We start from the raw sequence: 96,755 nt of genomic DNA on the forward strand, positions 1-96,755 counted from the left end.
CGTTGTCCGCGTACTTCTTGATGATCGGCAGGTACGAGCCCCAGATCGAGCCGTAGACCACACTGCCGCCGGTGACGTAGGCCGTCTCTGGTGCCATGGTCAGGCCGAAGTTCGACGGCATCCGGGCCAGCACGCCGTCGATGATCCGGATCAGGTTGGCCTGCGAGGTGGACAGGGTGTTGATGTTGCCGCTGCCGGTCAGGCCGGTCTCGATGTCGATGTCGATGCCGTCGAAGTGGTAGGCCGTCAGGATCGGCACGATCGTCGCGACGAACCTGTCGGCGACGGCGGCGGAACTCAGGTCGATGCCCGCCGCGGCTCCGCCGATCGACATCAGGATGGTGGCGCCGGCCGCTTTGGCCTGGCACATCTCGGCCGGGGTGGCCACCTTCACGCCGGCGTCCATGCCGTTCTCCCAGAGGACCGTGCCGTCCGAGCGGATCACCGGGAACGCCGCGTTGATCACGTTGTAGCCGTGCTGGTTGAGCCGGCTGTCGGTGATCGGGATCCAGCCGAGGCCGGGGTGTACGCCGTTGGAGGCCCCGTCCCAGTTCTCCCAGTAGCCCTGCAACACCTTGCCGGTGGGCCGCGACTTCACCGCGCAGGTCCCACCGGTCGGCGGTGGCGTGGTGGGGGGAGGTGTGGTCGGTGGCGGCGGGGTCGTCGGTGGTGGCGTGGTGGGCGGCGGCGTGGTTCCCGAGCACGCGCCGAGGTCACGCCAGAGCGATGGGGTCGAGGCGGGGGTCCAGCCGGCGCCGGGGTGCGCGGTGTGGGTGACCAGTGCCTGGTAGAGCCGGCCGCTGTAGGTGACCTGGGCACCCGCCTGGTAGGTGGGGCCCTCGGTCCAGGTGGGGGCGGTGCAGGCGACCATCGGGACGGCGTTGGCCGAGGGCACGGCCGCCATGCTGCTGGGGACGAAGGCGACGGCGGCCGTGACGGTCATCGCCGCCCCGGCTACCACTGCGAAAATTCGACGGCTTCTCATGGCTCACTCCCCAGGCTTCGATGACCCGCGACCTCCACATATTGACGTTCGTGACGCCTAATATCAAGGGTTGTTTACAGATCCCGGGAAGTTGGGGAGTGGCCGGGCCGGACAGCGGCGGCGAACCCAGGGACGCCCGTTTCAGCTCGCTGGGGAAGGCTTCTCGGGCGGCTGGTGGGCCGCGCGGCGGGCGTCGGCGACAGCGACACCGAGCAGCACGAACGCGGCCACGACGGAGGCGGTCAGCGGCGGGGCGTGATGCAGCGGTCCGGCAGCCGCCGCCAGTGCGGCAATGGCGACGACCCGGCGGATCGACAGCCGGTTGAACACGATCCGTTCCAGCCGGATGCGGCCGTAGAGGAACAGGGCCGGACCTCCAAGGATCATCGCGAGCCAGACTGGTTCCGGCCGATCCGCAGGGTGTTCGAGGACTATCTCGTAGCCCACGGCGGTGGTGACGATGCCAACGACCATGACGACATGGGCGATGCCGGTGGCGCGGCCGGCAGCAAGCCGGTCCCGGGCGGCGGCGACCGCCTCGGCGAGGACCTGCCCGGACCGGTAGAAGTAGATCCGCCACAGCAGCACTGTCGACAGGTACGCCACCACCAGCGTCGCCCAGGTGGACGTGGTGGCCGGTAGGTCGGTGAAGGTGATACCCACGGCCAGGACGGTCTCGCCGAGGGCGATCATCAGTAACTGCTGGTAGCGCTCCGGCAGGTGGTGGCCGCTGTCCATGGCCCAGGCGCTGACCGGTGGTCGGGCCCGGCCGTAGACCGGCCATCGCAGTTGAGCGGCCACGATGTCCACGGTGATGGCGATTGCCCAGAGGGCGGCTCTGGCGTTTCCACTGACCAACGCGCCGGCCACCCAGATGCCCGCGCCGGCCGCGCACCACGCCACCGATCTCGCGTAGAGATCGCGGAGGGCGTGCCCGTGCAGGCTGGGCAGCAGGATCAGTGGACGGACGCAGTGCAGGACCACGTACGGAAGGACGAACGACCAGCCCTTGCCGGTGAACGCATAGGGCAGGGACGAGGCCATGACCAGCAGGCCGAAGGCGCTGGCCAGCACCACCCATTGGATCTTGCGGCGGCGGGGGTCGAACCAGCTGGTGATGTGCGCGGTGGTGATCCACAACCAGATCAACGGCAGGGCGAGCACCAGCAGGTACGCCAGCGAACGCCACTGCACGACGCGGTTGACTGCCGTGGCGTCCCTTGCCACCCGGGTCACCACTCCGGAGAGGGCGAAGACCAGCACCAGGTCGACGAAAAGTTCCAGGAAGTTCGCCTGTCGCACGTCCTCGCGGCGTTCCAGCAGATCCCGTCCGCCACCTCCCGGAAACCCCATGCCGCCCATGCTGGCTCCCGCGACACTGCCTTGACGTCAGGTCGGCCGTCCATCACACCGTCGAAGCGGGCCCACCGCCTGGTTCGGCGCCCGCCTCGCGGATGTCCGCCCCGGTGAGACCGTCGCCGTGTTCGGCGCCGGACCGGTCGGCCAACTCGCCGTCCTGTCGGCCTACCTGCAGGGCGCCGGGCGGGTCATCGCCGTCGACGGTCTGGAGGACCGCCTCGCCATGGCCCGCGCCCAGCACGCCGAGGTGGTGAACTTCAACGCCGAGGATCCAGTGCAGACCATCGTCGACATGACCGGTGGCATCGGCGTCGACAAGGTCATCGACGCCGTGGGCGTGGACGCCGAACGCCCCGCCGAGGGTCCCGCCACCGAACAGACCGACGAGCAGGCCCAGCAGTTCGACAGCGAGGTTCAACAGGTCGCACCGGAGACCGATCCGGCCTGGGCGCCGGGTGACGCGCCGAGCCTCGCCGCGCGGTGGGCCGTGCAGGCGGTGGCGAAGGCCGGCACCCTCGGTGTGATCGGCGTCTACCCGCAGACCGTCACGACCTGGCCGTTCGGCGAGGCGATGATGAAGAACCTGACCATCCGCAGCGGCAACTGCCACCACCGCAGATACGTTCCGGAGTTGCTGCGGCTGGTGACCAACGGCACCGTCGACCCGGCGCGGCTGCTGACGGAGCACGAACCGATGACCGACGTGCTGCAGGCGTACCGCCAGTTCCAGGACCGCGACCCCGGCTGGCTGAAGGTCGCCCTCACCGTCTGAACCACCGATCACCTCGCGCGGCGCCGGCATCGCGCCGTCGCCGCGGCGGGGTAGGTCCGGCCGTCGCTGGGGTCGCACCTGCCGGAAGAGGAAATACCCGAACGCGGGGCGGCACTGCGAAACGCGCAAGCCGGTCTTCAGCCCGCCTAGCCTGTGAAGACGACATGATCCTGACGAAGGAGTGATTGATGCAACGGCGCCCGTCCCCGGTACGACCGCCGGGAGAGTCGACGAGCCTGTGGCACCAGGGGTTGTCGCTCGGCTCCAAAGCCCTTCAGGAAACGACGCCTCTGAAGGGCTTCGATGCCTACGTTGTCGGGTTTCACCCCGCCAAGGACGACCCGTCGATGCAGATGGAGGCACATCACTACTGCCGTCAGGTCAACGACGACTTCCTGCAGTGCGTGCTGTTCGACGGCAACACCGCCGAGGCCAACCTCATCGGCGTCGAGTACATCGTCTCCGAACGGTTGTACGGGACGCTGCCCGAGGGTGAACACGGGTACTGGCACCCGCACAACTTCGAGGTGCTCGGCGGCTCGCTGATCGCCCCAGGCTTGCCGGAGCCCGCCGAGCGGGCGCTGATGGCGATGTTGATGAACAGCTATGGCAAGACCTGGCACACCTGGCACACCGGCCGCCTCGACACCGGCCCAGGGGACACGCTGCCGTTGGGCGAGCCGATGCTGATGTGGTCGTTCAACCGCGATGGGCAGTGTGATCCGGCCCTGGAGCAGCACCGCAATCAGGCCATGGACGTCGACCGCGCCAAGAAGCGCGCCTCCCGGTCGGAGCTGGTTGAGCGCGCACATCCTCAGGACGGGGTGGCGCTGCTCGACGACGCATTCCCGGACAGCACCCCGCTCCCCGGCGTGGTGGACCGCAGCACGGGGCGGTAGCCCACCGATCGACCTTTTCGCGTCGTAACGCCCGACGAACTGCCTGGCAAGTGCAGGCTGAGGCAGTTTGCGCCCGGTAGCGACGGGAAGGCGATGGGCGATGGTGGCGCGGAGTCGCCTGCGCCACGGCACCTCGGGGAGGGTGACATGGGTGACCGGGATCAGCTGCACGATCTTCGCCAGCAGGCCCACGACGCGGGCATCGAGGGGAACTCCAAGATGACCGAGGACCAGTTGCGTGATGCCCTGCGCAAGGTCGGCAAGGGTGAGCGGCCCCAGATGGCCAAGCACGACGCCAAGCGATGACGAATGCGGCGGTGCCGGCACCCTCTCGGGTGCCGGCACCGCACGCGTTCGCAGCATGCTGGCTGGTAGGTCCCGGCGGGACGGCGCGGCTACGAGTCGATGGTCACCCTTCGGCGGAGGCCGCCTGTTCCGCGTGACGTGCTGTCTGTCGAACCTGCCGATTCGCCTCGTCCGCCGAGCAGCCGGTTGCCCTGAGCAGATCACTGGCCGTCACCCGGACTTGCGTGGCGGTGGTGACACCGAAGTTCTGCAAACCGATGGCCATGGCCCGGCCGGCTTCGTCCGCGGCCCGCAGGGCATGGTGCCGAGTGCGCTCGTGCGGCTTGTCTGCCCGTGTCTCCCGGTGCAACTGGCAAATGGCCTCGGCCAGGGCGGCGACGGCGTCGGGAAGGTGGCCGGGCAGCTTTTCCTGATACTGGATCATCGTGGCTGACCGTCGGGCCAGCGCTCTGCTGTCGTCGATGACCCGAACCAGGTAGTTCACACCTCGGTCGTAGTGTTCGACGTGGCGCCGCCAGTGCCACCGGGCCGGTGCGACAGTCACCACCTCTTCGGCGCCGCTGAGGGCTTCGCGGAGTCGTTCCACGTCCGGTCCCATGGCGCGGAGTCCGTCCAGTGCCTGTCTCGCGCGGTTCCGGTCGCTGGTGCGCAACGCCGTCTCGATGTCACGCAGGTACGCGGCAAGCGCGTCGAAGACCGGCGCGGCCGCGCGGTGCATGACGCGCATGGGGTTCAGGGGCAGCAGCAACGCCACCACGACCAGGCCCACCACGCTGCCGGTGACCGCGTCGACGACCCGGGGTAGTTCCAGATTCCGTTGGCTGGAGGAGAGCGTGGCGATCAGCACGGCCGTACCGCCCACCTGACTGACCACGGTGCCGCCTCGGCCCACGAGGCCGAGGGCGATGGCGATGGCGATGGCGAAAGCGACGATGATGCCTGTCTGCCATGCTCCGGTGCCGATGAGCCGGACCAGTCCGTCGCCGATGGCGATGCCGAGCCCCACTCCGACAAGCAGTTCGACTGTGCGCCTTGTCCGCTGGCCGATCGCCGCCGCGATGGTGCCCACCGCCGCTGTCGGCGCGAAGACGGGGTTCGGATTACCCAACAGGTCGTGCGCCAGCCACCAGGCGAGTGCCGCCGCGAGTCCTGCCTGCACCGCGATCAGCCCGATGATCTCCATTTGGCGCCGCCGCAGCCGACCCGCCCGACTTCCTCGACGTCGGGTACCGGCCATCAGGCTCCGGATGCGGCTACCCACCGCGACGAGCGGTGCCTGATCACCGGATTCGGATCGGGAAGCGGCCACGTGGCGGACTACCCGTCACGCCCTCTCTCGAACCAGGCCACCGGCCGTCGGTAGGTGCGGCGCTCACCGCCGGCGATCAGGGGGTGGGCATGCCACCGGTGGCGCTCAGCGTCTCCCCGATGACGTAACTGGCCTCCTGACTGGCGAGGAACACGAATGCCGGGGCCATCTCCGCCGGTTGCGCGGGACGTCCCAGTGGGGTCTGGGCACCGAACTGCTTCAGCGCGGAAGCCGGTTGGCCACCGACGACCTGCAGTGGAGTCCAGACCGGACCGGGCGCCACGGCATTGACCCGGATGCCCTTCGGTGCGACCTGTCGGGCCAGGGATTTCGTGAAGGTGTTGATGGCCGACTTCGCTGCGGCGTAGTCCAGCAGGATGGGTGCCGGCTCGTACGCCTCGACCGAGGTGGTGTTGATGATGGCACTACCGGCCGGCATCTGCGGCACCGCTGCCCGGCATGGTCACCGCCCGCTGCCCGGCGTCCTCGATCAGCTGGACCACCTGCTGAGCGTCCGGTTCCTCCTCGGTCAAGCAGTCGGGCAAGGGCACCCGCCTCCAACCATGCGCCGGGGTCACGGGAACGGGTCCGGCGTCTCGGCGATTCAGGCTGGGCGGGTGACGATGGTCAGCGTCCTGCGGACGAACTCCAGTGCTTCGTCGCGGAGCGCCGGGGTCTCGGCCGAGACGATGAGGTAGCCAGCGCGTTCGGCGCTCCAGGTGGCCGCCGGCACGGCGTCGCCGGGGTTCTTCCACCAGCCGTACCTGACGAAGGCCGGGTGTGCTTCGATCTCGGCCATGCCCCGCATCTCGACCAGGATGCCGGGCGGCGCGACGGGGAGGTAGCTCGCCGCGTACGCGACGGGGCGTGGCGGTGGATCGGGCAGGGGCATCGCCATGGCGAGCCGGACGACCATCTCGAACCAGTCCAGCCCGTAGGTGAGGCTGAGCAGATCCATCAGGTAGTCGCCGGGGGTCCGGACGGCGATCTCCATCAGGGTCGGCCCGTCGGCGGCGAGCCGGAACTCGAGGTGCACGATGCCGGTGCGCATGCCAAGGGCGGCCACCACCGCGGTGCAGAATTCCGTCACCTCGGCGGCAGCCTCCTCGTCGAGCTGGATGCCGGTGCGATGCGCGATCTCGACGAAGTGGGGCGGCTCGGCGGTCTCTTTGGCGGTGAGGTTGGCCAGCCACACCTTTCCCTCGCTGAGCAGGGCCTCCCAGCTGTATTCCGGGCCGTCGACCGCCGTCTCCACCAGGAGCGGACCCTCGTGGTTTCGGCGTGTCACCGCGTCCTGGAAGGCGTTCACGTCCTCGACCAGTTCCACTCCCTCGCTTCCCGCTGAGGACAGTGGCTTCACGACAACCGGCAGGCGGGCGGTGGCCCAGTCGCGCGCCGATTCCAGATCGTCGGTCATCAGGTACTCGGGTTGGCGGATGCCCGCCGCCGCGAACAGGCCCCTCTGCAGGGCCTTGTTGCGGGAGACGGTCGCGGCGTGCAGGGACGGGCCGGGAAGGCCGAGCCGCTCCTGCAACAGGGCCGCGCCGAGCACGTTGTTCTCGGTGAACGCCACCACTCCCGCCGGCCTGCGGTCAGCCGCGGCGGCCCAGGTTCCCTGTGCCCACTGCTCGTCGTGGTTGCCGGGGGCCACCCGGATGTGGTCGACGAGCTCGGCCGTGTCGGCGGCTCGGGACGCGCCCTCCACGGCTGCCACCTGCAGACCCAGCCGTCGCGCGGCGGTGAGGTAGGGCCTGCCCATGAAGCCGACCCCGACCAGCAGCAGCTCAGACATGGTTGGCCGCCTTGTCGGCAGCGGTGACCTTGATCGAGGCGAACATGTCCCGCAGGAACTGCTCGAGCACGGCAGTGGGTGCCGGGCCGACGATACCGGCGATGGGTACGTCGTACTCGGCGTAGCTGAGGGCCTGACTGACCGGCTCGTCCTCGGTGCGCTGCACCCAGCGCCAGGTCAGCGGGCTGTGTTGGAACTCGTCCGCACCCTTGATCGTGCAGAACCTCCCGCCCAGTGTGTGACCGGGGAAGATGAACCAGCCGTACCGCGCGTCCGGGCCGGCGTCGCGCGCCTCGGGGGCGGACGCACCGGACGTCGAGAGGGCCCGCAGTTGCACCGACGGCATGTGCACGCCGGTCGCCAGTTCGAAGGTGTCGGCGACGCCGGCCCCGCCAAACCTGCTGGCCACCTCGAGGAAGACCAGGCCGTCGGGCGTCTCGATGCCTTCGAGGTGGAACAGGCTCGTGGTGATGCCGACGGCCTGTAGGCAGGCGGTGGTCCACTCCACGACGGCAGGCGGGGCGTCCGTCTGCACCGAGCCGAGCGGGCTGCCCTCGGCGTACCCGAGGCAGGTGCCGACGTAGCGGCTGGCCTGGAGCGTGACCGGTGTGCCGTCTACGGCCAGCCCGTCGACGTGGATGATCGGGCCGCCGACGAACTCCTCGATCTCGAAGCCGCTCGGGTCCGCCTCGGAGGGCAGGCCGTCGTGGCGTACCGCTGCGAGGGCTGCTTCGGCGGTGTCGAATACGCGTACGCCCTGGCTGGAGGCGCCGTCGAGCGGTTTGAGAACCGTCCTGCCCGACCACGGGATGGCGGCCCCGGCGAGGGCCGAGGTCAGCGGGAGGTAGCGCGGTACACGCAGACCCGCCCGGGAAGCGGCGGCCTTCATCATGACCTTGTCCCGTACGGGAAGCACGTCGGCCTCGCGTGGGCCGGGCACGCCCAGCGCCTCCCGGATGCGGGCGGCGGCGATCAGGTCGAACTCGGACTGGGCGATGACCAGGTCGGGTCGCGGCTGGCCGGCGAGCGCCGTCACCACCTCGGTCTCCGTGGCGCCGGTCCCTGGTCGTTCGATCCGTGTGCCGGGCAGCCGTGCGGGCAGTGTCGCCATGCGCTCGGCCGTACCGATGAACGTCACCTCGTGGGCGTCGAAGTCGAGGCCATCCGCGTAGCGGATGATGTCATCGGTGATTCGGTGCAGGATCAGGATGCGCATGGGGATACCTCAGTTGAAGGACCAGTGGGAGCAACAGAACGGCGATGAGAACGGACCCGAGCACCGCGCCGAGTAGTACGGCCTGTGGGCCGTGCGCGGTGGCGAAGACGGCGACGACGAAACCCGAGATCGGCAGGGAGACCTGGTTCAGCAGGACGATGAGGCCGATCGTCTTGCCGAGGTGTTCGCGGGGAATGCGACGGACTCGTTCGGCGCGGATGAAGACGTTCAGGATGCCGACGGTGCCGATCAGCATCGTGTAACCGATGGCGAACTGGGTGAACGAGTTCGCTTGGCTGATCGCGAGCCCGCCCAGGCAGATGATCACGAACGTGCCCAGGATGGCGACCAGCGGGCTGATCCGCCGGGACAGTCGCGGGATGATGAAGAAGATCAACAGGGAGAGCACGCCTTCGGCGAAGGACAGAACCCCGAAGTAGCGGTCGGGCTTGCCGAAGGTGCCGGTGGTGATGGCGGCGCTGGTCGCCATGCCGACACCGACCATGAGGTTCACCATCATCGTCAGCCCGACCAGGCCCACCATCGGGGGGAGCTTGAACAGCGTGCGCCCACCCTCGGCCACCGAGGCCAGCACGCCGCGTACCGTCGTGGGCTCCGCATTGGTGACCGCGCTGCTCAGGCTGCCGCGCAGCGTCAGGACGTTGAGTGCGGTGAGCGCGAACAGCGCGCCGGTCACCAGCAGGAGATCGGTCGTTCCCAACAGGGTGGCCAGCAGGACCGCGAGAGCCGGTCCGAGCACCGTGCTCGCCTGCTCGGTGCCCTGGATGACGGACTGGGCCCGCACCATGTGCTCGGCGGGCACGAACCGGGGGAGGGTGGTCTCCATCGCGATGTACGCCTGGGCACTGGCCAGGGACATGGATGCGGCGAGAACGCTCAGCGTCACCACCGTCGCGTCCGGCCAGGCCAGAACGGCGGCGAAGGCGGCCGCGGCGAGGCACGCCCGGACGCTGTCGGCGATCAGGTAGAGCCGGTAGCCGTCGACCCGATCGGCGAGCACCCCGGCGACGGGGACGAAGATGACCCGCGGAAGCCACTCGACCAGGAAGACCAGCCCGCTCGCGGCGACACTGCCGGTGGTCTTGAAGACCAGCAGCGGGATGGCGAACAACAGGAACTGATCGGCCAGCGCCGCGACCCCGCGGCCACCGACGAAGCGCACGATCTGATGCGGCCGGATGTCTGTCGTCTGGGGCTCTCTGGCGGCGGTACGCAAAGGTCCATTCACGCAGAGATCCCCCGTCTGTCCATCGAGGAGCGTAACAGCGGTCGATCAGCGGCGACAGCCCCGTCCAATCGGTGCGCGGTGAGCAGACCGTGGCCGGTGGCCGGGTTCGGGCTCGCTCCGCCGCACTCGTCCCCGGTGATGGAACGGCCCTGCGTAACCGGCACGCAGTCCGCAGCCAACGATTCCACAGTGCTCGCCCGACCCTGCTGAATCGCCAGTGCCACCACGCCGGCGGCGTACGCCGTGGCACCTGACGTCCCGCTCGAAACGAGCCAGCCGTCGTCCGCCCCCGTACCGTCGTACTTGCTGTTGCGGCGGTCGAACAGGCAACCGGGCTGGGTCGGGAACACTATGTAGTTGCCGTTGGGCAACATGCCGCACGGGCCGGACACGTCCGGCACGGCCCGTCCAGGAAAGACCGCCGACCGGTAGCTGGAGGCCAGATCGGCGGCCCGCAGCGCGCCGTCGGGGCCGATGTGCACCCCGCCGACGGTGATCGCACCCGGGGTGGCGACGGACTGGAACATCGCTGTCGGCCGGTCGGTCGAGCCGTTACCCGCGGCGAACAGCACGGTGCAGCCCCGCCGGATCGCGTTGGCGACCTCGAGATGCAGATGGGGTTCCGAGCGCAGGGTGCCCCAGCTGCAGGAGATGACGTCAGGCTCCAGCTGCACCGCCCGCTGGAACGCGGCGACGGGAAATGAGAAGCCCTCGGTGGCCATCTTCACCATCGTGAGGGACACCTCGGGCGCCACCGCCAGGAGCAACGCCGACATCGCGGTGCCGTGACCGCGTTCGTCGACCGCGGGATCGAGCTGCGGCAGCGCGGCCACGACCGAGGTCCGGTAGCCGTGCTGCCGGTGATGCGGATGGTCGTAGAGGCCGGTGTCGACCATGACGACCCGGACGCCCTGGCCGCGGATGCCGGCGGCGTGGAGTTCCCCGGCTCCGGCCACTCGGACCGCGTCGCCGGGAAGGCTGAGGTGGTGCCCGGTTCCGCGCACCACCGGCGGCGACACGGTCGCGGTCAGCTCGAATCCGGATCGCGGTGCCGAGACCGCACCGATGAGGTCCGTGCACACCCGGGAGCGCAGTGGGCCCTGCGCCACGAGTTCGTACCGCGGGGAATCGCGGATGTACTTGTTGCGTACCACGGCGACGACGCTGCCGAAGACGTCCCGGAGCAGCCTCTGCTCGCCGCTGACCGTCAGACCCACGTCGGTTCGCGCCTCGATCGCCAGGCCCTCGCGGGTGAGCGCCTCGGCGACCCGGTCGACGGTGGCCGGCGCGGGAAGGAACTCCTCGACACTGTGGCGGAGCAGCTCGGCGGGGTCGTCGGCGAGGGTGCGCCCGGACGCCGCCCGTGGGACGACGGTCAGCACACCCCGCCGGTTGAACGCGGCGATCTCGTCATCGATCATCGGACGCCACCAGTTCGCGCAGGCGGCCCCTGTCGAGTTTTCCGGTCGGCGTCAGGCCGACGTCCCCCTCGTCGATCAGGACGATCTCGGCCGGGACCATGTACGGCGGCAACACCCGGGCGAGCGCGGCGCCCAGTTCCGTCTCGGCTCCGGCCCGGTCGGCGCCGAGGACGAAGAGGGTGATGGCCCGGCCGGCGACGCGGTGCTGGGTCACCACCGCGCAACAGTCGACCACCCAGTCCACGGCGAGCGCGGCGGCTTCGACCTCGGAGGTGTGCACGAGGTTTCCGGCGATCTTCACGGCGTCGTCGCGGCGGCCGACGAAGACGAGCTGACCGTCACCGGCACGCCGGACGAAGTCGCCCGACCGGTAGTACCGGGTCTCCGGAGAACCGCGCGTGATCAGCACCTGCCCGGTCTTCGTCGGCTCCTCGCAGTAGCCCAGCATGACCTGCGGGCCGCCGATGAGCAGCTCACCCGTATCGCCGTCGGGCACCGGTCGCAGGTCGTCATCGACGATCAGGACGTCGACGGCGGGCAGCGGCGTCCCGATCGGCAGATACTCGTCGTCGTGGCTGGCGATGTCGTCGGTCAGGTAGAGGGTGGCGCTGTGCGTGGTCTCGGTCGGACCATAGCCGTGCACATAGGTCAGACCGGGAAGCTTCTTGTCCAGGGCCCGCAGGAGCGAGGTCGGGCACGACTCGCCGCCGAACCACAGGCGCCGCAACGAACTCAGGTCGCGGCGGTCGATGTCGCTGAACCGCCCGAGGAGCATCCGGATGACCGAGGGCACCAGCAACACATCGGTGATGCGCCACTGCTCGCACGCCTGCGTCACCTGGCCGGCCATCGACAGCCGGGGCAGCAGGTGCACGCTACCGCCGACCAGGAAGGTGGAGTACAGATCGACCACCGACGCGTCGAAGAACAACGGCGCCACGTTCAGGTAACGCATCCGTTCCGGAAAACCGACCACCTCCTGTACGCCTTCGAGGAGCGCGCACAGACTGCGGTGGCTGATCATGACGCCCTTCGGGCCGCCGGTCGATCCCGACGTGAAGATGACGTACGCCTGGTCGTCCGGCGTCCTGTCCCCGTACGCCGAGGGCCGGTAGTCGGCCTCGGCCCGCACGTCCCAGGAGTCATCGGTGACCACCAGGGTGCCGGCCGCCGCCTCGGCGACCAGCCCGAGATGCTGCGGATGCGCCACCGTCACCGTCGGACGGCACCTGGCGAACAGCACTGCCGTCCGGGCCGGCGGCAACGACTCGTCGACGGGGACGTACCTCGCGCCGAGCCGGAGCGCCGCCAACATGCAGACCACGGAGTCGATGGACTTGTCCATCACCATCGCGACGGTGCCGTGTCGCCCGACGAGGGGAGCCAGCAGGTCGGTCAGCGCCTGGGTGCGCCGGGCCAGCGTCCGATAGGACACCTGTTCGTCGGTGGCCAGGTCGACCACCGCCACGGCGTCGTCGTCGTGGCGGCGATCGAGGACCTCGTCGGCGAAGCGGAGCGGGCCACCGGTCACCGGTCGACCGTCGCGAGTTGCTGGCACACCGCCTCCAGCAGTTCCGGGAACGTGTCCAACTTCTGGTCGTAGGACCCGAAGTGGCCCATCCCCTCCATCAGGGTCAGGCGGCTGCCGGTCAGCCGATGCAACTCCCGGGCCACATCGACGGGCACCCACGGATCGTCGGTCGAGTGGAACTGGACGATGAAGCGCTGATTCCGCTTGATCGCCGCCCAGTCCCATGGCCGGTCGAAGAATCCACTGCGCCGTTCGAGTTCGAAGCCGCAGTCGGTGTGGTGCCCGGCCACCACGAAGGTGCCCAGCAGCGGCGCCGACTCCGCGTACCGCAGTGCGGTCAGGGCTCCCGACGAATGCCCGACGATGACCGTCTGGTCGTCCGGCCGGATGACATCGGTCAGGTAGGGCAGCCAGTACCGCATCCGGCCCTTGATCGGATCGGGGAAGGTCTGTGCCACCACGTTGTGGCCACGAGCCTCCAGCTCCCGTTTGAGGTACGGGAACCAGATGCCGTCGATGGTTGCGCCGGCGTTACCGTGCACCAGGACGACCCGGACCGCATCAGACATAGGAGTCGTCGTTGAGCTGGTCCTCGAGCATTGTCGCGAGCGAGCCGAGGGTGGCGAAGTGCTCCACCGTCAGCAGCTCCGGTTCGAGCTCGATGTCGTAGTACGACTCGAAGGCCAGCGTCAGCTCGATCATCTGGGTGGAGTTCAGGGAGAGTCCACCGTTGAACAGGGGTGTGTTCGAGGTCAGCTCGACGTCGTGGTTCGGGAAGACCTCGGCCGCGATCTTCCGCAGGTCATCCTCGATGTCCGCGCGGGTCTTCCGGTCAGCGCTCGTCACGTCAGCCCGCCTTCGGCCCGGTGCTGGAATCGGCGGGCCGGGTCGCCAGCTTGGACTGCAGGAAGACCGGAGTCCGGGGGATGTTCATTTCGTCCTGGTGGAACGGGTTGCGCTTGTTCTTCAGCGAGAGGTACATGGTGCGGCGCGCCCGCGCCTTCTCCTCGTCTGAGTAGAACAGGAAGGCGATGTTGCCGGCGTTCTCCCGGCCGACCTCGGTGAGGGTGATGTCCTCGTCGGTCTCGATCGCGTACCCGCTGTCGACCATCCAGTTGATTTCCCGGCGGTACTTCTCCAGGTTGGCGACATCCGCTTTGCGTACGGTGCCGAAGACCGGGAAGAACACCATGACTCGGTTCTCGACCTCGTCCTCACTGCAGATCCGGCCCTGCTCGATGGGGATGATGCCGTCCTCGACATCCTTGATCCAGCGGTCCACGTTGGTGTGGTTGCGGTAGCTTCGCTCACCCATGTAGTTCTCGGCGGCCGGACCGATGCCCAGGGTGTAACTGGCGCGGTAGCCGTTGCCTCCGCAGGCGTGGTCCAGCCCGATCGGGCCGGTCTCGTCGAGGTGGGTGAAGAAGTTGATCAGGAGCTGCTTGTCGTACCCGTAGTCGGCAAGGCTCTCCTTGATCTGGCGGTACTGGACCCGCTCGATGCTGCCGGACGGCAGCACGTCGCTCACCTTGCCGGCCCGGATCTGCTTGTCGAGCCGGGTGCCCTCCCACTGGTTGAACCGGTACGTCTGCACGAAGCTGGGGCGCAGTTCGGCGCAGATGCCGTGGATGTCGGAGGCGAGAATCTCGTCGGTCTGACCGGCGAGGTTGTACATGAGGTCCAGGGCGAACGTCCTGATCCCGGCTTTGCGGATGTTCTCCGCCGTCTGGTACACCTGCTCGACGGTGGCCTTGATGGTCAGCTTGCGCCGGATCTCCTCGTTGAGCGTCTGCACGCCGAACGAGATGCGGGTGATGCCCAGGGACTTGAGCATCTCGATGTAGCCGTCCGTGGACAGGCCGAGCGGGCTGCCCTCCAGCGAGATCCCGTCGACCTCGCTCAGGTCGAACTCGCGATGCACGGCCTGGATGATGGTCGCCATCGACTCCTGGTCGAGCGCCGACGGCGTGCCCCCGCCGAACTGGACGTACTTGATCTTCGTGCCCTGGAAGTACGCCGAGCGGGCGTTGCGCTCGATCTCCTTCACCATGGCCTTGACGAACCGCACCCGCTGCTCGCCCTGGTACTTCGCCGAGGACTCCTTGAAGCAGGCACAGAAGTTGCAGAACGCCTCGCAGAAGGGGATGTGGAAGTACAGCAGGATGTCCGTCTGCTGAGGGTGCGTCTGACGGTCCAGGAAGGAGAAGTACTCCGCCTTCTCCTGCTCGGTGCGCAGCGCGTCCTGGAAGCCGCAGATCTTCGGATAGAACCAGGTGACGTTGGTGCGCTTCTCCGGGCTCTCGAAGTCGTCCTTGAGGTAGAAGTTCGAGTCGAGACCGAGCATGAACGAGTTCTCGGTGGTGGTCATGTCTGTCGATCCCATCCCTTATGAGGTGGACTTCTTGCTGACGGAATTGGCGTCGCTCTGGTAGATGACCGGGTACTGCTGGCTCATCTCACCGTTGATCTGGATCCACTCGAACTTGTCCTCGGGCAGTTCGACGTCGGCCCAGATCGCCTCCGGCGGGCATTCGGCAACGCAGGCGTTGCAGTCGATGCACTCCTCCGGATTGATGTAGAGCATCTCCGGGCCCTCGTGGAAGCAATTGACCGGGCAGACGTCCACGCAGTCGGTGTACTTGCAGCCGATGCAAGCATCGGTGACGACGTAGGCCATGATCTGGATCTCCTGATGGGTTGCGCCGCCGTGGTCAGGCGTGGACGGTCGAAACTTCGGTGAGCCGTCGCATCCAGCCGAACCGGTCGATCACGTCGCCGCGGTGGATGCCCTCGAGCACCTCTCGGAGGTGCGACGCCACGGCGACGCTGCCGGGCAGCCGGTATTCCTCCCCGTTGTAGCCGAGGCCGTTGATGGAGACGACGCCCTCGACCGTGCCGGTGCCGAAGCACTCGGTGATCCGACCGTCGGCGACGCCCTGCAACACCTCCGTCAACGGAACCGGCCGTTCGTCGACAGTGGTCCCCGCGTCACGCGCCAGCTTGATGATCGAGTCGCGGGTGATCCCCGGCCGTACGGTGCCGTCCAGGGACGGCGTGGTCAGAACGCCGTCGATGACGAAGAACGCGTTCATCGCGCCGACCTGCTGGACCCTGCGCTCCGGATCGCCGCCGACCCACAGCACGTGGTGGTAGTCGTAGTTGGCGGCGATCTCCCGTGGGACCAGCCCCGGCCCGTAGTTCCCGACGGCGTTGATGTCGCCAGTGCCGCCCGGCCATGCGCGGACGTAGTCGTTCACCACCATTGCCCGTACCGGCAGCTCGGCCGGAGCCTGCCGCGCCAGCGGGCTCGCAACGATCGTGAAGAGGCACTCCTCGGCCGGGGCGACCTCGAGCGTCGGGCCGTTGCCGGCCAGGACGGAGCGCAGCAGCAGCGCCGACCCGGGCTCCGCCGGGATCCACGCCGAGTCCAGGTCCACGAGCCGGCGGATCGCCAGCCAGACGCGGTCGAAGTCGAGTTGCGGGAGTGCCATCCGCCGGGCCCCGTTGTTGAACCGCTTGACGTGGCTGTCCGGGCGGTACACCGCGACGGACCCGTCGGTCATCCGGTAGGCCGCGAGGTCGTCGAACAGCGCCTGCCCGTAGTTCAGCGCCGAGGACGTGGGCCGCACCGACGGCAGTGCGTCGCGGTCGGCGATGGTCATGCCCTGCCAGGACCGCCGCTTGCTCCACCGCATCGAGTACGCGTGATCGGTGAGGGCGCCGCCCGGGCGCGTCGGCGCGTCGGCCTCCGGCTTGGAGCGAGGTGTGGTCGTCGCCTCGACGACCAGATCGTTGTCCTTGCTCACGATCGATTGCCTTCCTTGTCGGATATATCAACCCGCACGTCGCGGAGCACGGCGCCGACCAGGTCCTCGACCCGGCCTGGATCGCCGACGAAATGGACCTGGGCGACCCGGTTGTGGAAGATGTCGTCGGGATCGAGCGCCGCGCCGCGCTCGGCCTCGAAGACGATCCGTACGAACTCGTCGGCATCGAGGAACGGCTCGATGCCGGACAGGCTGCCGGCGAAGACGCCCGGCCGATCGGTGGTGACGAAGGCCAGCCCGGCGCTCACCGAGGAAACAGGCTGGTCCACGTAACGGCCGCCGCGAGCCGCCTCGGCCGCCGCCAGGTAGAGGTCCACCCCGGGCCCCGCCATGACCAGTTCGGGAATGCAGTCGCCGGCCAGCCGAGCGCCCACCTCGATCAGCACCGGGTGACCGTCCGCGGCGATGCGGGTCTCGATGTGGAACGGCCCGACGGTGATGTCGAAGGCGGCGACCACCTGCGCGGCGAACTCGTGCAGCAGCCGTCCGTGCGGCGAGCGCTGCGGCGGTGTGGCGACGTGGCCCATCTCGAAGAACTGCGGCGGCGCGCTGAGGAGTTTCGTGGTGATGCTGACGATGTGCGGCCCGGCCGTGTCCACCCAGCCTTCGAGGGAGAACTCGGGGCCGTCGACGTACTCCTCGACCAGGGCGACCCGCCGCGGATCGTGGTGGAACTTGACCTCGCCGTACCGGTGGATCTCCGCGCAGGCGCGCTGGTACTCGTCGGCGTCCCGGACGAGGCGCACCATCAGGCTTCCGCCCCAGTCGGCCGGCTTGACGACCGCCGGGAACGCGAAGGGGCATTCGCCCACCTCGTCGGCCGGGACCGTGATCGATGCCGGGACGGCGATGCCATGCTTGACGCAGCGTTCCCGCATCACGTCCTTCTGCCGGACGGCCTCGGCCGTGTCCTGGCTCAGCGCCGGCAACCCGAGGGCGCGGGCCAGCTCGGCCGCCGCGCCGACGGCGTACTCGAAGCCTGCGATGACGCCGGTCGGCGTCACCCCCAGCCGGTCGACGAGGTCCAGCAGAGCGGGCACGCCGTCATCCGGATGCCAGTCGACGACGCGCGCACCGGAGTGGACCTCCGCCGGCAGCAGGTCGGGGAACTGCGTCGGGATCAGGCACGGGACGCCGGTGGCCACCAGCCGGCTCGCCAGCTGGATCCCGGCCGACAGCGGCTGGACGATTATCAGCACGTGACGCCGGCCTTCCCCACGTGCAGGGTGAACACCATCGGCACCGGACCGAAGTTCTCGAGCGTCCGCAGCCCTTCGGCCCGCGCCGCCCGGTCGGTGGTCACGCAGGCGTCGTAGTCCCCGGCGGCGCAGACGGCAGCGGCCACGGAGTTGCTGCTCGCGTACGAGATCGTGCCCCGATTCGTGACCAGGCAGCTGGGGGCGGGATGGGTGACGATGGTGCTGACGGACTCCTGTCCCGGACGTGCGGCGAGCACCATGTCGTACGTGTCCAGGATGAAGCTGTCGGCCATCGTGAGCCGATGCAGGTTGCCGAACACCAGGTCGTGCAGGCGCGGGTAGACGGCGCAGGCGAGGATCGCCTCGGTGCCGTCGAACGTCATGGCGTCGAGCCCATCCTCGACCTCGGCGTGCAGGATCACCCGGCCCGGGCGCTGTCGGTCGGCGAACCAGCGGTGAGCGGCTTTCTCCAGGTTCGTTCCCGTTGGTCCGAGCGTGTGGATGGTGGTGACGTGCGGCAGTGCGGTTGTGCCGGAACCTGCTGTGGAACGGCCGGTGGCGTCAGGCATCCGCCATCTCCCTTACTGTCGGTCGGTCGAGCTGTGAACGGAGGCAAGGTCTTTGCGTACGCTCCGCAGCCATCCATGGGTGTCTGGACGGTTGCCGTGCTGGATCTCCATGAGCGTGTGCCGCACCCGGGCGGTCACCGCGCCTTCCTGTCCGTCGCCGATCATCGTGTCGTCGTCGTCGCCGTCGCCGATCCGGCCGACCGGGACGACCACGGCGGCGGTCCCGCACGCGAACATCTCGACGAGCTGTCCGGATCGGGCACCGGCCATGAGGGCGTCGATCGGGGTCGGCTCCTCGGTGACCGGAATGCCGAGGTCACCGGCCAGGGCGATGACGCAGTCGCGGGTCACGCCCCGCATGATCGTTCCCTGGCACGGCGGGGTGGTCAGCCGCACACCGCGACGCTCGTCGTCGTCGCGCCAGACGAAGAACACGTTCATCCCGCTGAGCTCCTCGACCCAGCGGAACTCGAGGCCGTCGAGCCACAGCACCTCGTCGTACCCGCGCGCGTTGGCCTGTTTGCGGGTCAGCAGGCTGGCGGCGTAGTTGCCGGAACACTTCGCCTCGCCCATGCCGCCGCGTACCGCGCGTACCGTGTCTGCGGAGGTCAGCACGGAGATCGGTGTGAAAGCCCGCCCGAAACACGGGTCGGCCGGATACGCCAGGAAGGTGCACCGGTAGCGCCGGGAGTCGCGGAGCCCGAGCGCGGACTCGGTAGCGATCATCAGTGGGCGCAGATAGAGGCCCTGGCCGGGCTCCTCGGGGATCCAGCTGTCGTCGGCGGCGACGAGGTGGGTGCAGGCGTCCAGGAACAGGGAGACCGGCATCTCGGCCATCGCCAGCCGTCGTGCCGATCGGGCCAGCCTGTGGGCATGGTCAGCGGGGCGGAACAGGGCGGCGGAGCCGTCGGGCTGGCGGAACGCCTTCAGGCCTTCGAAAACGCTCTGTCCATAGTGCAGCACCAGGGTGCCGGGATCCATGGTCATCGGGGCGTACGGCTCGAGGGAATGGTCGGACCAGCCGTGGTCGGCCGACCATTGGACGACGACGGTGTTGTCGGTGTGGAAACGGCAGAAACCGGGATCGTGAAGGGCAGCGGCACGGTCGGTGATGGTCAGGGTTCGGTCAGACATGGACCTCACTGCCCCAGAGGCTCAGGGATGCCCGGGGGCCGCCGTACCTGTCCGTCTTGTTTTCGGGCTCCAGGAGCAATCTCTCGTACAGGAAATCGGTGATCTTCTCGCGATAGGTCTCGTCGTCGGCGATCGCCTCGAATTCCTCGATCGTCCGGACGAGTTCCTTGGCCGACGCGACGATCTCCGCCTTGCTGGCCAACCGGCGCCGGCCGTCGTCGCCGATCGTGAACAGGCCGTGCTCGGCAAGCCACGTGCCGAGGGCGAAGCCGGTGCCGGAGTCGAAGTTGCGCAACGGGCGCGGCTCGGCCGGGTAACGGAAGAGCCGTTCCAGGATGATGTACTCGAAAATGACATCGCCGTACGGCACGGATTCCTCGTAGCAGGCTATCGCCGATTTCAGGTCGACCTTCAGCTCCTCGGAGAGGCCGGGGCGCCATTTCGTCTTCAGTGCCAGGTGCTGATCCAGTGGGCGGGGTCCAGTGTGGTGGTAGTAGTCGTGCAGGTAGCCCCAGACGCAGCGAGCCTGATAGACGTCCTCCGGGTCGACCTCGGCGGATGCCAGCACCTTCGTGTCCGCGAACGGGGAGCCGGCGCCACAGAGGCGAGCCACGATTTCCAGCGTACGGGCGTAGATTGCCGTATGCCGGTTGAAGAAGAACCACGCGAACGACTGATTGACTGTCGGTGTAGCTGTCGGAATGTTTTCCGGGAAGAAGACGACGCAGTTGCCGTCGCGCAATCCGGGAGAGGCGGAAAGGAGCCGGGTCGACTGGAACACCGCTTTGTCGTGCGGATAGCGGGACTGCAGTTCGGGGGTGCAGTCCGGGTCCTGGCGAACGACGGTGAAGGCCTCGAGGAAGGCGCCGCGGGAGCCGTCGCCGTTCGGGAGGGTGACCGGTCCGACGAAGGCGGCGACCTCTCCGTCCTCCGGTGCGGGGACGGTGTCACGGGTCGCGTCGAAGGCCGGCTTCTCCAGGAAGCCGGCCTCTGACCAGGCCCGCAAGTCGTGAACGGTGGCCTCGATCTGGCTCGCCGGCATCAGCGGGTCGAGCTGCTCGACGTCGCGGCAGAGCCGGTCGAGCTGCGCGGTCGCCTGGTCGCCGTCGCCGCGGATCTGGGCCGCGCGGATCAGGCCGGCGACCGGCACAATACGACGCTCGAATTCCAGGACCTGAGAGAGCGTGCGTGGCTCCACATTATCCTCTCGGCAGCATCGACGCCGTTCGGCATCCCACCCCTGATGCACCTCGAAGTATGCACGAAAGTAGCCCATCCCCCGAGGAACCCCTTGATCGGAATCCTGCGGTGCCGCTCCGGCTCCGTCAAACGGCTCTCGCTATTTGGGATATAGACGTCAGTATCTAGGTGCGATTGATGATCTTGCGTGCTTCTTGTTTTGTCCGATTGTGCTGCAATTATCTGCTCATGGTCAGCGTCGAACCCCCGACGCCGCTCCGCTAAAAGCCAATAATGCGGCATCGGCCCGTCAATCAAAGGGTATGAGCTGTATGTCCAACTTGGATTGACGGGATAAATGGGACGCCGCTCAGGATGGTTGGCCGACGCCCGCGACGAAGGCGTAAGCCAAATGTCGGCTATGCGTCAGGGTGATCATCCATGAATGGACACCGGCCGCCGCGGAGAGCGCCGCCGCACGCCCGGCCAGGGCGAGTGCCGGCTGACCGGAGTGGCGGCGGACCACCTCGATCTCCCGCAGGGCCACCCCGGTCAGGCCGGTCCCGAGGGCCTTCAACACCGCCTCCTTGGCGGCGAAACGGACGGCGAAGCGTTCCGCCGGGTCGCGCTGAAGCAGGCAGTAGGCGCGCTCTCCCGGGGTGAAATGCCGATCGGCGAACCGGGGCTGCCGGGCCAGCAGAGCCCGGATGTCATCGACGTCGACGAGGTCGGTGCCCGCACACACGACCACCCGGCCCATCACCTGGCGAGCGACGCTGTCGGCGGCCGTGGCGATCCATTCGTCACCCCGACTCACGGCCGCACCGTCCCTCCGAGTCGCCGCAGTCTGTCTACGATCGGCGACAATACGGTCGGTATTCTGCACCTGTCATCCGACAATCTTCCCCTGCGTGTTCGTTCTCGCTGACCTGAGCGCCCAGGGATGCGGCCATTGAGAGGACCCGGCGATGAGCCTGTCGTTCCCGTTGCACCAGAATCCGAGCCCGGCGAGCGCGCAGCGGCGAGCCGAGATCATGGCGAATCCGGGGTTCGGCACGTACTTCACCGACCACATGGCACGGGCGGTCTGGAGGCCGGACGGCGGCTGGCAGGACTCCGAGATCATCCCCTTCGGTCCGATCCTCATGCACCCGGCGGCGGCCGTACTGCACTACGCCCAGGAGATCTTTGAGGGGATGAAGGCGTACCGGCACAGTGACGGCTCGATCTGGTCGTTCCGGCCGCAGGCCAACGGCGAGCGCTTCGCCCGGTCCGCCCGGCGGCTGGCACTGCCCGAACTGCCGGTGCCGGACTTCATGGCCTCGGTCGAGGGACTGGTCCGTGCCGATCAGGTGTGGGTGCCGGACGAGGACGAATACAGCGTCTATCTGCGGCCGTTCATGTTCGCGTCCGAGCCGTTCCTGGGGGTTCGCCCGGCGAAGGAGATCACCTACATGGTGATCGCCTGCCCGGTCGGGGCGTACTTCTCCGGTGGCGTCAAGCCGGTCTCCATCTGGCTCTCCACCGAGTACACCCGGGCGGCGCGGGGCGGCACGGGCGAGGCGAAGTGCGGCGGCAACTACGCCTCCAGCCTGGCGCCGATGGTCGAGGCCGCCGAGCACGGCTGTGAGCAGGTCTGTTTCCTGGACGCCGCCGAGGGCCGCTACGTGGAGGAGCTCGGTGGCATGAACCTCTACTTCATCACGGCCGACGGCCGGATCATCACGCCGGAACTCGGCACGATCCTCGAGGGCGTCACCCGGGGGTCGATCCTCATCCTTGCCAAGGATCTGGGCCTGGAGGTGGAGGAGCGCCCGGTGGAGATCCGGGAATGGCAGGAGGGCGTGGCCTCCGGCGCGATCACCGAGGTCTTCGCGTGTGGCACCGGCGCGGTGGTCACGCCGGTCGGGCGCCTGGTCTGGGAGGGTGGCGAGGTGACGGCCCCGAAGGCCGGCGCCGAGGACTCGGTGACCATGCGGCTGCGCCGCCACCTGCTCGACATCCAGTACGGTCGGGCCGCCGACCCGTACGGCTGGATGACCCGCCTCGTATGACGAGGAACGCTCGGGACCGGCTGTCCGCGGTGGCACCAGGGCGGGCGGCCGCGTCACGGCGTGCGGTAATGGCCGCTGAGCCGACCGAGCTTCATGGCCAGGTGCAGGCACAGCCGTTCGTTGCCGTCCTTGAGGTCGGTCCCGGCGAGCTGCTCCACCCGTTGCAGCCGGTAGTAGAGCGTCGTCCGGTGCAGTCGGAGCTTCTCGGCCGTCGCGTGCGCGTTGCCCGCCAGGTCGAGGTAGGCCTCCAGGGTCTCCAGCAGCACCTGGTGGGCGTCGTCGCGCAGCAGCCGCTCCAGCCCGGGATGGACACCCGCGACGTCGAGGTGCTGGCTGTCCAGTTGAGACAGCACCCGGTAGATGCCGAGGCCGGCCCAGGAGACCACCCCGCCCAGCGCGGGCAGTTGCGTGCCGACCCGGGCGGCCTGCGCGGCCTCCTGGTAGGACTCCACCGCGCTGGACAGCCCGGCGCGAGGCTGGCCGATCCCGGTTACCGTCCGGTCCACCGAGGCCAGGCCCCGGGTCGCGGTGCCCAGCGCCTCGTTGAGGTGCCCGGCGGCGACTTCCGGTGAGGGCCGGCCGGCGATCCGGTCGCCGCAGATCAGCAGCACGCCGTGGTCGTGCCAGACCAGGTGCAGCGTCTCCCGTACGCCGATCCACCGGCGGGTGGTGACCAGGGCCTGTTCCAGGGCGATCCGGGCCACCTCGTCGGGCTGCCGTCCGGCGGCCGGCACGAGCTGGGCGACGAGCGCGACTGTCGACCCGTCGGCGACCACCACGCCCTCCTCCAGCAGCGCTCGCGCCGCGTGCTCGCGCGCCTGCCGGCTCTCCACCAGCAGGGTGCGGGTGGCCTCGGTCTCCCGCTGTGAGGCGAGTTCACCGAGCAGGTTCTCCCGGTACAGGGCCAGCGACAGGTCGGTGAAGGGGCCGGTCGCGGTGGCGATGTCGGCGTCGGTCATCGAACCGTCCGCGTCGATGAACCAGACGAACCCGAGCAGCAGGTCGTCGTGCCGGATCGGCACGCAGACCCTCGCCAGCAGGTCCAGCTCGGCGCACGCGGGGGTGCGGATCGGCGCGTGCGCCGTGAGCACCCCCATGCCCCGGAACCAGGCGATCACCTCCGGCGTCGTCTGCCGGCGCAGGATCGACGTCCGGCGGACGTCGTCCATCGGGCCGTCGTGCTCGCTGTAGGCGACCACTCGCTGTCGCCGGTCCTCGATGAGGGCGGGTCGGCCCACCCGGGCGGCGACGGCGTCGACGATTCGCTGGAGCTCACCGTGCATCTAACTCCCATGGTTGCCCTGCGTGACAGGGATCGCGCGACCGCCAGTCCTTACCCTCCGGTGCCGGTGGGCCATCGCGCAAGGTCCACTGTCGAAGTCACGACAAAAGACGGGCGGTGTCGCGACGGTTCCGGCATCTGTCCGAAGACCGGGGAGACAGACGTTCCTAAGGTTCCGGTACGGACCGCACCAGCGCCGCCGCGCACGGTGCGGGTGGGATGACGAGCGGTGCGGTGGGGAGGGGATTGCCGAGTGGGAACTGGTAGGCCCGGGCACGGGCGTGGGCCAACCACCTCAAACCCGGCGGGAGAACCGGCATGCACGCCGACCTGGGTTACCTGGGCACCCCATCGATCACCGGCACCCGCAAACCCCGCGGCGCCGAACCCGGCCACGTGCGACGCGCCAGCAACCGAGCGATCAACAACACCCGCGCGGCGGTCGAACGAACGGTCGCGCACCTGGTCAACTGGAAAGTCCTTGACACCGGCTGACGCGGACGCCTCACCGACTTTCCCGAAGTTCTACGCACGGTAACCGGACTGGAAATTTGTCGACCCTGGGGATAACCCCATTCTGAATAGCGCGCCTTCTATAGTGGTGGCGTGAGCCTGAAGGAGTAGGCGGCGGGAACTGGAGTCTCGTACGTGACCGCACGTAGACGCTACGAATCTGGGACGCTGCCTGTTCCCACCTACTGACTTGGGCGTCTGAGCATGGTGGGTGAGCCGTTGATCGGCTTGGCTTCGGGCAAGGGCCAGGTTGGGGTGTATGCCTGCGTGTCGTCGGCCGACCAGGAGACGGACCTCGACCGGCAGGTTGCCCGGGTCATGGTCTGGGTCACCGGGCAGAAACCTCCCGTAGACCGGGTGGTGACCGAGGTCGGCTCGGCGTTCAATGGTCACCGTAAGGGTTCTTCGCTCTGTTGCGCGGCCCGGCTTGTGTCCACGATTGTGGTCGAGCATCGTGATCGGTTCGCCCGGTTCGGTGCTGAGTACGTAGGGGTATTGTCCGCGCAGGGTCGCCGGCGGTTGGTGGTTGACCCGGTCGAGGTTGGCGGCAACCTAGTGCGTGATGTGACGGGGATCCTGACGTCGTTGCGGGCCCATCTGTGCGGACGGCGCGCTGGCGTGAGCCGTGTCCGCCGTGTGATCGAGGCTCTCATAAGGGACAGTCCGGCGTGAAGACGGTTCAGGCGTATCGGTTCGCTCTCGACCTGACTCCGACGCAGGAACGCACGCTGTTAGCGCACGCGGGGGCCGCCCGAGTCGCACACAACTGGGCGCTGGCCCGGGTGAAAGCGGTGATGGACCAGCGGGCCGCCGAACGTTCCTACGGCATAGCAGAGGACCTGCTTACCCCAGCCATGCCGTGGTCACTGTCGGCGTTGCGTAAGACGTGGAACACGGCCAAGCACGAGGTTGCGCCGTGGTGGCGTGAGTGTTCCAAAGAGGCGTTCAACAGCGGCCTCGATGCCCTGGCCCGAGCTTTGAAGAACTGGGCCGATTCCCGATCGGGCAAACGCGCCGGCCGTGCGGTCGGGTTCCCCCGGTTCAAGTCGCGCCGCCGCACCACCCCATCGGTGCGGTTCACCACCGGCGCCATCCGGGTCGAACCCGACCGTACACACGTCGTGTTGCCGAGGTTGGGTCGGATGAAGCTGCACGAGTCGGCGCGGAAACTCGCCCGCCGCCTCGACGCGGGCACGGCGCGGATCATGTCCGCCACGGTGCGCCGCGATGGCGGCCGGTGGCAGGTGTCATTCACCGTCGAAGTGGAACGCGCGCAACGGGCACCGGCGCGCCCAGGCGCGGTGGTCGGCGTGGACGTGGGTGTGAAACACCTCGCGGTGTTGTCGACGGGTGAGTTCGTACCCAACCCACGCCACCTCAACAACGCGCAACGCACGCTACGTGTTCTCGGACGGAGCCTGTCGCGCAAGGTCGGCCCCGACCGGCTGTCCGGGCAGCGGCCGTCCAGGCGGTGGCAGCTTGCTCAAGCCCGGCTCGGGCGGGCACATGCGCGGGTGGCGAACCTGCGCCGCGACAGTCTGCACAAGCTAACCACCGGCCTCGCCCGCGAGTACGGCACAGTCGTAATAGAAGACCTGCACGTGGCCGGGATGCTGCGTAACCGGCGGTTGGCTCGGCACATCTCCGACGCCGGGTTCGCCGAACTGCGCCGCCAACTGGCGTATAAGACCATATGGAACGGCGGTCGGTTGGCCATAGCTGACCGCTGGTATCCCTCTAGTAAGACCTGCTCGGGTTGCGGCGTGGCGAAAACCAAACTCGTCCTGTCCGAGCGGACCTACACCTGCACCTCCTGCGGCCTCATCCTGGACCGGGATCTGAACGCCGCACGTAACCTGGCCGCTCTCGCGGCCCACTGCGATACCGCCGGGAGTGGCCCGGTGGCTGGACGTGGAGCCGACCATAAGACCCGCCTCGGCGGGCCGGTGGCTGTGAAACGTCAACCCGGCACCGCACCCGCGGAAAAGACCGGGACCGTCCCACCGCAAGGCGAGACTGCTGATCGTGTGCCTGCTAGAGCACACTGAGAAGTAACGGGAGTACCGGGCTCTCTTCGACGACGAGCTGGCCCGCCGTGGTGAGGGCGACATTGCAGGCCGCGCCGTCCGGCTGCGCGGTGGTGCCCGGCGTCGGTGGCTACGGCAGCAGGCAGGCCCGCCGGTGGGCGGAGCAGGCCGCCGAGGCCGGCGCGCACGGCGTGCTCGCGCGGCCACCCGACGGGCCCGCCGCCCGCGCCGCCGACGTGGTCGCCCACTACCGGGAGGTGGCGGCGGTCGGCCTGCCGGTGGTCGCCCACAACGACCCGTACGACTCCCGGTTGGACCTCACGCCGGACCTGCTGGCGACCGTCGCCGAGATCGACGGGATCGTCGCGGTCAAGGAGGTCACCGGCGACGTACGCAGGTTGCACCGCCTGCGCGACCTCTGCCCGCACGTCGACGTGCTGGTCGGCGCGGACGACGTGGTGCTCGAACTGGTGCTGTGCGGCGCCACCGGATGGGTCGCCACCCTGCCCAACGCGCTGCCCCGCCAGGCCGTGCGCCTGTACGAGCTGTGCGTCGCCCGCGACCTGGGCCGGGCGCTGCCGCTCTACGCCGAGCTGCACCCGATCCTCGGCTGGGCCTCCCGGCCGGAAGCCGTGCAGGCCGTCAAGCTCGCCATGGAGTGCGCCGGACGGTTCGGTGGGCGGTGCCGCCCGCCGCGCGGACCCCTGTCCGGGACTGCCGCCGACCTGGTGCGCCGGGACGTGCTGCGGGCCCTCGGGGCAACGGCCGATCCGGCTTCCGGGGCCGGCCCTGGCTGATCCGCCGGTGGGCGCCGGTCATTCAGGTGTCGGAAGTCGCCGGCCCACCTGCCGACATCTGCACAGTGACCGGCACCGGCCCGTACTCCTAGATTCGCTGCGCGGTCTGCTGACAGATGTTCCGCGGCACACCCACCGGGACGCCAGCGCCGCGTTCCCTCCGACGAGAGGTGGTTCCGTGCACCGTGCTTCCCCCCACCGCACCCGGCTGAGGCGGGCCGTGCTGGCCGCAGCCGTGGTGACCACGCTCGTGGCGACCGGTGCGGCGCAGGCCGCCGCGGCCCCGGCCAACCCGGCCGGCGGCACCGCGCCGTTCCAGGTCCTCGATCCGCAGGCCTGGCAGAACCCGGACACGATGACCTGGAACGACTACAAGGCCGTGCCCGGCAAGAACTGGGCCGACCCGAGCGTGTCCGGCTCGGTCCGCAACTTCAAGATCGCCCTGGTGGCGCTCGACTATCCTGACGAGACGTTCGCGGTCTCCCAGCGGGCCCGCTCGACGGTCTTCGGCAACCCCCAGTCCGTCGCGACCAACATTCCCCGGGCGGACGTGCCGAAGTTCTACCAGGACTTCCTGAACACGCCGAACACCCTCAACAAGGGTCACACCCTGCACGAGTACTGGATGCAGGACTCCAACGGCCGCTACGGCGTCGACCTCACCGGGTTCGGTCCGTACCAGATGCCGGCCAAGTCCTACCAGTACGGGCTGGACAACGGGTTCAACCCGGGCGCCTGCCCGAGCGGGGACGTGTGCGGCAAGAACATCCGCACCGACGGCCTGGGCGCCTGGCGGGCCGCCGTCGGCGAGGAGGTCGCCAACCAGTACGAGCTGGTGTTCATCCTCAGCGCCGGCCAGGACGAGTCGTCGACCTGGCAGGAGTTCGGGCAGATGATCTTCCAGAACAAGGAGGACGTGCCGGACGCCTGGGGCCCGCCGGACCCCAGCCTGCCGAACTGGGCGAAGACCCGCTACGTGGACTGGACCTCGTGGAAGGCGGCGGCGACACTGTGGCCGAACGCCGGCGGCGGTTCCTCGACGCAGGGGGAGAGCTCCGGCATGGGCGTCTACGCCCACGAGTTGACCCATCTGCTGGGCATCGGCGACAACTACAACAACCCGTACGGCGAGCCGCTGCGCAGGGCGTACACCGGGATCTGGAGCATGATGTCGCGCGGGTCGTTCAACGGCCCGGGTGGTCCGCACACCCGCTGGCAGATCCCGCCGACCAACGGCGGCTCGATGGGCTCGCTGCACACCGTGCGGGACAAGCTCAAGATCGGCCTGCTCGGTGAGGAGCACGTGCTGCGGCTGTCGCGGGAGTCGCTGGCCTCCTCGGGCCTGGTGGTCGCGCAGGTCACGGCGCGGGCGGTCGACGCCGGCCAGAAGGGCCTGAGCGGCGTCAACATCGCGCTGAACAAGGACCTGTCGCCGACGTGTGGTGTCACCACCGACCCGTTGTGCGACGGTGGCAACTTCAACAACTACACGGTCGAGGTCGTCGACCGGATGGGCGCGGACTCCTTCACCCCGGACAGCGGCGTGCTGGTCAGCAAGACGAAGAACGCCGACAGCGCGCCGTTCCAGTGGGTGGTGGACGCCAACCCGCAGGACATCGACATGATCGACTTCTACCGCCCGGACGGCACCCCGCAGAAGATCACCATGGGTGACTACCGGCAGCTCTCCGACGCGCTGTTCCACGCCGGCGCGGACACCGGCAGCCAGTACGAGTACGTCGACGAGGCCAACCGGCTGCACTTCTACATCATCGACCTCAAGCGGGACTCGGCCGGCTCGCTCTCCTACACCGTGGCGGTGCGTTCGCTGGACGGCGCCGGCGGGCCGAGCACGCACGGCGTGCTGCTGGGCAAGGGCGAGGTGAACGGCGGCGGCAAGCCGACCAACCGCGGGGTGACCTGCTCGTTCGAGCTGACCAACACCGGTTCCTACTCGGCCGGCGGGCAGCAGCACCCGGAGGACGTCAGCGCGTACCTGAAGTCGGACGTCTACCGCCTGTCGGCGGAGGTGGCCGGCAAGGGATGGCGGACCTGGCTGCCCAACCAGCTCGCCACCGCGCAGTTCGGCAAGGCCACCACGGTCAAGGTGTCGGTGGGTGCCACCGCCGCCGCCGCGAACACCGGTTTCGTGAAGCTCACCGCGACCTCGGAGAGCGACCCGACGAAGACGGTGACCAAGCAGTGCCGGGTCGAGAAGTCCTGACCGACGCCCGAGGTTGACCCCGTTCCTGCCGGGTCCGCGGCGGAAGGCCGCCACGGACCCGGCAGGCGGACGGAAGGAGGATGACGTGCGGCGAAGCATCACGACTCTGCTGCCCCTGCTGCTGGCCGGAGCGACCGGCTGTGGCACCGTCGGCGCCGCCCAGGAGGCGGTCGATCCGACGACCGTCCGGGTCCTGGTTCGCGACATCAACATCCGGGCCGCGGGCGTGGACTGCGCCGGCACCGGTCCGTACCAGCACTTCCACAACCGGGCGCCGTTCCGCGTGCTGGACCCGGACGGAGCGGCGCTGGCCAGCGGGCAGCTGCCGGCGGGGACCGCGGTGGCTGCCTTCGCCGAGGATCTGGGGGTCGAGCGCCTGCCCACCTACTGCGAGTTCGCCGTCGGAGTGCGCGTGCCGCAACGGGCCTCCTATCGGCTGGAGGTGGACGGCCGCCCGGCGCTCGACCTGACGCCGGACAGCAGCGAAGGCCCGGCGCTGGTGGCGGTGGTCCCGTCATGAGGCGGGCACTCCTGCCGTTGTTGCTGGCGGCGGCGCTGCTGGGCGGATGCAGCACGCCCGAGCCCGAGCCCGCGCCGGCGCCCGCCGGAGGGGCGGCGGCGCTGCCCGGGCCGGTCCCCGCCGACCTGGCGCTGCGCCCGGCGCCCGGCAGCGCCCCGGCCGCCCCGGCGTTCACCGGCGCGCTGACCGACGGCACACCGTTCGCCGCCGCCGAGCTGTGGGCGCAGCGTCCCGTCGTGCTGACCTTCTTCAGCTCCTGGTGCACCACCTGCGCCAGCAGCCAGGCCGCGCTCAGTGAGCTTGCGCGCAGCTATCGGGACCGGGTGGTCTTCGTCGGCGTGGCCGGCGCGGACCAGGCCGACGAGGTCCAGGACTACCTCCGCGCTCACCGGGTGGAGTACCCGGTCGTCCTGGACGACCAGCAGACGATCTGGCGTTCGTACGCGGTGCGGGAGCCGCCGGCCGTCGTGCTGGTGGCCAAGGGTGGCGCCCTGCTCCGCGGCTGGCCGGGTGGGCTGGACGCCCCGACACTCGACCAGCGGCTGCGGGAGCTGGTGCTGGCCGACAAGCCGTAGTCCCGTCGCACAGGCACCTCTGGTGCGGCCCGCGTCGAACCACAACCGGTGAAGTTCCTACACGTGCAGGTGGTGGCACTGGCCACCGGCTCGTAGCGTACGCAGCCTCGGACACATCAAGGAGACTGCATGCCTACAGTGGGAACGCGCTGGCGCACAGGCGTGGCCGTACTGTCCGCGACTGTGCTCGCCGCCCTCGGCGCGGCGCCGCAGGCGCTGGCTGCGGACGGCCCGCCGTCGATCGTCGTCCAGGACGGCGTCACCCAGCCGGTGTTCGGCTACGCCGACGCCATCAGGGAACGACTGTTCATCGACTCCACCTTCGACAGCGACAACGACGGTCTGCGCGACATCATCGCGTTCGACCTGATGCGGCCGGCGGCCACCGCGCAGGGGCTCAAGGCCCCCGTGGTGATGGACGCCAGCCCCTACTATTCGACGGTCTGCCGAGGCAACGAGTCCGAATGCAAGGCGGACCTCGACGGCGACGGGCTGCTCGACAAGTGGCCGCTGTTCTACGACAACTACTTCGTGCCGCGCGGCTACGCGGTCATCCTGCTGGACATGGTCGGCACCAACAACTCCACCGGCTGTCCGACCACAAACGCCAACCAGGACAACCTGAGCGCCAAGCAGGCCATCAACTGGCTCAACGGCCGGGCAACGGCCCGCAACGCCGCCGGTGAGGTCGTCAAGGCGGACTGGCACAACGGCAAGACGGGGATGATCGGCAAGTCGTACGACGGCTCGCTGGCCATGGCCACGGCGGTGACCGGCGTGAAGGGCCTGACCACTGTCGTGCCCATCAGCGGACCGACCGAGTACTACGACTACGTGCGCAGCAACGGCGTGGTCACCCGTGGCAACAGCTACGTGTCGTCGCTGGCCAACACCGTCACCAACCCCGAGCGCCGGGAGTACTGCAAGCCGGTGCGCGACGCGATAGGCGCCGCCGACGGCGACGAGCACGGCGACTACACGGCCTTCTGGAACGAGCGCAGCTACGTCAAGAAGGTCCCCAACGTCACCGCCAGCGTGCTGCTCTACCACGGCCTCAACGACGACAACGTCCGACCGGACCACTTCAGCAAGTTCTGGTACGCCCTGGCGGAGAACAACGTGCCGCGCAAGCTGTGGCTGTCGCAGGAGGGTCACGTCGACCCGTTCGACTCGCGCCGCGCGGTGTGGGTGTCGACGCTGCACCGGTGGTTCGACTTCTGGCTGCAGAACGTCGCCAACGGCATCATGGACGAGCCGCGGGTCGACCTGGAGCGGTCCGCCGACGTGTGGGAGACCCACGCCGACTGGCCGATCCCCGGCAAGGCGGACACCGAGGTGTTCCTGCAGCCCGGCACCACCGGCGCGGGCGGTCTCGGGCTGGTGCCCACCGCGAAGCCGGCGACCGGCGCGTTCCAGGACAGCCGCACGCAGAGCCAGAACACCATGATCCTCAACCCGGACGTGGTGCAGCCCAACCGGCTGGCCTTCCTCTCCGCGCCGCTCTCCGCGCCGCTGCACATCTCCGGCACACCCACAGTGCAACTACGGGCCTCCGCCGACCAGACCGACACCAACCTCGGGGCGATCCTGGTCGACTACGGCACCGACGAGCGGGTGGCGCACCGGGCCTCCGGCGAGGGGATCATCACCCTGACCACTGAGGACTGCTGGGGCCAGAGCAGCCCGACGGACGACGGCTGCTACAAGCAGACCACGAAGCGGGCGGCCACGGCCGACTACGAGCTGGTCACCAAGGGCATCATGGACGCCCAGAACCGGCAGTCGATCCGTGTTGCCGTGCCGCTGGTGCAGGGGGAGTCGTACAACTTCAGCTTCCCGCTGCTGCCGGAGGACTATGTCTTCAAGCCCGGCCACCGGATCGGCGTGATCATCGTGGCCAGCTACCCGCAGTACTCCAGCCAGGCGGACACCACCGCCGCGAATCTGCAGGTCGCGCTGAAGAGCAGCAACATCGTCCTACCCGTGGTCGGCGGTACCGCCGCCGCGCACGCCGCAGGCCTCTGACCGGCTGACCGGCGGGCCGCCACGCGCGGCTCGTCACCGGGACGGCCCGGCGATCAACCCTCCGCGGAGGGCCGACGATCGCCGGGCCGTCCCGCTGCCGACACCCGACGAACTTCGCCGGGGATGCCGCTCGGGCCTCGCGCGGCGATGGTCAGCGGTTCGACACGTCCATCCACACGGTCAGTGGAGCTCGAGGATGATGCCGTCCTCGGATTCGCTGCCGCCCGGGCCGTGGTCGCGGATGATCTCGACGATCATGTCGAACAGCGTCTGACCTCGGCCACGCTGCGCGTTGCTGATCCTGACCTCGATGCTCGCACGATTCGACGGGTGGCAGGTGAGGAGGATCTGCTCCAGCCAGCGGACCGTCGCGTCATGACCGAGCGTCTCCCGGGACATGCCGGAGTTGACCCACCTGAGTACCCAACTGGTCTCCGGGGTGCCGAAGCCGCCGCGCAGGATGTCGTTGAAGGCGTCGAGGCTTCCGTTCCAGGCGCCGGGATACAGCAGCCGCGAGAACTCGCGTACGAAGCCAGCGAAGTCGCCGAACGAGGTGCCGTCGATGACCAGGACGGGACGGGCATCGCTCTGGTTGGTCACGGTGCAAGTATGGGCGCGATCCATGGGCATCCGGATTTGCCGCCCGTGGTGCGCGGCGCCGCTCGCTGGGAAACCCCGTACGCTGGCGTGGTGATCGTGGCCGCGCTGATGCCCGGCCCCAGCGGCCCTTGCGGATCTACCTTGAGCGCTGGCCCATTACCGCGCCGGCAGCGACGGAAACCGCCACCGCCGGCGCGGCGCGGCGTCAGAGCCGTGAGGTGAAGGTGGCCAGGAAGCGGTGCGGGGTGACGACGGCGGCGTTGTCGAAGCAGATGACGTCGACGTCGGCGTTTGTGGTGTACGTCCAGGGTTGGGTGAGGTGGCAGTAGTTGCTGCCGGTGCCCTGCGCCACCACCTGGGCGTGCGTCTCCTTGAGGCCGACCTGCGGGAAGGTCGCCAGGTAGCGGCCGGCGGGCGCCAGCGCCGCCACCGTGTTCGCACCGACACCGAGCACCGAGTTGTCGTTGGTCGGCCCGCCGACGGCGGTACCCAGGTAACCGAAGTGCGAGGGCGGGCCGAGGGAGCCGATCACCGGCCGCCGACGGTGGTACGAGAGGACGAAGTCGGTGTTGACGAACGCGCCTGCCTGGTCGTAGCAGAAGACGTACACCTGGACACCGGTGCCGACCGCGCTCCAGGAGTTGACCTTGCAGCGGCGGGGACCGGCGTTCGGCTGCACGGCGGTGACCTGCACGTTGCCCGCGAGCAGCCCGGCCAATCCCACCCCGGGCAGCCGCACCAGGTACTGCCCGACGCCCAGCGGCCCGACCGTGTTCACCACGCCCGTGGAGTTGTACGACTGCGCCACCAGGCCGCTGCTCCACTGCGCGTACGCGTGGGCGGTGCCGGCCGGCAGCACCCCCGAGCTGGTCGTCCAGAGCACTGTGAACGGAGTGTCATCGCGGGTGCCGCCCGGCTTGTGGCACTGCACGTCGACGATCTCGTCGGCGCCGGACTGGAACCACCGGACCACCTCGCAGTAGTGACCGGTCCGGTTCACCGGGGTCACGTGCGGCACACCCCGTGAGCTGGCACCTATCTGCGGGAAGCGGACCTGGAACCGGCCGGGCGCGAGCTTGATGCCGTCGGCCCAGGCGGCCGGGAACGCGGTCTTCCAGCTACCCCACTGCCGGCTGGTGTCCAGCACGGTCCAGGCCGGCACTGTGGGGTCCTTGACGTACGCGAAGCCCCAGCGGTCGGCGGTGGCCGCCGCGGCCGGCGCCGGCGGCGCGAGCGCGCCGGCGGCCAGGACGGCGGCCAGTGCCGTGGTGACGAACGATCGGAGACGCATCTGTTCCTCCAGTCGACGCGAACATGTCGGAGAGGAGTGTGCGCGCAGTGATCCGATGGTCACAGTCGGCTACCTCGTGCTCTGGTGTCGGCTGTCCGCTACCCGTGACCGAACTTCTGAGCAGTGCCTCGACATCGGCGCCTGGGAGAGGTGGCCGCTGGAGAACTCGAAGGTAGTTGGCGTGCCATGATCGATGGCGATGAGCACCAGGTGGAGTCCGAACGCCTTCTTCGGAAGGCCCGTCAACATCACCTGGCGCAGGTGAACGGTGTTCTTCGTCGTCCCGGAATGTATGGCAGGGACGAGATGGCCGAGCGGCTTCTCCTGGAGGCGATGGCTGCCGTGGATGGGAGCCTGGCTCGGTGGCAATCGGAGTGTGATGGACTGCGGGAACGCGACGCGTTCGCCCCGACGGGTGTCAGGGGTGCGTACTCGTACGTCCTGCCGGTTGAGGCACTGCGTGATGCCACTGCCTCGGTCTACGCCGAGATCGCCCATCGCCTCGGCTGGTTGGAGCTGGACCGGACGTTGGCCGAGCGCACCGGAGGGGCAGCTTCACCCCGGAAGGTGTGAGCCGTAGGCCGACGGGCGATCGGTGTGGGCTTGGATCCAGCTGAAGACAGATGAGGGCTGCTGCCGCTGACCGCATCAGCCGAGACCCCAGGCGCCCTGGTGTGTGGCCCGCCGGCATTCTTGGCTTATCGACTCGACGACCTGCCCGGCGTGGTACCAATACCCAGACAGGCGAAGCCGGCAGGAATGGGCGGCCCATGTCGACAAGGGCAGCAGTGCTGCTTCGAAAGCCTGGGCAACCGCAACGACCGAGCCTGCTGGAACTCTTCTTCGACCTGGTCTTCATCTTTGCCCTCAACCGGGTTTCGCAGCGGTTGGTCGAGGAGCTCACCGAGCAGCGAGTCGTCCTCATGGAGGCTGGCGAGACGCTGTTGTTGCTGCTGGCCTTCATGGTGCTGTGGTTCGTCACGGCATGGGTCACCGACCTCTATGATCCGCAGCGGCCGCAGCTTCAGGTGCTGGTCTACACGGCCATGCTCGGGGCGCTGGTGATGGCAGTCGCGGTGCCGCAGGCGTTCGGGGACAGAAGTCTGGCCTTCGCTGGCGCGTACGTCGCCGTCCACATCGTTCGTGGGCTGATCATCGTGCCGCTACTGCGTGGCCACGAAGCTCAGCGCCGAGCGGCCGGGGTGTTCTTCTGGTTCGCGTTGTCGGCCGTGCCGTGGATCGCCGGCGCGATCGTGACGGATCTGGCCCGCAGCCTGTTGTGGACGCTCGCGATCGCCATCGACGGCGCGGCACTGCTGCTGTTCTACCCCGCGCCGTGGTCCCGCCCCACCCAACGGCAGTGGCCCGTTCTGGCCGAATACCTGTCTGAGCGCTACCGACAATTCTTCATCATTGCGCTGGGCGAACTGATTTTGACGACCGGCTCGGCCTACAGCGACACATCGTTCCGGCAGGGCGGGGCCGCGGCAGCCTTCGCGGTTTCATTCATCACCACTGTGCTGCTGTTTCGCGTCTACGTCTTCAGGGCGGGTCAGCTGTTGCCCGAAGCCATCAGAGCCGCCGCTGAGCCAGCGCACCTCATCCGGGAGGCTTTCCTCGCGCACGTACTCATGGTGGCCGGGATCGTCGCCGTCGCCGTCGGATACGAAATCGTGATCGAACATCCGTTCGGGCACACCAACGCGGCGTGGATCCTCGTTGTCCTCGGCGGACCGATGCTCTTCCTGATCGGGCGGGCCCTGGTGGAACATGCCGTATTCGCCCGGGTGTCCCGCTCCCGGATCATCGGCGCTCTGGCGCTTGCCGGCGCCTCGCCGTTCATGATCCTTCTGCCGCCGCTGGCGGTGGCCGTCACCGCCGTCATCGTCCTCGCCGGCATCGCCGCTTCCGACGCCGCCCACGCCCGGGGAAAACCGCCCGAACGGCCGCACCCGGCCAACTCCAGGCAGTGAGCGGCGGACGCGCCCTAGCTTCGAGGAAGCACGGTGATGGCCACGACGGCACTGTTGACGACGGTGGCCGTCACGGTGCGGGTGACGGCCGCCGCCGCGGCGTCGGCACCCCAGTTGCCCCGCTCGAGTTCCTTGGCTCGGCTGATCACCGATGACGTCCACGGGATCTCGCGGTGGAACTGCGGGAGCGTTCCGCTCGCCGAGAGCAGCGCCGCGAGCGCGGCGACACGGGCCTGCGGCTCCGCACCGTCCACGAGGACCCGACGCACGTCGGCGAGCAGGCGGGCCCGTCGTTCGGTCCTGCCCTCCCGCAGGGCTGTCGTCCGGAACAGGCCGAGCACCTTACGGGGCTCCTGGTCGATGTCGCCTCGCGCAATGAGCCGCTCCAACACCGGCTTGCGCAGGGCTGGACCGATCGCGGCCAGGGCCGTCTGCACCCCCCTTGGTTTCTCGGCGAGGTAGTCCCACGCCGGACGCAGGAGACCATCCGATGGTGGGTGGCCCGACACGCTCCGGAGCCGCTCCCGGTCCGTCGTTGTCAGGTGGTCGCCGAGGGCGAGGTCCGCGAGGACGGCGCCGCCGAGGACGTAGAAGAGGGTGTTCTCTCCCGCGATGGTCCCGGACCTGGGTTGGAACAGGAGCAGCAGGAGATCTTCCACCAGGGTCGGCGCGTCCGACAGGGCTTCGGTGGTCATCGGCGGGGCTCCCAGCGGAAGAGTCGGGTGGCCAGGGCGACGGCGACGACGACCCAGCCGAGCGTGGGCGCGAGCAGGAGCAGGGAGTCGGTCACGGCGACGCCGCCGTTCCAGGCGTTCATGGTCAGTTCGGTGGCCGCGCCACCGGGCAGCAGCCGCTTGAGCCAGGCGAGGTTCTCGGTGCCGGAGATTCCCACCCAGCTGGCCATGGCGATCACGCCGAGGGTAACGGGCAGGGTGGTGACCTGGGCGTGTTCGGGAGAGTTGGTCAGCCCGGCCGTGGCCAGCGCCAGGCCGATCATCATGGCCACGGTCGCGAGGACCGCCACCACCAGCAGGGCGACGTTCGCCGGTCCGCCGGCGACCACGGCCAGGGCGGTCAGGATCGCGGTCACCTGCACCACGGCGAGAAGGAGTACGGGCAGCAGCAGGCCGGCGAGAATACCGGCGTCGCCTTCGGCGGTGGAGCGCAGACGCTTGAGGAAGAGATTCTGTCGCCGGGAGGCCAGGGTGGTGACGGCGGTGGCGTAGAGCCCGAACGCGGCGACCGTGAACACGACGATCGCGGCGATGTAGCCGAGGCTCCCGATGGCGGCGTAGGTCTCGTGCTGACGGACGAAGAACGCACAGACCGCGACCGGGATGATGAGGCTGGTGATCAGCACCAGCCGGTTGCGGAAGATCTGGATCAGTTCGCTGGACGCGATGGACAACACGGTGAGGCTCCTCGCGGAAGATCGAATCAACTGTTGATGGCGCGGAAGACGTCGTCGAGCCGGGTCGGCCCTGCCGCCAGGTCCCGCAGTTCCACGGCGTGGTCGTGCGCCCAGCCGAGCAGGAGGTGCAGGTCCTTCTGCAGCTCGAAGGTCTCGACCGTGACCTTTCCGTCCGCGTCGACGGCGGCCCGCACCGGCAGCGTCGGCGCCGGTGTCGGGAGGGAGAAGCGGATGACCGCGGGCAGGGTGCGGGTCAGCTCGGAGACGGTGCCTTCCCGGTGGAAGGCACCCTCGTGCATCAGCCCGATCCGGTCCGCGCGTTGTTGTGCCTCCTCCAGGTAGTGCGTGGTGAGCACGATGGTCGCGCCGTTCTCCCGGAGCCGGTCCACCGTCGTCCAGACGGCGTCGCGGGACTGAATGTCGAGGCCGGTGGTCGGCTCGTCCAGGAAGATCAGCTCCGGGGTGCCGTAGACCGCGGTGGCGAAGTCGAGCCGCCGCTTCTCCCCGCCGGACAGCTGCGACACCTTGCGGCCGGCTCGGCCGGTGAGGTCGACAAGGTCGAGCACCCGGTCGACGTCGTCGGTGCGTCGGGTGAGCCGACCGACCAGACCGACGGACTCACGGACGGTGAGGTCCGGGGAGAATCCGCTCTCCTGGAGCATGACCCCCATTCGGGGACGTACCGCTCGCCGGTCGTCGGGGCTGTGCCCGAAGACGCGCACGGTGCCCGAGGTTGGCCTCCGGTGTCCCTCGACAACCTCCAGGGTCGAGGTTTTTCCGGCTCCGTTGGTGCCCAGCAGTGCGTAGAGCTCGCCGGGTCGTACCTCGAAGGAGAGGTCCTTGACGGCGTGGAAGTCGCCGTAGGTGAGGTTCAGCCGTTCGACTTCGATGACGGGTGTGGTGGACATGCACCAATGACAGCGCGGGCGCGGCCGACCCGTCAGTGGCACCACGTCATCACCACATGTGACGTGGTGTCACTGGTCGTGGCCCCGGGCTGCCGGATACTGAGGTGGTGACCGGGAGATCGCCACGCTTCACCGAGTCGACGCAGGGAAGGCTGCGCCGGCTCAACCTGGCCACGTCACTGCCGCCGGTGGTGTTCGCCGCGGTGGTCCTGCTCTACACCGACGCGCGTACCTGGTGGCACGTCGTCGTCCTGGCGCCGGGGGCCGTGGCGGCCGTGGTGGCCTTCGAACGGTGGACGGCCAACGACCTCGCCCGGGTCGCGCTGCCCTGTCTGGTCGTTGCGGCAGCGGTCTGGCCGCTCGGGGTCCTGGTGACCGGCAGCCCCAACGCCTACTGGGGTGTCTGCGCCGTAGGTTCGCTTGCCCTGCGCGAGGTGCGACGACGCCGGAAGCTGGTGATGGCCGGGCTGTTCGGCTACGTCGCCGCCGTCGGCGCGGCACGGCTGCTGGTGCAGCGGGACGACATCGGTCACGTCCTGGTCACCTACGTTCTCATCCCGACCGTCCTCACCGTCGTCGTGACGGTCTTCACCGTGGTGGGCGAGCGGTTCTACGACCTCATCCGGGAACTCGAACAGACTCGGGAACGCGAGGCGGAGCTGGCCGTGGTCCGGGAGCGCGTGCGGTTCGCCAGCGACCTGCACGACATTCAGGGCCACACCCTGCACGTGGTCAAGCTGAAGATCGCCCTGGCCCAGCGACTGCTGCTCCGCGACACCGCTCGGGCGGAGAAGGAGCTGCGGGAGACGTACACGCTGGTCAGCGACACCATCGCGCAGACCAAGGAACTCGCCTACGCGCAACGGCGGCTCAACCTCACCGCCGAGATGGAGAACGCGAAGAACCTGTTCGAGGCCGCCGGCATCCGGGTCCGGGTGACCCGGGAGGCCGAGGTCGATGCCCGCGCCAGCGAACTGCTCGGGCAGGTGCTGCGCGAGACGACCACGAACATCCTGCGGCACGCGCAGGCCACCCAGGTGCAGATCACGCTCGCCGCGTCGGGCATCACCATCGTCAACGACGGCGTGACCGCCACCACGCCCCCGGAGCTCAGGGGACTGGCGGCACTGAGGCAACGGGTGGCGGGCGACGGGGGTGAGCTGACCGTGGAACAGGAGGACGGGCGGTTCCTGACCGCCGCGGTCCTCCCACCCGCTCGGGCCGACGCGGCCCCGAGGGTCGGCGGGAAGGACGGCCGATGACCAGCATCGTGCTCGCCGACGACGAGGCGCTGCTGCGCACGGCCCTGGCCGCGCTGCTGCCGATGGAGGGCGACATCAGCGTTCTCGCCGAGGCGCAGGACGGCCGGACGGCGATCGCCGCCACCCTGCGGCACCGGCCCGACGTGCTGGTCATCGACCTGGAGATGCCGGGCGTGGACGGCCTGGGCGCGGTCGCCGAGATCCGCCGCGAGCGACCGGAGCAGGTGATCCTCATGCTGACCCGACATGCCCGCCCCGGCGTGCTGCGCAAGGCGCTGAAGCTCGGCGTCCAGGGCTTCGTCAGCAAGTCCGCCGAGCCAGCCCACATCGCCTCGGTCATCGCCACCCTGCATTCGGGAAAGCGCTGGATCGACCCGGACGTGTCCGTGCTCGCCGTCACCGAGGACTGCCCCCTCACCGACCGTGAAGCCGACGTCCTGCGGGTCACCGGCGAGGGCTACTCGGTCGCCGACATCGCCGCTCGGCTCCACCTCGCTCCGGGTACCGTCCGCAACTACCTCTCCAATGCGATGCGCAAGACTCAGACCCGGACCCGCCACGAAGCGGCCCGCTACGCCCGCGAACACGACTGGCTGTAGAAGCGTCCACCGTCGCTCAAACCGTCAGTAGTCGGTGAAGGCATTGACCCAGGCGGGCAGCTGTTCGGACGGGAGGAAAGCCTGGAGGTCTCCGACTGTCTGTGTCGCCGTGCCCCACACCTCGTACGGGCTCCCGGCGCTGATCGGGGTGCGGTCGTGCAGCAGTCCGTGGAGCAGCTCCAGGGTGATGGCATCCACCCGGCCGTGGAGCCGGGCGGTGTGCATCAACGCGAGCAGGCTCTGCCGGCGGGTCTCCGGATTCGGCGAGCGTAACCCGCGGGCGACCCTGGGCAGGACCGCGTCGGTGTCGGGGTTGTTGTAGACCAGAGCGATCAGTGCGGCCCCGACGTGCTCTTCCCCGCGGTCGAAGGCCGCGTCGATGTCCGCGGGCTCCTGGCAGCGGTTGAGGTTGCTGGCCCGCTCCCAGTCAAGGTCGACGGGCTCGGCGTCGTCGCCCTCCGGGGCACTGTCGCCCGCGGCCGCATAGATCACCCGCCGAGTGTCCGCCAAGGCGGGCAGGACATCCAGCAGGGTGGCGGCGATTTCGCCTGCCAACCGGGGGACATCGTGTACGCCATCGACGGTCTACGGTGCTGACGTGGCAGCGGCATGCAGCACCAGCGCCGCTGATGTCCACAGCACACACGGGGGAGTATCCATGGATCAGTCGTATGACTCCGTCGCCGCCTGGCGGACCGCCGGCGAGGCCGGTGACGCCGCCGGCGCGGTCGCCGCCCTCAGCCCCGATGTCACAGTGGTCTCGCCGATCACCGAGCAGTTCACCTTCCAGGGCCGCCAGCAGGTACGCACCTTGCTCGAAGTGGCCCTGGCCGCGATCGATGACATCACCTACACCGACCAGGTCGCCGAGGGCCGTACGGTGGCGCTCTTCTATGAGGCGCAGGTCGGCGCCGTGCGCCTCTACGAGGCCCAGCGACTGCGCCTGGGCGCCGACGGCCTGATCACTGACATCACCCTCTACGTCCGACCCTTGCCGGCGCTCACCCTGCTGATGGCTCGCCTCGGGCCCGACCTGGCCCGACGCAACGGACAGCCGGGCCTGGCCCGGCTGATCCCGCTCGCCAGCGGCGCGATGCACTCGATGGCCGCCACCGGCGAACGGAGAATCATGCCGAGAGTGGCACCCCGGTAGCAGCAATCGCCGCCAGAACCCCCGCTGCCGATCGGAGGCGCCCTCGTCCAGCCGGGTTTGGTGCTCCCGCACCTCGCTCTCGTGGGGGAGTGGAACCCACCCAGGGCGGGAGGCGTCACGGTGCTGCGTTGGCGAGAGTGCTGGTATGCAAGCTCTCAGAGGCCGTCCCTGGGCGTACGGTGCCTTGGCCTGGTTGATCTTCTTTGTGGTGTCCCACGTGATCCTGGTGTTCTTTCCTGGGCCCGATCCAACCGGTGACGGACCGTGGGGCATGAGGGCCTACGTGATCTTCAACGTGGTGCTCATCTCGATGTCGGCCATCGGAGCGGCCGTCGTTCTGGCCACGGTCCGTCCGCCGGCTCGACGTCTTCCCCGGTGGCTGCTTCTGACGCCACTGTTGTTCGGCAGCATCCTGCTCGTCTTCCGGGGTGTTCCAGGAATGGTCGAGAATTTGCTGATGGTCACCGGTATCCGTCGCGGTGGTTTCGTGGGGGTGGCGGACATCTCCACTGGCGAGTTCTGGACCGGCATCGGAATCAACACCTACTTCTTCGCAGGAGCAGTGCTGTTGGTTGGGACAACCGTTTCGTACGGCCGACGATCAGCGAGCCCGTTTCGGTGAGGCGTACCCGTCGTCCGCGCGGGCGATCTCCTGCCGCAACAGCGCCGCCTCGTCGTCGCGGTCACAGAGCAACAGCACCGTGAACTCTGGCTGGCCGAACGGGCTGGCCCAGTGATGTACGGCCTGCGACAGGATCTGGAACAGCGTGTGCCGGTCCTCGGCACTGCTCGACAGCACCCGGGGCGCGTTCTCGACAACGATGAGATACCCGTCCGCGGGCAACCAGTTCAGATCGCGGAGACAGTCGGACAACGCGTCCCAGTTCCAGCCGAAGTAGCCCGGAAAGAACAGCGCGTCGGAGAACTCGTAGAAGGCGTGGTCCGCATCCGTCATCCTCGCTCCGTCGAGCCGGGCCACGACGAACCTGCCCGCTGCCGGTAACACCGCCGACAGCTCGACCAGGGCACTGCGCGAGCAGACCACGACCTGATCGGTGGAGCCGTTCCATCGGCTGCTCATCACACGATGACCAGGTTGGCCATGTCGACGACCGGCCGGTAGCCGAGGGCGGCGTAGAGCTTGTTCGACGTCGGGTTGGCCTGGTCGGTGAACAGGCAGACCCGCGCGCCCTCGGCCTGGATACGGCGGGAAACCTCCGCGACCGCGTTGCCGGCCCAACCACGCCCCCGCTGGGCCGGCGGTGTGTACACCGGGCCCAAGCGGGCCACTCCGAACGACGGTGGGTTGGCACCGGTGAGGTGCACCGGCTCCCCGGTCTCGTCGACCCAGAACCACAGCCGTCCGGCGTGGATCCGACGCAGCACCTCCGCGTGGTCGGGCGCTTCGTGCGCACTCGTACCGCGCGGGCGGCCCGCCTGTTCGTCGGCGTCGCCCATGAACGCGGCGAGCCACTCCGTGACCAGTCCCGCGTCGTCCTCGGTCGCGGCCACCAAGCCGCCAGGCACTGGTGGTGGCCACGTCAGCTCGCCGAGCTCGTGCAGCCGTGTGTGCTGGGAGACCTGGACTTCGCCCCCACCGAGCCGGGCCAGCGCGGTGGCGCACAGGTCGACCGCGGGCAGGGCCCCGTTGACCGCGAGGATCTCCTCCCCGCGATCGTGCAACGCGTGGGCCAGCGCAACGGCCGCCTCGTCGGGCATGGGCAGCAGGAATGGCGGATAGGGTGCGTACGGCGCCGAGCGCATCCCGGCACCGACCACGGTGCCGGAGTCGTCGCTGACCACCAGCCACCAGTTGCGGTCGGACTGCGGGATCCCCTCGGCCCGCTGCGACAACAGCCGGTGCGCGATGGTGGTCACGACAGTGCTGACGACCGGATCGGTGCCCAGGTGGTCGCCCGCAGCGGCCAGGAACTCGCCCGGATCGCTGAGGAACCGCAGCCGCAGTCCGGTCCTCGGGACAATGCTCATCCGCGTACGCTAGCCACCTCCTGCCGGATCGACGCAGTAATTTTGTGCTGCGGAGGACCTGTAAGCGGCGAAACAACCGTGAGGCGGGCCCACGGTTGGTCCCGGTCGGGCGGGGTACACCGCCGCGAGTGGCGCGGGGGGCTGGGTTCACCCGGCTTGGCCACCGAAGGTGCTTCGGAGGGGCCGATGTCGGGTGCGTCAGCGCGGTCAAGCGGGCCCGGGATGTCCGATGACGTGGTGGAGCTGCGGGTACACGGGGCCGCCAGCGCGAGCGCCGCCCAGGTGTTGAACGTGGCGCAGGTCGAGCAGGTCGCAGGCGACCGCAGTGGGGGCTTCTACCGACCCCACCGCCCATGTTCGTGCGGCAGCGGCGAACGGGTGACGGAGGCGTACCGCTGGGGTGATCTGCCCGCCGGAAGCGTGGTCCGAACACTGACGCTGGTGTTCCTCCTGCCGTTCATGCTGGCCAACCTTGCGATCTGGATGCGACCGGCGAGCCCTGGCTCCGATGCGATGGTCAGATCCCTGTGCCGGTTGCTGGCACTCACTCTCACCGTGCTGTATGTGCTTGCCTTCGCCGGGGTCACGCTGGACCTGATCGCGTGGAAGTGCATGGGCTCGCCACGTTGCCTGGCCGGGCGCACCTGGTTGTCCTGGTTGGGTGGGCAGCCCGTGGGCCTGCGCCTCGCGGTGCTCGCTGTGGTTCCGGCCGCCGCCATCGGCCTGCTCTGGCGGGCCAGCACCCGCCCGCGAAAGATGTTCGACGCGTTCCGCGCTCCCGCTGACGAGGTCTCCGAGCATCGACTCAGCGGGATCGGTCAGTGGGACGCAGGGCCGCTGGTGGGTCGGCTGCGCTCGATCCACGTCGCGGCGGCGTTCGCGACACTGGACGTCGCTCTGCTCGCCGCCCGAGCCGCGAACGGCGCCTCGGCGAGCACGATCGCGTTGGCCGTGGCCACCGGGACGGTGCTGGCCAGCTGCGTGGTCCTGCTCTGCATGCCCCCGCTGCTCGACCGGGCCGCCTCGGATCAGCGACGGGACCGGATCACCCGCACGGTGCGGACGGTAGCCGTGGCCCTGACCATCGTGGTGACGGTCCACGTCCTCGCCAGCTCAGCGCCGTGGCACGAGGGGGGCGGGCTACCCGGCTACGGCGCAATTCTCACCTCGCTGTTCGTTGCCCAGACGACCCTGCTGGCCGCCCTCGGCGCTGTGCTGCTCTGGCGCCGGGTTCGGTGGCGGGACGCCATCCCGCTGCTCGGGCTGGGCGCACTGGTGATGGCGGCCAGCGCTGTCAGTCTCGCGGTGGCAGTGTCCGCCGAGCTGGTCTACCGGGTGGCGGATTTCCTTGATCGCGACGCGCCGACCGGAGCGGGCCTGGCCTCAGGTCTGCCGCCGGCGTTCACCTGGGCGATCTTCGGCTTCCTCCGGACAGTGCTGTTCACGCTGGTAGTAGCGGTTCCGGTCATCCTCATCTCTCGACGCCGTCGACTGCGTGCCGCTGCGGCAATCGTCGCCTGCGACTACCCGGACCGCCCGCCCGCAGCCGCGACCCGACTGCGGCAGGTGCAGAAGGCGATAGCCAGGGCCCGCTTCACGGAAAGACTGATTCCGTTGGCGGTGGTCTACGCCTGCCTGGCCGGGATCGGCACGGCCACCACCACCCTCGGTCTGCTGGAGTTGCTGCCGAGCGAATCTGTGCAGCGGTACGCACGGGTGCCCGGCGACCTGATCACCTTCTCCATCGCGTTCGGGAGCTGGGGGATCGCCGCGATCATCCTCGGCCTGACCCTCGGCGGAATCTTCGCCTACCGGACAGTCGAATTCAGGCGCCACGTTGGTGTCCTGTGGGACCTGGGCACGTTCTGGCCCCGGGCCGCCCACCCGTTCGCGCCACCCTGCTACGCCGAGCGAGCCGTGCCGGAGTTGACCCGACGAATCACGTACCTGGTCGGACGCGGCAACCTCGTGCTGGTCACCGCACACAGCCACGGTTCGGTCCTGGCCGCCGCGACAGTGCTCCAGTTATCGCCGCAGGTCAGCAGTCGAGTCGCTCTGCTCACCCATGGGTCACCACTGAGGCGACTCTACGCACGACTGTTCCCCGCCTTCGTCGACGACGAGGTGCTGCACGAGATCGGCGCTCGCGTCGGCTGGCGGTGGGTGAACCTGTGGCGCGACACCGACTCGGTTGGCGGCTGGATATTCAGCGCCCACCGGACAACCGCGTCGGTAACCGTCGGCGGGACGGCGGCAACGGTGGACCGCCGGCTACGGGATCCCGCCGACGTGGTGCCGCTACCTGGCGACAGCGTCCCGCCGCCGATCCAGGGACACCGACCCCGCGGATCGGAGCAGCGGTACGCCGAGGCGGCCCGCGAGTTGATCGAGCGCCTTCGCCAGCCGGTGGACTCAGTGCCGCTTCCGGGCGACCCGCCGACCGGGCAGTGACGGATCCGCGGCAGTGACGCGGGCACGCCCGAAGTACATGAGCTCCCAGATCGCGTCCTCGGCGAACGTCTCGACCACCTGTCCGCCCTTGTGGTGCTCGATCGTGAGCAGGCCGGCGAAGCGGAGGTAGGCGCCGTCGAACCGGATCAACCGGGCCGCTGCCCGCTTCAGCCAGGGCAGGTCCTTGGTGAGGGGATTGCGGACCAGGTCGCGCTCGCGGTCGAAGGTCACCACGTACGTGTCGTCGTCGTCCACGTACGTGTAGCGGACGATGCCGGCCACCGGCTTGCCGGTCTTCGCGTCGGTGTAGGCCCCGTCCCGCTCGAACGTCATCTTCGCTGGATCGTCGCCGATGATCCGGCCGTCGCGGGCCAGCATGAAGATGGGGATCTCGGCGAAGCCGTACTTTTCGGCGCCAGTGATGAACGAGGCGATGACCGTGTACGGCCCGGCCTGCCCCCGTCCCCAGTACCAGTCATTGATGATTTTCGGCAGCCCGACGTTGCCCCAGTTGTGGTCGTGGTAGCCGACGCCGGTCGTCTCATGCCGCACCCCGTCGATCGTGTACGAGCCCCGCACGGCTCCTTGGGGCACCGAGGGCAGCCAATTGAACTCGAGGTCGCGCTCCGGGCCGAACAGCATGTGCCCGGTGGCCGGACGCCAGGCCGGGACCTCGGACGTCAGTGTGAAGTCGACCCCTAGACCCCCGGCGGTCGCCTGGATCCGGTACTCGCGCAGGCTCTCGCCCCGGAAGCGGTTGCCCGGCCCCATCCGGACGTCAGTACGCCCGCTCGCCGCCGACCACTCCGCTGCGGGGATCGCGATCGTGTTGTTGGACATCGTCCCGTCAGGCAGTTCCAGGTTGACCCGGAGCTGCGGTGACAGCGGGCTACCCGCCGCGCCGAGGTCCTTGTTCATGAACACCACGACAACCTTCGCGCCGTCGTCGAGGTGGGCGTCGAAGTACCACCACTCGTACGACCCGGCGCGATTGTCGGTGCGGGCGCCGTCCTCCCATTCGCGTACGGCATCGCGTTCGAGCCCGAAGCGGGCATAGTCGTCGCTGAGCGCGGCGAGTTCGGGGTGATCGGACATGACTCTTCGTCTCCGTTGCTACTGCAAGATCAAGATTTGCGGACGCCTCACAGGGTGGCGAATCCCTGACGCCAGGACGGATGGGCCGGGCTCCAGCCAAGGTGCGTGCGGGCGTGGCGGTTGCTCGCTCCCCGCGCCCAGCCATGCCGCTCGCCCTCGGTCACCGCTGGCGCTGGCACGTTGGCCGCCGCGCAGAACGCGGGCACCCACTGCGAGGCGGCGGCTGGCTCGTCGTCGCAGACGTTGACGACGCCGACGGGCCACTCCAGAGCCGCAACCGCGGCGGCGACGGCGTCGTCGATGTGCAGCAGGCTGCTCACGTCCGCGTCGGCGGGGACCTTGCCGGCGGCGGCGAACTGGGCCATCAGACCGTCGCGGGCGTACCAGGTGCCCGGGCCGTAGAGGGTGCCGTACCTCAGCACGACCCACTCGGGCGCCTCCTGGACGGCGGATTCGAGCGCGGCGGCACCACCCACACTGGTCTGGCGTGGCTCCGGGGCGCCGAGGTCGAGCGGGGTCTCCTCGGTCGCGGGCTCGGCGCCCGGCTCGTACGCCCAGGCGATGCTCTGTGCCACGATCCAGCGTACCCCAGCGGCGAGCGCCGCGTCGACCAGGTTGCGGGTTCCGGTCCGACGCAGCCGCGAGTTGGCGGCGAAGTCGCCCGTGCTCAGGCTGGTCAGCTGGTGCATCACCACGTCAGGCCGGGCGTCGCGGACGGCGGCCGCCACCGCGTCCCGGTCGAGCACGTCGACGGCGACCGGGCCGTTGCGGGCCAACCCGATGACCTCATGCCCCTGGGCGGTCAGAATCGGCTCAAGACGGCGGCCGATGACGCCGGTCGAACCGGCGAGAACGATACGCATGACGTGCCTCTCCGTCAGTTCGGCCGGGTTGAGCGGCGGTCCTTACGCTGTTCGAGCTCCTCGGGGCTCACCAGCACCAGCATTTCCTGGCCGGGCGCGCACACCATCACGACCAGGAACTTGGTCACCCGATCGGACAGGTTGTTGGCGGACCGGTAGTGGATGACGTCGCCGCCAGGCTCCCAGAACGCCTCACCGGCCCTGATCACCCGTTCGGGCTCGCCCTCCAGCTCGAAGATCATCTCGCCCTCGAGCAGGTAGCCGAAGACCGGGCCGGAGTGCCGGTGGGGCGGCGTGCCCGGGTCGCCCGGTGGCAGTTCGATCGTCGCTGTCATCACATGGGAGCCCTCCGGCAACTCCGGGGGCATGGCCGTGCCCAGGAGCACGATTTCGTTGTTTCCGATCTTCATGGTCTGCATGAATCGAACGTATCCCCGACCGGACCAGCAGGATGGACCAGTTGGTGACCGGTCTGATGGACCAGTTGGCAGAGTCCGGACAGTGCCTCCTGCCAGGCATGAGCCGGCGGCGCCGCGTATCCGAGGACCAGGGCTGCCGCCTGCCGCTCATCCGCGGGGTCGTGCCAGTAGCCGTTGCTGTGCAGGCCGATCAGGTGCAGTCCCTCGCGGCGTCCGGCCTCGATCAGCCAGCGCTCCTCCGCCACGCAAGCCAGCGGTAGCAGCGCGTGTACGCCGGCAGCGATGCCCTCCAGTGCAGTGGTGGTCACCTCGGCCAGGCGGCCGGCCAGCTCGGTCCGGCGACGCCGGTAGGTCAGCCGCATGCGGCGGATGTGCCGGTCGTAGTCGCCGTGCGTGAGCAGGTCGGCCATGGTGAGCTGGTCGATCGCGGAGACTGCCGCCCCGGCCTCCACGATCGTCGTCGTCAGTTCGCGACGCAGTGGCTCGGGTACGACGAACCAGCCCAGGCGGACGCCCGGCGCCAGCGACTTGCTCGTGCTGCCGGCGTACACGATCCGCTCTGGTGCCAGCGCCTGCATGGCGCCCACCGGCCGCTGGTCGTAGCGGAACTCGCCGTCGTAGTCGTCCTCGATCAGAAACGCGTCGTGCTTGCGTGCCCACGCGATGAGCCGGTAGCGGTGCCCTGGGGCGAGCACCACTCCGGTCGGATGCTGGTGCGCGGGAGTGAGCAGCGCGGCCTGACCCGCCGCGTCATCCGGGTCGGCCCCGCCGGGGCCGACGGTGAGCGGGGTGACTGTCAGGCCCGCGGCACGCAGCACCATGCGGTGATGGGCCAGGCCGGGGTTCTCGGTGGCGATGGCGTGGACGCCGCGCCGGTGCAGCGTCCGCGCCAGAAGGGAGAGGCCCTGGGTGAAGCCCGCCGTGATCACCACCGCATCCGGGTCGCAGAGCACCCCACGAGTACGCGCGAGATAGCCGGCCACCGCCGCCCGCAATGCGGGTAGACCCGTCGGTTCGGAGTAGTCCAGCGTGCCGCGTGAAGCCGTCGTGAGCGCCCGCCGGACACTGTCCGCCCAGGCCGTTCGGGGGAAGGACGCGAGGTCCGGAATCCCCGGCCGAAACTCGATCAATGACCCGGCCGGGGGCGACGGCCGCGGTTGCCTGCGCGAGTCGGGCGGATCATGGAGTACGTCCGCGACCCGGGTGCCCGAGCCGGGTGCCGCCAGCAGCCACCCTTCCGCCACCAGCTGCGCGTACGCCTGCACCACAGTGCCCCGGGCCAAGCCCAGGTCGGCGGCCAGGCTCCGGCTCCCGGGTAGGCGGGACCCGGCCCGCAGCCGACCTGTCCGAATGCTCTCCCGTAACGCGCTCTCCAGCGAGCGACCCGGGAAACCCGCACTCCGATCGAACTCCAGATGCAGGTCAAGCGACTTCGTCACTCAGCAACGATCCCATTCGTTCGAGCAGCGCCGGCAGGTTCGGCGACGACTCAGGCGCCAGACCATCGACCTCGACTCACGTGCCGTCGACGAACCAGGCGCCGTTGCCGACGGTCACCGCTGGAACTGGGCTAGCTTCTGCGGGTTGAGGATGATCAACACTCGTTCGATCCCGGCGGGTGAGGCGTCGATGGTGACCAGAGCGACGGTTGTCCCGGGCCGCGAGACGAGGATCGCGGCTTGGCCGTTGGATTCGACGATCTCCGGCGAGAGGTCGCGGCCGAACTTCCGGATCAGGCCCAGGACGTAACGCGCGACGTTGTCACGTCCGACGACGGGCAGCTGGGCGGCCCGGACGGCGCCGCCGCCGTCGGCGTAGGAGATGGCTGTTTCGGCGAGCAGTTCCTCGAGCTGGGTCAGCTCACCGGAGCGGGCTGCGGCGAGAAAGGCATGCAACAGGCGGTCGCGGTCGGCGTGGCCGACCGGTTCGCGCCGCTGCTGGGCAAGGTGCGTGCGGGCGCGGTGGCCGAGCTGTCGTGCGTATGCCTCGCTGACGTCGAGCACCTCACCGATCCGTCGGAACGGGTAGTCGAACGCCTCCCGCAGCACGTACACCGCCCGCTCGGCCGGGGTGAGCCGTTCCAACAGGAGTAGCACGGCGAGTTCGAGTGACTCGTTGCGTTCGGCCTGGAGTGTCGGGTCGGCGGCGGTGTCGACGGGCTCGGGTAGCCACGGTCCGGGATACAGCTCCCGGCGGGCGCGAGCCGACGTCGCGGCGTTCAGAGCGAGCCGAGAAGTCGTCGTGACCAGGAACCCGATCGGGTCCCGTACCTGGCTGCGTTCGGTCTGCTGCCACCGGAGCCAGGCTTCCTGCACGATGTCCTCCGCCTCCGCGACGCTGCCGAGCATCCGGTAGGCGATGCCGAAGAGCCGCGGACGGACCGCGTCGAACGCCGCTAACGCGTCGACGAGTGCCCCGTCTTTTCCTCGCCCTACCATGGCCGCCGCCTCGTCGCTTCCATCCCTGAATGTGCAGGTGAGTTCGAACTGCCGCCGATATCGCTGCTGTCTGTCGAGCACCAGTCACACAGGTACCCCTGCGGGGCCGTACTACAGCACGTGAGCGGCGTTATGGCCAGCGGCTTGGGTCGGCGACGATTCGAGCAGACCGATACAGATCTGCACGAGCATGCCGACGAGCCAGGTAAAGGGACTGTCGACGCCATCCTGTTTGTCGTTCGGCATCGTGTACCAGACGGTGTACGTGGTTTGTACCGCGTGTTCGGCGGCGTCGACTGAACCGAGCAGGTGGTACGCGAGGTTCTTGAGGAGGCGTCGTTCGGCGACGGCGACGCAGAACGCGCTGGGTAGCGCGTTTGACCGAAGTGGCCGGAGGGGTTCGGGAACCATCGGCTCTCCCAGTGGTTGACGCAGCAGGTTCAGTGGGCGGCCCGAGCCGGGGCGAGGTCGCGCCGAGCCGCCGAACGGTCGCGCAGCGCCGTCAGCAAGATGATCACCAGGCCGATGAGCGCCACGGCCGCGTTTGCGGTGGTGAGGAGGATCGCCTCACCTACGGTCGCCCCCTGCATGTTGGTGAGGTGATAGAAGAAATGCGGCAGCGCGAAGACCGAATAGGCGGCTGCGGCAGGGATGACGAAGTGGGCCTTGGGTTTGACCGCCGCGATGCCCAGCACCAGGGCGATCGCCAGTGACGCAGTACCGAAGTCCCGCGCATAGTGCTCGCTGAACGGCGGCGTGAGATCCACTGTCGGGAAGTTCGCGTAGAAGCTGGCCGGCCAGATCGCGTTCCAGGCTCCGACCACGAAATTGTCGAGAAACAAGATCGCCAGTGCGATGCGGATGATGGCGGTCATGATCGTCGCTCCTTGCGCTGTACCGGCTCGGCGTCCGCGGTGTCGTCCTTGACACGCCAGCCGACGTGGCTGGACATCTCAGGAGCCCGCCGGTGGTGGGCGAGTGTCACCAGGTACGGACCGAGCAGGGCTCCGATTCGTGACACACGACCCCGGCCGCGACCTCTGCTGTCACGAATCGCGGGGCCGCTCGGTCCAGTTCGCAGACGTCGCGGTCGTTCGCGGCGGAGGGGAGCACACCATGAAGAGAAGCGTTGCGGCGCGCGTGACGGACACGTCAGACACCGGTCGGGCGCCTCGCACTTGTCGTCGCGTCAGATTGATCGTCACGGTCGCGCTTGCTGCCGGTTTCCAGCTGGCGGTCACGCCCGCGCCCGCGTTCGCGCACGGCGCTCTCACGCGGTGTCTATGCCGCCAGCAAGCGCACCGATACAGATGAGCGTTCCACCCTTTAGGGCTATCTGCGCAGTCTATTCCTGGACGAGAAGTCTCGGAGAGGTAGAACCAACAGTGACATCACAGCGGTTCATCCCCCTTTCACCCCGGCCCCCGGTCCGGGCTACGCGCCATCGCGGCGTTACGGCGAACACAGATCGGGAGGTAGCTCGGTGCGTATCGCGGTAGCTGGCGGCACCGGCGGGGTTGGACGTCTCGTCGTCAACGCCGTACGGGCCGCCGGCCACGAGCCGGTCATACTCGCCCGCTCCACGGGAGCAGACCTGATCCGCGGTTCCGGGCTGGACGAGGCGCTGACCGGCGTACCGGTCGTGATCGACGTCAGCAACGTGTCGACGATCAACCGCAAGAAATCGGAGAACTTCTTTGGTACGGCGACAACCAACCTGCTTGCCGCAGGCCAGCGCGTCGGGGTTCGGCACCACGTCGCGCTGTCGGTCGTCGGTGCCGACCGGGTGAACTGGGGTTACTACGCGGGCAAACGACGCCAGGAGAAGCTCGTCCTGGACGGTGCGGTTCCCGCGACGGTGCTCCGCTCGACGCAGTTCTACGAGTTGGCCGCGCAGATGCTCGCCACCATTCCCGGTCCGATCGCAGTGGTGCCCCAGATGCTCATGCAGCCGATCGCGGCCCACGAGGTCGCCAACTGTCTCGTCGACCTCGCCCTGGCAGACCCGGCCGGCCGGGCGCCCGACATCGCCGGCCCGCAACAGTTGCGCATGTCGGACATGGCCCGCCGCCTGCTACGCACCCGTGGGAGTCACCGCCTTGTCCTGCCCGTCCGCCTTCCGGGAGCGACCGGTCGAGCCATGGCCGGACACGGCCTGCTGCCCACCGGCCCCGGTCCGCGGGGCACACAGACCTTCGACCAGTGGCTGGCCAGCCCGGCAGCGCAGAACGACGCCGGGCGGAGCCGATGACCGAAGGCCGATCACCCACCCCCGCCGCACCGCAGGCAACGTCAACAGACGGGCGGGACACCGCGCTGACCGCGTTGATCCGGATCGCCCTGGCCGTCCTCTTCCTCGACGAACTCGTTGTCGGGTTCTGGAACCAGGTCTTCCCCGAAAGCTTCTACGACAACTTCCCGACCGTCACCCTCACCCCGCCGTTCAGCGAGCACTACGCGCGAGACTTCGGCGGGGCCACCCTCGGCCTGGCCGTCGTCCTCGGCATCGCGCTCGTGGCACCTCGAGCCGCATTCACCATCCCCGCCGCGGCGGCATTCTCCACCTTCGCCATACCCCACTTCTTCTTCCACCTGACCCACCTCCACCACGCCACCGGTGGCGAGAAGGTGTTCCTCACAACGGCCAATGCCGGTGTCGCCCTGCTCGGCCTTCTCGTCATCGCCCTGACGCTCGTCCGGGACGCCAGGCGTCGCCGCCCTCCGGCCACGTGATGCGGGCGGACCCGGCGCGACGCCGGGTCCGCCCGTTTCAGACGAGCTGGATCTCGCCCTGCCGCTGGTCGATCCGCACACCCTCGAACAGGTGCTGCGCGGAGTCGGTCGTGATCAACGCGCGAGGGCGGCGAGCCTGAACTGCTGGTTGGTTTGTCCGTGGCAGTCGTAGAGCTGGATCTGGGCTCCGTTGGTGGTGCTCCAGGCGTCCAGGCATCGTCCGGACTGGACGTTGCTGATGGTGCCGTTGGAGTTGACGTTCCACTGTTGGTTGGTCTGGTTGTGGCAGCTGTAGATCTGCACCGCCGCACCGTTGGCGGTGCCTGCCGCGTCGAGGCACATGTTCCCGTACACCTGGAGTTGTTTGTTCGAGGTGTAGGTCCAGGCCTGGTTGGTTTGTTTGTTGCAGCCGTAGAGCTGGACGCGGGTGCCGTTGGTACGTGAGGCGTTGGGTACGTCGACGCACCGACCGGACTGCGTGCCGACGATCTCGGAGGCGGAGCCGGGTGGAACTGTCGGCGGATCGGTGGGGGTCGGCGGATCGGTGGGGGTCGGCGTCGAGGGCAGCAACGGGCAGGTGCTGCGGTAGGTGACCACGCCGCTGGAGTCCAGCAGGGGGCAGAGGAACTGGCTGTACCGGGTGTCGTTGTCGATGAACATCTTGACGAACGGCAGCATGGTCCGGACCATCACCGGGTTCGACCGTCCGACCATGAAGCCGTGATCGGCGCCGGCGACCTCCACGTAGACGCTCTCCGTCGTGGCCGGGAGGCTGTTGTACAGGCCGGTGGCGTAGGACGGGGTGACCACCGTGTCCGCCTGCCCAGAGAAGATCATGGTGGGCACGCGGTCGTTGGCCAGGTTCGACGACGGCGAGTACGGCGCGATGCCGACCACTGCCTTCAACGACGAGCGTCGGGTGGCCGCACTCAGCGCGCCACCGCCGCCCATCGAGTGACCGGCGACCGCCAACCGGTTGGGGTCGACCCGGTCGCGTACGGGGCTCTGCTGTGTGAGGTAGTCCAGTGCGGCGAGCAACTGGGTGCCTCGGGCCGTGTCGAAGTCGTTGCGGCTGTTGGTCTCGATGCCGATCACGACGAAGCCGTGGGATGCCAGCCACGGTCCCATCCAGGCCAGCTCGGCGGAGAACAACGCTGTGTAACCCGGCGAGATCGCGATGGCACCGAAGGTGCCCTGGCTGGTGTCGGTCGGGTAGTAGATCCTGCCGCCGTTGAAGCCGTACCCGGTCGGGACGCTGACCGACGTGTTGGCGAAGGGGCCGTTCACGGCGGTGACGCTGGTCCGGGTGGGGTCCGGGCCCCGCTGGTACGGGTTGTCGGCGGCCGACGCCGACCCGGTCGCCACGGTGATGGTGAACAACCCGACTGCGGCGGCGATCCCGGCCGCGGCGAGCTTGAACAGCCGTCCCCGAAAACGGGGGGACACTCGGTCGGTGTGGGAATTCCCCGAGGGTGGGGGGTGGTGTCCGTGTCCTCGCACTATCGCTACCTCCTGGTGGTGGATGGGTGCGGGGCGGACGGGCTCGGTGTGGTGCCGAGCCTGCCCGCCCCGGCGATGTCCGGTCGTCAGCGTTGGAGCGTCAGCAGACCCGGCCGGTACGGCAGGAGGCCGTAGTCGCCGCCGGAGCTGGGGGAGCGCCCCTGGTAGAGCAGTTGCAGGTTGCAGGCGTCAACGGTCATGGTCTGATCGGCGTTGCTGCGGATCAGTTCGCCGTGACTGATGTCGTTGGTCCAGGTGGCGCCGCTGTTCGCCTTGCCGGCGAAGGGGTTGCTCTCGGACGTCGCCTGCGGCGTCCACGTACCACCGAGGCTGGTGGCCGTGAACGAACGGAAGTACCGGCCCTGCGAACCGATCGCCTCGACGATCATCAGGTACTTGTTCAGGCCCTGGAGCTTGTAGACCTGAACGGCCTCGAAGAGGTTGTTCGTCGTGTCGGTCATGATGGTCGTGTAGTTGGAGCCGAAGCTGCCCGGGAAGTTCCCGATGGGCATGCTGGCCCGGTAGATCCTCCCGTTGTCGCCGGCGAAGAACAGGTACATGTTCTGGTCGTCACCGATGACCGCCTGGTCGATCGGGCCGGTGCTGGAGTTGGAGATGCTTCCGGTGAACAGCGTCTGCGCCCCGGACCAACCGTTCGGGTTTGTCGGGTCACTCGAGGTCCGGTACGAGAACGCCGTGCCGCCCCACTGGTAGGCCAGCACCCAGATGTTGCGCGGCGCAAAGTAGAACAACGACGGCGCGACGGTCGCCGAGTTCATCGCGTTCTGGCTGGCCGAGCCCATCTGCGAGTAGTTGCTGAAGAGGCCGAAGTTCATCGAGCCCCACGTGGTGCCGGTGTCGTGGGTGGTGGCGTAGACGAGCTGCTGGCCGTTGTACGGCGCGACGGTGAAGTCCTTCAGCGACACCCACCCCGACCTCGGCTGCGCCAGCGCACCCGACGACGACCAGCGGTACGACGAGGGAAGGTCACACGTGCCGCCGGTCGGCGGCGGCGTCGTCGGGGTCGGCGTCGGGGTGGAGCCGCCGCCCAGGGCGGCGAGTCGGAACTGCTGGTTGGTCTGTCCGTGGCAGTCGTAGAGCTGGATCTGGGCCCCGTTGGTGGTGCTCCAAGCGTCCAGGCATCGTCCGGACTGGACGTTGCTGATGGTGCCGTTGGAGTTGACGTTCCACTGTTGGTTGGTCTGGCTGTGGCAGCTGTAGATCTGCACCGCCGCACCGTTGCCGGTCCCGGCCGCGTCGAGGCACATGTTCCCGTACACCTGCAGCTGTTTGCCCGAGGTGTAGGTCCAGGCCTGGTTGGTCTGCTTGTTGCAGTCGTAGAGCTGCACCCGGGTGCCGTTGCTGGTCGAGGCGTTGGGCACGTCGACACACCGGCCCGACTGCGTGCCGACGATCTCGCTGGCGGAGCCGGGCGGGTTGGTGGGCGGGTTGGTGGGTGGGTCGGTGGGCGGGTTGGTGGGGCCCGCGCTGTTCAGCGCCTCCAGGGTGGAGGTGTAAGCGGCCTTCTTGTTGCCGTTGCACTCGAAGAGCAGGGGAGTGCCGCTGGAGCGCCACGAGTCGCAGTCCCGCACCCCCCACACGGTGAGCCCGTTGCAGCGAGCCACGGCAAGGCAGTCGTTGACCACACTGCGGTAGGTGTTGGCCTGCGTCGTGCCGGATCCCTCGATGTCCAGCTCGGTGATCTGCACGTCCACCCCGAGGGCGGCGAAGCTGGACAGCGTGGTGCGGTAGTTGCTGTTGTACGGCGAGTTGGCGTTGAAGTGCGACTGGAACCCGACGCAGTCGATCGGCACCCCACGAGACTTGAAGTCGCGCACCATGTTGTACACGGCCTGCGTCTTGGCCCAGGTCCAGTTGTCGGTGTTGTAGTCGTTGTAGCAGAGCTTCGCGTTCGGGTCGGCCGCGTCGGCGGCGCGGAACGCCGCCTCGATCCAGTCGTTGCCGGTGCGCTGCAGGTTCGAGTTGCGGCGGGCGCCGCTGTTGCCGTCCTCGAACGCCTCGTTCACCACGTCCCACGAGTAGATCTTGCCGCGGTAGTAGGTGGCCACTCGGGTGACGTGGTTCAGCATCGCGTTGCGCAGCGCGGTGCCCTCCATGCTCTGCATCCAGCCCGGCTGCTGCGAGTACCAGGCCAGGGTGTGGCCCCGGACCTTCCAACCCCGGGAGATGGCGTGGTTCACGATCCGGTCCGCGTTGCTGAAGGTGAAGTTGTTCTGCTGCGGCTCGGTCGCGTCGATCTTCATTTCGTTCTCGGGAGTGATGGCGTTGAACTCGCGGTTCAGGATCGTCGTGTAGGCGCTGTCGTTGAGTTTGTTGGCGGCCACGGCGGCACCGAAGTACCGGCCGGACTGGGCTGCGGCGGCACCGAGGGTCGTCTCGGCGGCCTGGGCCAGATTGGGTAGCAGCGACACGATCAGGGTCAGAATTATCGCGGCTGTTCCGGAAAGAGTGAGCGTTCGCAGTCGGGTGCGCCCGATGGGACGGGTCCGGGGAACCATGCTGATCCTCCTGTGGTGGGGGTAAGAGATTCCTGTCGCTGTTCCATTTGGAGGCCCCGCTCGGATGGTGGCGGGCACGATGTCGAGTCCGCCCGAGCGGGCCGGGATCACGTCGGGCACCAGCCCGGATGCGAGTTGTTCGGGCTATCTGGCCAGCGGGTGAAGGGCGGTGGCAGGTAGGCCCGGTCGCCCGTCGGGGGTGGTTGCGGGCGTTGGGCTCTCTCGGTGGTGGATGTGGTCACCTGGCGGGTGGGTGGGCCCGACGGTCGCGTGGAGCGCCTCCAGTGCTAACGGATCTTGTTAACGTTCACACTTGTCGATGGCTCTCAGGCTGGCAGAAAATTCCAGAGTTTTCAACCGGTAGTTTCGGACCTGTTACGGATCCGAGCGGTAGGGGTTGGAGTCGCCGCGCACAGTGGCTGGTCGACCCGCGTCACGCGGTGGTGCGGGGCCTCGCGCCTCTGACCGACCGCTTCCGCCCGGACGGTGGACCAGCTCGGAAGCGACAAGATGGACGTACGCATTGCCGGGCTCCACGCGCTGTGGCAGATCGCGGAACATTCCGCGTACGCGGCGCAGAGCGCGAGTCGACGAACCGTTGGGCTTACGGCTGCTCGTCGGCCTCGGGGGTGAGCTGCCGCATCAGCACCGCGAACCCTTGCCCCGACTCCACAAAACCCAGTTTCCGGTAGAGCGCCAGAGCGGAGTGATTGCTGTCGGTGACCTTGAGTCGTAGTCGTCTGACGCCGGCTGAGCGCGCACGGTGCAGGACTTGCGAGATCATCGCTGTGGCCAAGCCACTGCGGCGCCAGGGTGCTCGGGTGCCCAGACAGTGCAGAACCGCCGTCGGCGTGTCGGTGCTGCCGTCGGCGAGCGCGAAGAGGAAGGCGGCCACCGGGTTGTCGCTTCGGTCGGCCTCGGCGAGCACCAGGCAGGAGAGGTCGGGCAGGAAGCGCGGATGTCCGGTCGCGTGCTGCGGCCAGGTGCGCCGGTCTGGTCGAACCGCTGTCGGGCTGTCGGCGTAGGCCTCATTGTGGGCCAGCCGGGCCAGTTCGTCGTAGCGCTCGTCGACAGGTGTCAGCACCAGACCGGGCGGTAGCGCGGGCGCCGGCGGCTCATCAGGCACCGCCAGGACGAGGTCCCGTTCGTGACGGGCCAGCGCGAAGCCGCCACTGATCAGCAGCTCGCGGCCGGCCCGGTCGTTCTCGGCACACCGGATGCCGAGGATGGCCCGCGCCGAGCCTCGGCTGTCCCGTAACTGCTTCGCCTGGTCGATGAGCCAGTGGTGCAGCTCTGCACGGACGTCGTCGGCAATGTCGGGATGAAGCACGTTGGTCAGGCGGATGCGGAGAACGTCGTCCGCTGTTCCCATGTCGGCGACCTCACCGTATGCGGCGACGCTGCCGGTGTCATCGCGGCCAACCCGGGTGCGTCCGGCACTGTCTGGCCCGAGAGTGGCCAGTCGATTCCGGACGTCCTCAGCGCGCTGCTCCATGCCGACAGGGGCGACCGCCTCGGCGCGCTGGAAGAGTGCTGCCAGCGCTGCCGCGTCGGCTGGCGTGGCGCGACTCCAATCCGCGATCCTCATCGATGGTCATCTTATGGACCTGATTCGACGAAGGTCAATCGCACGCCGGATCGCCGGAGAGCGTCGAGCATCCAGATTTCTGAGCTGCCCGAATACCGCGGCCTTCGATCAGCCTCCACGTTGACGAACCTAACCTCCTAGGACGCTCCGCAGGTTGTGCCTCGACCCACACGCACTGAAAACACCGGGTTACGACGACTCGAGTGGCTGAAAATTCGTGCCAAAACTCGGTAACCAAATCGGCGGGTCAACCCGTCAGGTCAGTGACGGATCGCCACTGCGGGCGGTCGGCCGAGGAGGCGTAAGGACATGGGCGACGTGCGTGGGCGTTTCAGGGACGACCTGGCCCAACATCCCGCCCCGCCGCTGGGTGACCTGGTCCAGCAGTCGGTGGTGCAGGGCCGTCGGCTGCGCCGCCGGCGCCGCCTGGCGCAGTTCGGCGCCGGCGGATCGGCGTTGGCGATGCTGCTCGTGATCGGCCTGGCCGCCGGGCCGCTCGGCGTCGGTGCGGATGACGCCGGTCAGCCTGGCGGGATGAACGTCGGTTCGCCGGGTGGGTCGATCGACACCGCCACGCCATCCCCGGCTGGGTCGTCCGATGGCGCCCCGGGCGGGTTGGAGTCGGGCACCGGCGGGGACCCCCGTCGGCCAGCGCCGCCGGCTCGCTCGACCACGGTGATCGACACCGTGAGGATCGGGGCGGGGCCGGACGGTGAACTGCTGACCACCACACCGCAGGGCGCCCTGGAACTGCTGACCCGGTTGCTGCCCAAGGGGAAGACCAGCGGTTATGCGAGCCTGGAGAGCAGCGGGGCGGGCCCCGGCATGCCGTACGTCCAGCTCTACCTGGACCGAGGCGATGGACCGGGCATGCTGCGTCTCTCCATCTACCGGGACAACCTCGGTGGCAACCCGGTCCCGGGGACGGTGGAGCTGACCGAAGTACCCGACAACTGCGTGCAGAACCAGATGGTCACCGTGCACCACCGCGGCGGCCTCCAGGTCGATCTGATGATCTCCACCTGTCTGTTCTGGGACGCCAAGGGAACCGTGCCGGCACCGCCCGTCCTCTCCGTGAAGGAGGCGACCGAGATCGCCGGCAACCCGATCTGGGGGACGGAACTGCCGGCCGAGTTCGTCCTCAACGGTGCCAAGAGGTTCCCGACGCTGGACCGGTCGAATGGCTGACGAAGACTTCGTGGAGTTCGCGCAGGCGACCGTTGGCCGGCTGCGTGACGCCGCGTTCCTCATGTGCCGCGACTGGCATCTCGCCCAGGACCTCACCCAGACGACGCTGGCCAAGGTGTACGCCAACTGGAGGCGGGTCCGCCGGGCCGACGACCCCCACGCGTACGCCCGCAAGATACTGCTGCGCTGCATGATCGACCAGCAGCGACGCCGCTCCAGCCGCGAGTTGGCGATGTCGGCGCCGCCGGAGCGGGGCGAGGAACATCCCGCCGAGCTGCGCATGACGTTGCTGGAGGCGGTCGCCACCTTGCCGTTGCGGGACCGGGCGATCATCGTCCTGCGCTACTGGGACGACCTGAGCGTGGAGACGACCGCCGAGGTTGTGGGCGTCTCCACCGCCGTCGTCAAGAGCCAGAGCATGCGCTCCCTCAACCGCCTGCGCGAGTTGCTCGGCGAGACCCGTTCCGAGCTGTTCGCCGAGGAACGCCATTGACCGGTCCCGTCTGCCGCCGGGATGTGGCGGGTCCCGGTGGTGTGGGGCCGCCGGCCGGCAACCGCCGCGTCGGTGTTGCGGCGGCGACGAACGTGCCGCCACGCGTCGTCGGCTGAGGCGCCACCTGGGGGTGGCAAGTATTTGCGTCTGGGGGAGGTTTTCGGTGTCCGTATCGAGCAGCAGGACGAGCCGAGGCCGGATTCGCGGCAGAGGCCGAGGTTCGGTCGCCATCGTGCCGGCGGTCCTGTCGGCGTTGTTGGTGATGGCCGCGGGGTGCCATCGGGAGGAGTCCGGTGTCGGCCCCGACGAGCGACACACCGCGAACGCGGAACGGGGCGATCCGAGCCCGCTGCTGGGAGCGGGCGAGCTGGGAGCGGACTGGCATGCGGACGACGCGCGAACCGGCCTGGCTTCCTGGCCGTGGGAGCAGGACAGCTGCCCGAACTACAAGAGCAGCGACTACCCGGCCAAGTCGCATCGGCGCGCTGCCGTGGAGCGCTCCTACCGGCTGTCTGACGGCTCATCGTCGGCCCACCACGTCGTGGAGACGTACGAGCCTGGATGGGCCGAGCGGAACGTCGATGACGTCCGTCGCGTCCTCCTACGGTGCGCGACCTACCCGGTCCTCGGGTCGCAGGTTTCGTTCGACGTCGTCGATCCGCACTATCTGGAGGGCACCGGCATGCTCGTTCGAGGTCGCATCGCGCATGTGGACACCCCGAACACCGTCACGTACTTCGTGATGGTGAAACGAGGCGAGACGGTCTCGACGGTCCGCCTGCCCGATCCGGGCAGTCAGGCCGTGGTGGACTCGATCGCGGCGAGGGCGGTGGCCCGCCTTGGCTGAGGGGAAAGGGCGGCAGCTGCCGCGACGCTGGGTCGTCTCCGCGGTCACCATGTCGCTGGCCGGCGTCGCGACGGCCGCCTTCGGTGCCACGCGCGGTCGCGACGGCGACGGAGCCGGACCGTCGCACGGTTCTTCCCCTGCCAGTCCGATCCCCACGACGCCGGCCATCGACCGGATCGACCAGGCGAGAACGCGCATCAAGGCCTACGTGCAACGGTACGACGGCCACCTGGCGGTCGCGGCACTGGATCGACAAGGAACGGCTGCGGTGACGGTCGGTGCCAAACGGTTCGAGACCGCCAGCATCGTCAAGGTCAACATCCTCGCGGCTCTTCTGCTGCGTCAGAACCCGCCGGGCAAGGCCCTGGGTTCTGAAACCCGACGGTTGGCCGAGGCCATGATCGTGTCCAGTGACAACGACGCGGCGGTCGCCCTGTGGCAGCGGATCGGGGGCTCGCGCGGCCTCAACGCCGCGAACCGCGCGCTCGGTCTGCGTGAGACGAAGCCCAACTCGCACTGGGGACTCACCACGACCACTGTCGCGGACCAGCTCCGTCTGCTGACCGCGCTGACGTCACCGACGGGACCGCTGACCCCGCAGGACCGTACCTTCATCATGGGCCTCATGAAGAAGGTGACCCCCGAGCAGCGATGGGGAGTCACCGCCGCGCGGGAGCCGGGCAGTCGTTCCGAGTACGTCAAGAACGGCTGGGACACCGCTGATGTCGACGGCGGCCGCTGGTTGGTCAACAGCATCGGACGCATCGTCGAGACCCGTCATGACTGGCTGATCGCCGTGCTCTCCGACCATCACGTGAGCCAGAAAGAGGGCATCCGCGTCGTCGAGAAGGCCGCCACGTACGTGCTCAAGGAGCTACGCGCCGCCACTGCGAGCGACGGCCCTCCGCAGGGGTAGGCCCGGGCGCCGGGCAGGCCGACCGTGGTGCGGACGAAAAGAGATTGCCCAGGGGCCAGGGCTCACGTTGGCTGGTCAGCATGGCTGAACTACGTACGGATCGCCTCGTCCTGCGCCGATGGCGTGACTCCGACCTTGAACCGTGGGCGGCCATGAATGCCGACCCCGAGGTCCGGGAGCACTTGGGCGACCTGCTCACCCGCGAACAGAGCGATGCCTCCGTGTCGCGGTTCCAGGCCGATTTCGACCAGCGAGGCTACGGGTGGTGGGCGGTTGAGGTGCAGGCCACGGGCGAGTTCATCGGGTTCGCGGGCTTGGATGACGTGGACGACGACATGCCGTTCACAGGAGTGGAGATCGGCTGGCGGCTCGCCCGCTCGGCCTGGGGCCAGGGCTACGCCACCGAGGGGGCGCTGACCGTCCTGGCCCACGGCTTCGGCGCTCTTGAGCTTCCCGAGATCCTCGCTGTCACAACGGCCACCAACCTTCGTTCCCAGGCGGTGATGCGCCGGATCGGCATGACCCGGAACCCGGCCGACGACTTCGACGATCCCACCGAACCCGAAGGGGCATTGCGTCCGAATGTGCTGTATCGCATCTCCCGCAGCGCGCGGACGTGACGGTCTCCGATTCGGCGCCCCGATTCGTCGAGCACCTGCCAGAGTGGTTCATGCCCTTGAGTACGTACCATCTCAGAGCCTCGGTCGCCGTGTCCGACATTCGGAAGGCCGTGGCCTTCTACGAAGGGGTGCTGGGTCTGCGGGCGCTGCGGTCCGGCCCCAGCGCCACCATCGCCGACGGCAGCCGCGTCTATGGCTCCGGTGGCGGTCCGGCGCTGAACGTGTACCAGTCGGTCACCGCCGGGAAGACCTCGGCGACGGTGGCGACGTGGTACGTCGAGGATCTCGACCAGATCGTCGACGAGCTCGCTTCGTCCGGCGTCGAGTTCGTTCGCTACGAGCAGTTCGAGCACGACGACAGGGGGATCACCGCGCGGGCCGGCGGTGGACGTATCGCATGGTTCCAGGACCCGGACGGCAACACCTTCGCTCTCGAAGCGGACGTGTGACCTCCGACGGAAGGACCGATCCGGCTCAGGGCGTCAAAGCCCTGAGCCGGATCAGCGTCGCAGTTGCTGGTACTGCCGATCAGGTGACGTTGATGTCGCTGCACCACATGTAGGTCTGGTCCAGGTGCGACGCCCGCCAGAGCACGAACAGGATGTGGTTTCCGCTGCGCGACGGGAGCGAGACGTTGAACGAGATGTTCTGCGCCGGCGCGTAGCGCCCGGTCGTCGTGATCAGGTCGAGGTTGCCCCACCCGAGCTTCTGGGTGGATGGGTTGAACCCCTGCTTGGTGACGTAGACCTGGAAGTAGTCAGCGCCGTGGCTGGCCTGGTCGTACAGCTGGACCGTGAGGTTGCGGCTGACGGTGGTCGTCTTCCACGCCCCGGGCTGGTTCACACTGTCGTTCCTGGACAGGGCGTTGCTGCACAGCTGCCCGTCCGGGGTGCGAGCCTGGTACTGGCCGCCGAGACCGTCCCGCAACTGGCTCATCCAGTTCCACATGGTGTCGGGGTTTGCCTGGAACGCCCGCCAACACATGGGGTCTTGCTGCTGCATGGCGGGGTTCATGTGCTGGTTGCCCCAGGTCTTCCAGCACTGGTAGGCGCGACTCATCGGGTTGATGATGGTGCCGTGGGCCTGGGCTGCCCCGGTGAAGGGCAGCATGCCGGCCACGATGGCGAACACCATGACGAATGCTCGCAGGGACCGACGGACTGGTGACCGGGACCGTCCGCCGGATCGATCGGACTTGAGTGAACGCACTGTTCATCCTCCGCTCTCGGGACTACAGATCAGAATGGGAACGCTCCCAAACCAACTGTTGCATCTATCGGTCCAGATATCAATGTTTATCGATCTATGGTCGGATGTGGATCGAGCTGACCGGGGTGTCCGCAGCCGCCCGGTTCGGAGGCGGGTGCGGGTAACGACCGCGCCACCGGCTGCCCGGCATGGTCACAGGTCCGCTGCGGCGTCGTATCGGCGGCGCTGGTCGGCCATCTCCGACTCGGTCAGCGCCTCCTTGAGCGCCAGCTCCGCGTACTTGGGCGGGAGCATCTGCCGCACCCGGTCGGTGAACATGACCTCGGCGGTCGCCTCGACAACCTGGATGCCCGGAGGCTCGGTGGACATGTCCATGATCACGGGACCGGCCAGTTTGACCGCCACGTCCCACGGGCGCTTCTGTTCGGCGACCCCGCAGAGGTGGAAGCCGTAGACCGTCCGCACGTCGGCGAGCACGGTGGCCTCGGTCGGCTCGTAGCCGTAGACGCGGACCCCGCAGATCACTGCCGGCTTCGCCGTGCTGGCCGTCTGCTGGGCCCCGTGTCCGGCGTGGTTGTGCTGTCCCGGGTCCGCCTGTTCGAGCGTGGTACGCATCCGGGCGATGATCTGCGACTGCAGATCCGCCGGCTTCGCCTCCGGATCGGCCCGGTTGACCAGTACGACCGCGCCGGCCGACGCCACCAGCACGATCACCGCCACCCACACGAAGCGGTTCCGGTACCAACCCGCGAAGTTCTCTCGGGAAATCATGATTGCTTCTCACCTCGTCGCCGGTTCTGGTGCTGGCAGGCCGAATCGGACGCCCCGGCGGGTCAGGCGTCGAGCGCGTCAGCCGTCGGGGACACGTGCCGGGGGTTACCTACGGCGGGCGGGAACGACTGCCCGGCAAGGCGCCCGTCGTCGTAGAGGTGGCCCGGCGATCCGCCAGGCGAGCGTCCGCCAAGGCGACGCGCTGCCGGCGCTGCGATGCTCCCGTGCTGGCCGTTCCCAGCGCGGTTGCCCCCGCGCTGCGGCGATATGAGCCATTCCAACACGTCTGGATCGGCTTTGGCAACATCGACGAGCATCAGCGTGGTTTCGGACCGGCCCACCCGCACCTTCGTCGTACGCGGGTGCTCATCGCCGCACCGCCGCCGGCCCCCGGAACAGATCTGCGGCGAGCGCAATCGGGATTGGATATGGTCTGTTGCACCCGATTTGCCGCTTGTAAGGGGAAACATGAGTCGCTTGCCGTACGTGAACCCCGCCGACGCCCCGGCGCCGGTCCGCGAGGCGCTGCAGGCCGCGCTTCCCCTGAACTTCTTCCGCGTCATGGCCCACGCCGAGACGGCGTTTCCGGACTGGATGCGCTGGGGCGGCACGCTGCTCAAGGACCTGGCCCTCGACCCGCTGCTGCGCGAAATCGCGATCCTGCGAGTTGCCCAGTTGAGTGACGTCGCATATGAGTGGGCTCAGCACGAGCCCATCGCCCGCTCCGTCGGCGCCACGGACGAGATGATCCACGCGCTCGGGCGCGACGAGATCGGGGACGACTGTTTCACGTCAGACCAGCAGATCGTCCTGCGTTTCACGACCGAAGTCGTCCGCGACGTCCGCCCGCCCGACGACACCACCGCCGCACTGACCGGCCTGCTCTCCCCGCGCGAGGTGGTCGAACTCCTGATGGTGATCGGGCAGTACATGATGATCGCCCGGGTCGCCGCGGTAACGGACCTGGAAGTCGACAAGCCGATGGGCGCCGCCGTTTACGGTGCGCGGCCCTGACTAATGTCATGAGTACCTGTGCACCCCGCATCGAACGTCGTGACTAAGCGCACTGGAGCCCACCACGTCCCGTCGATGAGACTCGATTCAACGCCGGAACAACAGCCGGCCGAGTTCGAGGGGCGGCGGGACGGTGGACGAACGCTACGACAGCTACTGCGCCGCGGATCGGCTGTTCTACGACTCGCTCGGCAGCGCCGTCGCACAGCCCGTCTTCCCGGCCGCCGACCGGCCGACGCCGACCGGCTGGCGCCGTGAGCCGCTCGACGACTGGCTGATCTACGCGCCCGACGGCGGCTCGCTGCCGCAGCAGGGCTGGAAGATTCATGTGTCGGCCGGTCTGGCGAACGCCGAGCGGGTGCTGGACGCGGTCTGGAACTACTGCGTCCCCCGCGGCCTGTCCTTCAAGTTCCTGCGCGGGCCGCGCACGCTGCTGCTGCGCAATTCCAAGTACGCCGCCCGGGCCGCCAGCGGCAAGTTCATCACTGTCTATCCGCGCGACGACGCGGAGCTGGAGCTGGCCTGCAAGGAGCTCGACGAACTGCTGACCGGCGAGACCGGGCCGTACATCCTCAGTGACCTCCGCTACGGCGCCGGCCCGGTCTACGTGCGCTACGGCGGCTTCGCCGCCCGCTACTGCCACTCGCCCGACGGCCAGGTGGTGCCGGCGATCGAGGACGACTCCGGCACGCTGGTGCCGGACCGCCGGGAGCCCGTCTTTCACGTACCGTCCTGGGTCACCCTGCCCGACTTCCTCGGCTCGCACCTGGCCGCCCGGAGCGGCACCAGCACGGACCAGGTGCCGTACCGGATCGAGCGGGTGATCCACTTCTCGAACGGCGGCGGCCTGTACGTGGGCAGGGACCTGCGTACCGACACCGAGGTGGTGCTGAAGGAGGCCCGACCGCACGCCGGCCTGGACGCCGACGGCACCGACGCCGTCGCCCGGCTGGCCCGCGAGGCGCAGGCCCTGCGGCAACTCGCCGACCTGCCGCAGGTGCCCCGGGTGCACGACGAGTTCGTCCTCGGCGAGCACCGGTTCCTCGCGCTCGAGTTCATCGAGGGCCGACCGCTGAACAAGGTGCTGGTCGACCGGTACCCGCTGATCGACGCCGACGCGACCGACGGCGACCGGGCGGCGTACGCCCGATGGGCCCGCCAGACCTACGAGCAGGTCGAATCCGTCGTGGCGGCGATCCACGAGCGCGGCCTGGTCTACGGGGACCTGCACCTGTTCAACATCATGATCCGGCCGGACGACCGGGTCGCCCTTGTCGACTTCGAAGTGGCCGCCCCGATCGCCGGGCACCGCCGACCCGGGCTGCGCAACCAGGGCTTCGCGGCACCGAGGGACCGTAGTGGGCCGGCGGTCGACCGGTACGCCCTTGCGTGCCTGCGGTTGGCGCTGTTCCTGCCACTGACCCAGCTGGTCCGGCTCGCCCCGGAGAAGGTCACTCACCTGGCCGACATCATCGCCGCGAACTTCCCGGTGCCGAGGTCCTTCCTCGATCCGGCGGTCGAGGAGATCACCGGTGCGCCGCACGTCACCGCGCAACCGCGAGGGAATCTCGACGCGGATGACTGGCGCACCACGCGGGACCGGCTGACGACGGCGATCGTGGCCAGCGCCACCCCCGAGCGCGACGACCGGCTCTTTCCCGGTGACATCGAGCAGTTCCGCAGCGGCGGCCTCAACCTCGCCCACGGGGCGGCGGGCGTGCTGTACGCGCTCGACAAGAGCGGTGCCGGTCGGTGGCCCGAGCACGAAGACTGGCTCGTGCGGCGGGCGACAGCGCCCCCGTCCGGCACCCGCTGCGGCTTCTACGACGGGCTGCATGGCGTCGCGTACGCGCTCGTTCACCTCGGACGCCGGCAGGACGCGCTGGACGTTCTCGACATCTGCCTGCGGGAACCCCTGGACGGGCTCGACCACAGCCTGGCCAGCGGACTGTCCGGGATCGCGCTCAACCTGGCCGAGTTGGCCGCGCGCACCGGGGAGGTGTCGTTGCGCGACGCCGCGTGGCGGGCCGCCGAGCGTGTGATCGGGCAGCTGGCCGACGACCCGGGCCCGGACGTCAGCGGCGGACGTAACCCGTACGCCGGGCTGTTGCGGGGCCGGACCGGACCGGCGCTGATGCTGTTGCGGCTCTACGAGCTCAGCGGCGACGACGAGCTGTTGGGGCACGCCGCCACGGCGCTGCGTCAGGATCTGCGCCGGTGTGTGCTGCGCCCGGACGGTGCCCTGGAGGTCAATGAGGGCTGGCGCACCATGCCCTACCTGGCGCACGGCAGTGTCGGTATCGGGCTGGTCCTCGACCAGTACCTGCGCCACCGGGCCGACGACCGGTTCGCCGAGGCGAGCGCCGGGGTGCGCCGCGCGGCGCGCTCACCGTTCTACGCACAGTCCGGGCTCTTCGCCGGCCGGGCCGGCATCATCGCCTACCTCGCCGCCTCGACCGACGACACCGACCGCCGCGAACTTCGCGCGCAGGTGGATCGGCTGGCCTGGCACGCGCTGCCGTACCGGGAGGGGACCGCATTCCCCGGTGAGCAGTTGCTGAGGCTCTCCATGGACTTTGGCACCGGCACCGCCGGCGTGCTGTACGCGCTGGCCAGCGCGCAGCACGACCAACCGCCGGCGCTGCCCTTTCTCGCGCCCCTGCCGGGCGCGGACAGACTCCCTCGCGACAGCGGGGGCGACCCGATCGGCGAACGGAAGGAAGGGAGGTGAACGACATGGCACTTCTGGACCTCCAGGGCCTGGAGATGGCTCCGGCCGACCGCACCGGTGGCGGTAGCCGGGCGAGCCTGCTGCTCTGCGGCGACAGCTCGCTCTCCGTCACGACCTGCAACTGATCCACGCACACGTGGGGCCCTGGGTGGGTAGACGTACCCACCCAGGGCAACCGCGTACCAACGGGAGGACCGATGCCGACGTTCGCCGTGGGGGACAGGCTGCTGCGGCAGACGGTCCTGGCGGGCGGCGGCTGGACGGCCGGACTCGCGGCGGTCGCGCTGCTCGGCGCGGCCGCCGAACTGTTGCTCCCCGCGGCCCTCGGCCGCGCCGTCGACGCCGCCCTCGACGGCGGCTCCGCCTGGTGGGCGGTGTCCGCCTGTGCCCTGGTCGTCGTCCTCATCTGCGTCGACACCCTGACGGATCTCGCCAGCGGCTTCGGTGCGGCGCGCGCCACCGCCGCGCTGCGCCGGCGGCTACTGCGTCACCTGTTCGCCGTGGACGTCCGCGCCACCCGCCGGCACCCGGTGGGTGACCTCGTCGGCCGGTTGGTCGGCCAGGCCGCCGACGCGGGACAGGCCGGCAACGCCGTGGTCCTGGCCGTCGTGGCGGTGCTTCCGCCGCTGGGCAGCGTCGTCGCGCTCGCCATCATGGAACCGGTCCTCGGTCTCACCCTGCTCGCCGGTCTCGGCCTGCTCGCCGTCCTCATGCGCGCCTTCGTGGCCGACGCCTCGGCCGCGACCGCCGGGTACCAGCGGGTGCTCGGCACCATCGCCGGCCGGCTGTTGGAGTCGCTGACCGGCGCCCGGACCATCGCCGCCGCCGGCACCACCCGCCGCGAGGAGGACCGGGTGCTGGCGGCCCTACCGGAGCTGGACCGGCACGGCCGGCGTACCTGGGGACTGCTGGCCCGGGCGAGTGCGCGCACCTCGGCCGTGGCGCCGCTGCTGAACCTGAGCGTCATAGCGGTCGGCGGGTACGCCCTGACCGCCGGCTGGCTCACACCGGGCGAACTGGTCGCCGCGGTCCGGTACGCGGCCATGGGCGCCGGGCTCGGTGCGGTGCTGGCCACCCTGAACCACCTGGTCCGCAGCCGCGCGGGAGCACACCGGGTCGCCGAGCTGCTGACGCAGCCCGCCACGCCGGCAGGCGATCGGCCTCTTCCACCCGGCGGCGGCGCCCTGCGACTGCGCGGGGTGTGCGTGCACGCCGACGACGGCCGGCCCATCCTGGACGGCGTCGACCTGGACGTGCCGGCCGGCGCGACAGTGGCCGTCGTCGGAGGGTCCGGTGCCGGCAAGTCGACCCTGGCCGCCGTGGCGGGACGGTTGTACGACCCCGACCGCGGTGAGGTGCGACTGGACGGGGTACCGCTGCGGGACCTCGACACGGTGGCGCTGCGCCGGGCCGTCGGCTACGCCTTCGACCGGCCGGTGCTGATCGGCGCGACCGTCCACGACGCGATCGGCTTGGCGCTGCCGATCGACTCGGCGGCACCGCCGACCGATCGGAGCCCGGCCACCCCGGCGGTACTGCGGGCGGCCCGGACGGCGGCGGTCGCCGACGTGATCGAACGTCTGCCCGGCGGTTACCGCACCCCGCTGGTGGACACACCGCTGTCCGGGGGCGAGACCCAACGCCTCGGCCTGGCCCGCGCGTTCGCCGCCGAACGGCTGCTCATCCTGGACGACGCGACGTCCAGCCTCGACACCGCGACCGAACACCGGATCACCGAGGCTGTTCTCGGGCGCGCCGGGGGGCGTACCCGACTGGTGGTCACCCACCGGACCGCGGCGGCCGCGGCGGCCGACCTCGTCGCCTGGCTGGACGGCGGTCGGCTGCGCGGCCTGGCACCGCACCGGCAACTGTGGGCCGACCCGGACTACCGTGCCGTCTTCCAGCCGGCCGGCGGTGGGTCGTGAGCCGTCCCGGCGTACGCCGAGTGACCTGGCGGGCGCTGCGGGCCCGGCGGCGGGAACTCGCCGGGCTCGGCGGCTGGTCGCTTGTCGAGTCGCTGCCCGCGCTGCTCGCCGGCTACCTGGTCGCCCGCGCCGTCGACGAGGGCTTTCTGGCCGGACGTCTGCTCAACGGCCTGGCCTGGTTGGGGGTCCTCGCCGTGGCCGTACTGGTCGGCGCGGCGGCCACCGGTCGGACGTACCGGAGCCTCGCCGCCGTGGTCGAGCCGTTCCGCGACGAGGTGGCCGCTCAGGTGATCCGGGGCGCGCTACGCGACGCCACCAGGGTGGGTGGCCGTCCGGACAGCGCCGCCGTGACCCGGCTGACCCACCAGATGGAGATCGTCCGCGACACCTTCGCCGGTCTGCTGATGGTGACCCGCGGTTTCCTCTTCTCCGCTGGCGCGGCCCTGCTCGGCCTGCTCGCCCTGGCGCCGGTGGTGGCGGCGCTGGCGGTCGCGCCGCTGCTCGCCGGTCTGGTCGTCTTTCTCGCCGCGTTGCCGGCGATGGTCACGCACCAGCGCGCCTACGTCCGGGCCGGCGAACAGCTCGGCCAGTCGGCGGCGACCGCGCTGGCCGGTCACCGCGACGTGCTGGCCTGCGGCGCACAGACACGCGTGACGGCGGAGGTGGCAGGCTGGGTGGCGGCGCAGGCCGCCGCCGAACGCATGCTCGCCCGGATGGCGGCGATCCGCAGCCTCAGCCTCGGCATCGGCGGCTGGCTGCCACTGCTGGTGCTGATGGTGACCGCCCCGTGGCTGGTCGAGCGGGGTCTCACCGCCGGCGCGGTGCTGGGCGCACTGATCTACGTCTCCACCGGGCTGCAACCCGCCCTGCACACCCTGGTGCAGGGCCTCGGCGGCGGCGGGCTCCGCTACGCGGTCACCCTGGAGAACATCCTGCGCACCTATCCGGTCTCCGACGACCAGCGCCCGTCAGCCCTCGCCGCCCGGATGCCCCGCTGCCGGCCACCCGGTACTGCCGATCGCCCGCCAGCCCTCGAGGTCCGGGGACTGACCTTCGGCTACGGCCCGCGCGCCCGGCCCGTCCTGCAGAACTTCTCGCTGACACTGGCCGACCGGGACCATCTCGCAGTGGTGGGCCCGAGCGGTGCGGGCAAGTCCACACTGGCCGCCCTGATGGCCGGTCTGGTGCCGCCGCAGGCAGGCACGGTCCACCTGGCCGGCACGAGGGTCGCCGAGGTGGAGCCGACCGTTCTCGTCCGGATGCGAGTGCTGGTGCCCCAGGAGGCGTACGTCTTCACCGGCAGTCTCGCCGACAACCTCCGCTACCTCCGGCCGGACGCCGACGATGACACGCTGGAGGTCGCCCTCGACGCGCTCGGCGCGCGTCCCCTGGCGACCCGCCTGGGCGGCCTGGGCGCGCCGGTCGCGCCGGCCCTGCTCTCCGCCGGCGAGCGGCAGCTCATCGCGGCGGTCCGGGCCTGGCTGGCACCCGCCCCGCTGGTGATCCTCGACGAGGCGACCTGCCACCTGGACCCGGTGCTGGAAGCGACGGTCGAGGCCGCCTTCGCCCGGCGGCCCGGCACCCTCGTGGTAATCGCGCACCGGATCAGTTCCGCCCTGCGGGCCGGTCGGGTGCTGGTCCTCGACGGCGACGAGCCCGTGGTGGGGACGCACGAACAGTTGATGGCCCGCTCGGCCACCTACCGGGTGCTCGTCGGCTGCTGGGACGACTCGGTGGTGCCGTCCCCGGCGGCGTCGGCGCGGCAGGGCTGAACCCCGCCACATCGGCGCCGACGGCGCCCGTCAGATCCAGCCCGCCTCGCCGGCCATCCGCACGGCCTCCACCCGGGTACGCGCACCCACCTTGCGGGCGATCCGCCCGAGATGGTTGCGGACGGTGCCACGGGTGAGCCCGAGCGACACCGCCACCTCCGCGACCGGCGCACCCGCTGCCGTCAGCCTCAGCACCTCCGTCTCGCGGCTGGTCAGTGGGCCGTCCGAGTGCAGCGCCGCGACGACGAGATCCGCGTCGAGCACGGGCTCCCGGCGGGCGAGCCGGCGGATCCCGTCGATGACCCGCTGGGGGGCGGCGTCACTGCGCAGGATGCCGACGGCCCTGGTCGGGCAGAGCATGCCTCGCAGCCGCCGGGCCCGATGCGGGTGGGCCAGCACCAGGACGGGGCACCGGCCGAGGCGGTCGGGATCGACCTGCTCGACGAGATCGAGGTCGGCCACCACCACGTCGGGGCGTTGAGCGTGGACGGCCGCGGGGACCGCGTCGCCGCGATCCACCTCCGCCACGACACGGATGTCCTCCTCGGCGGCGAGGACGAACGACAGCGCGCCCAGAACCAGGGCGCCGTCCAAGGCGAGCAGGGTACGGATCACGATGAACCTTCCCGCACTGCGATGGCAATCACACAACGTCAACATTCAAACACGCAACCGGTGGCGCCGCACGGCGACGGGGGCGGGTCCTGTGGAGTTCCGGACCCGCCCCCAAACGGTCACAGCCAGCCGTTACGCCTCGCGCGCGACACCGCCTCCAACCGGTTGCGGGCCCCGGTCTTACGCAGGATCACCGACAGGTGATTGCGCACCGTCCCGTGTGCCAGGTAAAGGCGGACGGCGATCTCCTTCAGGGGCAGACCCTCGGCTGCCATCCGCAGCACGTCCATCTCCCGAGGCGTCAACGGCATCTCCGGGGGACTCAGCACCGCGATCGCCGCGGCCGGGTCGATCGCCCGTTCCCCGGCCGCGAGCGCGCGGATCGCGCGCACCAACTCGGCCAGCGAGCAGTCCTTCCCGACCAGGCCGCGCGCGCCGGCTGCCAGCGCCGCCTCCACCAGCGCCGGACTCCACCGCGGGCTCATCGCCAGCACGGCGGCGTGCGGCGCCTCGACGTCGATCCGGGCGACCACCTCCACCGGGTCGGGCAGTTCCGGTGTCAGTGCCAGCACCACCACCTGTGGTCGGCACCGCCGGACCACCGTCAACAGTTCACCGACACCCTCGACGTCGGCGACCACCTTCATGTCCTCCTCGCGTGACAGCGCGGCGCAGAGCGCCCCGCGGAGCAAACCCATGTCCTCGGCGACAACAACGTGGATCACCACGTTTTCTCCGATCTCCGGTACGCGCCACGACGGCCACCGATCCCGGAACGTCCACGGGTTGGTCAGGGCGTCGTGCGCTACAGACGGGTGGGCATCGGCCCGCGGCATCGTCGCGGCGGACGGCGCGGGCACTGATCGACCGACCAGCGGGTGCGACAGGCCGGCCGCTCGGGCCAGCCACCGGGGTCGGTCGACCCGCCTCAGCCCGGGCGGGCGATCGCCGACGGAGTTCGGCTCTCGACCATAAGCGGCACGAGATCGCAGCGTTGCCCGGCACCGAGGTGCGACTGCCGGTCGACCGGCCGGACCAGCCCCGGTGCGGGCGCCGATCCATTGTCGACGCCGGCGGCGTCCTGGTCGGCGGGTGCGACGGGCTCACCAGAAAGTAGACCCGTCGCGGCCACCGGTGCCGGGCGTGCGGCGAGGTGCCCCGTCGGGGCCGTGGCCCGCGCGGGGCCGACGACGGACATCGGCGGTGGCGCGGCCGGGGCCGGCGGCGCCGCGACGCGTACGGGGGTCAGCGTCGGACCCGTCGGTGGCGTCGGAACTGTCAGTGCGGGAGCCGGTTCGGTCACCGGCACGGCGGTCGGCCCGAGCGCTGGGGGAGCGGGCAGTGGAGGTGCCGCCGCCCCCGGAACGATCACGGGGCAGAGAGGGGGTGGCAGAACGGCATCGGTGACCCGGAGGAGCCCCATGACGACGGGCCTGATCGGCACCGCTCTCACGATGTCGACGACGTACGGCAGGGGAGCGGTGACCAGGCCGACCACTGTTGACTCGGTCGGCGTACGCACCGCCGACGGGTCGGGGGCGACGGTGGCCGGCTGTCGCGGTGGATCGGCGGCCGGCCGCGACAGGCCCACCCGGTGAGCCGAACGATGAACCGCGCGGGCCACGGAGACCGGTCGGAGCCTTTCGCGCTCCGCGGCGCCGGGTGAGACTGATGCGCCGAGCCTCGACGCACCCGCCGCCCGTCGCGGCTCCGTCGCGGGCGGATCCTCGCGGGGGGCGGCCACCCCACCGCTGGGCACCACCAGCGGGGCACGGGGCCTGTCGCCGCGGCGGTCGTCGGCAGCCGCGGCTCTTTGACTGTCCTGGCTGGGGCGCTCGGCGACCGTGAGCCGCGCAACCGACTCGACCAGAGCACCGATCCTCCGATGAGGCTCGTCACCGGACCCGCTGGGCATCCCGTCGGCGGCGGCCGGCCCCTGAAACACTGTGGCCACGACGAAACCGGCCCCGACGGCGGCCGCGATCAGCACCAGTCGTCGGGCGAACCTGCGCAGCCGACCGGCCGCAAGCGGCGCGGACCGGTCCGGCGCAGACGCCGGCGCGGTTCCGCTGACGGGACTTCGCACGCGGGCACGATCCCTTCCCTCTGGACTGCTGACCCATCGTAGCGGTGCGCTCACGCAACCGCATCCGGTGAATGCGCGCTCGTCGGCGGGATGCGGGCGCACTCCATCCGATGCGGAGGCCGGCTGCCCGTCGCACGGCTGGTCCCTGATCGGCGAACGTCCCGGACGGGGGGGGTGACCGCCTACGCGGGTGGCGGCGCGGTCGACTCCCGGATCCGCAGCGATGGGCTGATGACGATCCGGTGGGTCGGGCGGTCGGGGTCGGCGAGCCGGTCGGCGACGAGACGCACGGCGGCTCGTCCGATCGAGCGTCGCGGCGGTCGGACCGCGGTCAGCGGCGGGCTGAAGAGCCCGGCGACCTCGTCGTCGTACGCCACGATGGAGAGGTCGCCGGGTACGGACAGGTGCCGTTCCTCGCAGTGTTGCACCAGCGCGATCGCCTCGGCGTCGGCGTGCACCAGCAGCGCCGTCGTCCCGGTCGCCCGGCACTGGTCGAGGATGCCGTTGAGCACGACGTCTCGCTCGGGTGACCGCGCGTCGGGTACCACGGCCACCACCGTCGCGTCCGAGTCGAGGCCGCACTCGGTCGCGGCGTCGAGCCAGCCGCGCCGCACGTGCTGGCTGGTGGGGCTGTTGGCATCGAGCACCAGGCCGACCTTGCGGTGTCCGAGTGAGGTGAGGTGGCGCACCGCCATGGCCGCACCGAGGGCGTGGTCGGTGACCACCGACTCCATGACCGCGTGGTGGCTGCCTACCGTGGCGGTGCGTTCCAGCAGGACAACCGGGACACCGACCTGGTCGAGCCACTCGATGGTGCGCTCGGCGGTGGGTGCGTCCATGCTCGGCGCGATGATCAGCGCGTCGATGTCCATCCGCCCCACCATGCGGGCCAGTTGCGGCTGGTCGTCCTCACTGTCGTAGGAGGAGCCGCGCAGGACCACGCGCATGTCCAGTTCGCGGGCGGCCCCCTCGACGCCGCGAGCCACGTCCGGCCAGTAGTAGTCCAAGGAGGGCACGAGCATGCCGAGGGCGCGCCCGACCAGCGGGTCCAGGCCTGCTGCGGGTGGCTCGTCGGCTGCCGGGACGTCGTCCGGCAGGATCAGGGCGACCCCACCGTGGACCCGGCGAACCAACCCTTCGGCGGCGAGCTCCGCAATGTCGCGCCGGATGGTGACCGGCGCGGCACCAAGCACGTGGGACAGGTCAGAGATGCGCATCGAGCCGTCGCGTTGCAGGGCTGCCAGCAGTTGCTGGCGGCGGGCGACCTGAAGCGGCGCTCGGGGGGCCTCCGCCGTGGCGACGACGGGGCTGTCCTTGGTCATGGGGGACCTCCGAGGAACGCTTCGTGCGGCGAAAGCTCTTGCATGGTACGGACGACCTCGCCGGCCGGGCCGATCCCGGTGACGTCGACCGCTGGCCATGCCGCCGCCAGAGGGCCCGCGAAGCGGTCTGCGCCGGTCATGGCTCCTCGGACTGATAGAGCGACTGTGAACGATTCTGATCGTATCAGAGCACTTGGCGTGTCAATACCGTGTTGTGTGCTCTCTTGATCGAGTGTGTCCACATCGGTTTGGGAACGGCATTGACTTGCTCCTTTGTGAGCGTTTTACTTCGGAAACCCTGCGGATGCCTGCGCGTCACATTCATGGGCAACGCCCCGCTCGCCACATTCGACGGAGACGGATCGATGCGACAGGACCACGGATGACGTTCGGGACGACCGGCCAGGTGGCACCGGCGACGGACCCGGATGTCGCTACCGCCGCGACCTGGAGCCGGGATGACTGGTTGGCCCTCGCCGACCGGATGCTCGCCGCCGCCCGACCGTTCGCGTCGCCCGGACACGCCCTCGTCACCGTTCCCGGGCCGGAGGGCGGTTACGGGCGGGCCGTCGACGGACTGGAGGGTTTCGCCCGCACCTTTCTGCTGGCCGGCTTCCGCATCGCGGGTGCACGAGGCGTGGGCCTGGACGAACTCGTGGACCGGTACGCGGCGGGTGTCACCACCGGCACCGACCCGAGCTCTCCAGACCGTTGGGTGCGCCTGGACGAGCACCCCCAGGCGAAGGTGGAGGCCGCCTCCATCGCGCTGGTCCTGGACATGACCCGCCCGTGGATCTGGGATCGACTGCCGTCCGTGGTGCGCGATCGGGTAGTGGACTATCTGCGCCCGGCCGTCGGCGACGACACGTACCCACGGATCAACTGGGTCTGGTTCCGGCTGGTCGTACAGACCTTCCTGCGTTCGGTGGGCGGGCCGCACTCGCTCGACGAGATGAACGAGGACCTGACCACTCATGACGGCTTCGTCCGCGGGGACGGCTGGATGTCCGACGGGCCGCACCGCGCCTACGACCACTACGTGGGCTGGGCCCTGCACCTCTATCCGACGCTGTGGGCCCGGATGGCCGGCGCAGCGGACCTGGCCGAGCAGCGCCGCGAACGGGACCTGGCCGGCCTCGACCGCTTCCTGAGCGACGCGGTCGCGCTCGTGGGCGCCGACGGATCACCGTTGATCCAGGGGCGAAGCCTGACCTACCGCTTCGCCGCGGCGGCGCCGTTCTGGGTCGGCGCCATCGCCGGCGTGCCCTCGGTCAGCCTCGGGCGGTTGCGCGGCGCGGCCACCCGCATCGTGCGTCACTTCGTCGCCAACGGCGCCCTGGACGAACGAGGCCTGCTCACCCTCGGCTGGCACGGGCCCTGGCCGCGACTTGCGCAGTCGTACTCCGGGCCGGGCTCGCCGTACTGGGCCAGCAAGGGACTGCTCGGCATCGCGCTACCCGCCGACCATCCGGTGTGGACGAGCGCCGAGGAGCCGCTGCCGGTCGAGGAGCCGGACGAGGTGCGGGCGATACACGCGCCAGGCTGGCTGGTCTCCGGCACCCGTGCCGACGGCATCGTCCGCGTCGTCAACCACGGCACCGACCACGCCGTCGAGGGTGCCACCGTCTCGGATTCCCCGCTCTACGCCCGACTGGGCTACTCCACCGCCACCACCCCGGTCCTCGACGACAGCGGCTGGGCCAGTCCGCTCGACCAGTCCGTCACTCTCGTCGACGACGCGGGCCGGGTCACCCACCGCGCCGGTATGCGCCTGCTGACCGTTCACGTCGACACCGACGGCGTGGGCGTGGCCGGGTCACGTGCCATCGCCCACTGGGTCGACCCGGATCCGGGTCAGCGCGACCATGGCGGCGGCCGGGTGGGCCGGTCCCGACCGGCCGGGCACCTCACGGTGTATTCGCTGGTCCGCGGCCCCTGGGAGCTACGTCTGACCCGCGTCGACGGCCTCGCCGACGGCGTCGAGGCCGCTGCGCTGCGGCTACGGATCGGCGGCTGGGCCGTTGCCGGGGATGCGACGGCCACCGCCGGCGGCGGTGTGGCGGTCGTGACCGGGGCCTACCTGACCAGCTGGCTCGAAAGCGTTCACGGCGGCGGAACGGCCGGCGTCACCGCCGTTCCGCACGGCGGGCCCCTGGCCGGCGGGCTGGTCGTGCCATGGCTGGACCACCCCGTCCGGCCGGGCGCATGGGCCGCCACCTTCACCGAGCTGTCCAGGGTGCCGGCGACCACGGCCCGGCGGGCATGCCAGGCCGTGGTCGACGAGGACGGCCGCGGCCTCCACCTGGCGGTCGACTGGCCCGACGGGATCAGCACGTCGACCCGTCTGGACACGGAGCGTGCCGGGCCCACCCCGGCGTCCTGGTAGCAGTGCGGGCCCGTCCGGGCCCCTTGACCTAAGGAGAGAGGGATGAAGCGTGCGATACCGGCCGTCATCAGCGCTGCGACGGCCCTGACGCTTGTTCTCGCCGGTTGCGGCGGCGGAGACGAGCCAGTCGACCCCAATGCCCCGGTGACCATCACCCTGGCTGGCTGGAGCCTGTCGTCCACGCCCGAGTTCAAGACGCTCGCTGACGGCTTCAAGGCGAGCCACCCGAACGTGACGGTGGAGCTCAAGGAGTACGCCCCGGGCAACGACTACGACACCCAGATGATCACGGATCTGGCCGCCGGCACCGCCCCGGACGTCTACGTCATGAAGAACCTCAAGAACTTCTACACGTACCAGAGCGGTGGTCAGCTGCTCGACGTCTCCGACGTCACCTCAGATCTCGGCTCGAGCCCGGCGCTCGCGTCCTACCAGGTGGATGGCAAGACGTACGCGGTGCCGTACCGGCAGGACTCCTGGGTGCTCTTCTACAACAAGGATCTGTTCGCGAAGGCGAAGGTGGCGCCGCCGGACGGCAGTTGGACCTGGGACGACTACACCGACGCGACGAAGCGACTGCACACCGGGCTGAAGGGGGCCGGCTCGAACGCGACCGGCGCGTACCAGCACACCTTCCAGTCGACAGTGCAGGGATTCGCGCTCGCCCAGACCCCCAACGCGGACCTGCTCTCCGGAGACTTCGGCTACCTGAAGCCGTACTACGAGCGGTCACTGGACCTGCAGGCGGCCGGCGCGCAGCCGAGCTTCGGCACCGCGAAGACCAACAAACTCACGTACCAGGCGCAGTTCGGCAAGCAGCAGTCGGCGATGGTGCTGATGGGCACCTGGTACGTGGCCACGCTGCTCAACCAGCGACAGAGCGGTGACGCCGACAAGTTCCAGTGGGGGATCGCCCCGGCGCCGCAGTTCGACAAGTCCACCACCGGCACCTCCGCCACACCTGTGACCTTCGGTGACCCGACCGGCTTGGGGATCAACCCGAAGATCAGCAAGTCCAAGACCGCCGCGGCCAAGGCCTTCCTGCAGTACGCGGCCGGTTCGGATGCCGCCAAGGCGCTGGCCGGGATCGGCATCACCCCGGCCCAGGTCACCGACGCGGTCACCGCGACGCTGTTCGGGCTGGACGGCGTACCGCAGGACGACCTGTCGAAGTTCGCCTACGCCAAGCACACCATCAAGCCGGAGAACCCGGTGTCGAAGCACACCGCCGGCCTGCAGAACCTCCTCAACGAGACGCACTCGGCGATCCTCTCCGACAGCAAGGGTGTCGACGCGGAGCTGAGCAAGGCGCAGGCCCGCGCCAAGAACGAGGTCCTCAACCAGTGAGCTGATGGCGGGTCCGGCGCGCCTGAGCCGCACGCCGGTCCCGCCACCATGCCGAACGCTCCCGGAGACTCCCTATGGCAACATTGCCGCGCACGAGACCCAGGAACCGGCGGCTGGTGTCGCGCAACACGGTCGCCGGCTGGTCGTTCATCCTGCCCAACTTCGTCGGCTTCGCCGTGCTCACCCTCCTGCCCGTCGCGGTGCTGTTCTACGTGGCCTTCACCAGCTGGAACGTCTTCGGGGTGGCCGAGTGGACCGGCACCGCCAACTTCCGGCGGATGTGGGGTGACGCGAGCTTCTGGACCGCTTTGCGCAACACCGTCTACTACACCGTCTTCCACATCCCGCTGACCCTCGCGGCGTCACTCGGGCTGGCGCTGCTGCTCAACCGCAAACTGCGCGGCGTGCGGTTCTTCCGCACCGTCGCGTTCTTCCCCTACATCACCTCGATCGTGGCGATCGCGATCGTGTGGAACCAGCTGTTCAGCCCGGAGTACGGCCCGATCAACGCTCTCCTCGGCGCCGTCGGGGTGGACAATGCGCCAGGCTGGACCACGTCGTCGACCTGGTCGATGCCGGCGGTCATCATCGTCGGCACCTGGCGGTACATGGGTTACTACATGCTGCTGTTCCTGGCCGGCCTGCAAACCATCCCGGCCCAGCTCTACGAGGCGGCCGAGACCGACGGCGCCTCACCGTGGCAGCGGTTCGTGCACGTGACCCTCCCCGGGCTGCGGCACACCACCTTCTTCGTCACCGTGCTGCTCACCATCGAGAGCTTCAAGGTCTTCGACCTCATCCTCGTGATGACCGGCGGCGGACCGGGCCAGTCGACCCTGGTGCTCTCGCAGTACATCTACCAGAAGGGCTTCGAGGAGAACCAGTTCGGCTACGCCTCGGCGGTCTCCGTCGTCCTGTTCGCCATCTGCTTCACCATCACGGTCATCCAGTTCATGGTCAACAAGCGGAGGAACAGCTGATGACCGCTACCGACCTCCCGCTGCCCGCCCCGGCCGTCGCCGCCCCCGGCAACCGCAGCGCGCCCAGCCGACCGGTCCGGTCCCTGGGCTGGCGGCTCGTCGGGTACGCCGCCCTCGTGCTCGCGGCGGCCGGGCTGCTGCTGCCGTTCTACTGGATGGTGGTGGCGTCGTTGAAGACCAACAGCGACGTCTTCACCATCCCGATCACCTGGCTCCCCGATCCCGTGGTGTGGCGGAACTACCTCGACATCTGGCAGCGCTCGGACATGACGACGTGGTTGGGGAACACGCTGCTGCTGTCAGTGGTCGTCACCCTTTTGCAGGTGGTGACCGGGAGCTTCGCCGCCTACGGCTTCGCCCGGGTCCGCTTTCCCGGCCGCAACGCGCTCTTCCTGGCGTACGTCGGGACGATCGCGGTGCCCTGGCAGTCGTACATGATTCCGCAGTTCATCCTCATGTCGAAGTTGCAGTTGTCGAACACGCTGTGGTCGATCGTCGCGCTGCAGGCGTTCGGCGCGTTCGGCGTGTTCCTGATGAAGCAGTTCTACGAGACGATCCCCGAGGAGCTGAGCGAGTCGGCGCGGGTGGACGGTCTCAGCGAGTTCGGCATCTACCGACGGATCATGCTGCCGCTGTCCCGACCGGCGCTGGCCAGCCTGGCCCTGCTCACGTTCGTGACCACCTGGAACGACTACCTCGGCCCCCTGATCTACCTGCGCAGTCCGGAACTGCGCACCATCCAGTTGGGGCTGAACACCTTCATCTCCCAGTACAACGCCGAGTACGCGCTGATCATGACGGGCTCCGTGCTGTCCGTGCTGCCGGTCGCTGTCATCTTCCTGCTCGGCCAGCGCCACTTCATCGAGGGCATCGCCACGACCGGACTGAAGGGTTGAGGTCCATGCGTTCGCGCCACAACACCATCACCGCCATCTTCGACGGGTTCTACGTCGCGCTCGTCACCAACCTGTTGCTGGTGCTCGGTTGCCTTCCTCTGGTGACGCTCGTGTTCACCACCGAGGCGGCACGCTCGTGGCCGCTGTACGCGCTGACCGCCCCGCTCTGCGCGCCCGGGCTCTGCGCGGTCTTCGCTGTCATGTCCGCCTACTCCGCCGGCGACTCCGGCGGTGTGTTGCGCACCTACGGCCGCGCCTGGCGAGCCACTGCCCGGCCGGCGATGCTCTGGACGGCGGCAGCCATGGCCGCCCTGGTCGTGCTCGCCGTCGACGCCCGCGCCGCGTGGGGCCACCGGGTCGGCGCACTCGCCCTGCCGGTGTTGGCGACCCTGATCGTCCTCACCATCGCTACCACGCTGCTCGGGCTGGTGACCATCGCCGACCGACCCACCGCGCGGTTGCGTGAGGTGGCCCGCGCCTGCGTGTATCTGGCGGTGCGCCGTTGGTACCTCACCGTCGCCTCCCTGCTCATCCTCGTGCTGCTCGCCCAGATCCTGGCGGCCCGCCCCGCGATCGCCCTCGGCCTCGCCGCCGCGCCGCTGCTCTACGTCGTATGGGCCAACAGCCGTTTCACAGTGCGCGCCGCCCTCGACCCACCGACGACCGCACCCCAGAGCACCTGAACACCACGTTCCGGCCACCAAGCCGGGACGCCGATGAGACACCTGCCCGGCACCGGACCGGACACACGAGGGAGAACAGCATCCATGACGGCGACCGACGTCCGTCCCAGCTCCGACGCAGAGGCCACGGCGGCCGCGGTGGCCGCCGCGATACGTACCGTCGACGCGAACATCGCCACCTTTGGCGACCGGTACCCCGCGGACACCACCGTCGCCAACCGCTACCCGCTCCGGCCACCGAGCGGAGGCCAGCCCGAAGGCGCCAACGTCGGCTGGACCACCAGCTTCTGGCCCGGCATGCTCTGGCTGGCACACGACCTCACCGGTGCGGAGCGCCACCTGCGGGCCGCGCTCTCCCATGTGGACAGCTTCGCGGCCCGGATGACCCACGGCATCGACCTGGACACCCACGACCTCGGGTTCCTCTACACCCTCGCCTGCGTCACCCCGGCCCGCCGTACCGGCGACCCACAGGCCCGGGACGCAGCTCTCGCCGCCGCCGACCACCTGATGACGCGCGTCCTCGAACCCGCCGGAATCATCCAGGCCTGGGGCGACCTGAACGACCCCCGCCAACGCGGGCGCACGATCATCGACAGCCTCATGAACACGCCGCTGCTCTTCTGGGCCAGCCAGACCACCGGCGACGACCGCTACGCCGCCGCGGCCCGCCGGCACACCGCTCAGTTGCGCCAGCACATCCTGCGCCCGGACGGCACCACCTTCCACACCTTCTACTGGGACCCGGCTAGCGGCGAGCCGCTACGCGGGGAAACCGAACAGGGCCACGCCGACCACTCCTGCTGGGCGCGCGGGCAGGCATGGGGCATCTACGGGTTCAGCCTCAACCACCGGCACATCGGCGACCCGGCGCTGCTCACCGCCGCGAGGACCTGCGCCGACCGTTTCCTCGCCCACCTGCCCGACGACCACGTCGCGTACTGGGATCTGGTGTTCGGCGACGGCAGCGGCCAGGAGCGGGACAGCTCGGCCGCGGCCATCGCCGCCTGCGGCCTGGTCGAATTGGCAGACGGCCTCACCGACACGGCCAGCGCCGACCGGTACCGGACAGCAGCCGCCGAGATCCTGCGCTCGCTCATCGGCCACTACTCCACCGACGGCCATCCGGTCTCGAACGCGCTGATCCTGCACGGCGTCTACGACAAACCCAAGAGCGTCGGCGTCGACGAGGGAACCCTGTGGGGCGACTACTTCTACCTGGAAGCCCTCACCCGCGCCACCATTCCGGGCTGGACCAGCCCCTGGTGACCACCGTGCACCGACCCGCTCCGCCCCGCATCCCGAAAGGTGACCATGGACTACCGCTACCACTGCTCCGTTCCCGCCGTTGACGGCCGGAACACGCTGCCCTTCAATCCCTGTCGACTGCTGGACTTCACAGTGCTGCGGCTGTCGGCCGGCGAGTCCTGGACCGGCGAGTCCGCTGACCGGGAGATCCTGGCCGTCATCCTCGGTGGCACGGCCAGCTTCACCGTCGCCGACCGCCACTTCCCGCAGGTCGGCCAACGTCCGGACGTCTTCTCCGGCAAGCCGCACTCCGTCTACATCCCGGCCGGCTCCGCGGTGACCGTCGAGGCGGTCACCGCCGTGGAGATAGCCCTACCCAGCGCACCCAGCGAACTGGCCACCGATCCCTATGTCATCGCACCGGAGCAGGTCGTGAGCGGCCGCTGGGGAGCGGCCAACTTCGGCCGTACCTATCACCAGATCCTCACCGAAGTCTCCCAGCCGGACCTGCCCGCCCGCCGGCTCATCGTCGGCGAGACCTACACGCCCTCGGGCAACTGGAGCACCTACCCGCCACACCGGCACAAGGTCGACGACCTGCCCGCCGAGGCCGCACACGAGGAGATGTACTACTACCGCGTCAACCCGGCGAACGGGTTCGGCATCAGCCGGGTCTACACCGACGACGGGTACGAGGAGAACGTCACCATCCGTGACCACGTGATGCAGATGATGCCCGAGGGGTACCACACAGTGGTCAGCGCACCCGGCTACACGACCTATTTCCTGTGGTTCCTGGCCGGCACGCAACGCACCCAGGGTGCTCGCGAGGACGCCGACCTCGCCTGGGTGGGCCAGACGGTACCCACCCTGCGGGGCCTGGGCCTGTAGTGACGTCGGAGGGACCCATCGCAACGGCGGCTGCCGTCGTTCCTCTGCCTCCGTTCCGGGGCCTTGGCGGGGCTCGACGGGTGGTCGTCCGAGAACCCGTGGTGCGAGGTGACGTCATTCGCTAGCTAACAGACCTTCGATGGCCCTATTGTGCTAGGCAACTAGTGAAATGGGGTGGCGAGGTGATCGAGTTCCACCTGGACGCACGGTCCGGGGTCGCGCCGTACATGCAGCTCATCCGACAGGTACGGCACGCGCTCCGGCTCGGAGTCCTGAACGAAGGCGACAAGCTGCCCACCGTGAAGGAGGTGGTGGCCCGGGTCGCGATCAACCCGAACACGGTGTCCAAGGCCTACCGCGAGTTGGAATACGAGGGCCTGGTCATAGCCCGGCCCGGGCTGGGCACGTTCGTCACCCGCACGCTGGTCGGCGACTCGCTGAGCAAGCACGAGCCGCTGCGGCAGGGCCTGGCCCGCTGGCTGACCGAGGCACGGGAGGCCGGCCTGGACGACGAGAGCATCGAGGCGCTCTTCCTCAGCAGCTTTCGGGCATTTTCGGAGGCCCGAGGATGACTAGCGCCCTGATCGCGGACGGTCTGACCAAGCGCTACGGGCGGCGCTCGGCACTGAAGGACTGCACTCTGGACATTCCGGCCGGCCACGTCGTGGGCCTGGTCGGGCCGAACGGCGCCGGTAAGTCCACGCTGCTGCAACTGGCCTGTGGGCTGCTCGATCCGACCGCGGGGCGGATCGAGGTGCTCGGCGCGCGGCCGGTCAGCGGGTCGCCGCAGGTCGGGTTCGTCGCGCAGGACACGCCGGTCTACGCCGGCCTGACCGTCGCCGACCACCTGCGGATGGGCGCGCACCTCAACCCGTCCTGGGACGCTGCGCTCGCCAAGCGGCGGATCGACCAGGTCGGCCTGGACCCGGCGCAGAAGGCGGGCAAGCTCTCCGGGGGCCAGCGCGCCCAACTGGCCCTGACCGTCGCTGCGGCGAAGCGCCCCAATCTGCTGCTGCTCGACGAGCCGGTGGCGGCACTCGACCCGCTCGCCCGGCGCAACTTCCTACAGGGGCTGATGGAGCTGACTGCAGAGCAGGGCATGAGCATCGTGATGTCCTCGCACCTGGTCGCCGACCTGGAACGGGTCTGTGACCACCTGATCGTGCTGGTCGCCTCTCGGGTGCGGGTGGCCGGCGACGTGGACGACCTGCTCGCCACTCACCACCGTCTGGTCGGGCGGCGGCGCGACACCGCCGACCTGGGTGCCGGGCGAGCCCTGGTCGAGCAGAGTCACACCGAGGTGCAGTCGACCCTGGTGGTGCGCAGCACCGCGCCGATCGTCGACCCGTCCTGGCAGGTCGACCGGCTGGACCTGGAGGACATCGTGCTGGCGTACATGAGCGGTGCCACCGGCGACGGGCCGGACCGGGTTCTGGAGGGACAACGATGATCTGGATGACCTGGCGGCAGTTCCGGACCCCGGCCCTGGCCACCGGCACCCTGTTGCTGGCGCTCCTGGGCGGTCTGGCGCTGACCTGGTCGGAGGTGACGCAGCTGGCCAGAGAGACCGGATACACCGGCTGCCAGGGCGATGCCTGTCGTGCCGCCGGCGAGGCGTTCCTCCAGGCGCTGCAACCGGGATGGGCGAGTGAGTTCCACATCGCCGCCATCGGGGCCCTGTACCTGCTACCTGCCCTGGTGGGCATCTTCTGGGGCGCGCCCCTGGTGGCCCGGGAGTTGGAGTCCGGCACATACCGCATGGTCTTCAGTCAGTCCGTCAGCCGCGGCCGCTGGCTGCTGGTCAAACTGGCGGCTGGCTGCGGTGCCGCCGCGCTCGGTGCCGGCCTGCTCAGCCTGGTGCTGACCGAGTGGGCACAGCCGATCGACGGGGCCTCGGCGGACCGGATGAACCCGCTGGTGTTCGCGGCCCGGGGGATTGTGCCGGTTGGCTACGCGACGCTGGCCTTCGTGGTGGGTGTCGCCACCGGGCTGCTGCTGCGGCGGACTCTCGCCGCGATGGCGGTGACCCTGCTGGTGGTGATCAGCCTGCAGATCGCCGCCCCGTTCGTGGTGCGCCCCTGGCTGGCCCAGCCGGTCACCACGGTGAGCCCCCTGCACTTCGACGGTGATTTCGGGATCTCGATGAGCCCCGACACCGGGCGGATGACGGTCCATGTCGAGCCCGACCGTAGGGGTGACTGGATCGTGTCGAGCACCACGATCACCTCGACCGGAGCGGAGTTCACTGGTCCGGCCGACATGACCCAGTGCGGTCCGAGGGCATCCGGGGGGCGCGAGGCGTGCCAGAGATGGCTGGGGGAGCAGAACCTCAGCCTGAAGGTGAGCTACGTGCCCGGCTCGAAGTTCTGGGACCTGCAATGGCGGGAGTTCGGCGTGCTGTTCGCGTTGACCGTCGCGCTGTCCCTGTTCTCCCTCTGGTGGGTCCGCCGCCGACTGGTCTGACGGCAGGGCGGGTGGGGGCAGGTCGAGCGCCTGCCCCCATGGGTCTGTCAGCCCGTAGCTGTCGGCCGGGACGCCTCAATGCCAGCCGGCAGAGCGTCAGAAGCTGCTGACAAGCTTCACGAACGCCTCGTCGATCTTCGCGGGATCGGTGGCGTCGAAGGCCTTGCCCGAGGACGCCTTCGCGATCCGGTCCAGGGTGGCGAAGTCCGACTCCCGGTCGAAGGCGATGCAGAACACCTTCACCGGACGCCGCGGGTCCAGGGCGACCTCGGCGAGCAACCGGGCCAGGTCGTTGTCCTTGTTGTACTCGTTCTTGCCGTCGGTCAGCACCACTATCGCGTTGATCCGCTGCGGGTCGTACCGGTCGAGCAGTTCTCGGTGTGCGGCCCGGATCGTCGCGTAGAGCGCGGTGCTGCCCGCGACCTCCAGGCCGGCGATCTTGCTGTTGATCCGCTTCTGATCGAACCCGCCGAGAGGTACCTCCTGCCGATAGGGGCTCTTCGGCTGCTGCTGCGTCTCCGAGGAGAACGACCAGAGCCCCACCCGGTCTTCGGTGTTGAGCAGGGCGAGGCCCTTGCCCGCCGCTGCCGAGGCCACCTGGAAACGGGTACGGGTGCCGACCTTGGCCAGCATGGACCCAGAGGTGTCCAGGGCGATCAGGATGTTGGCCTTCTTGCGGAGTGTGCGCCAGCCGTCCAGCATCGCGCCGACCACCTGTGGCTCCGGCGGCTCGAAGTAGCTCAGCCCGCCGGTGGGTTCGGCGCCGACGCTGGCAAGCAACTCCGCCGAGGCGCGGCGCTCATGATCCCGGAAGCCGAGGCGGGCAAATCTCTCCTGCTGGGTGTCCTCGGTCAGGAATTTCTGGAAGTCGGCTGCCGCCGCGCGCTGCCGCTCATCGGCGGAGGGCAGCACGACGAACGGGTGGTCCAGGTTGAACGTGCCCTCCTTAGGATGGATGGCGACCAGCGGGACGTTCGGCCGGCGGCCCCGCTCCTGCCCTTCCTGCCGAGGGCTCAGCGCGCCGGTGTTGTAGAGGTCCACCAGCTCCTCCTGCAGGACGATGGCACTCATGTCGTCCGTGCTACCCGCCCCGCCGGCCAGGTCCGCCTCGGCGAGGCTGCGCAGCAGGTCCACCGAGTCGTCGCTGTAGTGCGACACGTTGGCCTCGATCCGGCGGACGAACTGGGTGACCTCCGGGTCTGCCAGGTCGGACTGGGTCAGGTCACTGGCCCGTTGCACCGCCGCGTAGTAGGTGGCGATGGTCGCCGCCAGCCCGGAGGTGGACAGGTTCGGGTTGTCCTTGCCGAAGGTGAAGCGGCCCCACTCCGGCTTGCCGAAGCCCGCCCACCCGTCCCGCCCGGAGAGGTCCAGGATCTCTCCCCAGCCCAGCGGTCCTTGCTTGCGTACCAGTTCGGCCTTGGGCTGCGGCATCGCGATCACCAGCGGGCTGTTGGCGATCGACGGGTACTGGTCCGGAGTCTGCAGCTCCCGCCCGGCGGCTTCGTCGAGCAGCCGGAGCTGGCCGGTCCACAGGCTCGACGTCGGCAGCCAGACCTGTGGTTGCGGCAGGCCGGTGTGGGTCCAGCCGGTGGCCAAGGCCTCGGTGGCCTTGCCCGAGTTCAACGCGCTGACGTGCACCTGGGCGCAGCCGCCGCCCTTGATCGATCGGTCGCTGCGGTTGTAACGCTCGGCCAGGTCGACCAGCAGAGCCGCCTTCTCCGTCGAGGAGTTGACCTGGAGGATGGTGGCGCAGTCTCTGCCCGCTTCGCGCTGCCGGACGAACACGAACGCCCCGGCGATGACCACCAGCCCGGCGGTGACGGCGGCGCTGTACGGCAACCACTGCCGCGTACGCGTAGCGGGTGGGGCCATCGGGACGTCCTCCTCGGCGGGCGGCTGGTGGCAGTCAACCTATCGATCCGGCGCCAGTCGGCGACCTCGACCCCAGGGCGCCGGTCACCCGCGGTCGGACCGTCTCCCGAGGGCCGTCGCGACCAGCAGTCGAACCACGTAGACCACGACGAAGGCGACCGCGCCGACCGCGGCGGCCGGGCCGACCGCGCTCGACGCGACGTAGCCGGCGGCGGCGCCAACCGAACCCAGGAAGAGCGCGGTCGAGATGCCCCAGGCGTCAAGGGCCTCACTATGCAGTCGCCGCGACGTGCCGCCTCCTACAGCACCAACGCCGGGCTCCGTCGGTGGCAGGTGCGTCGGCTGGGTCTGCACCGGCAGGTGCGCCGGCTGAACCGGTCGGGCCTGGGTCGGCACCGTCGGCCGGGCCGGAACCTGCGTCGCGCCCGGTTGCGGCGCCGTCGGCGTGATCTGGGGGAGCGGTTGGTCCGGCGTCGGCGCGCCCGCGGTCTCGTTGCCGACCTCGAGCAGGCTCTCCCGACGTAGCGGCTCGGTGACCCTGCCGTCCTGCCGAAGCAGCCGCACCAACACGCGCTCGGCAGCCGGCCGGTCCGCCGGATCCTTGGCCAGGCACTCCCGGATCAGCTCGTCCAGAACGGGAGGCATCGCCGGCAGGTCGGGCGGATCGTGCAGCACCCGGTGCATCACGGCGAAGAGCGAATCGCTGCCGAAAGGCGGCCGACCACCGGCGGCGAAGGCGATCGTGGCCGCCCAGGCGAAGACGTCGCAGGGTGGACCGATCGCGTCGTCGCGGAACCGCTCCGGCGCCATGTACGCGGTGGTCCCCATGACCCGGCTGGACGCCGTCTCGGTGTTGCCCAGCGCCCGAGCGATACCGAAGTCGATCACCCGAGGACCGTCCTGGCCCAGCACGACGTTGTCCGGCTTCAGATCGCAGTGCACCACCCCGGCACTGTGGATCGCCGCCAGCGCCGTGACGGTGCCGACCGCGAGCCGGTGCAGAGCGTTACCGGTCACCGGACCACGCTCGCGGACGTGCCGGTGCAGGGTCAGGCCCTCGATGAACTCGCTGACCACGTAGGGCCGCTCGCCATCCACCTCGGCGAAGAGCACCTGCGCGGTGCAGAACGGAGCGACCCGGCGGGCGGCGGCGATCTCCTTGACGAACTGCGACCGCGCCCGTGGATCACTCAGATCGACGTTGACCATCTTGACCGCGACCCGGTCACCGGCGTCGTCCTCGCCGAGATAGACGACCCCCTGCCCACCCGCCCCCAATCGCCCGACCAGGCGATACGGGCCGGCGGTGACCGGGTCGTGCGTCCACAGTTTCGTCAACCCTGGCACCGGCGGGCCGGCCAGCTCTGACATCCCGACTCCATCAGCGTCGTGCCCGGCCACCGGCGGCGCAGGACATGGTCATCGTGCCATGTCGGCCGCCGACGACCGAGGACGTTCAACCGTGGATCGAGGTCGAAGAGCGCCCACTCGCCGGGGACGTTGCCGACCTAGGTCTTCGTGCGGCCGGCGACCCGGCGGAGGGCCAGGTAGGCGACCCCCGCGGCCAACACCCAGGGTGCGGCGACGAGGACCGGGTCGAGTGGGTGGTGTACGCGATCGACCCGCTTGCCGCGCAGGCGTGACGATAGCCCGTGGTGCGTGAACTCGCTCAGGACGCCGGTCTCGGTGATCGGATTGTCAGGATGGCGGGTCAGGAACGACGCCAAGGTGCCCTCGACCACGTCCACGCGGTCGGCGGCGAGCAGGAGCAGCCAGTGGGCGGCGCGTCCCTCGCTGTACCGGCGGGAGCTGGGTGAGCGGCGACTCAGCCTGTCGGAGTGGAGCGACACCCACCGCAGCCCGCGTGCCGGCGCCGCGGTTTCGTGTCGGCGCCGGGCGGCCGGCGCGGTTGCGGTCCAGTGGCAGAACTTCACCGACCGTTCTAGGCTCTTCTCTGGGTCAAGCCACGTGCCCGACACGATCCCGAGTCTCGGGAGGTCCGCACGTGACCCGACGAGCCAGCAACCGCAGCGGCCGTGAAGGCCCACCTGATGTCCATTGATACAGGTTTGCAGACGGCTGGCGACTCGCCCGGTCTGAGCACGACGCGACCTCCCCACGCGGGGGTCGCGACGACGCCCACACCGGACAGCGGAGGAACCATGACCATCACTTCGACAGGCCGGCCTGCACAGACGAACAGCCTGGCTGACCGCAGCACCACACCTGAGTCGCCGGCCAGTCACCTCCTCGCCGTGATGGTCGCGCTGCCGGCTGGCCACCCGTCCAGGCCCGCCGCCCGCGCCCGGGCCATCGAGGCCTGGCTTCCGCTGGCCCATCACCTCGCCCGGCGCTACAACGGCCGCGGCGAGCCGAACGAGGACCTGACCCAGACGGCGGCACTGGGGCTGATCAACGCGATCGACAGGTTCGACCCGTCCCGTGGAATCGAATTCGTCAGCTTCGCGGTCCCCACCATCGTGGGGGAGATCAAGCGTCACTTCCGTGACCGCACCTGGGACGTCCGCGTTCCCCGGCGGCTGCAGGAGCGGCGGATGGCCATCGGCGAGGCCAACAACAGCCTCACCCAGCTGCTGGGCCGCTCGCCGACCGTCGCCGACATCGCCCGACACCTGGACCTCACGGAGGAGGAGATCCTCGAAGGGCTGGAAGGCGCCCGCGCCTACAACGCGGTCTCACTGTCCACCCCGTTCGGCGATGGCACGACCTCCAGGGAACTGGGCGACACTCTCGGCGGCGACGACAACGAACTCGCCCTGGCCGAGCTGAAAGTGGCTCTCACGTCGGCGGTGGCGATCCTTGACGACCGGGAACGGAGGGTCATCGCACTTCGCTTTCACGGCAACCTGACCCAGCAGAGCATCGCCGAGCAGATCGGGGTGTCACAGATGCACGTCTCCCGACTGCTGACCCGTGCGCTGGCCAAGCTGAGGGTGCAGCTCACTGCCATCCCGTGAGGGGCGGGCCGGTGACCTGCGGCGGTCGGTGGGTCCGGCCGCCGCAGGGCCGACGGCGCCCTCGCCGTGATGCCGGAACGGCAGGGTGGCGATCAGGGTGTGATCTTGGCAGCTGGTCCAGCGCCCTAGCTTCCGGGTATGGGCCTGTCATCGTGCTGTCTGGTGGAGGTCGCGGTCTCGATGAGCGATCTACCGGTCTCGGCCGCCTTGACCCGCAGGATCAGGTAGGCCTCCTCGGCCGTGCTGTGCCGCTGGTGCATGATCATGCCGAGGGCCTGCTGGATCACGGCACGCACGGCGAAGGCCTCGATGAGTCCGCTGACGAGTTCCTCGGTGCCCGGATCCGACGACGGCGGATCGGAGGCTCCGGTGCGGGTGCGCTCCGGGTCGTACACCGTCCAGATCCGGTCGGTCAGCGGTGCCATCATGTCGGGATCATGGCCGTAGAGGTTGAGCGCGGCGACGGGCACGCCGGCACCGGCGAACAGCGGGATGGACAGCGATGCCCGCAGACCCAGGCCCAGCGCCGCCTCGCGGAACCTGGGCCAGGCCATTGTCGCCGCGATGTCCGGCACGGCGACGGGCACACCGACGTCGAGCGCGTCCAGGCACGGCCCGGTCTGGTCGGCGTACTGGGCGAGGTCGACAGCGAGTGCGATCTCGCTGCTCATGGCGACCGTTGTCGGCGCGCCGTCGCGCGTCCGTGTGACCGACGCATAACTCACCGGGGCTACGAGGTCAGCGGTCAACTGCACGATCCGCTGCAACAGATCATCGATCAATGAGGCGTCATTCGGGGTTTCGGCGAGACCGACCAGACCATCCGCGAGCGCGCCGCGTACTTCCCGTCGGGATCCCGGCGGTGAATACGGTGGCTTCGCCATGAGAAATCTCCTTCGACAGTCGATGGTCCAGTGCCCCATCCGGGTCAACTTACGCATCATCCGAGCAGCCGGCTGAGCCCACTGATCCGCAGGAGTCGCAGGACCCTGTCGTTCGCGCCCAGCACAGCCAGCCGACCCGATGCGCGCTCCTCCGAGCACGTTGGCTCCGGCCGCGCTGCGGTTGCAGGCGTTGACCGATCCGACAACGGCGCGATAGCCGTCGGTTATCGCAGTACATCCGAATCAGCTGCCCCAGCGGCTTGATCCGATGGTGGTTGGCGGCGGATGACCAGCAGAGCGATGTCGTCCGTAGGGTGCTCTTCCGCGGTGGTGACCATGATGTGGTCGCACAACGCCTCGGCTGGCCCGGACCGCACGGCGCCGGCGAGGCGCCCGATGCCGGTATCGATCAGCTCATTGCGACGTTCGACCAGTCCGTCGGTGTAGAAGACGAGCGCCGCGCCCGGCGGTAGGTCCAGGACGGTGGTGCGGCGACTGGTTGATGGTCGGCCCACGCCGAGGGGCCGGTCCACCGTCAGGTTGACAGGCTGGGTGGGATGGCCGGGGACAGCCAGCAGCGGTGGCAGATGGCCTGCGGAGGAGAGGTGCACCGTCGTGCGGTCGGGTGCAATCAGGGCGTAGACGGCGGTGGTGAGAGTGCCCGCCTCGAAGTGGTGGATCTTGCGGTCGAGGGAGGTCAGCGCCACGGCGGGATCGTCGGAATCGAGCGCGTAGGCGCGTAGCGCGCTGCGGATGCGTCCCATGACGACGGCGGAGGGCAGCCCGTGGCCGGAGACATCACCGATGACGGCGCCCAACCAGCCCGAGGGCAACGTGAACACGTCATACCAGTCGCCGCCGATGCCCAGGTCGTGGCCGGGCACGTACCGGGCGGCCAGGTCCAGGCCGGGGATGTCGGGTAGTCGGCCGGGCAGCAGGCTGTGTTGCAGGGCAAGCGCCGCCTGCCGGTCGAGGACCTGCGCTCGAGCCTGACCTGCGAGGCTGGCGCGATCGGCAACGAGCTGCAACAGCTTCACGTCTTCCGGGCCGAACCGCCGCAGGGCCAGGGAGCCGACGTGTAGTACGCCGACGAGGCTGCCGTTGGCGAGCATGGGCACACCCAGCAGGGCACGTACGCCCGTGGCGAGCAGGATGGGATTGACCACATCGTCGGGCGTGACGTCATGGATCGTGACCGGCGCGCGTGTCGCCGCCACTCGTCCGGCGAAGCCGCGTCCGACCCGGACGCGGAAACCTCGACGTACTTCCTCCTCCAGGCCCTTGGCCGCTGTCGCGACGAGCTCGCCGGTGTGGTCGTCCAGCAGGAGGATGGTGGCGGTGTCGACCTTGAGCAGGTCCCGGACCCGCTCAAGTAGCTCGTCGAGCAACTCGGCGACGTTCAGCCCCGAGAGGGCAGCATCGGTGATCGCCTCGATACGTCGCAGCCGCTCCTCGTTCGTCACCACCTCCGCATCAGCCACTCAAGCAGCCTAGACGCCGGCACGCCGCCGACGGCACGTCAGGAGCGAGATCAACAGTGTCGTGCCTCCGACGTGGGGTACCTTCCCAAGTCACATTGATGCAATGGTCGACTGGTGAACCCGTTCCGGGACGCTGTCCACCCCAATGCCACCGGCAAGGTCACCGGCTTCACGTCCGACAGGGAGGGGAATCGATGGTGAACCCGCCGCTCGACCACCATGCCCCCACCGCCAGGAAACCCCTGCTCTCGACGTCATTCACCCTCGCCGACCTCAACCGCGTCCGACACGAGGTTGAGGCCGTCAGTCGCCGGTGCGGCCTCGACCACGACGACATCGAGAACTGGGTCATCGCGGTCAACGAACTGATGATCAACGTGGTTCGGCACGGGGGCGGCAGCGGTGACCTACGCCTGCTCCTGGACCGCCGGCTCACCTGTGAGGTCAGCGACCAGGGGCGGGGGTTCAACACCGCTCGCTACGTTCCGCCCGCCGAGCGACCGCCCCTGTCCGATACGGGAGGAATGGGCCTGTGGGTGGTCGGGCAGATGGCCGACTACCTCCTCGTCGACAGCGGACCCGCAGGCACCACCATCCGCATCGCGGCGCGCGCCAGCGGCACTCTCGGCTAGCCGTCAGCCGCGCGGCTGAAGGAACTGCTCGTAACTGTCTCGCCGGCGCTGGCGCGGCACGGCGACCTGCCGTACGTCGAGTTCAGCAGTCGAAATAGAGGGCGAACTCGTGCGGGGTCGGGCGTAGCGCCATGGGCTCGACCTCGTTGGCGCGCTTCCAGTAGACCCAGGTGGAGATCAGGTCCGGGGAGAAGACGCCGCCCGCGAGCAGGTAGTCGTGGTCGTGAGCCAGGGAGTCCAACGCCTGCGCGAGGGAGCCGGGGACCTGCTTGACGTCGCCCCACTCCTCGGGTGGGAGGTCGTAGAGGTCCTTGTCGATCGGCGTCGGGGGCTCGATCTTGCTCTTGATGCCGTCGAGGCCGGCCATCATCATGGCCGAGAAGGCCAGGTAGACGTTGGCCGACGGGTCCGGGACGCGGAACTCGACGCGCTTGGCCTTCGGGTTCGCGCCGGTGACCGGGATGCGGGTGCAGGCCGACCGGTTGCGCTGCGAGTAGACCAGGTTGACCGGCGCCTCGAAGCCCGGCACCAGGCGGCGGTACGAGTTGATCGTCGGGTTGGTGAAGGCCAGCAGCGACGGCGCGTGGTGCAGCAGACCGCCGATGTACCAGCGGGCCATGTCGGACAGGCCGGCGTAGCCGGTCTCGTCGTAGAACAGCGGCTCGCCGTTGAGCCAGAGGCTCTGGTGGGTGTGCATGCCGGAGCCGTTGTCGCCGAACAGCGGCTTGGGCATGAACGTGGCGGTCTTACCGTTGGCCCAGGCCTCGTTCTTCACGATGTACTTGAACAGTTGGAGCTGGTCACCGGCGTGCAGCAGGGTGGAGAACCAGTAGTTGATCTCAGACTGGCCGGCGGTGCCGACCTCGTGGTGTGAGCGTTCGACGTTGAAGCCGGTGTCGACGAGGCGGCGCACGATCGAGTCACGCAGGTCGGCGTAGTGGTCGACCGG

93 protein-coding genes and 1 pseudogene (1 of these 94 cut by a window edge) are annotated in these 96,755 nt (G+C 69.3%); 44 read left to right on the top strand and 50 right to left on the bottom strand.

Features of this window, described 5'->3' with window-relative positions; genetic code table 11:
* Window positions 1–985, bottom strand: the 5' portion of a protein-coding gene (locus GA0070561_RS23495) for a carbohydrate-binding protein (RefSeq protein WP_091404879.1). 344 nt of this gene lie to the left of the window's left edge; the window shows 985 of its 1,329 coding nt (coding positions 1–985); it begins with the start codon at window positions 983–985; its stop codon lies beyond the left edge, outside the window.
* Window positions 986–1,126: 141 nt separating this feature from the next.
* The gene (locus GA0070561_RS23500; RefSeq protein WP_167362476.1) at window positions 1,127–2,338 is read right to left on the bottom strand and encodes a low temperature requirement protein A; all 1,212 of its coding nucleotides are present in this window, start codon (window positions 2,336–2,338) and stop codon (window positions 1,127–1,129) included.
* A 127-nt stretch (window positions 2,339–2,465) separates the two neighbouring features.
* Between GA0070561_RS23500 and GA0070561_RS23505 the strand changes: the two genes are divergently transcribed.
* From GA0070561_RS23505 to GA0070561_RS33735, 3 genes are all read left to right on the top strand, one after another.
* Window positions 2,466–3,116, top strand: coding sequence for a zinc-binding dehydrogenase (locus tag GA0070561_RS23505; protein WP_244166400.1), 651 nt, complete (start codon window positions 2,466–2,468; stop codon window positions 3,114–3,116).
* Between the two features lie 251 nt (window positions 3,117–3,367).
* Window positions 3,368–4,015, top strand: a complete 648-nt coding sequence (locus GA0070561_RS23510; protein ID WP_208603840.1) for an OBAP family protein — start codon at window positions 3,368–3,370, stop codon at window positions 4,013–4,015.
* 147 nt (window positions 4,016–4,162) lie between these two features.
* Window positions 4,163–4,321, top strand: a complete 159-nt coding sequence (locus GA0070561_RS33735) for a hypothetical protein (RefSeq protein ID WP_167362477.1) — start codon at window positions 4,163–4,165, stop codon at window positions 4,319–4,321.
* 103 nt (window positions 4,322–4,424) lie between these two features.
* Here GA0070561_RS33735 and GA0070561_RS23515 read toward each other — a convergent pair whose 3' ends face one another.
* From GA0070561_RS23515 to acpS, 17 genes are all read right to left on the bottom strand, one after another.
* Window positions 4,425–5,504 (bottom strand): FUSC family protein, encoded by a 1,080-nt coding sequence (locus GA0070561_RS23515; RefSeq protein WP_244166401.1) that lies wholly within the window; start codon window positions 5,502–5,504, stop codon window positions 4,425–4,427.
* A 202-nt stretch (window positions 5,505–5,706) separates the two neighbouring features.
* Window positions 5,707–6,069, bottom strand: coding sequence for an SDR family oxidoreductase (locus GA0070561_RS23520; RefSeq protein WP_112620529.1), 363 nt, complete (start codon window positions 6,067–6,069; stop codon window positions 5,707–5,709).
* Window positions 6,070–6,234: 165 nt separating this feature from the next.
* Window positions 6,235–7,422 (bottom strand): ATP-grasp domain-containing protein, encoded by a 1,188-nt coding sequence (locus GA0070561_RS23525; RefSeq protein WP_091404960.1) that lies wholly within the window; start codon window positions 7,420–7,422, stop codon window positions 6,235–6,237.
* On the bottom strand, window positions 7,415–8,638 hold the full coding sequence (locus GA0070561_RS23530; RefSeq protein WP_208603841.1) for an ATP-grasp domain-containing protein: 1,224 nt from the start codon (window positions 8,636–8,638) through the stop codon (window positions 7,415–7,417). The genes GA0070561_RS23525 and GA0070561_RS23530 overlap by 8 nt, the downstream gene beginning before the upstream one ends.
* A complete protein-coding gene (locus GA0070561_RS23535; protein ID WP_208603842.1) occupies window positions 8,604–9,821 on the bottom strand; it encodes an MFS transporter in 1,218 nt (405 codons plus the stop codon). Before GA0070561_RS23535 ends, GA0070561_RS23530 begins: the two co-directional genes overlap by 35 nt.
* A 62-nt stretch (window positions 9,822–9,883) precedes the next feature.
* Window positions 9,884–11,308: a S8 family serine peptidase gene (locus tag GA0070561_RS23540; protein WP_091404963.1), complete on the bottom strand. Its 1,425-nt coding sequence runs from the start codon at window positions 11,306–11,308 to the stop codon at window positions 9,884–9,886.
* On the bottom strand, window positions 11,298–12,839 hold the full coding sequence (locus GA0070561_RS23545; protein ID WP_091404966.1) for an amino acid adenylation domain-containing protein: 1,542 nt from the start codon (window positions 12,837–12,839) through the stop codon (window positions 11,298–11,300). Before GA0070561_RS23545 ends, GA0070561_RS23540 begins: the two co-directional genes overlap by 11 nt.
* Window positions 12,836–13,408, bottom strand: a complete 573-nt coding sequence (locus GA0070561_RS23550; protein WP_091404969.1) for an RBBP9/YdeN family alpha/beta hydrolase — start codon at window positions 13,406–13,408, stop codon at window positions 12,836–12,838. The genes GA0070561_RS23545 and GA0070561_RS23550 overlap by 4 nt, the downstream gene beginning before the upstream one ends.
* Window positions 13,401–13,685, bottom strand: a complete 285-nt coding sequence (locus tag GA0070561_RS23555) for an acyl carrier protein (RefSeq protein WP_091404973.1) — start codon at window positions 13,683–13,685, stop codon at window positions 13,401–13,403. The genes GA0070561_RS23550 and GA0070561_RS23555 overlap by 8 nt, the downstream gene beginning before the upstream one ends.
* Window position 13,686: 1 nt before the next feature.
* The gene (locus GA0070561_RS23560; RefSeq protein WP_091404976.1) at window positions 13,687–15,207 is read right to left on the bottom strand and encodes a coproporphyrinogen-III oxidase family protein; all 1,521 of its coding nucleotides are present in this window, start codon (window positions 15,205–15,207) and stop codon (window positions 13,687–13,689) included.
* Window positions 15,208–15,225: 18 nt separating this feature from the next.
* Window positions 15,226–15,516, bottom strand: coding sequence for a 4Fe-4S dicluster domain-containing protein (locus tag GA0070561_RS23565; protein WP_091404979.1), 291 nt, complete (start codon window positions 15,514–15,516; stop codon window positions 15,226–15,228).
* A gap of 34 nt (window positions 15,517–15,550) precedes the next feature.
* On the bottom strand, window positions 15,551–16,645 hold the full coding sequence (locus GA0070561_RS23570) for an aminotransferase class IV (RefSeq protein WP_091404982.1): 1,095 nt from the start codon (window positions 16,643–16,645) through the stop codon (window positions 15,551–15,553).
* Window positions 16,642–17,865, bottom strand: a complete 1,224-nt coding sequence (locus GA0070561_RS23575; RefSeq protein WP_091404986.1) for an ATP-grasp domain-containing protein — start codon at window positions 17,863–17,865, stop codon at window positions 16,642–16,644. The genes GA0070561_RS23570 and GA0070561_RS23575 overlap by 4 nt, the downstream gene beginning before the upstream one ends.
* Entirely contained in the window at window positions 17,859–18,434 is a 576-nt protein-coding gene (locus tag GA0070561_RS23580; protein ID WP_091404989.1) for a type 2 periplasmic-binding domain-containing protein, read from the bottom strand. The genes GA0070561_RS23575 and GA0070561_RS23580 overlap by 7 nt, the downstream gene beginning before the upstream one ends.
* Before the next feature lie 12 nt (window positions 18,435–18,446).
* Window positions 18,447–19,568: a branched-chain amino acid aminotransferase gene (locus GA0070561_RS23585; protein ID WP_091404991.1), complete on the bottom strand. Its 1,122-nt coding sequence runs from the start codon at window positions 19,566–19,568 to the stop codon at window positions 18,447–18,449.
* Entirely contained in the window at window positions 19,561–20,766 is a 1,206-nt protein-coding gene (locus tag GA0070561_RS23590) for a DUF6421 family protein (protein WP_208603843.1), read from the bottom strand. Before GA0070561_RS23590 ends, GA0070561_RS23585 begins: the two co-directional genes overlap by 8 nt.
* Window positions 20,767–21,117: 351 nt before the next feature.
* Window positions 21,118–21,633, bottom strand: a complete 516-nt coding sequence (gene acpS / locus GA0070561_RS23595) for a holo-ACP synthase (RefSeq protein ID WP_208603844.1) — start codon at window positions 21,631–21,633, stop codon at window positions 21,118–21,120.
* An 82-nt stretch (window positions 21,634–21,715) separates the two neighbouring features.
* Here acpS and GA0070561_RS23600 point away from each other — a divergent pair, with 82 nt between their 5' ends.
* Complete coding sequence (locus GA0070561_RS23600) at window positions 21,716–22,801, top strand: branched-chain amino acid aminotransferase (protein WP_091404994.1); 1,086 nt, start codon at window positions 21,716–21,718, stop codon at window positions 22,799–22,801.
* Window positions 22,802–22,854: 53 nt separating this feature from the next.
* On the opposite strand, the gene GA0070561_RS23605 is transcribed toward GA0070561_RS23600, so the two are convergent.
* Window positions 22,855–24,084, bottom strand: coding sequence for a PucR family transcriptional regulator (locus tag GA0070561_RS23605; protein WP_091404997.1), 1,230 nt, complete (start codon window positions 24,082–24,084; stop codon window positions 22,855–22,857).
* Between the two features lie 317 nt (window positions 24,085–24,401).
* Here GA0070561_RS23605 and GA0070561_RS33740 point away from each other — a divergent pair, with 317 nt between their 5' ends.
* The 8 genes and pseudogenes from GA0070561_RS33740 (at window position 24,402) to GA0070561_RS23640 (ending at window position 32,764) form a co-directional block, all read left to right on the top strand.
* Entirely contained in the window at window positions 24,402–24,578 is a 177-nt protein-coding gene (locus tag GA0070561_RS33740; protein ID WP_167362478.1) for a hypothetical protein, read from the top strand.
* Between the two features lie 153 nt (window positions 24,579–24,731).
* Window positions 24,732–25,268, top strand: a pseudogene (locus GA0070561_RS23610) (IS607 family transposase).
* The gene (tnpB, locus tag GA0070561_RS23615; protein ID WP_091405000.1) at window positions 25,265–26,644 is read left to right on the top strand and encodes an IS607 family element RNA-guided endonuclease TnpB; all 1,380 of its coding nucleotides are present in this window, start codon (window positions 25,265–25,267) and stop codon (window positions 26,642–26,644) included. Before GA0070561_RS23610 ends, tnpB begins: the two are co-directional and overlap by 4 nt.
* Window positions 26,641–27,420: a dihydrodipicolinate synthase family protein gene (locus GA0070561_RS23620; RefSeq protein WP_091405002.1), complete on the top strand. Its 780-nt coding sequence runs from the start codon at window positions 26,641–26,643 to the stop codon at window positions 27,418–27,420. The genes tnpB and GA0070561_RS23620 overlap by 4 nt, the downstream gene beginning before the upstream one ends.
* 178 nt (window positions 27,421–27,598) lie before the next feature.
* Window positions 27,599–29,644 carry a M6 family metalloprotease domain-containing protein gene (locus GA0070561_RS23625; protein WP_244166403.1) on the top strand — a complete coding sequence of 682 codons (2,046 nt, stop codon included), beginning with the start codon at window positions 27,599–27,601 and terminating at the stop codon, window positions 29,642–29,644.
* 85 nt (window positions 29,645–29,729) lie between these two features.
* Window positions 29,730–30,164, top strand: a complete 435-nt coding sequence (locus tag GA0070561_RS23630) for a hypothetical protein (RefSeq protein ID WP_091405006.1) — start codon at window positions 29,730–29,732, stop codon at window positions 30,162–30,164.
* Window positions 30,161–30,739: a TlpA family protein disulfide reductase gene (locus tag GA0070561_RS23635; protein ID WP_091405009.1), complete on the top strand. Its 579-nt coding sequence runs from the start codon at window positions 30,161–30,163 to the stop codon at window positions 30,737–30,739. The genes GA0070561_RS23630 and GA0070561_RS23635 overlap by 4 nt, the downstream gene beginning before the upstream one ends.
* Before the next feature lie 129 nt (window positions 30,740–30,868).
* A complete protein-coding gene (locus tag GA0070561_RS23640; RefSeq protein ID WP_091405012.1) occupies window positions 30,869–32,764 on the top strand; it encodes a CocE/NonD family hydrolase in 1,896 nt (631 codons plus the stop codon).
* Window positions 32,765–32,944: 180 nt separating this feature from the next.
* Here GA0070561_RS23640 and GA0070561_RS23645 read toward each other — a convergent pair whose 3' ends face one another.
* Both GA0070561_RS23645 and GA0070561_RS23650 read right to left on the bottom strand, forming a co-directional pair.
* Window positions 32,945–33,364 carry a barstar family protein gene (locus GA0070561_RS23645; RefSeq protein WP_091405013.1) on the bottom strand — a complete coding sequence of 140 codons (420 nt, stop codon included), beginning with the start codon at window positions 33,362–33,364 and terminating at the stop codon, window positions 32,945–32,947.
* Between the two features lie 205 nt (window positions 33,365–33,569).
* A complete protein-coding gene (locus GA0070561_RS23650; RefSeq protein WP_091405016.1) occupies window positions 33,570–34,655 on the bottom strand; it encodes a hypothetical protein in 1,086 nt (361 codons plus the stop codon).
* Window positions 34,656–34,841: 186 nt separating this feature from the next.
* Between GA0070561_RS23650 and GA0070561_RS23660 the strand changes: the two genes are divergently transcribed.
* Window positions 34,842–35,228, top strand: a complete 387-nt coding sequence (locus GA0070561_RS23660) for a hypothetical protein (RefSeq protein ID WP_141710440.1) — start codon at window positions 34,842–34,844, stop codon at window positions 35,226–35,228.
* Window positions 35,229–35,443: 215 nt separating this feature from the next.
* Window positions 35,444–36,628, top strand: coding sequence for a low temperature requirement protein A (locus GA0070561_RS23665; RefSeq protein WP_244166404.1), 1,185 nt, complete (start codon window positions 35,444–35,446; stop codon window positions 36,626–36,628).
* A gap of 14 nt (window positions 36,629–36,642) precedes the next feature.
* On the opposite strand, the gene GA0070561_RS23670 is transcribed toward GA0070561_RS23665, so the two are convergent.
* The 3 genes from GA0070561_RS23670 to GA0070561_RS23680 are packed head-to-tail and all read right to left on the bottom strand — an operon-like array spanning window position 36,643 to window position 38,947.
* Window positions 36,643–37,323: a GOLPH3/VPS74 family protein gene (locus GA0070561_RS23670; protein WP_091405030.1), complete on the bottom strand. Its 681-nt coding sequence runs from the start codon at window positions 37,321–37,323 to the stop codon at window positions 36,643–36,645.
* Window positions 37,320–38,039, bottom strand: a complete 720-nt coding sequence (locus tag GA0070561_RS23675; protein ID WP_091405033.1) for an ABC transporter permease — start codon at window positions 38,037–38,039, stop codon at window positions 37,320–37,322. The genes GA0070561_RS23670 and GA0070561_RS23675 overlap by 4 nt, the downstream gene beginning before the upstream one ends.
* A gap of 26 nt (window positions 38,040–38,065) precedes the next feature.
* Entirely contained in the window at window positions 38,066–38,947 is an 882-nt protein-coding gene (locus GA0070561_RS23680) for an ABC transporter ATP-binding protein (RefSeq protein WP_091405037.1), read from the bottom strand.
* Between the two features lie 107 nt (window positions 38,948–39,054).
* Here GA0070561_RS23680 and GA0070561_RS23685 point away from each other — a divergent pair, with 107 nt between their 5' ends.
* Together GA0070561_RS23685 and GA0070561_RS23690 are read left to right on the top strand one after the other, a co-directional pair.
* Window positions 39,055–40,209 carry a sensor histidine kinase gene (locus GA0070561_RS23685; RefSeq protein WP_091405344.1) on the top strand — a complete coding sequence of 385 codons (1,155 nt, stop codon included), beginning with the start codon at window positions 39,055–39,057 and terminating at the stop codon, window positions 40,207–40,209.
* The gene (locus GA0070561_RS23690) at window positions 40,206–40,808 is read left to right on the top strand and encodes a response regulator transcription factor (RefSeq protein ID WP_091405042.1); all 603 of its coding nucleotides are present in this window, start codon (window positions 40,206–40,208) and stop codon (window positions 40,806–40,808) included. The genes GA0070561_RS23685 and GA0070561_RS23690 overlap by 4 nt, the downstream gene beginning before the upstream one ends.
* Window positions 40,809–40,832: 24 nt before the next feature.
* Here GA0070561_RS23690 and GA0070561_RS23695 read toward each other — a convergent pair whose 3' ends face one another.
* Window positions 40,833–41,300 (bottom strand): hypothetical protein, encoded by a 468-nt coding sequence (locus tag GA0070561_RS23695; protein ID WP_091405347.1) that lies wholly within the window; start codon window positions 41,298–41,300, stop codon window positions 40,833–40,835.
* 166 nt (window positions 41,301–41,466) lie between these two features.
* Here GA0070561_RS23695 and GA0070561_RS23700 point away from each other — a divergent pair, with 166 nt between their 5' ends.
* Window positions 41,467–41,961 carry a nuclear transport factor 2 family protein gene (locus tag GA0070561_RS23700; protein WP_091405046.1) on the top strand — a complete coding sequence of 165 codons (495 nt, stop codon included), beginning with the start codon at window positions 41,467–41,469 and terminating at the stop codon, window positions 41,959–41,961.
* Between the two features lie 217 nt (window positions 41,962–42,178).
* Window positions 42,179–42,583 (top strand): hypothetical protein, encoded by a 405-nt coding sequence (locus GA0070561_RS23705; RefSeq protein ID WP_141710441.1) that lies wholly within the window; start codon window positions 42,179–42,181, stop codon window positions 42,581–42,583.
* On the opposite strand, the gene GA0070561_RS23710 is transcribed toward GA0070561_RS23705, so the two are convergent.
* On the bottom strand, window positions 42,563–43,042 hold the full coding sequence (locus GA0070561_RS23710) for a barstar family protein (RefSeq protein ID WP_091405060.1): 480 nt from the start codon (window positions 43,040–43,042) through the stop codon (window positions 42,563–42,565). The two genes, GA0070561_RS23705 and GA0070561_RS23710, sit on opposite strands and share 21 nt — an antisense overlap.
* Window positions 43,042–43,950 carry a GNAT family N-acetyltransferase gene (locus GA0070561_RS23715; RefSeq protein ID WP_091405065.1) on the bottom strand — a complete coding sequence of 303 codons (909 nt, stop codon included), beginning with the start codon at window positions 43,948–43,950 and terminating at the stop codon, window positions 43,042–43,044. Before GA0070561_RS23715 ends, GA0070561_RS23710 begins: the two co-directional genes overlap by 1 nt.
* Before the next feature lie 222 nt (window positions 43,951–44,172).
* Between GA0070561_RS23715 and GA0070561_RS23720 the strand changes: the two genes are divergently transcribed.
* The gene (locus GA0070561_RS23720; protein WP_091405069.1) at window positions 44,173–46,401 is read left to right on the top strand and encodes a hypothetical protein; all 2,229 of its coding nucleotides are present in this window, start codon (window positions 44,173–44,175) and stop codon (window positions 46,399–46,401) included.
* Here the strand turns inward: GA0070561_RS23720 and GA0070561_RS23725 are convergent.
* From GA0070561_RS23725 to GA0070561_RS23755, 7 genes are all read right to left on the bottom strand, one after another.
* Window positions 46,363–47,496 carry a hydroxyneurosporene dehydrogenase gene (locus tag GA0070561_RS23725; protein WP_091405075.1) on the bottom strand — a complete coding sequence of 378 codons (1,134 nt, stop codon included), beginning with the start codon at window positions 47,494–47,496 and terminating at the stop codon, window positions 46,363–46,365. The genes GA0070561_RS23720 and GA0070561_RS23725 overlap by 39 nt on opposite strands.
* 47 nt (window positions 47,497–47,543) lie before the next feature.
* On the bottom strand, window positions 47,544–48,359 hold the full coding sequence (locus GA0070561_RS23730) for an NAD-dependent epimerase/dehydratase family protein (RefSeq protein ID WP_091405078.1): 816 nt from the start codon (window positions 48,357–48,359) through the stop codon (window positions 47,544–47,546).
* A gap of 14 nt (window positions 48,360–48,373) precedes the next feature.
* The gene (locus GA0070561_RS23735) at window positions 48,374–48,778 is read right to left on the bottom strand and encodes a cupin domain-containing protein (protein WP_091405080.1); all 405 of its coding nucleotides are present in this window, start codon (window positions 48,776–48,778) and stop codon (window positions 48,374–48,376) included.
* A complete protein-coding gene (gene pdxR / locus GA0070561_RS23740) occupies window positions 48,766–50,217 on the bottom strand; it encodes a MocR-like pyridoxine biosynthesis transcription factor PdxR (protein WP_091405084.1) in 1,452 nt (483 codons plus the stop codon). The genes GA0070561_RS23735 and pdxR overlap by 13 nt, the downstream gene beginning before the upstream one ends.
* A gap of 114 nt (window positions 50,218–50,331) precedes the next feature.
* Window positions 50,332–51,216, bottom strand: coding sequence for an RNA polymerase sigma-70 factor (locus GA0070561_RS23745; protein WP_091405088.1), 885 nt, complete (start codon window positions 51,214–51,216; stop codon window positions 50,332–50,334).
* Window positions 51,217–51,327: 111 nt separating this feature from the next.
* Window positions 51,328–51,627 carry a sigma-70 family RNA polymerase sigma factor family protein gene (locus GA0070561_RS23750; RefSeq protein ID WP_091405091.1) on the bottom strand — a complete coding sequence of 100 codons (300 nt, stop codon included), beginning with the start codon at window positions 51,625–51,627 and terminating at the stop codon, window positions 51,328–51,330.
* A 29-nt stretch (window positions 51,628–51,656) separates the two neighbouring features.
* Entirely contained in the window at window positions 51,657–52,091 is a 435-nt protein-coding gene (locus tag GA0070561_RS23755) for a hypothetical protein (RefSeq protein ID WP_091405095.1), read from the bottom strand.
* 608 nt (window positions 52,092–52,699) lie between these two features.
* On the opposite strand from GA0070561_RS23755, the gene GA0070561_RS23760 reads away from it, so the two are divergent.
* Complete coding sequence (locus tag GA0070561_RS23760; protein WP_091405099.1) at window positions 52,700–53,467, top strand: SDR family oxidoreductase; 768 nt, start codon at window positions 52,700–52,702, stop codon at window positions 53,465–53,467.
* Complete coding sequence (locus GA0070561_RS23765) at window positions 53,464–53,949, top strand: hypothetical protein (RefSeq protein WP_091405103.1); 486 nt, start codon at window positions 53,464–53,466, stop codon at window positions 53,947–53,949. The genes GA0070561_RS23760 and GA0070561_RS23765 overlap by 4 nt, the downstream gene beginning before the upstream one ends.
* Before the next feature lie 114 nt (window positions 53,950–54,063).
* Here GA0070561_RS23765 and GA0070561_RS23770 read toward each other — a convergent pair whose 3' ends face one another.
* From GA0070561_RS23770 to GA0070561_RS23780, 3 genes are all read right to left on the bottom strand, one after another.
* The gene (locus GA0070561_RS23770) at window positions 54,064–55,395 is read right to left on the bottom strand and encodes a poly(ethylene terephthalate) hydrolase family protein (protein ID WP_244166405.1); all 1,332 of its coding nucleotides are present in this window, start codon (window positions 55,393–55,395) and stop codon (window positions 54,064–54,066) included.
* A 140-nt stretch (window positions 55,396–55,535) separates the two neighbouring features.
* On the bottom strand, window positions 55,536–57,875 hold the full coding sequence (locus tag GA0070561_RS23775; RefSeq protein ID WP_244166418.1) for a non-reducing end alpha-L-arabinofuranosidase family hydrolase: 2,340 nt from the start codon (window positions 57,873–57,875) through the stop codon (window positions 55,536–55,538).
* Window positions 57,876–58,572: 697 nt separating this feature from the next.
* Window positions 58,573–59,556: a GNAT family N-acetyltransferase gene (locus GA0070561_RS23780; protein ID WP_091405110.1), complete on the bottom strand. Its 984-nt coding sequence runs from the start codon at window positions 59,554–59,556 to the stop codon at window positions 58,573–58,575.
* A gap of 309 nt (window positions 59,557–59,865) precedes the next feature.
* Between GA0070561_RS23780 and GA0070561_RS23785 the strand changes: the two genes are divergently transcribed.
* The 6 genes from GA0070561_RS23785 (at window position 59,866) to GA0070561_RS23810 (ending at window position 64,069) form a co-directional block, all read left to right on the top strand.
* Complete coding sequence (locus tag GA0070561_RS23785) at window positions 59,866–60,744, top strand: hypothetical protein (RefSeq protein ID WP_091405114.1); 879 nt, start codon at window positions 59,866–59,868, stop codon at window positions 60,742–60,744.
* Window positions 60,737–61,237 carry a SigE family RNA polymerase sigma factor gene (locus tag GA0070561_RS23790; protein ID WP_091405117.1) on the top strand — a complete coding sequence of 167 codons (501 nt, stop codon included), beginning with the start codon at window positions 60,737–60,739 and terminating at the stop codon, window positions 61,235–61,237. The genes GA0070561_RS23785 and GA0070561_RS23790 overlap by 8 nt, the downstream gene beginning before the upstream one ends.
* Window positions 61,238–61,469: 232 nt before the next feature.
* Window positions 61,470–62,084 carry a hypothetical protein gene (locus GA0070561_RS23795; RefSeq protein WP_091405120.1) on the top strand — a complete coding sequence of 205 codons (615 nt, stop codon included), beginning with the start codon at window positions 61,470–61,472 and terminating at the stop codon, window positions 62,082–62,084.
* On the top strand, window positions 62,077–63,000 hold the full coding sequence (locus tag GA0070561_RS23800; RefSeq protein WP_141710442.1) for a serine hydrolase: 924 nt from the start codon (window positions 62,077–62,079) through the stop codon (window positions 62,998–63,000). Before GA0070561_RS23795 ends, GA0070561_RS23800 begins: the two co-directional genes overlap by 8 nt.
* Window positions 63,001–63,080: 80 nt before the next feature.
* On the top strand, window positions 63,081–63,620 hold the full coding sequence (locus GA0070561_RS23805) for a GNAT family N-acetyltransferase (RefSeq protein WP_091405124.1): 540 nt from the start codon (window positions 63,081–63,083) through the stop codon (window positions 63,618–63,620).
* Between the two features lie 89 nt (window positions 63,621–63,709).
* Window positions 63,710–64,069, top strand: a complete 360-nt coding sequence (locus GA0070561_RS23810) for a VOC family protein (RefSeq protein ID WP_244166406.1) — start codon at window positions 63,710–63,712, stop codon at window positions 64,067–64,069.
* 79 nt (window positions 64,070–64,148) lie between these two features.
* Here the strand turns inward: GA0070561_RS23810 and GA0070561_RS23815 are convergent, their stop codons facing one another.
* Together GA0070561_RS23815 and GA0070561_RS23820 are read right to left on the bottom strand one after the other, a co-directional pair.
* The gene (locus tag GA0070561_RS23815; RefSeq protein WP_091405127.1) at window positions 64,149–64,754 is read right to left on the bottom strand and encodes a lytic polysaccharide monooxygenase auxiliary activity family 9 protein; all 606 of its coding nucleotides are present in this window, start codon (window positions 64,752–64,754) and stop codon (window positions 64,149–64,151) included.
* A 267-nt stretch (window positions 64,755–65,021) separates the two neighbouring features.
* On the bottom strand, window positions 65,022–65,600 hold the full coding sequence (locus GA0070561_RS23820; protein WP_091405129.1) for a hypothetical protein: 579 nt from the start codon (window positions 65,598–65,600) through the stop codon (window positions 65,022–65,024).
* Window positions 65,601–66,086: 486 nt separating this feature from the next.
* Between GA0070561_RS23820 and GA0070561_RS23825 the strand changes: the two genes are divergently transcribed.
* The 5 genes from GA0070561_RS23825 (at window position 66,087) to GA0070561_RS23845 (ending at window position 73,042) form a co-directional block, all read left to right on the top strand.
* A complete protein-coding gene (locus GA0070561_RS23825) occupies window positions 66,087–66,614 on the top strand; it encodes a carboxymuconolactone decarboxylase family protein (RefSeq protein WP_181539485.1) in 528 nt (175 codons plus the stop codon).
* A 133-nt stretch (window positions 66,615–66,747) separates the two neighbouring features.
* Window positions 66,748–69,345, top strand: a complete 2,598-nt coding sequence (gene lanKC / locus GA0070561_RS23830) for a class III lanthionine synthetase LanKC (protein ID WP_091405135.1) — start codon at window positions 66,748–66,750, stop codon at window positions 69,343–69,345.
* A gap of 5 nt (window positions 69,346–69,350) precedes the next feature.
* Entirely contained in the window at window positions 69,351–69,470 is a 120-nt protein-coding gene (locus tag GA0070561_RS23835; RefSeq protein WP_013734295.1) for a SapB/AmfS family lanthipeptide, read from the top strand.
* A gap of 72 nt (window positions 69,471–69,542) precedes the next feature.
* On the top strand, window positions 69,543–71,270 hold the full coding sequence (locus GA0070561_RS23840) for an ABC transporter ATP-binding protein (protein WP_091405139.1): 1,728 nt from the start codon (window positions 69,543–69,545) through the stop codon (window positions 71,268–71,270).
* On the top strand, window positions 71,267–73,042 hold the full coding sequence (locus GA0070561_RS23845; protein ID WP_091405142.1) for an ATP-binding cassette domain-containing protein: 1,776 nt from the start codon (window positions 71,267–71,269) through the stop codon (window positions 73,040–73,042). Before GA0070561_RS23840 ends, GA0070561_RS23845 begins: the two co-directional genes overlap by 4 nt.
* Window positions 73,043–73,072: 30 nt before the next feature.
* Here the strand turns inward: GA0070561_RS23845 and GA0070561_RS23850 are convergent, their stop codons facing one another.
* The 4 genes from GA0070561_RS23850 to GA0070561_RS23865 all read right to left on the bottom strand — a co-directional run bounded on the left by GA0070561_RS23850 (window position 73,073) and on the right by GA0070561_RS23865 (window position 77,065).
* Window positions 73,073–73,657, bottom strand: a complete 585-nt coding sequence (locus tag GA0070561_RS23850) for a response regulator transcription factor (RefSeq protein ID WP_091405145.1) — start codon at window positions 73,655–73,657, stop codon at window positions 73,073–73,075.
* Window positions 73,658–73,776: 119 nt separating this feature from the next.
* Window positions 73,777–74,385, bottom strand: coding sequence for a response regulator transcription factor (locus GA0070561_RS23855; RefSeq protein ID WP_091405353.1), 609 nt, complete (start codon window positions 74,383–74,385; stop codon window positions 73,777–73,779).
* 200 nt (window positions 74,386–74,585) lie between these two features.
* A complete protein-coding gene (locus GA0070561_RS33260; RefSeq protein ID WP_141710443.1) occupies window positions 74,586–75,248 on the bottom strand; it encodes a hypothetical protein in 663 nt (220 codons plus the stop codon).
* A 677-nt stretch (window positions 75,249–75,925) separates the two neighbouring features.
* On the bottom strand, window positions 75,926–77,065 hold the full coding sequence (locus GA0070561_RS23865; protein ID WP_091405151.1) for a substrate-binding domain-containing protein: 1,140 nt from the start codon (window positions 77,063–77,065) through the stop codon (window positions 75,926–75,928).
* 382 nt (window positions 77,066–77,447) lie between these two features.
* Here GA0070561_RS23865 and GA0070561_RS23870 point away from each other — a divergent pair, with 382 nt between their 5' ends.
* The 10 genes from GA0070561_RS23870 to GA0070561_RS23915 all read left to right on the top strand — a co-directional run bounded on the left by GA0070561_RS23870 (window position 77,448) and on the right by GA0070561_RS23915 (window position 87,959).
* Window positions 77,448–79,451, top strand: a complete 2,004-nt coding sequence (locus GA0070561_RS23870; RefSeq protein ID WP_091405155.1) for a DUF2264 domain-containing protein — start codon at window positions 77,448–77,450, stop codon at window positions 79,449–79,451.
* A 42-nt stretch (window positions 79,452–79,493) separates the two neighbouring features.
* Window positions 79,494–80,798 (top strand): ABC transporter substrate-binding protein, encoded by a 1,305-nt coding sequence (locus GA0070561_RS23875; protein WP_091405157.1) that lies wholly within the window; start codon window positions 79,494–79,496, stop codon window positions 80,796–80,798.
* 116 nt (window positions 80,799–80,914) lie between these two features.
* A complete protein-coding gene (locus GA0070561_RS23880) occupies window positions 80,915–81,778 on the top strand; it encodes a carbohydrate ABC transporter permease (protein WP_225855315.1) in 864 nt (287 codons plus the stop codon).
* Window positions 81,778–82,674 (top strand): carbohydrate ABC transporter permease, encoded by an 897-nt coding sequence (locus GA0070561_RS23885; protein WP_091405162.1) that lies wholly within the window; start codon window positions 81,778–81,780, stop codon window positions 82,672–82,674. Before GA0070561_RS23880 ends, GA0070561_RS23885 begins: the two co-directional genes overlap by 1 nt.
* Window positions 82,675–82,679: 5 nt before the next feature.
* Window positions 82,680–83,357 (top strand): hypothetical protein, encoded by a 678-nt coding sequence (locus GA0070561_RS23890; protein ID WP_091405167.1) that lies wholly within the window; start codon window positions 82,680–82,682, stop codon window positions 83,355–83,357.
* Window positions 83,358–83,441: 84 nt separating this feature from the next.
* The gene (locus GA0070561_RS23895; protein ID WP_091405170.1) at window positions 83,442–84,626 is read left to right on the top strand and encodes a glycoside hydrolase family 88 protein; all 1,185 of its coding nucleotides are present in this window, start codon (window positions 83,442–83,444) and stop codon (window positions 84,624–84,626) included.
* 45 nt (window positions 84,627–84,671) lie between these two features.
* A complete protein-coding gene (iolB, locus tag GA0070561_RS23900) occupies window positions 84,672–85,496 on the top strand; it encodes a 5-deoxy-glucuronate isomerase (protein WP_208603852.1) in 825 nt (274 codons plus the stop codon).
* Window positions 85,497–85,678: 182 nt separating this feature from the next.
* A complete protein-coding gene (locus GA0070561_RS23905; protein ID WP_091405364.1) occupies window positions 85,679–86,068 on the top strand; it encodes a GntR family transcriptional regulator in 390 nt (129 codons plus the stop codon).
* Entirely contained in the window at window positions 86,065–86,946 is an 882-nt protein-coding gene (locus GA0070561_RS23910) for an ABC transporter ATP-binding protein (protein WP_091405173.1), read from the top strand. Before GA0070561_RS23905 ends, GA0070561_RS23910 begins: the two co-directional genes overlap by 4 nt.
* Before the next feature lie 5 nt (window positions 86,947–86,951).
* A complete protein-coding gene (locus GA0070561_RS23915) occupies window positions 86,952–87,959 on the top strand; it encodes an ABC transporter permease subunit (protein WP_244166407.1) in 1,008 nt (335 codons plus the stop codon).
* Between the two features lie 96 nt (window positions 87,960–88,055).
* Here the strand turns inward: GA0070561_RS23915 and GA0070561_RS23920 are convergent, their stop codons facing one another.
* From GA0070561_RS23920 to GA0070561_RS23930, 3 genes are all read right to left on the bottom strand, one after another.
* Complete coding sequence (locus GA0070561_RS23920) at window positions 88,056–89,831, bottom strand: substrate-binding and vWA domain-containing protein (protein WP_091405179.1); 1,776 nt, start codon at window positions 89,829–89,831, stop codon at window positions 88,056–88,058.
* A gap of 84 nt (window positions 89,832–89,915) precedes the next feature.
* Window positions 89,916–91,202, bottom strand: a complete 1,287-nt coding sequence (locus GA0070561_RS23925) for a serine/threonine-protein kinase (RefSeq protein ID WP_091405181.1) — start codon at window positions 91,200–91,202, stop codon at window positions 89,916–89,918.
* Between the two features lie 137 nt (window positions 91,203–91,339).
* Entirely contained in the window at window positions 91,340–91,681 is a 342-nt protein-coding gene (locus GA0070561_RS23930; RefSeq protein ID WP_141710444.1) for a hypothetical protein, read from the bottom strand.
* A gap of 312 nt (window positions 91,682–91,993) precedes the next feature.
* Between GA0070561_RS23930 and GA0070561_RS23935 the strand changes: the two genes are divergently transcribed.
* Window positions 91,994–92,809 (top strand): SigB/SigF/SigG family RNA polymerase sigma factor, encoded by an 816-nt coding sequence (locus GA0070561_RS23935; RefSeq protein ID WP_091405186.1) that lies wholly within the window; start codon window positions 91,994–91,996, stop codon window positions 92,807–92,809.
* A gap of 125 nt (window positions 92,810–92,934) precedes the next feature.
* On the opposite strand, the gene GA0070561_RS23940 is transcribed toward GA0070561_RS23935, so the two are convergent.
* Together GA0070561_RS23940 and GA0070561_RS23945 are read right to left on the bottom strand one after the other, a co-directional pair.
* On the bottom strand, window positions 92,935–93,693 hold the full coding sequence (locus tag GA0070561_RS23940) for a GAF and ANTAR domain-containing protein (RefSeq protein WP_167362480.1): 759 nt from the start codon (window positions 93,691–93,693) through the stop codon (window positions 92,935–92,937).
* Window positions 93,694–93,917: 224 nt separating this feature from the next.
* Entirely contained in the window at window positions 93,918–95,174 is a 1,257-nt protein-coding gene (locus tag GA0070561_RS23945) for a PP2C family protein-serine/threonine phosphatase (protein ID WP_091405192.1), read from the bottom strand.
* A 194-nt stretch (window positions 95,175–95,368) separates the two neighbouring features.
* Here GA0070561_RS23945 and GA0070561_RS23950 point away from each other — a divergent pair, with 194 nt between their 5' ends.
* Window positions 95,369–95,806, top strand: coding sequence for an ATP-binding protein (locus GA0070561_RS23950; RefSeq protein ID WP_167362481.1), 438 nt, complete (start codon window positions 95,369–95,371; stop codon window positions 95,804–95,806).
* An 82-nt stretch (window positions 95,807–95,888) separates the two neighbouring features.
* Here GA0070561_RS23950 and GA0070561_RS23955 read toward each other — a convergent pair.
* Window positions 95,889–96,755: type I glutamate--ammonia ligase (locus tag GA0070561_RS23955; protein WP_482194122.1), on the bottom strand; the 867-nt coding region annotated here is incomplete at its 5' end.

The organism is Micromonospora saelicesensis (genome assembly GCF_900091575.1).
GTDB classification, from domain to species: Bacteria; Actinomycetota; Actinomycetes; order Mycobacteriales; family Micromonosporaceae; genus Micromonospora; species Micromonospora saelicesensis.

What these genes read in the sequence shown, in the direction of transcription:
- GA0070561_RS23815 (WP_091405127.1), bottom strand. Translation starts at nt 64,754, where the DNA reads ATGGTGTTCGCCATCGTGGCCGGCATGCTGCCCTTCACCGGGGCAGCC.
- GA0070561_RS23890 (WP_091405167.1), top strand. Translation starts at nt 82,680, where the DNA reads ATGCGTTCGCGCCACAACACCATCACCGCCATCTTCGACGGGTTCTAC.
- GA0070561_RS23680 (WP_091405037.1), bottom strand. Translation starts at nt 38,947, where the DNA reads ATGTCCACCACACCCGTCATCGAAGTCGAACGGCTGAACCTCACCTAC.
- GA0070561_RS23715 (WP_091405065.1), bottom strand. Translation starts at nt 43,950, where the DNA reads ATGAGCATTGTCCCGAGGACCGGACTGCGGCTGCGGTTCCTCAGCGAT.
- GA0070561_RS23690 (WP_091405042.1), top strand. Translation starts at nt 40,206, where the DNA reads ATGACCAGCATCGTGCTCGCCGACGACGAGGCGCTGCTGCGCACGGCC.
- GA0070561_RS23660 (WP_141710440.1), top strand. Translation starts at nt 34,842, where the DNA reads ATGATCGATGGCGATGAGCACCAGGTGGAGTCCGAACGCCTTCTTCGG.
- GA0070561_RS23700 (WP_091405046.1), top strand. Translation starts at nt 41,467, where the DNA reads ATGGATCAGTCGTATGACTCCGTCGCCGCCTGGCGGACCGCCGGCGAG.
- GA0070561_RS23895 (WP_091405170.1), top strand. Translation starts at nt 83,442, where the DNA reads ATGACGGCGACCGACGTCCGTCCCAGCTCCGACGCAGAGGCCACGGCG.
- GA0070561_RS23565 (WP_091404979.1), bottom strand. Translation starts at nt 15,516, where the DNA reads ATGGCCTACGTCGTCACCGATGCTTGCATCGGCTGCAAGTACACCGAC.
- GA0070561_RS23920 (WP_091405179.1), bottom strand. Translation starts at nt 89,831, where the DNA reads ATGGCCCCACCCGCTACGCGTACGCGGCAGTGGTTGCCGTACAGCGCC.
- GA0070561_RS23820 (WP_091405129.1), bottom strand. Translation starts at nt 65,600, where the DNA reads ATGATTTCCCGAGAGAACTTCGCGGGTTGGTACCGGAACCGCTTCGTG.
- GA0070561_RS23635 (WP_091405009.1), top strand. Translation starts at nt 30,161, where the DNA reads ATGAGGCGGGCACTCCTGCCGTTGTTGCTGGCGGCGGCGCTGCTGGGC.
- GA0070561_RS23805 (WP_091405124.1), top strand. Translation starts at nt 63,081, where the DNA reads ATGGCTGAACTACGTACGGATCGCCTCGTCCTGCGCCGATGGCGTGAC.
- GA0070561_RS23765 (WP_091405103.1), top strand. Translation starts at nt 53,464, where the DNA reads ATGACCGAAGGCCGATCACCCACCCCCGCCGCACCGCAGGCAACGTCA.
- GA0070561_RS23865 (WP_091405151.1), bottom strand. Translation starts at nt 77,065, where the DNA reads ATGACCAAGGACAGCCCCGTCGTCGCCACGGCGGAGGCCCCCCGAGCG.
- GA0070561_RS23540 (WP_091404963.1), bottom strand. Translation starts at nt 11,308, where the DNA reads ATGATCGATGACGAGATCGCCGCGTTCAACCGGCGGGGTGTGCTGACC.
- GA0070561_RS23885 (WP_091405162.1), top strand. Translation starts at nt 81,778, where the DNA reads ATGACCGCTACCGACCTCCCGCTGCCCGCCCCGGCCGTCGCCGCCCCC.
- GA0070561_RS23580 (WP_091404989.1), bottom strand. Translation starts at nt 18,434, where the DNA reads ATGCCTGACGCCACCGGCCGTTCCACAGCAGGTTCCGGCACAACCGCA.
- GA0070561_RS23870 (WP_091405155.1), top strand. Translation starts at nt 77,448, where the DNA reads ATGACGTTCGGGACGACCGGCCAGGTGGCACCGGCGACGGACCCGGAT.
- GA0070561_RS33735 (WP_167362477.1), top strand. Translation starts at nt 4,163, where the DNA reads ATGGGTGACCGGGATCAGCTGCACGATCTTCGCCAGCAGGCCCACGAC.
- GA0070561_RS23605 (WP_091404997.1), bottom strand. Translation starts at nt 24,084, where the DNA reads ATGCACGGTGAGCTCCAGCGAATCGTCGACGCCGTCGCCGCCCGGGTG.
- GA0070561_RS23585 (WP_091404991.1), bottom strand. Translation starts at nt 19,568, where the DNA reads ATGTCTGACCGAACCCTGACCATCACCGACCGTGCCGCTGCCCTTCAC.
- GA0070561_RS23755 (WP_091405095.1), bottom strand. Translation starts at nt 52,091, where the DNA reads ATGACCGCCATCATCCGCATCGCACTGGCGATCTTGTTTCTCGACAAT.
- GA0070561_RS23915 (WP_244166407.1), top strand. Translation starts at nt 86,952, where the DNA reads ATGACCTGGCGGCAGTTCCGGACCCCGGCCCTGGCCACCGGCACCCTG.
- iolB (WP_208603852.1), top strand. Translation starts at nt 84,672, where the DNA reads ATGGACTACCGCTACCACTGCTCCGTTCCCGCCGTTGACGGCCGGAAC.
- GA0070561_RS33740 (WP_167362478.1), top strand. Translation starts at nt 24,402, where the DNA reads ATGCACGCCGACCTGGGTTACCTGGGCACCCCATCGATCACCGGCACC.
- GA0070561_RS23785 (WP_091405114.1), top strand. Translation starts at nt 59,866, where the DNA reads ATGGGCGACGTGCGTGGGCGTTTCAGGGACGACCTGGCCCAACATCCC.
- GA0070561_RS23500 (WP_167362476.1), bottom strand. Translation starts at nt 2,338, where the DNA reads ATGGGGTTTCCGGGAGGTGGCGGACGGGATCTGCTGGAACGCCGCGAG.
- GA0070561_RS23525 (WP_091404960.1), bottom strand. Translation starts at nt 7,422, where the DNA reads ATGTCTGAGCTGCTGCTGGTCGGGGTCGGCTTCATGGGCAGGCCCTAC.
- GA0070561_RS23650 (WP_091405016.1), bottom strand. Translation starts at nt 34,655, where the DNA reads ATGCGTCTCCGATCGTTCGTCACCACGGCACTGGCCGCCGTCCTGGCC.
- GA0070561_RS23640 (WP_091405012.1), top strand. Translation starts at nt 30,869, where the DNA reads ATGCCTACAGTGGGAACGCGCTGGCGCACAGGCGTGGCCGTACTGTCC.
- GA0070561_RS23730 (WP_091405078.1), bottom strand. Translation starts at nt 48,359, where the DNA reads ATGCGTATCGTTCTCGCCGGTTCGACCGGCGTCATCGGCCGCCGTCTT.
- GA0070561_RS23600 (WP_091404994.1), top strand. Translation starts at nt 21,716, where the DNA reads ATGAGCCTGTCGTTCCCGTTGCACCAGAATCCGAGCCCGGCGAGCGCG.
- GA0070561_RS23840 (WP_091405139.1), top strand. Translation starts at nt 69,543, where the DNA reads ATGCCGACGTTCGCCGTGGGGGACAGGCTGCTGCGGCAGACGGTCCTG.
- GA0070561_RS23550 (WP_091404969.1), bottom strand. Translation starts at nt 13,408, where the DNA reads ATGTCTGATGCGGTCCGGGTCGTCCTGGTGCACGGTAACGCCGGCGCA.
- GA0070561_RS23835 (WP_013734295.1), top strand. Translation starts at nt 69,351, where the DNA reads ATGGCACTTCTGGACCTCCAGGGCCTGGAGATGGCTCCGGCCGACCGC.
- GA0070561_RS23780 (WP_091405110.1), bottom strand. Translation starts at nt 59,556, where the DNA reads ATGAGGATCGCGGATTGGAGTCGCGCCACGCCAGCCGACGCGGCAGCG.
- GA0070561_RS23910 (WP_091405173.1), top strand. Translation starts at nt 86,065, where the DNA reads ATGACTAGCGCCCTGATCGCGGACGGTCTGACCAAGCGCTACGGGCGG.
- GA0070561_RS23735 (WP_091405080.1), bottom strand. Translation starts at nt 48,778, where the DNA reads ATGCAGACCATGAAGATCGGAAACAACGAAATCGTGCTCCTGGGCACG.
- GA0070561_RS23530 (WP_208603841.1), bottom strand. Translation starts at nt 8,638, where the DNA reads ATGCGCATCCTGATCCTGCACCGAATCACCGATGACATCATCCGCTAC.
- GA0070561_RS23935 (WP_091405186.1), top strand. Translation starts at nt 91,994, where the DNA reads ATGACCATCACTTCGACAGGCCGGCCTGCACAGACGAACAGCCTGGCT.
- GA0070561_RS23875 (WP_091405157.1), top strand. Translation starts at nt 79,494, where the DNA reads ATGAAGCGTGCGATACCGGCCGTCATCAGCGCTGCGACGGCCCTGACG.
- GA0070561_RS23560 (WP_091404976.1), bottom strand. Translation starts at nt 15,207, where the DNA reads ATGACCACCACCGAGAACTCGTTCATGCTCGGTCTCGACTCGAACTTC.
- GA0070561_RS23745 (WP_091405088.1), bottom strand. Translation starts at nt 51,216, where the DNA reads ATGGTAGGGCGAGGAAAAGACGGGGCACTCGTCGACGCGTTAGCGGCG.
- GA0070561_RS23520 (WP_112620529.1), bottom strand. Translation starts at nt 6,069, where the DNA reads ATGCCGGCCGGTAGTGCCATCATCAACACCACCTCGGTCGAGGCGTAC.
- GA0070561_RS23720 (WP_091405069.1), top strand. Translation starts at nt 44,173, where the DNA reads ATGTCCGATGACGTGGTGGAGCTGCGGGTACACGGGGCCGCCAGCGCG.
- GA0070561_RS23790 (WP_091405117.1), top strand. Translation starts at nt 60,737, where the DNA reads ATGGCTGACGAAGACTTCGTGGAGTTCGCGCAGGCGACCGTTGGCCGG.
- GA0070561_RS23710 (WP_091405060.1), bottom strand. Translation starts at nt 43,042, where the DNA reads ATGAGCAGCCGATGGAACGGCTCCACCGATCAGGTCGTGGTCTGCTCG.
- GA0070561_RS23725 (WP_091405075.1), bottom strand. Translation starts at nt 47,496, where the DNA reads ATGTCCGATCACCCCGAACTCGCCGCGCTCAGCGACGACTATGCCCGC.
- GA0070561_RS23515 (WP_244166401.1), bottom strand. Translation starts at nt 5,504, where the DNA reads ATGGAGATCATCGGGCTGATCGCGGTGCAGGCAGGACTCGCGGCGGCA.
- GA0070561_RS23670 (WP_091405030.1), bottom strand. Translation starts at nt 37,323, where the DNA reads ATGACCACCGAAGCCCTGTCGGACGCGCCGACCCTGGTGGAAGATCTC.
- GA0070561_RS23925 (WP_091405181.1), bottom strand. Translation starts at nt 91,202, where the DNA reads ATGTCAGAGCTGGCCGGCCCGCCGGTGCCAGGGTTGACGAAACTGTGG.
- GA0070561_RS23940 (WP_167362480.1), bottom strand. Translation starts at nt 93,693, where the DNA reads ATGGCGAAGCCACCGTATTCACCGCCGGGATCCCGACGGGAAGTACGC.
- GA0070561_RS23950 (WP_167362481.1), top strand. Translation starts at nt 95,369, where the DNA reads ATGGTGAACCCGCCGCTCGACCACCATGCCCCCACCGCCAGGAAACCC.
- GA0070561_RS23750 (WP_091405091.1), bottom strand. Translation starts at nt 51,627, where the DNA reads ATGGTTCCCGAACCCCTCCGGCCACTTCGGTCAAACGCGCTACCCAGC.